Genomic DNA, 115,343 nt, shown 5'->3' with positions numbered 1-115,343 from the left:
AAATCTTCCCAACTAAATGCCAACGGAAAAGAACAAATTGTAAAATTCACTAAAAAAGGAGATTTAATTGGTTATCAATCTGCTATTACCAACGAACCTACTACGATAACGGTTACCGCACTAAGCGACGTTTCTACTTGCTATATTCCTCAAGAATTGATAAAAAAGCCCTTAGATGAAAATCCTAAGTTTTCATCGGCAATGTTTAAAACTGTTTGCAGCGATTTAAAGGAGGCTAATAATGCTATTACCAATATTTCTACCAACACAGTTCATCAGCGTATGGCCGATATAATTCTGTTTTTAAAAGAAACGTATGGAATGACAGCAGACGGTACCATAAAAGTTCAGTTAAGCAGAAAAGAAATTGCTAGTGCCGTGGGTACTGCAACAGAATCTGCCATTAGAACTCTCTCTACTTTAAAAAAGCAAAATTTGATAGGTTTAAACGGTAAATCTATCACTATTTTAAACGAAGCTGAGTTAAAACACATGGCAGACGGTATCTAAACTAAACCAGCAAACATTCCCTTTTTTTTATATCTTTTATTTTCAAAAATTACTAGAAAATGAAAGATACCCTTCTCTCTATAAAAGAGCTATCTAAAAAGCTTTTAAAAGAGGATATTTCTAAAGAAGAAATACAAAACACCATCCATCGTATTTACGATTATTTTAAATCTGTTACCGCTATTTCTGGGTACGATAAAGAATTAAAACACTTAGCTGCCATTCCTACTGCATCTGGAATGGCTTTGGGCTTAAATCATGCTGCGTTGTGTTTGTTAGATTACCACAGAACTTATTTATTTTTTAAAGGAGTTATGAAAGCCATTGAGGACAAACGAAAAGAACATCCTACCAAAATCATACAGTTTTTATATGCAGGTTGTGGCCCATATGCTCCTTTTGTGAATATGGTAGCACCATTATTTTCTGCTGACGAAGTGCAGTTCTCTTTACTAGATATTAATCAAAATGCTATTAATTTTGCCAAACAAATTATTGCTGACTTAAGTCTCGAAAACTATATAAATAACTACTTTGTTGCAGATGCTATTACCTTTAAAATTCCTAATAATGCTCATTACGATATTGTTTTTAGCGAAACTTTAGATGCGCTACTTTACAGAGAATCGTATGTACCTATATTGGGAAATTTGTTATCTCAGCTAAATAAGGATGTGAAAATAATTCCGCACAACGTGATCGTAAACTTTAAGGGTACATATCACGAAGTATCCAAGGGAGAAGAACTCATTGATACTATTTTTTATACTAGAGACAGTATTGAGCAATTCTCAAACATACTCCCCCCTGTATTTCCCGCAAAAGAAATTGAGTTTGATACTAAGAAAAATTACAAAAGTGTAATTATTGATACATTGGTAAATGTATATGATGATATTTGGATTAAAAGAGGAGAATCCTCCCTTACATTACCTTACGAAATGATTGTAGAACAGCCAATATCATTCAAAAAAATAATTTTTAATTATCAAATAGCACCTTCTGTAGAATTAAAACTAAAGTACCAATAATCGCCATGAATACAACAACTATTAGTACCGATAGAATAAAGCTCCCTTTTAATTTTGATATAGACAAATTGGTTTATGAATATCACGAGCTGAAACTTGCAGGTTTTGAATATTACAATGTAGTACAATTGAGAGCTCCTGCACATATGGTAGACTCTTCAGTTCCTTTTCCCCCTCCTGCGGATGATTATGCCGATGGATCTTGGACGGAATGGTTAGACACTAAAGCTTTGAAAAACGCTCCTTATCTAAATGAAATTATAGATTTTTTTAAGCAACACACCACGGTTACTTTAGTCAGACTACTGCGTTTGGCTCCAAAGTCTGTGGTACAAGAACATACGGACCCTACCTTGGGTTTAGAAATAGAAAAATCGGTAATTAGACTTACCATTCCCATGATTAATAGTGATGATGTTCAATTTTTATTGAATAACACACCCGTAAAAATGAAACCTGGAGAATGTTGGTATTTACGTTTAACAAATCCACACAGAGTAATTAATAATGGAAATGACGAGAGGGTGAATTTAACGATAGATATGATTCCTAACCAGTGGTTAAAATCAATCATAGAAAAAAGCGCACAAAACAAGTAGGAACGTGGACTAAATTTAGCTAACTACTCATCATTATTAATATCCTATAAAATAGATGACAGCTATCATTTGTAAGTTGAATTATCCATATTTAACTCTAAATACCACTAAGTGTACTCAATTAAATTTCAATTATTGACGAGTATCAATCTTAACCACTAACTGGCTCATAAAATAAAAGCCTTTTTGATGTTAATTTTGAGGTAGTAATCACTTAAAATAAAGAATAAAATGAATACACTAGAGAAAACAAAACCTTTTGCAAAACTAGGATATACACATTTAGAAACGGCAGAAATAGTTTCATCATTAAATAAACTATTAGCTTCCTACCACGTACATTATCAAAAATTAAGAAATTACCACTGGAGTGTGGTGGGACCAGATTTTTTTGATATCCATGAAAAATTTGAAGAACAATATGATGTTGTTAAAGTTAATATTGATGACGTAGCAGAACGAATAAGAGTTTTTGGAAAAAAACCTACAGGTACACTTAAAGAATATTTAGAAGAATCTGAAATACACGAGATTTTAGCTCCGCTAACAGCCACAGAAATGGTACGTGAAATTTTAAGTGATTTTGAAATTCTACTGAATTTAATGAACGAAGTCATTGATTGCGCACATAATATTAACGACCGAGGAACAGACGACATGATCAAAGGATTTATTGTACAAATGGAAAAAATGCACTGGATGTTAACCTCATTTAGTAGAGAAGAAAAAAGTGTTTTAAAATAAACACTTTTTTTTTGAATAAATTATAAACCCAAATTTCAAGAAAATGAGCATTATTGGATCTGTCATAAAAACAGCTATCAACACATTAGACACTTTTACCTCGTCTCCTGAAAATGTTTTTAAAGCACAAGAAGAACAGTTGAGAAAATTACTAACCTCTGCTAAAGACACTTCTTTTGGTAAATATTATAACTTTTTGCATATTTTAGATAGTGATGACATGGTCAAAGAATATCAAAATAGTGTTCCTATTTACACCTACGAGAACATCAACGAAAGATGGTGGTTGAATCAGCAAGTAAACCCTGACATTACTTGGCCTGGCAAACCCAATTTCTTTGCCAAAAGTAGTGGTACTACGGGTAAAAAAAGCAAGAGAATTCCTGTAACTAACGACTATATTTCCGCAGTAAGAAGTGTAGGAACTTCTATGATTAAAGACTTGTCTAACTTTGATTTTCCTACTGAGTTATTTGAAAAAGAAATATTCATGTTAAGTAGTTCTGCAGACCTAGACGAAAACGAAAATGGATTTTTGGAAGGGGAAATCAGTGGGATTAACGTGAGTAACTTTCCAGATTGGTATGATACTTTTTACAGGCCTGGAAAAGAAATTGCTACCATTGATGACTGGGACACAAGAAAAGCTGCTATTGCTAAAGAAGCTCCAAATTGGGATATTGGTGCTATTGCCGGGATTCCATCTTGGGTGTTAGAAGTTTTAAAGGAGATTATAAAAGTGAATGATTTAGACAATATACACCAAATTTGGCCCGACTTTAAAGTTTATGCCAGTGGTGGAGTTGCATTTGAAACTTATAGAAATTCTTTTGATAAACTGTGTGGAAAAAATATTACAGTCTTAGATACTTACCTAGCATCTGAAGGGTTTATAGCTTACACCGCAAGGCCAAATACAATGAGTATGAAACTTGCCATAGAACACGATTTATTTTTCGAATTCATTCCTTTTAATAGTTCAGGATTTGACGAATCGGGTAATTTACTTGAAAACCCTAAAGTCATCGCTATTGATCAAGTTGAAGAGAATGTGGATTATGCTTTGTTAGTTTCTACACCATCCGGAGCATGGAGATATATGATTGGAGATACTGTTACATTTACTAGCGTAGAAAACTACGAGATTAAAATTACTGGGAGAACCAAGTTCTTTTTAAATGTGGTAGGTTCTCAGTTATCAGAAGAAAAATTGGATGCGGCTATTTTAAAATTAGCGAGCAAATATAATGTAGATATTAATGAATATACCGTTGGAGCGGTTAAAAATGAGAAAGATGAATACTTCCACCAATGGGTATTAGTTACTGATGATCAGTTAGACAGCAAACTATGCGAATCGTTTTTAGATAAAAAGCTGCAAGAAGTTAATAAAAACTACAAAGTTGCAAGAAATAAAACTTTAAAGGGTATTGAGGTAACAGTAATTAGTAAAGAACAGTATCACGGATATTTAAAAGCAATGAAAAAAAATGGTGGGCAAATTAAGACACCTAAAGTGATGAAAGAAGAAAAACTAAAGAAATACCTGGAATACTTAAAAGGATAAAAATAAAAAAAGCTAGAATGTAAATTTCATTCTAGCTTTTCTTTTAGTGTAAGAGTTCTGTTGAATCTATGTCATCATCATTCTCCGCCATTTTTTCTAAAGTTTCAAGTGGCAGGTAATATGTATTGATATTTTTTAAATACTTTTCTGTAAACAATTCGCTGTACAGAATATACTTTTTTGTGGCTATTAACTCTTTTCTAAATCCTCTTTTAAAAGCAATATAATCGGCATTGTGCTCTACTTTTTTCTTGAATTTTTTGCTGCTGAAATATCTAATTCCATACCATAACATGCCAGAGTTGGAATGTTGCTCGTAGTCTTCTACATGCCCTAATTCATGTGCAAACCACCCTTGTAATACTTCTGAAGGTACTTCTGACAATTTAATATCAGTGTCTTTCAAATAAATACCCATTTCTATTTTGTAGGATTTAACTCCATTAAATAATGACGAAAAACTAATTTTAGGTTGTGCTTGCATAGTAGTACTCCCCATATTCTTTTGGACAAGCTCAATGTGGTATTGATGTAAATTTTTATATTTAGAAAAGACTTTATGAAAGCTGTTTTTTATCACAGAATCTTGTATGTTGGTAAATTGTATTTTCATCATTTTAATGCTATCGTTAGGGTTTGTTTTTCCACCTCCATTCATGGCCACAACAAATAGTGTTATTATGATTAGAAGCGCTACGTAACGATGTTTTTTTCTGCGAATCATATTTTATTTTCCAAGAACAATTTATCTTTAAGATTGTGAACCATAATCATTGCTATGGCTGTGATGGGTAATACCACAATCATTCCAATTACTCCCCACAATTGTTCTCCAACAATCAGCATTATTAATGCAAAAAGTGGATTTAAATTTATTTTATCTCCTATGATTTTAGGTGTCAAAAAGTTTCCTTCTATAAACTGAATCACACCAAACAAAATTGAAATTGAAATCAATTGTGATATCGATTGCTGTGTTACAAAAGAAACAAAAAGTACCATTAAACTCCCTATAACCACTCCTATATAAGGAATAATTGCCAATAAAGATGCGATAAACCCTAACGCAAAAGCATAAGGGACATCTATAATAAGTAGTCCTATTCCATTGGCCAATCCTAATAGTAAGAAAATAATGAGCATACCTTTTAAGTAATCTTCAACTAAAGTTGACGTTTTTGCAAAAACTGGGTTTGGATTGATTTGCAACGGCAACAAAATCTTTTTTATAAATAATTTAATCTTGTCTTTGTATAACATGATTAAAAATATATAAAGTGGAATTAAGGTAACATAGGTGATAAAAACACCCAAGTCCCCTATGAACGATAGTAAAATACTTGATCCAGATTTTATAATTTCTTCAGAATTCTCTTCTGTAGTTTCCACAAAATCTATGTTTCTGATACCTAAAGCGCTTTCTAGAGAGTTTTCGAATTGTCGTAATAATACTGACATTTTATTGCCTATATCAGGATGCGTATCACAAAAATCAATTAACTGATAACCGATTACGTAAAAAACACCAAACACTAGTGAAAAAAAAATTACGTTAACCAACGTAACTGCTAGTATATTAGACTTTACTATTTTTTTGACCTTGGCTAGTAAAGAACTTAAAGCTGAACTAACGAGTAAGGCTATCACTAGCGGAGCTAATATAAACTTACACTTTATTAAAATATACACTGCCGCTATTAAACTTATTAGTGCACTTGCAGCATATTGAACGTAATTTAATCTTATGAACTTCATTAACGTTTTTTAAGGTTGATAGCAAAAGCCTGTAAATGTCTAAATATAGAACTAACTGACTTTAATCTATCTAAATAAATACTCAATCTGCTAAAGCCTGTACTGAACTTAAGAATACTTCTTTTGGATAATCCGATTTTACTCAATAACCCAGATGCCATAACTATTTCTAGTATACTAGCAGGTTTTTGAAGCTGAACTTTAAGGATTTTTTCTTGTAGTTCTATCTCTTTAATTAGTATTTGTTTATGTATATAAAATTTTGCTTCTTTCATGCTGTCTAATTTTTATTGAGGAATATTTTTATCTAAAAATTTTCTTAACATCAGTGCAATAACTTTGCTTTTATACAATAACGTTGTTAACATAACAATCAAGAGAAATAGCGCAATTATTAAAAACCCTATATAAGTACTCTGAAATAACTCATTTAAATACATTGAAACCCCTAAACCTGTGAATATGAAAAAAATAAAAAATAAAAATGCTACAAATAATTTATAAGCTATTTTAGTTCTTACCTCTCCTACTTTCTCTACAATTTCAAAGTGTAAAAGTTTTTTTTGTAATTCAAAATATTTTAAAATATCGTCTTTCATAGTACTTTTAGTTTAGCTAGAGATGTTAATCTCTTTTAGTTGTTTTTCCAAAGAGGCTATTTTGTCTCTTAATACAGTTATTTTCTCAGAAGCATAATCTTCTCCTTTGGCTACCAAACTCAAAATTTCGTTTTTCAATTCGGTTATTTTATTCAAAATACTTTTTTGAGTTTCAACACCTTTTTGAGGTGCAAATAAAATTCCTGCTGTTGCTCCAATAGCTAATCCTGCTAATAAAGATGTGATAATTTTTCCTGTTGTAGAACTCATGGTTTAATTTTTTGGGTTAATAATTTACTAATCTTCTTTTTTATAGTCCATTGTATTTTTAATCATCTCAGAAACTTGATTTGGATTAAAATCCAATGTTCTGATAGGGAATGGAATTCCAATATCATTTTTATCAAAAGCTTTCTTCAATGAGATAATAGCATCATTTCGAGCCTTTAAAAATCCCGGCTGATCGTTTACTTTTATCCAGAAGTACAGCGTGAAATTAATTGAGCTGCCACCATATTCATTAAAAAATATGTTTACGTCTTTGTCTGTATTCACAAAGTCCAGTTCTTTTATTGCTGCCTCACCTGTTTCTTTTACAAAAGATAGATCAGAATCATAAGCAACTCCACAATTAATTTCTACCCTTCTGTCAGGTAATGAAGTATAATTAATGATTTTGTTTTGAAAGACATCCTTGTTGGGTATGATAATTTCTTGTCCATTAAAGGAGTGCATAACAATACTACGTAAACTGATTTGCTTGATGATTCCCATTTGATCGGAAGTTTCCACAACGTCATCAATTCTAAAGGGTTTTTTTACTGCCATAAAAACTCCAGAAATAAAGTTGGTGGCCGTATCCTGAAAAGCAAAACCTAAAGCCAATCCTATTACCCCTGCACCTGCTAATAATGACGTAACTGCTTTATCCAATTTTAACACACTCAAGGCAACAAAAAGTCCTATAGCATATATAATGAAGAAAGCTATAGTTCCCATTAATTTTGTTAAGGCTCTGTTGTCTGTAATTTTTCTACTACCTCTAATAACAAGCATTCTTATTAGTCTGGCTACAAAGTAAAATAGAACTAAAAGCAAAATACACAAAGCTAAATTGGGCAACATTTCTATGAAAGACTCTGCCCAAGTAACTATTTTGCCCTTTATCAATTTATAAGGTTCTGTAATGTCAAAGTTTTCCATGTTGTTTATTTATGTTTTAAGATTGCTTGAATAGATACTCCTTTTGTTGGCATTGATAACGGGTCTACCAAACAAACTTGCCCCCCATACTGATAAGTAGTAATGGCTGCTAAGTTGATGAGAGACATATTGTTATTGCTTTTCTTGCTATCAATCATTGTCGTTTTGTTAACATCGTCGTATACTCCATAAACACCATTTTTGGATGATACGTACAGCGTTGCTATTTTACCTTCAAATGCCAAAGGAATAACTTTTTCGAGTCTGTTGGTGGTTAACTCTTCATCCAACACTACTTGTTTAATTTTTAAGGAATCTTCTGTTAGTTGACTACTCGTAGCTTTTTCAAACAGTGGTAATAAGTAAAAGTTGCTAGTAATAAATACGCAATCGTCCACTTGGTTTGGTAAGTAATATATATTAACGTTTCCTTGGTTTAGGAAAACGACCAATGTTTTGTTTTCTTCTAAATCTATTTTTTCCCAAATGCTAGAATCGTTTAACATTTGATCCAACGGATTTAAAATATCTTGAGCTCTTTTAAAATCTAAACCCTTGGCTATTAATCTTTGCTCTATATTTTTTATTTGGTCTTTAAACTTCAATTTCAAAGCATCGCTATCAGTATCTACCGGACAATAAATTGACACACAATTAAAATCCGTGATGTTAGCTAGACTTTTAAAATCCTGCTGAGGAATATTTGTTTTGATTTTGAACATCCTGAATAATTTTAATTCGTTTCTATGTTCCAAAACTAATCATATAACTCTTTGTTCTTATTGATATCAACGCAAGAATTTGTTGACTTTAATCAACAAATTAAGTAGTTCAAAAAAAAGCTCTGCATTTGCAGAGCTTTTTTTTTGTTATTTAACATGTTTAAAAATAGTAAGGAAACTACCAAATTAAATCCATTTTCTGAAGCTTACTCCTGTCTACAAGTATAATTTTTTTTCCCTCAGTTTTAATAATATTGCTGTTTTTAAATTCTGTTAACGTTCTGGTCAAACTCTCTTTAGTAGTACCTGTGAGTTTTGCCAAATCAGTTCGCAGCAGCGTAATTTCATCAGTTCCAGCTAATAATTCTTGCAATTTTTTAGACACTCTTTTTCTTACAGAACTATAAGCCATCAACATTAAATCTTCTTCTTTAGCACTTAATGTTTTAGAAATCATACTCATAAACTGCTGAGCAACTTCTCTATTTTCATATATCAACGTTAAAAAATCGCTTTTAGATATTTTGGTTAACACCGTATTTTCCAAGGTTTCCGAAACCTCGTCGTAGGTTCTTTCTTCGAAAACCGGTTGAAATCCAAAAAATTGCCCTTCTTTATATACTGCCGTTATATATTCTTTTCCGTCGTCGTTATACTTATAAGTTTTTACACTCCCTTTTTCTATAAAGTATACAAAATGTACATGCTCCCCTTCTTTATAAATATTCTCTTTAGCCGCATAATTAAAAACATAAGATTTATCCTTAGTGTCTTCCAGACTTACCACCGTTTTGGCATCTTCCAAAAATTCGTGAACACCGTCACTATTAGAACCATATTGTTTTTTTAAAAACTCACTTTTTTTTAGTCTACTTTCTATGGCTCTAATAAGCTCCGTGCTTTCAAAAGGCTTGAAAAGGTAATCATCCGCCCCTAGTTCCATTCCCTTACGTAAATCTTCTTTTTCAGATTTGGCTGTTAAGAATATAAAAGGAATTGTTGCTGTTTCTGGTTTTTGACTCAAAATATACAAAACACCATAACCGTCTAGTTCTGGCATCATAACATCACAAATAATCAAATCTGGTTTAAAAGTATTTACTTTTTGCACTCCTACCATACCATTTTCCGCAACCTCAACGTCATATCCTGTTAAAGCTATCAATTCTGATATATTTTCTCTCATGATTAAATCATCTTCAATCAATAATATTTTTTTCATCTTGAGTAATTTTAAGTTTACACTAAATCTTTAATATCTATATTTTCTGATTCGCTATCTTTTTTAACGAAAGATAATTTAAAAGCCGTACCGATATTTTCTTTACTTACAAAGGTAATTTCTCCATTCATCAATTTTACGTACTTCATAACAATGTTAAGGCCCAAACCAGTTCCCTGCAAATTAGTTACATTTTTGGCTCTAAAAAATCTTCTAAACAAATTCTTTTGATCTTGATCTGGAATTCCCATTCCTTCGTCCCTTACTGTTATTTGTATTTGGTATTCGTCTACAAAAGCTACAACATAAATTTGTTTGTGCTGCGGAGTATACTTAACGGCATTAGATAACAAATTATCCATCACATGCCTAAAAATATTTTTGTCTAAATCAACTGTTTCCTCTTCTGATTTAAAAGTGAAATTTATCTTTTGACCTTCTTTTAACTGCGCTCTAAATTCGTCTATATAAGATTGTAAGGCCTGTTTTAAGTTGAATTTTTGTTTATGGTATTCTATTTTTCCCTCTTCGAGCTGTCCAAGAGATAAAAACTGATTAAGTGTAGCTGTTAAAGTATTGATAGATGCTTTAATCTTAGATACATGAGAGTCTACCTTAGCTCCATAGGCAAACTTTTTCCAAACATCCATATCCATTTTTAAATACCTTTCAGTTAGGTCTACGGAGGATAAAATTCCGGCAAGAGGAGTTCTAAATTCGTGAGAAGCTATGGATATAAATCTAGATTTCATATCGTTAAGTTCTTGCTCTCTCTCTAATTTTTCTAGAATGGCTTCTTTAGATTTTTTTTGAATTTCTAGTTCCTTTTCCAATTTTTTTCTCTGAGTAATGTCATTGATAATACATATTGTATACATTTTATCATCTTCTTCAGAAAGAAAATTCTGATTGCTGTCAATTTCTAAAATTCTTAAATCGTCGTTATCTAAAAAGAAGTTCACCTCAAACTTCCCATAATTTTTAGTTTGTAAATTCAAACAATTTTTAAAATAAGCTTCAAATTTGTTCTTGTAATTTTCTGGTATTAAATCACCTAAGAAAGCTCCCTCAACCGATTCTGCATTTTTTTGTAGTAAGGCTAAACTTGCTTTATTGAACTCTAAAATAGTTCCATTCTCTTCCATTAACAACACACCATGAAATAGATTATTAAGTATTGATGTAAATTTTTCACTATAAATGTGGTGGTTGTCCATGTATTGCTCTTATAAATTGCGCAATCAAAGGTAGTTTATATTTTTTTTTATCAAAACTAAAATGTCCATCCGTTGATTAAAATCAATTTTAAATTCTAAAGCAATCAATTTGAAAACGATTTTATACAGATAGTTTTGGAACTGTAAATAATCTATAACAAACGATGATTAAGAACTTGAAACATTTAGCTTTTTTAACCTTGATTCTTTTTTCGGCTAGAACAAGTGCTCAAAATTTTTCTAAAAATGCCATTGGAATTAGAGTTGGAGATAGTGATGGGTTTGGAACCGAAGTATCTTACCAAAGAAGGTTGTCTGATAAAACTCGTTTGGAATTAGATTTAGGATGGAGAGACAATAACGATTTTGATGCAATAAAAGTGAGTGGTATTTACCAATGGATATACCCTATACAAAACAGATTGAACTGGTTTGTAGGTGCAGGTGGTAGTATTGGTTATTTTGATGATAATCGTGCTAGCAATAATGACGAAGCATTTGTTGCCGTAAGTGGGGATATTGGTATTGAATACAGTTTTAAAGTTCCTTTGCAAATAGCTCTAGATATGAGACCCGAAATTAGTTTTAACGATACTTATTCTGATGGAATCAATACAGATTTAGCCTTAGCTATTAGATATCAATTTTAATGAACTATCAATCAAACGACACAATAATGAAAAAAATTACAACCCTCTTATTCGTTCTATTTATAGGTGTGGTGCATGCACAAACAAGCAACTTATACAGAAAATCGGGAGTAGGAATTAAAGGTGGATACAACTTAGCTTCTGCGGTGATTGATGGTGACGACGACGTAGATAATAGAGATGGTTTTAGCGTTGGTTTTTACAACGAACTTTATATGTCTCACAATACATCTATACAAACAGAATTATTGTATTCTCAACAAGGGTACACGATAAAAAATAACAGTGGAACCTTTGAGCAAAAAATAGACTACATTAACTTACCTGTATTGTTTAAAGGATACTTAACAGACTTTCTCTACATTGAAGTTGGGCCGCAAATAGGAATTGCCATTAATCATGAAGAAAAAGTAAGTGATAACTTTAACCTTTTTGAAGGTAATTCAGAACAAGAACCTAGGGATTTTGACTGGGGAGCAAATGTTGGAGCTGGATTTAAAACAAAATCAGGTATTAATTTAGGAGCTAGATATTACTTTGGGTTAAGTGAAGTATACCGAGAAGAAGAACAAAAAAACAGAGTTTTACATTTTTTTGTAGGGTTCGACTTTTAAAAATAAAATCAATTAAATTATTAACTATATAAATCAGAAATTATGAAAAAATTATTCGCTATTAGCACAATCGCATTATCAATTGCAATGTTATCCGTAAGTTGTAAAGAATCTCCAAAAGACAAAGTAAAAGATGGATTTGAAGAAGTTGGAGAGGGAATAGAAGATGCAGCAGAAGAAACAGGAGATGCAGTAGAAGATGGTTATGAAGAAACAAAAGAAGAAGTACACGATGCTACTCACTAAAAACGTCTACTTAGCGCTTTGTACTGTTTTTTTAACAATTCCGTTGCTAACGAGTTGTAAAGAATCGTCTTCACAGAAAATCAAAAATGGTTTTGAACAAGTAGGAGAAGGAATTAAAGAAAACTCTGAACATATCGGAACTAAATTAAAAGATGAGGCTCACGAAGCACATCAAGATATTAAGGAAGGTTATAACGAAGCTAAAGAAGAAGTTAAAAAAATAACTCACGATTAGATTTTTGTATCTACAAATACACAAAATAATTACGTGCTTTATATCTATTAAAAGAGCTACCCATAAAATTGGGTAGCTCTTTTATTTTTTTCAATAAAAGTAAATTGTCTTTTACACTACCAAAGTCTTATAACACTCATTATAATTGTTTTCATCTAAAAACTATAAATACGGTTTTTTATAAAAAAACAACTTTAAAATATTATACAATATAGCTTGTTTTTTTTGGAGATAACTTAGGTTTAATATCTTTTATCGAGCTAGAGTATCCCTTTTCCTATTCTACATTTCTAATCATTTATTTTGTGTATTTTCGCAGCATAATCGAAACTGATAAAAATGAGTATCCAAAATCATTTAGAAATAGCTGTAAAAAAAGCTTTTGTAGAAATTTTTAAAACAGAAATACCTACAGTAGAATTTCAGGCAACTCGTAAAGAGTTTGAGGGAGATATTACCATTGTAGTCTTTGCTTTTTTACGCTTTGTAAAAGGAAATCCTGTTCAGATTGGAACTCAAATAGGTGAATACCTAAAAAACAATGTAGAGATAGTTACTAACTTTAATGTGGTTAAAGGTTTTTTAAACGTTTCAATCGATTCGAGCTTTTTCTTAGACCGTTTTTACGATTTATATAAAACTGAAAATTTTGGGATTAAGACTTCAAACAATAACGAAAAGGCTGTAATGGTAGAGTACTCTTCTCCCAATACCAATAAGCCTTTACATTTAGGACACGTTAGAAACAACTTGTTGGGATTCTCTGTGGCAGAAATTATAGCTGCTGCGGGTAAAAAAGTTTATAAAACCCAAATTATCAACGACCGTGGTATACATATATGCAAAAGTATGTTGGCTTGGCAAAAGTTTGGAAATAGCGAAACACCAGAGTCTACTGGTTTAAAAGGAGATAAACTAGTAGGAAATTACTACGTTGCTTTTGATAAGGCATATAAAGAGGAAATTAACAGTTTACTAGCTGAAGGCAAAACTGAAGAGGTGGCAAAAAGACAAGCTCCAATCTTGTTAGAAGCTCAAGAAATGCTCAGAAAATGGGAAGCTGGAGATAAAGAAGTTGTAGCCCTTTGGAAAAAAATGAATCAATGGGTATATGATGGTTTTGCAGTATCCTATAAAAATTTAGGAGTTGCTTTTGATAAGAATTATTACGAAAGTGAAACCTATCTCTTAGGTAAGGATTGTGTGCAGGAAGGGTTGGAAAAAGGTGTTTTTTATCAGAAAGAGGATGGTTCTGTTTGGATAGATTTAACCGATGAAGGATTAGATGAAAAATTAGTGCTAAGAGGTGATGGAACTTCTGTGTATATTACTCAAGACATTGGTACCGCTATCCAACGTTTTAAAGAGTTTTCTATTGATGCTTTAACTTATACAGTAGGTAACGAGCAAGATTATCACTTTAAAGTACTGTTCCTAATCCTTAAAAAATTAGGATATGCTTGGGCAGATAATATGTATCATTTATCTTACGGAATGGTTGATTTGCCTACGGGTAAAATGAAATCTAGAGAAGGAACTGTAGTTGATGCCGATGATTTAATGTTAGAAATGGTAAATACAGCTCGTGAAATTTCTCAAGAATTAGGGAAACTAGAAGGATATTCCGACACTCAAAAAGAAGCCCTTTACAAGATTATAGGAATGGGAGCTTTAAAATATTACATTTTAAAAGTTGACCCAAAAAAACGAATCTTATTCGATCCTAAAGAATCTATAGACTTTAATGGAAATACTGGGCCTTTTATTCAATACACTTACGCCAGAATTCAATCTATTTTGAGAAAGGCCGATTTTGATTATACCCGCAAACAAACAGTCGAAATTTCTGATAAAGAATTAGCTGTAATTAAAATCTTACAACTGTATCCTGAAACCATACAACTGGCATCCAAAAATCACAGTCCTGCTTTGATCGCTAATTACACCTATGATTTGGTTAAAGAGTACAATTCATTTTACCAAAGTTCCTATATTTTGGGATGTGAAGATGAAGCTGTAAAGATATTTAGAACACAATTATCAGCCAAAGTGGGTACTGTTATAAAATCAGCATTTAATTTACTAGGAATTGATGTTCCCGAAAGAATGTAGTCGTGCTTAAAACGGAAATATTTTTGTGTTTATAGACTACCCTTATAAAGAGTTTAGCGTAATTTTTGGGATGTTTTTCACGATAAAAGAGGTAAAACGTACACTTTAATTTGAATAAAATGTATCAAATTAGTTTTTTAAAGGCGAACACCTTATCAATAATCTTAACAAAGAATTAGCTTTTGACCAATCTCTTCTTTCCTATTGGCATAATCAGTTTAATTATAAAGGTTCACAAGATTTATTATTAGAGATGAACAAATAGTATTATGTATCATTTATGATTAGTGTCATACAACAGACCGAAAATGATAATCTTTAAATCAGATTAAGCCTTTATTATATATTAAAAATGGTGATAGTGTTGCTAATTATCAAAAAAAAAATAGACTCGGAAGATCTTAAAAGCCTATCAAAAGAGGATCTGTAGGTCTAAAACCCAAACGCAGTAAAAGGAAGTTCAAATCTTTAACTAAAAGAAATTACATTTAAAAAATTAATCTTTGAAAGCAGAATTTTATTGCTAAAAAAAAGTCACATGCCCTAGCTAAAACCATAGGTGAAAAATATGAAGGTAGTATCCAAAAAACTGTGTAAACAGAAATTAGGCGGGGTTTTAAAACCCCGCCTAATTTTTTGATTAATTTTATAACACACAGTTTTATTATGGATGATTTAAAAAATCAATTTTTACAAAGTGGTCTATTAAAAGGCCTAAAAACAGAAGACGATTTAAGTAATTTATTGAATGAATTACACAGTGCCGCTTTAGAAGCTATGCTTCAAGGAGAGATGGATGCTCATTTAGGCTATCCCAAAAATGGTAAACGCAGCAACACTAATGCTCGCAATGGTAGCACTACAAAAAAAGTAAAGAACCGCCTCGGTCAAAGCGAGATTAAAGTTCCACGTGATCGCAATAGTGATTTTGAACCTGTTGTGGTTCCTAAACACAAAAGCACTTCACTGTCTATAGAAAATATCGTAATCTCGCTTTATGCAAAAGGTATGAGTGTTTCTGATATTGAAGATGAACTTTATCAAATTTATGGCTATAAGCTCTCCACATCATCTATATCTATCATCACAGACAGAATCAATCAAGAAGTATTAGAATGGCAAAACAAGCCTTTAGAGTCTGTTTATTGCGTAGTTTGGATGGATGGAATTGTATTTAAAGTTCGTCAAGGAGGAAAGGTTGTTAACAAAACTATTTACTTAGCCGTAGGGCTCAACAGAGAAGGCCACAAAGAACTTTTAGGAATGTGGTTAGGAATGAATGAATCTGCCGCTTTTTGGCAAGGAGTACTTACTGATTTAAAGGCTAGAGGGGTTGAAGATATTTTGGTAACTGTTACCGATAATCTCAACGGATTTACACAATCCATTAAAAATGTGTTTCCAACAGCAGATACTCAAATCTGTGTGGTTCATCAAATTCGTAATAGTGCACGTTATGTGGTTTGGAAAGACAAAAAAGCTTTTACAGGAGATATGAAGCATATTTACAATGCTCCTAATAAAGAAATGGCTAAAGCCGAATTAGACCAGTTTGCTGAAAAATGGAATGATAAATATCCTTATGCAGTACAATCTTGGCGTAACAATTGGGAGGAACTTACCGTGTTCTTTGATTTCCCTTTAGAAATCAGAAAAATAATTTACACTACCAATCTAATTGAAAATCTTAATGGCAAAATTAGAAAATACACTAAAAACAAAATGAGCTTCCCAACAGACGATGCCTTGAAAAAATCAGTTTATTTATCTTTGATGCAAATTACTAAGAAATGGACCCAGCCAATTCACAATTGGGGACTAATTCTTAACCAGTTCTTAACTATATTTGAAAAAAGGGTTCAGCTTTAAAAAAGTTAAACCCCGTAGAATTTTTGTTTACACAAAATATTGGATACTGTCAATATGAATCTAAAAACGCCCAAAAAACTCTTTGTACCTGTCATGCTTAACTTGATTTAGCATTACATCGCAACTATCTAACATCAGTTTGAGATTCCATGTCAAGCACGGAATGACGTTTATCCAATTATTAAAAATTAATCCCTTTTAGTATTGTGCCAAAATAGAAATCTAAAAAGACCGTTCAAAACTCATAACGTTCGTCATGCTGAAATCGATTCAGCATCACATTACAACTATTTAACAACTGCTTGAGATTCCATGTCGATCACGGAATGACGTTTATCCAATTATTGAAAATTAATCCCTTTCGGTATTGTAACAAAAACATAAATCCAAAAAGACTGTTAAAGACACATAACACTCGTCATGCTGAACTTGATTCAGCATCACATCACAACTATTTGATAGCAGCTTGTCATTCCGTGTCAAGCTCAGACTAACGCTTAATTAACTTTGAGGTTATTATTGTAAAGTAAACTTTGAAAAGTGTATTTTAAACTCTTTCTGTAAGGCCTGTAATTGTTCCAATTCTTTAGATAACACAATAGCTACGGATAAACCTTTGTTTCCTCCTCTTGCTGTTCTTCCACTTCTATGGACAAAATACTCCGTATTTTCTGGTAATTGATAATGGACTACAAAATTCACATTAGAAATATCTATTCCTCTAGCAGCCACATCCGTGCAAATTAATAATTGACTCGCTCCATTTTTAAAAGATCTCAAAGATTTTTCTCTATCTCTTTGTCCCATATCACCTTCTAAAGCAGCAACCGAAAAACCTTCTTCTGATAGTTCTTCTTTTAATTTTTGAGCTCCAAGTTTAGTTTTACAAAACACAATTCCCTTTTCCATTCCTCTGGTCTCTACAAAACCAACAAGCGCATCTAACTTATTAGCCAAAGTAGCTGTAATAAACTTATGAGAAATATTTTCGTTTACCAACTGATTCGCCTCTACCTCAACTCGAACAGGATTATTCATATAAGTCTTTACCAAACTATTTAGAGCATTTGGGAAAGTAGCAGAAAATAACCAAGTGTTTTTAGCAGCGGTAGAAAATTTTAAAATTCTATTCAAATCTGGTAAAAAACCCATACTCAACATTTCGTCTGCTTCATCTAGCACTAACATTTTAATATTGCTAATATCAATCGCAGATCTGTCTAGTAAATCACATAATCTACCTGGGGTAGCGACCACTACATGCGTAGTCCTTTCTAAATTTTTTATTTGTATATCTATTTTTTCACCCCCATAAACAGCCTCACAGAATATTTTGTTTTCTGAATATTTAGTTAATTTAAATAGTTGCTTCTTTATTTGCTGTGCCAGCTCTCTTGTAGGAGCTAAAACCAACGCTTGTATTTGGTTTTTCTTCGAATTTATTTTCTGTAATAACGGAACACCAAAAGCAATTGTTTTTCCAGTACCCGTTTGTGCTTTTCCTATATAGTCTATTTGTCCCTCCAACAATTTTGGAATAGATCTTTCTTGTATTTCTGTAGGATTTTTAACACCCATTTCTTTCATCGACTGGATGAAATCCGAGGTTACTCCTAAGTCTTTAAAATTTCTCAAAATTTTATCTTTTAATTTCTTCACAAAGGTAGTATTATAAAACACAAAAGTCCGAGAGTTTTCTCGGACTTTTACGTGTCATTGTTCCAACCTAATAGATTTAGACGAATATTTACAAACCAGCAATTTCTTTGATTTCATCAATGGCTCTTTGAGCCAACGCATCCGCTGATTGTTGTGTTCCACTTTCTGTGTATATTCTAATAATAGGTTCTGTGTTAGATTTACGTAAATGCAACCATTCCTTAGCAAAATCTACCTTAACCCCATCAATGGTGTTTACAGTCTCATCTTTATATTTTTCTGCCATTTGTTCTAAAATAGCATCAACGTCTAGAGTTGGAGTTAATTGAATTTTATTTTTACTCATATAATATTCAGGATAAGAATCTCTTAGCTCTTTACACGATTTACCTGATTTGGCTAAGTGAGATAAAAACAAAGCTACCCCAACTAAAGAGTCACGCCCGTAATGAGATTCTGGATAAATAATCCCTCCATTACCTTCTCCACCAATTACAGTATTGGTTTCTTTCATAGCAGTTACCACATTTACCTCTCCAACAGCACTTGCTGTGTAAGTTCCACCGTGTTTTACAGTGACATCTCTCAAAGCTCTAGATGATGACAAATTAGATACTGTGTTTCCACCTCCTAACTGACCCAGAACGTAATCTGCACAAGCTACCAAGGTATATTCTTCTCCAAACATAGAACCGTCTTCACTTATTAAAGCCAATCTATCTACGTCAGGGTCCACCACGATACCAAAATCGGCTTTTTCTTTAACTACCAAAGCAGAGATATCTCCCAAATGCTCCTTTAAAGGTTCTGGATTGTGAGGAAATTGACCGTTAGGTTCACAATACAACTCCACACAATCTACTCCTAATTCTTTCAACAAAGCAGGAATAAAAATTCCTCCCGTAGAGTTAACAGCATCCAGCACCACTTTAAATCCAGCTTTTTTGATGGCAGCTACATCTACTAATTTTAAATTTAAAACTTCTTGTATATGTTTTTCTATGTATGAATCATCTTCTGTATACGTACCTAAATCATCAACCTCAGCAAAAGTAAAAGCATCTTTTTCAGCAAACTCTAAAATTTCTAAACCATCTGCTCCATTTAAAAACTCTCCTTTCTCGTTTAACAACTTTAAGGCATTCCATTGTTTAGGATTGTGGGATGCTGTTAAAATAATTCCTCCATGTGCTTTTTCCAAAGGAACAGCTACTTCCACGGTAGGGGTTGTAGACAATCCTAGGTCAATAACGTTAATACCCAAACCAATAAGCGTATTCGTAACCAAACTACTTATCATGGCTCCAGAAATACGAGCATCTCTACCTACTACTACATTTATTGTTTTAACATCCTTATTTCTTTGCTTTAACCACGTTCCGTAGGCTGCTGCAAATTTAACTGCATCTAAAGGAGTTAGATTCTCTCCTACTTGTCCGCCGATGGTTCCTCTAATTCCTGATATTGATTTTATTAATGACATTCTTATTTTTTTATGGGTACCGTTTTACCCTTGTTTTTTTTCTTTGCGATACAAGTAAATAGCAATGATGGAAAAGATTATATTTGGTAACCAAGCCATAAACAAGGCATTAGAATTTGGAGCAGATCCAAGTACTTTGGCTACTTTCATAAAAAATACGTAAATAAACATTAAACCTATTCCTATGGCTAAATTAATCCCCACACCTCCTCTTTTTTTTCTTGATGCCAGAGCGACAGCAATCAACGTTAAAATATATGAAGATAAGGGTAAGCTTGTTCTTTGATGAAGTTCTACTTGATAAGCATTTAGATTTTTGATTCCCCTTCTTTTAGATTTGCTGATGTAAGTAATCAACTCATCAGACGTTAAATTCATAGATCTCGAATCTGAAGTTTTCAAATCTTCTGGACTAAAGTCTAAAGCCATTTCTTTGTCCTTACCACTAACCAAAGAATCTCTACTTCCTAAAACATATCTTTCTGTATATTGAGGGAGTTTGAATAACTTTTTTTCCTCATCCCAAATGATGTTGTTGGATACAAGTTTGTACTTAATTTTTGTGTCTTTAAACTCTGAATAAGAAAAGTTAAACCCCCTGTTTCCTGTGATGTTAAAACTTTTGATGTAAACCTTGGCACTATCGTTTAATTGAAGGCTGTAATTTTCTACATTTCCTCTACCCCCAACTTTTTTGTTGATGTACATTTTTTCGAAATGATGTCTGATTTTATTTCCTTTAGGTACTACAAAATGATTTGTTCCTAAGGCAATCAATGCTAGTATGGTTGCCCCAATAAAGTAAGGTCGTAAAAATCTAGTAAAAGAGATATTTGCACTACTAATAGCAATCACTTCCGTGTTATTTGCCAGTTTAGACGTCATCATAATACAAGCGATGAACGTTGCCAGAGGCAAAAATGTATTTGCGTAATATATAACGAAGTTTAGATAATAATCTCTCAGAATTTCCAGTACAGTAAGCTCGTCATGACGAAGAAACTTATCTACTTTTTCTGACACATCAATTACTACAGCAATGGGTATTAAAATAAACAGCGTAAAGAACACCGATTTTAAATAACGTAGTAAAATATATTTATCTAAGATTCTCAAATTACAATCTATTATCCATTTGTTTTACCATTTTATCTTTCCAAGCTCTGAAATCTCCCGAAATAATATGTTTTCTTGCTTCTCTTACCAACCAAAGATAAAACCCTAAGTTATGAATCGTAGCAATTTGCTTGCCTAAAAATTCATTTGAAATAAATAAATGACGTAAATATGCTTTTGAGTACTCTGTATCTACCCACGTAATGGCAGCAGGATCAATTGGGGAAAAATCCTTTTCCCATTTTTTATTTTTAATATTGATAGAGCCTTGGGAAGTAAATAACATTCCGTTACGTGCATTTCTGGTAGGCATTACACAATCAAACATATCTACACCTAAAGCAATATTTTCTAAAATATTAATTGGAGTTCCTACTCCCATTAAATATCTTGGTTTGTCTTCTGGTAAAATACTACACACAACATCTGTCATAGCATACATTTCCTCTGCCGGTTCTCCTACAGACAAACCTCCAATGGCATTTCCTTCTGCACCTGCATTAGCTATATATTCTGCGGATTGTTTTCTTAAGTCTGTATAAGTACTTCCTTGCACTATCGGAAAAAATGTTTGAGCGTAGTCATAGTGGTAGGGAGTTTTTTCCAAATGATTGATACATCTATTTAACCATCGGTGAGTCATATGCATCGATCTTTTGGCATAATTGTAATCACAAGGATAAGGTGTACACTCATCAAAAGCCATAATGATATCTGCTCCTATCTTACGCTGAATTTCCATTACGTTCTCTGGCGAGAAAAAATGATAAGACCCATCAATGTGACTCTTAAATTTTACTCCTTCTTCTTTAATTTTTCTTCTACCCGATAAAGAATACACTTGATAACCCCCTGAATCTGTTAAGATTGGTCTGTCCCAATTCATGAATTTGTGTAAACCTCCTGCTGCTTCTAAAACCTCTGTTTTAGGTCTTAAATATAAGTGGTATGTGTTTCCTAGAATAATATCTGGATTGATATCCTCTTTAAGCTCTCTTTGATGAACTCCTTTTACAGTTCCCATAGTACCCACAGGCATAAAAATAGGTGTCTCAATTACTCCATGATCTGTGGTCACCTTTGCTGCTCTTGCTTTACTTTGAGGGTCTTGTGCTTCTATCTTAAATTTCATAGCGACAAAAATAACACTTTGAAACAAACAACCGTAAACTTAAAGGCAAATTAAAAGGCTTTACAAGAATTATCTTGTAAAGCCTTTTAATTATTTATTTAAATAATATGCTATAAGTCTAAGAATACACCCAAATTATAAGCAGGGTCTGCAAATACATTTTTTCCTGAAACAGGATTAGAAAAAGATCCTGAAACTCCAATTTTAGATGTTAAGTAGTAGGCTACTTCTGTTGTAATATTAACTACTTCAGTATTGTTTGCAAAAATGCTCGAGGCACTTCCTTGACCTGTTTCAGCTCCATTTTCAAATGATTGAATTGTGTCTAATTTACCCACTAAAAACAATTTATTCTTTAGTAATCCCAATCCTAACTCTACCCCTCCTCTAAATTCATCCGAAAACCCTTCGGTTCTGTTGTTATAACCTGTGTAGATATTACCGTACAAACTTGCCGATTCTGAATTGTAAATGGAAATACCTAGATCTACTCTTGCTATTTGGTTGAATTCTCCATCTCCAGTAGCCAAAGGTAAGGTTTCATCAGACCCGTCATTACCCAAAGGTAATCCCAAAATAATACTCCCTGCTAAAGCAATTTTACTATTCTTATATAAGCCATATTTTAAACCAATTTCAGAATCTCCAAAACTGTTCAAATCTCCACCAGGTCTTTCAGGACTTCTGATACCATCTTGATCTATTTCACCATTTTGATACGATCTTGAAAAGAAAGGAATGTAAGCAATCGCTGTCAATTTATCCGTAATTCCGTATTCAGCATATATATTAACATTAAACAGCCCAGTATCAACTTCGGATTTGCTTTCATTTCCATTACCGTTGAAAAAGTTCTTTGATTCTATCCACCACCCAGAAACTTTTACATACGTGCTTCCTTTCTGTTTTGGCCATCCACCACCAGCAAAAGTTACTGCTGAAAAAAGAAACGCTAATACTCCGATTGTTCTATTATATTTTTTCATCTGTTTGTTTCTTTTTTATCTATTAATTACACCAAAACCTACTCTTTGACTAAATCTCCTACAATACAACAATACGTTGCTGTATCTGCCTACATCCACTCCATTAGGTACAACGAATGTTTGTCCACCACTTGCTCTAATTTCATCTGATATAATTTGAGCACCTGTATTACTATTAGTATTATTACTTAAATAAATAACCAAATCTGGTAAAAAATCTGTGGCAAAATCGTCGCTTAAAATGATTGATGTAATTCCGTCTTTTTCTACAATCCTAAATCTACCCTTTACATCGTAGAAGCTATTAGACATTAATTCTCCGCTACCTAAAATTGTTTCATTATCAATAGGCTCAGGTTGCTCTTCTATTACAGTATCATCAGCCACTGTAATTTCCAGAGTTTCTGCAACAACATTGTTTCCATCTATTACTGTTGACACGTTTATAACTGCATTTCCTCTTGTGATTGGAGTTAATTTACCCGCGTTGTCTATTTCTATGATATTTGAATTACTGGTTTCCCAAGTTAAAACAGGATTTTGTAAATCTCTATTTTTATTATCAAAGAAGGTCGCTGTCAGGACTATGTCTTTTGTCTCGATATCAATAGAAGTTATTCTATTATTAATCACACCTCTTGGTTCATAACCATTCGTAACTTTATCTATTATTTCTTGTTCTGTTAAGTTTAGAGTTTCGTTCTCGGATAACGTTACTTTTCCTACTTCAATTTCATCTGGACTATTAGGTACAATTACATTGCCACCACCATCTACTTGATTCTTCAGCGTAGCTGTAACTCTTACACTTGCAGTTTTTCCTAAAGAATTAACTTCTGGTGTTAAAACTCCATCCTCATCAATTGTAAACACAGACGTATCCGAACTTTCAAAAACCACATTATAGGCATCTGAATTATCAGAACCATCAACTCTCTTGATTATGTTAACTTTGATTTGTGGGGTTTCATCTTGAGCTACAGAACGTAACGCTCTATCAAAGCTTATGATATCTTCTTTATCTTTAAAAACGATTTCATCCTCGACACACGAAAAAAGACTCAAGGCTGAAACCATGATAATTATATTTTTTATTTTTTTCATAATTTTCAATTAGTTTAGAATATTTTGTTTTTTATAAATCCAAAAAGAACTTTTCAATATTTTTGTTTTTAAGTTTTGAGATATTTTTTTTGTCTATGATTAATTCTGTTCCTTACACAAAACTTTTCAAATTTATTTTAACATACCTCATCTTTTGACAATTTATAGCGTTGTTAGGAGATAATTGATATTTTTATCAAAAAAAATCCCATGCAAAAAATATTTTTGAGTTTTCTAGTAGCTCTAGCAGCAATATCGTGTACATCTATCACAACAGATTCGCCTGTCGTTGGTCATCTAAATTCAGAAATACCGCAAGATAAAGAGGTTGTAAAAGGGGTACTGCCCAATGGATTGACTTATTACATAAGAAAAAACACGAAGCCCGAAGAAAAATTAGAGCTTAGATTGGTGGTAAAAGCGGGGTCTATTTTAGAAAACAATCAACAGTTAGGTCTTGCACACTTTATGGAACATATGAACTTTAATGGTTCTAAAAACTTTAATAAAAATGAATTGGTAGACTACCTACAAAGTATTGGGGTTAAATTTGGAGCTCACTTAAATGCATATACAAGTTTTGATGAAACGGTATACATTTTACCTATCCCCTCAGATAACGAAGAAAAATTGGAACAGGGTTTCCAGATATTAGAAGATTGGGCTTTTAATGCCTCGCTTACTGATGAGGAAATTGAGAAAGAAAGAGGTGTGGTCTTAGAAGAATACCGTTTAGGTCTTGGGGCTGAAAAAAGAATGCGTAACAAATATTTACCAAAGCTTTTATACCAATCTAGATATGCAGAAAGATTGCCTATAGGTACTAAAGAAGTTTTAGAGAATTTTACGCACGATGAATTGAGAAATTTTTACAACGATTGGTATAGACCAGATTTAATGTCTGTAATTGCTGTAGGAGATATTGATCCCAAAATTTTGGAGAAAAAAATCAAAGAGCATTTTTGTAAATACAACAAAGAAAAATCTCCAAAAGAACGTAAAATTTATTCGAGCCCAAATCATCAAGAAACATTTGTATCTATTCATACAGATAAAGAAGCTACCAAATCTACTGTTCAACTTTATTATAAAGATGAACTTAAGACTACCGTTACTAATACTGTAGGTGATTACAAAGATGAAATTATTACAAAATTGTTTAACACAATGTTAAATAATAGATTAGACGAATTACGCAATGCAGAAAATCCTCCTTTTATATATGCAGGTTCTTGGTACAGTAGTTTATGGGATAAATCTAAAAAAGCTTTTCAGTGCTATGCGCTTACATCTGAAACGGGTCAGTTAAAAGCTTTTGAAAATATTGTTATTGAAAATGAAAGAGTCTTACGCTACGGATTTTTAGAAAGTGAGTTAAATAGAGCTAAAAAATCTATTTTAAATTCTATTGAAAAGGCTTATCAGGAAAGAAATAAAACATCTTCTAAAAATTATGCTTCAGAATATATTAGAAACTTTTTATCCAACGAACCTGTACCAAGTATCGAATGGGAATTCTTTGCCGTTAAAAAACTAATTGACGAGATTACCCTTGTTAACTGCAATTCTCAAATTGCTCAATATATTCATCAGAATAATAGGGTAGTTATATTCACAGGACCCGATAAAAGTGACCTTACAAAAATTAAAGAAGATGATGTTTTGGCCATTCTTGACAATGCAAAAAACCTAGACATAGAACCTTATCGAGAAGCACTGATGGATGAAGGATTAATGAAAGATATAACTCCTAACAAAGGAGTTATCGTAAAATCTGAAACTGACAGCCTACATAACATTACGCAGCTTACCTTGAGCTCCGGAGCAACTGTAACCTACAAAAAAACAAACTTCAAAAACAATCAAATATTATTTTCTGCATATAGTTACGGTGGTACTTCTTTATACTCCGATGAAGAGTACAAAAGAACAGCTATTGCAAATAATGCTCTAACAGAAGCTGGTATTAATGGTTATGATAAGAACGATTTGAAGAAAATATTATCTGGTAAAAGTGTAAAAGTTTCTCCTTACATCAGTGAATTGAGTGAAGGTTTAAAAGGTTATGCATCTCCTAAGGACTTAGAAACGTTATTTCAATTAACCTATTTGTATGTTAATCAACTTAACTACAAACCTAGTGCATACAAGTCTTATACTCAAAAAATGCAAGCATACTATAAAAATGCTATTTCCAACCCTAATACTTACTTTTCTATTGAACTTGGTAAATTTCTAAATCAAAACAATCCAAGATATGTAGGTTATCCTAGTGACACAGTTATAAAAAATACCGATTTTGAATTGGCCTACCGTAAATATCAAGAACGTTTTTCTAATAGTAACGATTTTCACTTTTACTTTATTGGTAATTTTGATGAAGAAACGTTAAAAAGTTATTGTGAAAAATATTTAGCAGGTCTTTCCAGTCAACCTTCTACTGAAACTTATAAAGATGTTTCTTTTCCTGATGTTGGAGGAATTAAAAACTTAGAAGTAAAAAAAGGAACTGAACCAAAAAGTTTGGTGAGAATTATTTTTAGTGGAGCTGCTGATAACTACTCTCAAGATGATTCTTACTTTTTACGAAGCTTAGGAGAAGTTTTAACCATTAAACTAGTTGAACAATTAAGGGAAGAAGAAAGTGGTGTTTACGGAGTAAGTGCTAGAGGTAATATTTCTAAACTCCCAAAAAAAGAATATCGTTTTTCTATCTCTTTCCCTTGCGGGCCAGAAAATGTTGAGAAATTGACTTCTAAAGCGTTAGCGGAACTAGATAAAATAAAGAAATACGGAATCTCTGAAAAGGACTTGAATAAAATTAAAGAAACTCAACTTTTAGAATTTAAAGAGTCACAAAAGAAAAACAACTATTGGTTAAACGTGATGAAAAACAGTGATTTCTATGGAAATCCTATTCACGATTATTTAACTAAAAATCAGAAAATTAAAAAATTAACTTCTGATGATATTAAAAAAATAGCTAATAAATACCTTGAAAAAAACAGAGTAATAGCTACCTTAAAACCTGAATAAAATAGTTGTGTTTAAAGACAGAAAAAGCTTTGAGAAATTTTCTTAAAGCTTTTTTTGTGTGAAAGAAAATCGAAATACTTGACAATAAAAAAACCATCAAGTAAACTTGATGGTTTTGCGGAGAAAGAGGGATTCGAACCCCCGGTCCTGTTACAGACAACGGTTTTCAAGACCGCCGCATTCGACCACTCTGCCATTTCTCCTGAGCGTTCTACGATTTCTCGTTTGCGAGTGCAAATATAACAAGTTTGTTGTATTTCACAACTATCTCTTTTATTTTTTTAGTAGATATGCTCATCTCACAGATGACAACTATTGTGTCTGTTTTTTAATAGCATCGATAGTATGTTACAAAACAATTAAAGCTCCATAGCCATCAATTGAAAAACTAAGGGTATGCTCACAACCGTCATAAGCTTCATTTTGGTAAATAGTTAATCCTGTAGCTACCGTTTCAAAATCCTCATTATCATACCCTTCCCATGTACTGTTAAAAACAGTTTTTAAATCGTCTGGTTTAAAACTTCCTACTTTATAATCATGATACGTTACTGATGAGAAATTTAAAATAACCAATACAGGTTTATCTAAATGATCTTGGTGAGTTCTTGTATAAGCTAATACTTTGGTTTCGTTATTAAAATGAACAACGTCTATTAAATGACCTGTTAATCCGTAAGAACCTAGCTCCTCTGGAGTGCTTCTTAGTTTGATTAAATCTCTATATAACTTTGTAATTCCCTTAAATTCTGAAAAACGAGACCAATCTAACTCTTCTGTATCAACAAAGTATTCATCTTCTAAAAACTCTTGTCCCTGAAAAATCATTGGAATCCCAGGTGCTGTTAAAGTTAACACTCCTCCTAAAATAGATCGTTTTTTAGCGAACTCACTGTCCGCCTCTCCAGGTTGTATTTCTTCAGGAATTCTAGACTTTCCATTGGCTACCTCATCATGGGACTCTGTAAATACAGTTCGCTGAAAAGCATCATCATTGTAATTATTGAATAATGCCTTACAGATGTCATCTAGATTTCTACCGTTATCATCAACAGCTGTTAAAACTCTTTTTATAGGATGAACAAAATCTCCATCCCATTGAGTGTCAAAATGCAGAGCTTTGTCTCCGTACTTTGAAGTAACATTATGATCTCCTTTTAAATCTTCAGCTATTAGTATTCGCCCCGGATATTTATCGTGAATTTCAGTATTGATATTTTGCATTAACAAAGTTCCCTCATAAATTTCCTCTTTGGTGTATCCTATTCCTCCGTCTTTATCCCTTATATAAGAAGTAGCATCCCAACGCAAACCATCACACTTATAGTCTTCTAACCACATAATGGCATTATCTCTAATATATTGTCTAACTTCTGGTCTCCCGTAATCTGGTCTTGTGTCTCCCCATGGAGTATCGGACCTATGGTCATTATAAAAATAAATACCTCCTTTGTCGTTTTCGCCCCATCCATCAAATCGCCATAAATCTAAATCTGAAGGTCCAAAATGATTGTAAACCACATCATTTATTACTGCAATTCCTAACAAGTGTGCCTCATCTACAAACTTTGCAAAACCTTTAGCTCCTCCATAATCAGTTTCAACCGCAAAAGGAGAAGAGGGATTGTAACCCCAAGAAATGTCTCCTGCAAATTCAGCAATAGGTAATATTTCTATACAGTTAATTCCTAAAGCTTTTAAATAAGGTAATCGTTTAATGGCATCGTAAAAGGTTCCCACAGAATCTTTATCCTCACCTCTGTAGAACGTACCTATATGCAATTCGTAAACTACTAATTCGTTCCAATCTGGCATTTTAAAATCTGTACATTTCCAGTCAAAATCTAAACTACAAATAATAGAATTTCCATTACTGTTCGTTACCTCTTTTGCGTAAGGATCATTTCTAAAAAATGTTTCTTCGTTATGGGTGATCGCGAATTTATACTCTTGACGTTCTTTTGCTTCTGCTACAAAACAAGCCCAATAACCATTTTCTTCGTGAGCTAAAACATCCTTGCTTTCGTCCCAATCGTTAAAATCTCCAACCACCGATATCTTAGCTGCGTGGGGAGCCCATACTCTAAAGGTTACTCCCGATTTATCTGATTTTATGATGGATCCCATACCGATATCCAAACTCTGCACTATTGTTTCTGATTCTTCCATTTTTTTTGATATATGTTATTTATGCCACCAATATAAGTTGATGAATTATCTCTCCGATTCTAAAGTTTGCCAAATAAAAATTAGGCCTGTTTATGCTAAATCTTCTAAGGTTTTAATTTTGTTAAGACCAAACTCAATTTTGCTTTTCTGTGATTCTAATAATTTTAGAGTATTGGCAGGCAAATGTGTATCATTCAATATCTCTTTATAATCTTCTAAACTTGCTTTTTCACCTCTAATAGCTTCCTCTAGTATAGATTCTTCTGTATCCATGGATAATAAAGACTTGATGTCTATCCAGGTTCTGTGAAGTGTACCTGTTACGCTTCCGCCTTTATCAATATTTTGATTGTATGAGGATAATTCAGATTTTAAATCATGTCCAAAGTTGTATCTCTCCTCTGCTTTTCTTGTAAAATAATCCTTTAACAAAGCACTTTCGGTATTCTCTGCAGCCTGCTCAAACCCTTTTTCTGCATCATAAGTTTTTTCTAACAGTTGATTTAGTTTGTCACCAATTTTGTCTGTGTAAGTATTTGCCATAATAGTAATATTTGATATTTTTTTGATTTGGATTTTGTGTGATATCTGAGATGTAACTTAAATCTTCCTGTTAAACCATTAATTGAAAGACAAGAATTGTTTACAATTTTAGTAAACCAGATTTCTACTCTGTAAAATTATATGAAACTTTGTTTAAACGCTCTATAGTTAAATTGTTTAATATCAACACTTAAATTGAATTTATTTTACCTGATATTAGTTGAAATTGTATAAACAAGGAGGGAATAAAAGTGATAAGAAAAATCTGAAAGCAAGTAGCGTTGATCCAAAAAAGAAAACACCCAATTCAATTATCGAATTGGGTGTTTTGGAATTTCTTTGCTGGCAATTATGCCATTTATGTGCGGAGAAAGAGGGATTCGAACCCCCGGTCCTGTTACAGACAACGGTTTTCAAGACCGCCGCATTCGACCACTCTGCCATTTCTCCTGAGCGTCTAACGATTACTCGTTTGCGTGTGCAAATATAGGAAGTATATTTAATCTCACAACAAGCTTTTCTAACTTTTTTTACTCTAAAAGCTAAATCATTATTTTGCAAAAGATTAACCACCTCATTTTTATTTTTAAAGTGCTCAATCCATTAACTTTGTTCCTAAAGTTATATCACATGAGTCTAGATTTGGTTCTTTTAGCTGTTGTAGGTTTTTTTGCAGGAATTATTAATACACTTGCGGGTGGAGGTTCGTTAATTACGCTACCTCTACTCATATTTTTAGGACTACCTGAGGCTGTTGCTAATGGAACCAATAGGGTTGCTATTTTTTTTCAAACCGCATCATCAGTAGCTGGCTTTAGGAGCAAAGGAATTACTACTTTTCCTTTTAGCATTTATGTGGGAATATCTGCCTCTATAGGTTCTTTCATAGGTGCACAATATGCTATTCATATAGAAGGGGCTTTGTTCAAAAAAATTCTTTCTGTGGTGATGATTGTAGTTGTGCTACTCATTGTATTTAAAAAGAAAAACTCATCATTAGATAATATTACAGAAAGGACTACAGGAAAACATTTATATACCTCCATTATTGCTTTTTTCTTTGTGGGTTTGTATGGTGGATTTCTAAACGCAGGAATAGGCTTTGTTATGCTTTTGATTCTACCCATAATTAATAAATTCTCGTTAGTTAAATCCAATGCTACCAAAGTAACCGTGGCATTTATTTACACCACAATTGCGCTGAGTGTTTTTATTGTAAACCATAAAGTAGATTGGAGGTTCGGTCTTTCTTTGGCATTGGGAACCTCTTTAGGTGCCTGGTTTGCGAGCAGATATTCCGTAAAAAAAGGAGACCATTTTATTAGAGTAGCCTTGTTAGTTATCGTGCTAGGTATGGCTGTAAAACTTTGGTTCTTTTAAAATTTGATGCTCACTTAAATACTTAAACAAAATATAAATAAAAGCCTTTTTATTTATATTTGGAGTTTCAAAGTACAATCCTGTATTTTTACGTAAATTCGCACAAAAATTATTTTTATATGGCAAATAAATTCGGAAAGCTATTTACCATCACCACTTTTGGTGAATCTCATGGACCTGCAATTGGAGGTGTTATTGATGGTTGCCCAGCTGGAATTGAATTAGACTTTGAAGCAATTCAACAAGAACTAGATAGAAGAAAACCAGGACAATCAAAAATTGTTACACAACGTAAAGAACCTGACACTGTTGAATTTATGGCAGGTATTTTTGAAGGAAAAACTACAGGAGCTTCTATTGGATTTAGAATTGTCAATACCAATCAAAAATCTAAAGATTACTCACATATAAAGGATCAGTACAGACCTTCTCATGCAGATTATACTTACAGCCAAAAGTATGGTCATAGAGATTACAAAGGAGGAGGAAGAACCTCCGCTAGAGAAACAGCCAACTGGGTTGTGGGAGGAGCCGTAGCCAAACAGGCCATTCCTGAAATTAAAATCAACGCTTTTACATCCGCAGTAGGAAGTATAAGTATGGAAACTCCATATCAAGAATTAGATTTTTCTAAAATTGAAAGCAACATTGTGCGTTGTCCTGATGAGAAAAAGGCACATGAAATGATTGATTACATTGGAGAAATAAAAAAGCAGGGAGATACCGTTGGTGGTGTAATTACTTGTGTAATTCAAAACGTACCTGTAGGTTTAGGAGAACCTATTTTTGATAAGTTACACGCTCAATTGGGTAAAGCCATGTTATCTATCAATGCTGTAAAAGGTTTTGAGTTTGGTAGTGGTTTTGATGGGGCTGCAATGACTGGAAGTGAACATAACGATATTTTTAATAGTGATGGTTCTACCAAAACAAATTACTCAGGTGGAATACAAGGAGGAATTAGCAACGGAATGGATATTTACTTTAAAGTTGCTTTTAAACCTGTTGCTACTGTAATACAAGAACAAGAAACCATAGACAAAGATGGTAACGTTGTTACGATGATGGGAAAAGGTCGTCATGACCCTTGTGTGGTGCCTAGAGCCATTCCTATTGTAGAGGCTTTGGCTGCTATGGTTATAGTAGACAATATAATGTTAGATAAAGCTAGAAAAATTTATTAATTTCTTACCTAAAGAATAAAATTCACAAAAAAACACCAACTCAAAGTTGGTGTTTTTTTATATCACTAATTATTTTCGAGTACACTTTGAGTGACTAAAAAAATGTTTTGCTTGGTTCTATCCTTTAGCTTACACCAAAACTCAACCTAATCTATCCTTTCAATCTTTGCTCCAATAGCCTGCAATCTTTCCACAATATTTTGATAACCTCTATCTATTTGTTCTACATTGTGTATGGTGCTAGTTCCCTTGGCAGATAGCGCTGCAATTAGTAACGATATTCCTGCTCTAATATCAGGAGAAACCATCGTAGTCGCTTTTAAGGTAGATTTATGATTCATCCCTACAACAGTAGCTCTGTGGGGATCACATAAAATTACTTTAGCTCCCATATCTATCAATTTGTCTACAAAAAACAACCTACTCTCAAACATTTTTTGATGTACCAAAACAGTTCCTTTCGCTTGTGTTGCTACTACCAGAACAATACTTAATAAATCAGGAGTAAATCCTGGCCAAGGAGCATCGGAAACAGTTAGCATAGAACCATCAATGTAATTTTCTATTTCATAAGAATCTTGCTGAGGAATGTAAATATCATCTCCTTTTTTCTCTAGTTTAATTCCTAATTTTTTGAATACTCTCGGAATTTGTCCTAAATCTTTCCACGAAACATTTTTTATGGTCAGCTCAGATTTAGTCATCGCAGCCATCCCAATCCAAGATCCTATTTCAATCATATCAGGTAAAACTCTGTGAGTTGTTCCTCCTAATTCATCAACCCCTTCAATAGTTAGCAGATTAGAACCTACTCCTGTAATTTTTGCTCCCATTCTATTGAGCATATTACATAATTGCTGTAAGTAAGGTTCGCAAGCTGCATTGTATATAGTAGTAGTACCTTTTGCCAACACAGCAGCCATTACAATATTGGCAGTCCCTGTTACAGAAGCCTCATCCAATAACATATCTGCTCCTTGTAACCTAGGAGACTCTACACCGTAAAAATGCTCTTCTTTATTATATCTAAACTCAGCTCCAAGGTTAATCAAACCTTCAAAATGAGTATCTAACCTTCTTCTTCCTATTTTGTCTCCTCCTGGTTTAGGGATGTACCCTTTTCCGAAGCGAGCCAACATAGGCCCCACCAACATAATAGAACCTCTTAGTTTTTTTCCATCTTCTTTAAAAGCATCAGAACTTAGGTAATTTACGTCAACCTCATCTGCCTGAAACTCGTAAGTATGTTCATTTAGCTGATTTACCTTTACTCCTAAATCTCCCAATATATCTATCAGTTTATTAACATCAATAATATTAGGAATGTTCTCTATTGTTACTTTTTCTGGAGTTAGCAACACAGCACACAAAATTTGTAGTACTTCGTTTTTTGCCCCTTGTGGAGTAATTTCACCTTTTAACTGGTGTCCTCCTTCTACTTTAAATGTAGCCATATGGTAAAACTATTTACGGTGTTTATGGTTGTTACTATGTTTTCTGCCGTTATTACGGTTATTGTTATTACTCTTATGCTGTTGGTTGTTCATTCTACCAGAATTACTTTTACGTAATAAAGTAGAAGTTTGAGCCAATTCTATTTCAGAACCTCTTAAATCTATCTCTTTTTTTGATAGTTCTGCCAAATGATTAAATATTACTCCATCTTCAACCGTGTCTTTATTCCAATTTAAATAACACTTTTTCATGTGATTGGCAATATTCAAAATCAAAGCCTCCTTTAACTCTCCGTCCTCCCAACTCAGGGCAACATCAATCATTGTTTGAATATTGTTCCCATAGAATTTGTATTTTGAGGCAGATTTTGGGTAGTTTAATCGCTCTGGTTTGGCATTAACCTCTTCTCTTGTAATAATCTCGTAAGGAGATTCTACCTTTAACTGAAACTTAGACATGATAAATAGTTGATCCCAAAGCTTGTGCTTAAAATCTGGCACATCTCTTAAATGAGGTTGTAAATTCCCCATCACATCAATAATAGCATGAGCCATTTTTTCTCGTTCGTTATCGTCTTCTAGTAAAACGCAGTGGTTTACTAACTTTTGTACGTGTCTTCCGTATTCAGGAATAATTAAAGTGCTTCTTTCAGAATTGTATTCTAAATCAAAACCCATATAGTGTTTTATTTAATAAGTATTAAGTTATTTAATCTATACATAAAGTGTCATGCAGTTAAATAACGTATGGTGCCACAATAAACAATTATTTAATTAAAAAGTAAAGTATTATTGTTTTTATTTATCAATAACGCAAACATTTTTTTGCGTTTACATTTTAAAAGTTCTTTTCCAGCGATATTTCCAAAACAGCAGATGTTATCTCTATTTTGGAACATCAAAATTAAGAGTGATTCACTTTCAGTATCACACTATTCTATAATGTTTAGCTTGGCGAATTGAAGTAGTATTTTTTTAACCCCTACCCCTTCAAATTTAACTTCTGCCTTAATATTTACACCAGTTCCTTCTACACTTAAAACCTCCCCATTCCCAAATTTAGCGTGGTTTACTTTATTTCCTGTAGCTAGCTGTTGTGTAGATTTGTTAGACGATAAAGTTTGAGCCAGTTTAGGTGTAACCCTCTTTAAATGTTGCGGAGCTTTGAAAGGTGTTTTCTTTTCTGTAGGTTTTTCTTGGTTACGAACAGAACGCGATACGGGTTTTCTAAATCTAATTTTATCTCTAGGAATATCATCTTCAAACAAACCTTTATCCACAAATCTATTTGCCACCACTTTATTTCTTTGAGGTGCCAAATGCTCTATAAACTGTACATCAATTTCTTCTAAAAATCTACTAGGCTCACAATCAATTAATTTCCCCCATCGATAACGAGTATGCGCAAAACTCAAATAACACTGTTTTTCTGCCCTTGTTAGAGCCACATAAAACAAACGTCTTTCTTCCTCCAATTCACTACGGGTATTGATGCTCATTGCAGAAGGAAACAACGTTTCTTCCATTCCAGGAATGTATACATACGGATATTCCAAACCTTTGGATAAGTGAATGGTCATTAAAGACACCATAGGTTCATCATCCTCTTTGGCATCCTGAGTAGTGGCCAAAGCAACATCCTCTAAAAAAGCAGTCAAACTCATGTCTTGATCTGCCTCTTTTCGCTCCTCTATAAAATCTTTAACCCCGTTTAGCAATTCCTGTACATTTTCTACCTTGCTGATCCCTTCTGGAGTTCCATCGGCTTGTAAATCTTTTATCAACCCAATTCTTTTCACCACCTCATCCGCTACTTCAAAAGCATTATTAGCCTGAGAAGATATTTGTAAACTCTCTATAAGCGTAACAAAATTATTTAGCTTGGTTTTGGTTCCTGCCTGAATTTTAATATCCAAATTCTCTAAATCCTGAATTACATCAAATATAGATTTGTTGTAATGATTTGCAGCTACCGTTAACTTATCAATCGTCGTTGCTCCAATACCTCTTGCTGGGTAATTAATAATTCTTTTTAAGGCCTCTTCATCGTTAGAGTTTATGAGCAAACGCAAATAAGCTAACAAATCTTTTATTTCTTTTCGTTGGTAAAAAGAAAGACCTCCGTAAATTTTATACTTAATTCCTTTTTTACGCAGCGCATCCTCCATTGCTCTAGACTGCGCGTTGGTTCTATACAAAATCGCAAAGTTATCGTAAGTAAGCTGCTGATTCATGGCATTCTCAAAAATAGAATTTGCTACCCATCGTCCTTCTTCCCCATCAGAAAGTGTTCTCATGATTTTTATTTTTCCACCAGCCTCATTTGCGGTAAAAATCGTTTTATCTAGACGTGTTTTATTTTTCTCAATCAAGCTATTAGCCGCTTCTACAATATTACTTGTAGATCTGTAATTTTGTTCTAGTTTAAAAGTTTTTACTTCTGGATAATCTTTCTGAAAGTTCAAAATATTATTGATGTTGGCTCCACGGAACGCGTAAATAGACTGAGAATCATCTCCCACTACACAAATATTCTGAAACCTATCCGCCAAAGCCCTTACAATTAAGTACTGCGAATGGTTGGTATCCTGATACTCATCTACCATTACATACCTAAATCTATCTTGATATTTTGACAACACCTCTGGAAAACGCACAAGCAATTCGTTGGTTCTTAGCAACAAATCATCAAAATCCATTGCCCCTGCCTTAAAACATCTATCTACATATTGTTTGTAAATAGCTCCCATTTGTGGTCGCATGGCAATGGTATCTGCCTCAATTAATTCAGGATTATTTTGATATGCTTTTACCGTAATCAAGCTATTCTTAAACTGAGAAATTCTTCCCAAAATAGATTTTGCCTTGTACTGCTCCTTGTTTAATCCCATTTCTTTAATAATGGAATTCATCAAACGCACCGTGTCCTGAGAATCATAAATGGTAAAACTAGACGGATATCCTAATTTATCTGCTTCTGATCTTAGAATTCTAGCAAAAACAGAATGAAACGTACCCATCCACAAGTTTTTAGCTTCGCTTTGCCCTACTACAGTAGCAATTCGCTCCTTCATTTCTCTGGCCGCTTTGTTGGTAAACGTTAGCGATAATATTTGAAAAGAATCCACTCCATTTCTTAACAAATGGGCTATTCTATACGTTAAAACTCTTGTTTTTCCAGATCCTGCACCGGCAATAATAATCATAGGCCCTTCCATTTGCTCAACGGCTGCACGTTGTGGCGGGTTTAATCCTTCTAAATAATCTGACACTTGGCTTTGCTTTTTAAGTAGGTTAAAAATAAGAAAAAGTATTGAGTCCTATTTCTTTCTAAAAAATAATTAAACTCAAATTATAAACAATGTAATTGGGGTGTTTCCCTAACGGGTCGTGCTTTCGTTACTCGCTTTTTTTTAGTATTGAAACGGTGTCGAGAATACCAAAAAAAGAGCTCAGACACACCACTCAATCACTAACACAAAAAAACATATAAAGTGATGCTCTTAACTATTTTAACACGCCACTATGCAAAGTAATTGGGTAGGTTACATCATCTAAAAACCTCCTTTGCATCAAAGCATAGTTTTTAATGCTACACTCAACGCTATTATTAAGTTATTCAAGATGGTTCGTTTTTTAGTAAATCTATAATTTTTACTACCTCAACGGCTTGTTTAACATCGTGAACCCTTAAAATTTGAGTTCCTTTTTGCAACGCAATTGTATTTGCAACAGTCGTTGCATTTAAGGCTTCATCGGGAGTAATGTTTAAAGGCTTATACAACATAGATTTTCTAGAAACTCCCGTTAAAACTGGCAATTCCATTTGCTGAAAATAATCTAAATTTTTAAGCAGCTCATAATTATGTGCTACCGTTTTTCCGAAGCCAAAACCTACATCTAAAATCACATCATGCACATGTAACTCTTGTAAACGGTCAACTTTTTTTGAGAGCTCGTAAAACACCTCCGTAACCACATTTTTGTAGGCAGGAGCATTCTGCATGTCTTGCGGTGTGCCTTGCATATGCATCATAATATAGGGTACTTGGAGCTGAGCCACCGTCTCAAACATATTTGCATCTAAATCGCCACCAGAAATGTCGTTAATCATACTTGCTCCCGCATCAATACAAGCTTTGGCAACATTACTCCTAAAAGTATCTACCGAAATCATCATTTCGGAAAAATTAGATATCAACAAATCAATAACAGGCAAAATTCTACTCAGCTCTTCTTCTTCTGTAACGTGCAATGCTCCTGGCCTAGAAGAATAAGCTCCAACATCTATAAATGTAGCACCATCAGCCAACATTTTACTCACTTGAGCTAATATGGATGGCTCATCTTTATACATTCCTCCATCAAAAAAAGAATCGGGAGTAATGTTTAAAACGCCCATCACTTTAGGTGTAGACAAGTCAATTAATTTTCCTTTACAATTGATAGATGTTTGCATTCAACTACTTTTATTTTATGGATAGACAAAAAATGATATTTCTTTATTAAATTCGTTACCGATATCGAAATTACAGAAAAAACACCCAATTTATGCCTAATACAGCAGAACAATACGATAAAATTATTAACGAGTGTCAGAGTTTATTTTCTAAGAAGATGAGCGATTACGGGAGTGCTTGGAGAATTTTGAGACTGCCTAGCTTAACTGACCAAATTTTTATCAAAGCGCAACGTATTAGACAACTGCAAGAAAACGAAGTGCGTAAAGTGGATGAAGGAGAAGTGTCAGAGTTTATCGGAATTATAAACTACTGCATTATGGCATTGATACAAATAGAAAAAGGAGTTGCAGACCAGCCAGATTTAAATACACAACAAGCGGTTGAACTTTACAAAAAACACATACACACCACCAAAGAATTAATGCTAAATAAAAACCATGACTACGGAGAAGCATGGAGAGATATGAGGGTAAGTTCTTTAACCGATTTGATTTTGCAAAAACTATTAAGAGTAAAGCAAATAGAAGATAACAAAGGGAAAACCTTGGTATCCGAAGGAATCGATGCCAACTATCAGGATATGATTAACTATTCCGTTTTTGCAATGATTCACTTAACACTTTAAGCAATGACGTTTCCAAAATTTATTACTTTTATTTGCCGAATTTTTACAGGAGTTTTGTTCATCTTTTCTGGATTCGTAAAATTAGTAGACCCCTTAGGGTCTGCTTATAAGTTTGAAGAGTATTTTGGTTCGGATGTTCTCAATATAGAATTCTTGATTCCTTTTTCTCTTCCGTTTGCTATTTTATTGATTATCGTAGAACTGTTATTAGGAATAACCCTGCTTATTGGCTACAAAAAAAAGCTAACCCTTTGGAGTCTACTCACTATCACTTCTCTATTTTTATTTTTAACAGGTTACTCCGCTATTTTTGATAAAGTAACCGATTGCGGATGTTTTGGTGATGCCGTTAAACTGACCCCTTGGGAAACATTTTATAAAAACATTATTTTTATTTTTCTTATCGTCTGGATGATAAAGAACCAAAGATACATCAGACCTGTTTTTAGAAAAAGTTTGAGCCAATGGATCTTATTCATTTCTCTTTTTTCCTCCCTCTATGTTACCTATCATGCATTAACTTACCTACCGTTAATTGATTTTAGACCTTACGCAATCGGAAAAAATATTAGAGAAGGAATGCAATATAAAGAAGATGGTAAAATTCCTCCCGTACATGATTTCTATTTGGAATCTGATACAGAAGATTTAACAGAAAGTATACTTAACGCTCCAAAGGTTGTGCTCATTGTAATGAATCAATTAGAGCATACTGAACCTAACTCTTGGCAAACAATCATAAATTTCGCAAGAACAGCTCAAGAAAGTAATTATGTGGTGTACGCTTTATCTAGTGCCGGATCACAGGAGGTTGAACAAACAACAAAGAAATACCAATTACCTTTTGATATTTTGTTTTGTGATGGTACTACTCTAAAAACAATGATGAGAGCAAATCCTGGAATACTTATTCTTAACAATGCTACAGTAATTGATAAATTTCATTGGAAAAAATCTAATAATTTTAATTTTTAATTAAACTTTTACCAAAAAAACAGGTCATAGTTCTGAAAATTAAAATAATTATGACTATCCTACATAAGCAATGTTTCATCCTACTAATATTTTTTAGTTGCTTTATAAGTGAGGCTCAAGAAATTGAGGTAGATGGAATTATTTTAGATGAAGTTACTAAAACTCCTGTAGAATTTGCTACTGTACAAATTGAGTCTACCACCAATAACAGATTATTGGGTTACGGATTTTCTGATGAAAAAGGAAAATTTACTTTAGAAGCCAATACGAATAATGAGACCAATATATCTCTCGTAGTTACTTATATTGGCTTTACGACTTACAAAAAAACGCTGACTTTAAACAATCACCAAAGTGTAGGTCAAATACTACTACATCCCTCTACTGAAAGTCTAGAAGAGATAGTAATTACAGCTACTCCACCTGTACTCATTAAAAAAGACACTACACAGTTTAATGCATCTTCTTTTAAAACTAAAGAAGATGCAGTCGCAGAAGATTTGCTAAAAAAACTGCCTGGAGTTTCCATTGACAACGAAAATGGAAGCATACAAGTGAATGGTGTGGACGTTACTAAAATTTTAGTAAATGGAGAACCTTTTTTTACGGACAATCCCAAGGTAGCCATGAAAATTTTATCAAAAGATGTGATTGATAAAATACAAATTACAGATACTCGAACTGACGAAGAAAACTTTACTGGTAGTTTAAATAGTGAGGATGCCAAGACTATCAACATCACACTTAAGAAAAAAGAATTTGGAAATATTTTTGGAAATGCTACAGCAGGCTATGGAACTAATAACCGATATGAGACTAACGGAGTTATTAACAGAGTTTATAAAAAATCGCTACTAACCGTGTTGGCTTTTAGCAATAATGTAAACAAAAACAATTTTAGTTACGACGACGAAGAGGGCAGCAATACTTTGGACAGGTTAAAAGCCATTAAAACTGAAAGTAATTTAGGTGCCAATTATTCTGATAAGTTCAAAAATGGAAGCAAAATAAATTTTGACTACCTATATTCTGACATCGAAGAAAATAAAGGTTTCAATGTAAACAGCATCAATTTACAACCAGGTAGAAACAACCTAAGTCAAGAAGTTTCTCAACAAAGCAACGAGCAAAGTATACACAGAGGTAACGTAAAAGCAATCAATTCCATCACGGAAAATTTTAGAGTTATTGCCAATGCCAGATTCTTTAAAAAAGATAGAGAATTTAACAGGAATAATAACCGAGAAACTAGCGACACCTCTAATAACTTAATTAATACCAACACATCTCAATTAAATCAACAACAAAATTATCAAGCATTAAATGCCACGCTGAGTGGTCTTTATAACCTAAAGCCATTAAATTCTTATATAAATCTTAGATTGTTTGCCAACAATAACACCTCTAAAAATCAATCTAGAAACAGAGGAGAAACCAATTTTACCTCGGGTAAAGCTACTGTGTTTAGAAATCAACTAACCCATCAAGAAGGAGACAACGCACAAATAAGCGGTAGCATAAAGTATGGACAACGTTTTAAAGAAAATCAGGTGATTGAATACGAATTTATAAAACGTAGCGAAAACAAAGAGGATAACAGAGATGCCGTAGACATTGATGATGATTTGAACACAACCGAAGTTAATAATCAACTTAGCTTCAGACAAAAAATTGAGATCGACAAGCAAGAGCATAAATTATCCTACGTTTATAAAAAAGGAGAATTGTTTTTCACCGCCAAATTCAGCCACTTAACAACGCAATTAAGCAACCAAGAATTAGATAGAGATTTGAGTTTAACTAGAGAATTTAAAGACCTACTTATTTTCTCAAAACTTAGGTATAAAACCAAAAAAGGATTCATTTTAAATGGTAATTACAAAACCAAAAGCATCATTCCTAGAAATAACGAATTGCTAAACATTACAGACAATTCTAACCCCACAAGAATTACTACCGGTAACGAAAACCTAAAGAGAGAACTCGAACATTTACTGAGTTTAAACCTAAGATATTACGGTAAGAAAAGTAAAATTCATTTTTTTAACAGATTTAGTTACAGTACCGTACAAGATAAAATTATAGACAAAAGTACCATTGATGACGATTTGGTGATCACAAGAACTTATATTAATAATAGTAATAATCACAGATATATTATCAATGGAAACGTATCCAAAGATTATAAAAGAACCCCTTTCTTTTACAACCTAAGACTTAAATGGTTTGCCTCCATTGGTGAGGATGCTCACTTTATTAATAACGAAAGTTTTAAAAGTACCTATCAAAGATTTTCTCCGTCTCTATACAGCGAGTTTAATTATAACGATTTGTTTGAAATCAACCCCTATTATAGATTATTTTCGGACAACACCCAATACAGCACCAATTCTATACAAGATCAGTCCAACATTCAGCATATTTTAGGTTTGAATGTTACTACTTTTGCTCCAAAAAAAATTACCCTCTACAACCAATTACAATACATCTTAAATCCTAAGTTTGATAAGGGTTCTGGACGACAAGCGTTGGTTTGGAACATAACTGCCAACTACAGTATCATTCCCAATAAAGCCAAAATAAAATTAACTGTTTTTAACATCCTCAATCAATACAATAACGTAACAAGAACGCTAACAGAAAGTAGAAACTCAACCTTTACCTATGACGTACTTCAACAATACGCAATGCTGAGTTTTAAATATATTTTTAAAAATTAAAGTTACGCGGGCATTCCTCCCAAACTACTTTGGGAGTCGGGCTATTCGCTATATCTTTTACTTGTTTTCGATACAGATTTATTACGTTTCACTCCAAAAATCCACTCAAACCATCAGTAAAAGGATGCCGCTACTATCCCTAATGCAAATACGCTCTAAAATTTTGGCTAACTTATTCATAGTCAATACAAATTCAATGTAAAAAAGCGCTATTATAATTTTAAAGAGAATGCAAAATTCCCTATCACTAAAAATGAACTTCTCAATACAACTATCCTAAGCAGCTATTTTAAAAAAACTGAATAACATGACGCAGAACTCACGTTATTATTAAGCTATTAAGAATTCTGAAATGAGAAAAGCCATTGCTTTAAAAACAAAAAAACCACTTATATAAATAAGTGGTTTTACTAGTAGCGGGAACTGGACTCGAACCAGTGACCTTCGGGTTATGAGCCCGACGAGCTACCTACTGCTCTATCCCGCGATATGGATTGCAAATATACTACATATACGTAGTTCTCACAACAAAAATTTCAAAAATTATTTTTAATAAATAAATATCTTAACAACGAAGCCAACTCGTAAACTATAACATCAAAAGCCAGTAGATAATTCACAACATACATACGTTAGCGTTTTATTCACAGAAAAGCAATAGACCACTAGATGTGTCCCACAAATCCATTCATCCTAGTCGTTAGCAAAAAAATTGTTAACCCTTTATTAAAACTCTTTAGTTATCTTCAGTTGAAAATCACACTGCTTTACACTTGATACCGATAAGTTATTACTGAAACATAGGTGTTAATACTTTCGAATGAATTGACTAATACTATTTTAAGACATTAATTGACACTAACTCTGTGAAACTAGACTCTTCTATGTAGTTTTACTCACAAAAAAAAGTCTTTCAGATTACTGAAAGACTTTTATATTTAGTAGCGGGAACTGGACTCGAACCAGTGACCTTCGGGTTATGAGCCCGACGAGCTACCTACTGCTCTATCCCGCGATATGGGTGCAAATTTAGAATTAAATAAGAGTTCTCACAAGCTTAAATCATATATTTTTTCGATATCAAAAATCTCTTTTATTAATAAACTAAGAAACAACCTATTACAAAAACACCTGAATTAATATATCTTTAGTAAAAGACCAAAATATTAAAACATTAAACAAAAAAAACACATAATTTAAAGTAATTAATAATGATTACAACAATACATTAAACTTTAAATAAAAAAGAAAGTCTTATCTATAACTTATACTATTACTCATGAAAAGCAATCATATTATTCATTTATATAATAGAGTAGGATTTGGTATTTTACCTAGAGAAGTTAAGCATTTAGAAAAAAATGCTTTAGATACCAACGTGAATTTGTTTTTTAAAAAAGCTGCAGGCTACACTCCCCTTTCTGTAAACATTAAGAGTTTGATTTTATTAAAGAAACAAGAAAAATCACCTGAACTAAAAAGAGCTTTGCTAAAAGAAAACAGAAAGCTGATTTTGAAACTCAATCAAAATTGGTATAAAAATCTATACCACTCTGAAGCTACTCTGCACGAGAAAATGAAGTTGTTTTGGACCAATCATTTTGTGTGTGCTAGTAACTCCATTGAACAAACTCTAGACTATATTAAAGTTATTGAGAAAAATGCTTTAGGAAATTTTAAAACTTTTGTTTTAGAAATCTCCAAAAACCCAATGATGATAAGATACCTAAACAATCAGCAAAATAAAAAAAAGCACCCTAATGAAAATTATGCCAGAGAGTTGATGGAGTTATTTACTTTGGGAGTAGGTAATTATACTGAAATTGATATTAAAGAATCTGCAAGAGCTTTTACTGGATGGGGAGCTAACGATGCAGGGTTTGTTTTTAGAAAAAAACACCATGATTTTGGTAGTAAAACTTTTATGGGCAAAACGGGTAATTTTAATGGAGAAGATATTATTGATATCCTATTAGAAAAGCCTGAATGTGCAATGTTTATTTCTCAAAAAATTTACAAAGAATTCGTAAATCTCAACGTTAATAAGGAACACGTATTAAAAATGGCTAAAGTGTTCAGAAAAAACTACTCTATACAAGAGTTGATGGAGTACACTTTAAAGGCAGATTGGTTTTATGATGAAAAAAATATAGGTGTAAAAATTAAATCTCCAGCAGAGTTACTGGCTAGTATACACAAGGTGATTCCTTTTGAATTTAAAAAAATTAATTTCTTTAGCTATTTGCAATCCAATTTGGGTCAGAAACTTTTGCATCCACCAAATGTTGCGGGTTGGCCAGGAAACAAACAGTGGATTGACGCTAACACCATCATGATAAGACTCAAACTAGCCTCAAGTATAGCTCAACAAAAGGAAATAGAATACGAGCGAGAAAGTACTTTTGAAGATGATTTTGAGACCATCAATAAAAGAAAAAATAACAGATCTCAGGTTGTATTTACAAATGTGGATTGGAGTTCTTTTGATAAAAATATAGAAGGAGAAAAACATACCGATTTGCAACACTGTTTGATTGGCTACAAAATAGACTCGCATACCCAATCAATAATCAATTCGCTTAATAACAATTCTACAAAAGATTTTTGTATCGCCTTAATGTCGTTACCAGAATTTCAAATGTGCTAAAACCTGAATATCATGAAAAGAAGAGATTTTTTAATTAATAGTTCGTTAGCAAGTGGAATGTTTTTTGTGCCAAGTTTTGTAAAAGCTTTCGAAAGAATCCCCAAAAACTTATTGGGTCATAAAAAACTAGTTGTTATTCAACTATCTGGAGGAAATGATGGATTAAATACAGTTATTCCCTACCACAATGACTTGTATTACAGCAAGAGACCCAATATCTCTATTCCTAAAAAGGATATTTTAAAATTAGACAATGAGTTAGGACTTCCTGAGTATATGTCTCCCCTTAAAAACTTGTATGACAAAGGGTATTTGAGCATCGTTAACAACGTAGGATATCCAAACCCTGTAAGATCGCACTTTAGGTCGGCAGATATTTGGCAAACAGCATCTGATGCAGATGAATACAAGTCTACGGGATGGCTTGGAAACTATATTGATGAGTACAACTTAAAATCCCATATGGCTATTGATGTTGACAATAAACTTTCTTTGGCATTAAAGGGAGCTAATAAAAGTGGTATATCTGCAAGTAATCCCAAATCATTACACAGAAACACAAAAGATCCCTTTTTTAATAAGGTGCTTCATAAACATCACTTAGAAGAACATTTGAGCGAAGAAAATCTTGGATATTTGTATAAACAAATGATTCAAGCTCAGTCTTCTGCCTCTTATATCTTTGAAAAATCTAAAACCTATAAAACCAAAGGTAATTACGGTAAAAATGCTTTTGGTAAACAACTAGAAACCACAGCTACTTATATCAACTCCCATTTGGAAACTAGCGTATATTATGTATCTATGGGCGGATATGACACACACGTAAATCAAAAAAACAGACACAAAAAACTGATGTCTGTCTTTTCTGGAGAAATAGAAACTTTTATCAATGATTTAAAAACCCATAATACTTTTAAAGACACGTTGATTATGGTGTTTTCGGAATTTGGTAGAAGAGTAGAAGAAAACGCAGGTAATGGTACGGACCATGGAGCGGCCAATAATCTATTTTTACTTACGGAAAATTTAAACAAACCGGGGATGTATAACAACACACCCAACCTTAGCAATCTTGATAAAAACGGAGATATTAAATACGAAATAGATTTTAGACAAGTGTATGCTACCATTTTAAAAAACTGGCTAGATGCGGATCCTAAAAAAGTGATAGGAAAATCATTTGATACTTTAAATTTTGTCTAAAAATTTTGTTTTAACTTTAAAAAAGTAATCCGACTCTCTCAAAATTACATTGACGTTTACCACTTGTGAAGTCTTTAAAAAATAACGACTTTTACAGTGTTGAATTTGCATCTAGCATATAGATATACTAACGGCTAACATCATGTCATCTAAAAAGATATTAATAAAAATAGGATCTAATGTACTTACGCTTTCAGATGGTGCTCCAAATAAAAAAAGAATTGAGCATATTGTTGCGCAAATAGCCTCGTTAAAAAAAGAAGGTCATCGAGTAATTCTTGTTTCCTCTGGTGCAGTTGCAGCGGGTAGATCTCAAGCAAAGTTGCCTACTAATTTAGATGCTGTTAGCAAAAGACAAGTCTTAGCCTCTATCGGACAAATAGCTCTAATGAACTTGTACAACAGCTTTTTTGCAAATTATAGCTTGGTCTGTTCTCAAGTACTAATCACCAAAGAATCTTTTAGTACAAGAGAACATTATCTAAATATGACCAACTGCATTGAGGCTTTGTTAAAATGCAATATCACTCCTATTATTAATGAAAATGATGTAGTGTCCGTCACAGAACTTATGTTTACCGATAATGACGAACTATCTGGACTGGTTGCTAGTATGATACAAGCCGATGAATTGCTTATTTTAAGTAATGTAGACGGTATATACACCGACCATCCTAGTAACCCTGATGCTAAATTAATTAGAGATTTTGATAATGAGGAGATTGATTTAGAAACCGCCATTAGTGAAGAAAAATCGGAGTTTGGAAGAGGTGGTATGTTAACTAAAGTAAATACTGCTGTAAAAATAGCTGCATTAGGTGTAAATGTTTCTATAGGAAACGGTACTACGAAAAATATTATTTCTAAATTGTTGCACCGAGAAACAGGTACCTTATTTAGGGCTCATTTTGATAAAAACAAATCAGCCATCAAAAAATGGATTACCAATTCCGGTACTTTTTCCAAAGGAACCGTAACTATAAACAAAGGAGCATATGATGCGCTATTAAATAACCAAGCAAACAGTTTGCTTCCCATTGGGGTAGAAAAAATAGAAGGAGATTTTAAAAAAGGAGATATCATTACCATTTCTACCTTAGAGGGTAAAGAGATTGGATACGGAAAGGCCTCTTACAGTGCAGAGAAAGCCAAAAATTATATTAAACAGCAGCAGCAACCTGCTTTAGTGCACTATAATTACTTAACAATAAAGTAAAAATGAACTTTAAATTAGAACAAACATTTCAGAATTCCAGAAATGCTAGTAGAACTTTGATAGAATTATCTAACGAGTTAATTGATAAAATATTAATTGAAATTGCAGAAAAAGCTATAGCTTGTACAACTGCTATTTTAGAAGCCAACCAGAAAGATTTAGATCGTATGGATATAAACGATCCTAAATACGACAGGCTTCTTTTGAATGCTGAAAGAATAGAGGCTATTGCCAACGACATCAAAAATGTTTCTAAATTAGAAAGTCCTGTTGGGAAAATTATCGATCAAAAAATTCTTGATAATGAGTTAAATATTTCAAAAATAAGAGTTCCAATAGGAGTCATTGGTGTAATCTACGAAGCGAGACCTAATGTATCTTTCGATGTATTTTCTCTATGCTTCAAAACAAAAAATGCCTGTATCTTAAAGGGAGGTTCCGATGCAGAATTTTCTAACATCGCAATCGTAAACATTATTAAAGAAGTACTAAATAGCAATAATGTGAATACTGATGTTGTAACTCTATTACCTGCAGATAGAAGTGCAACCACAGAAATGTTAAATGCTGTAGACTATGTAGACATTATTATACCTCGAGGTAGTCAAGGATTGATTAACTATGTAAGAGAAAATGCAAAAGTTCCTGTAATAGAAACTGGTGCAGGTATTGTACATACTTATTTTGACAAAGACGGAGACGTTAAAAAAGGAACTGCAATTATTGCCAATGCCAAAACAAGACGCGTTAGTGTTTGTAATGCTTTGGACTGCTTGCTCATTCACGATTCTCAACTCAGCAATCTAAATCTTCTAACTAGCGGATTGGCTGGCAAAGGAACTATCATTTATGCTGATGAGGATTCTTATGCACAACTATCTGATTATCCACAAGAACTTTTAAACAAGGCAGATGATTCTCACTTTGGAACAGAGTTTTTAGCCAATAAAATGGCTATTAAAACTGTAAAAAATTTAAATAGCGCTTTGGATCATATTGCAAAGTATAGCTCTAAACATAGTGAGGCTATCATTTCTGAAAATCCTCAGACTATCGAAAAATACTTAAACAATGTAGATGCAGCTGCAGTCTATGCCAACGCATCTACAGCTTATACAGATGGGGCTCAATTTGGACTAGGAGCAGAAATAGGAATCAGCACACAGAAGTTACACGCCAGAGGACCTATGGCCCTAGATGAGATTACATCTTACAAATGGGTAATCAGGGGAAATGGACAGACTAGAAGTTAACATTTGTTTATTATTGTAAATAAAGTCTCATAAAAATTATTATCTTTGCCTCTTATCCCTAACTATCTAGTAATTAAAGGTTTGTTTATATAACATAAAAACAACAATACAATGCCTCAAAGAATTATAGAGTTTTTATCTAAAACACAAAACATTCCCTTTAAAGAAACTGAAATATTAGGCAGGCTAGTTAAACCAATTACCCTAAAAAAAGGTGAGTTTTTATATCAAGAAGGTAAAATTCCTAAGCACGGAGCATACGTATTATCTGGTCTGTTAAGAGAATACTACACAGATGCAAAAAGCACAGACTATATTAGACGATTTACCCATAGAGATTGGTGGATGGTTGATTTGTACGAGTTGCTTCATGAAAAACCAGCGCTGTGCAGTGCCCAAGCTATAGAAGAATCTCAATTATTGGTTTTTACCAAATCCGACTGCGACATTCTTATGGAAGAGTGTCCAGTTACCACAAAAATATTGCATGAAATATCTGCTGCTGAAAAATATTCAATAGCAAAAAAAGAAAAACAGAAAAGAAGTTTAAGCGCACAAGAAAATTACGAATTACTTTTGCGCAATCATCCGTATGTTGATAAAAGAATACCATTATTCCACATAGCAGCGTACTTAAACATTAAACCCGAATCTTTAAGTAGAATTAGAAAACAGATGACCCTGAAAAACTAAATCTTACTGATATTTAAACCAAGCAATAACCCACCAAAGCCCCCTAATTATAATGCTTAGTAACATTGTCAAATACTATCAAACCAGAGGTGTTGAACTACCCAAAAATGAAATCGACATCATCACTAGTTTAGCAGAAGTCAAAAAATATAAAAAAAAAGAATTTCTCTTTAACGAAGGAGACAATGACCTTTGCGTTCATTACATTCAAAAAGGATGTGTTAGAGTTTTTATCAAAGACGCTAAGCAAAAAGAATACAATCGTTTTTTTGCTTTTGAAGATTGGTGGATTGGAGAGTATCATCAAATACTAAACAACCTTTCATCAAGAACAAGTGCACAAGCATTAGAGAAGACAGAAACTATAAGCTTAAGTAAAGAAGCTTATCATACTATTTTTGAAAAATGTCCCGTATACACAAAAGCCACTCTGAACTTATACTTAAATAGCTATGCCAAGTTGTTAGAAAAGGAAGAGATTAAAAAAACAATGACTATTGAAGACTTGTACACGGAGTTCGTTCTAAAGAAATCCAAAATACTAGATAGAGTTCCTCTTTACCACATTGCCAGTTATCTTGGTGTTAAACCAGAATCTTTAAGTAGAGTAAAGAAAAATTTAAAAGAGAAATAGAAGATAATCTTCCTACACATTTTGCGTATCTTTGCACAAATTTTATAAAGATTATGAATAGCATCATAGCAATTGTAGGAAGACCTAACGTAGGAAAATCTACTTTATTTAACAGATTAATTCAACGTAGAGAAGCTATTGTTGATGATGTAAGCGGGGTTACTAGAGATAGACATTATGGTAAAGGAGATTGGAATGGTAAAGAATTTTCCCTTATAGATACTGGTGGATATGTTGAAGGTTCTGATGATATTTTTGAAGATGAAATAAGAAAACAAGTTGTATTGGCATTAGAAGAATGCGATATTATTGTTTTTGTTGTAGATGTTACCACTGGTATTTCTCCGTTAGACGAGGCAGTTTCTAAACTCTTAAGAAAAAGTAAAAAACCTGTTTTTCTAGCTGTCAACAAAGTTGACAATGCAATGCGAGAGAATGATGCTTTTGAATTTTACAACCTAGGCTTAGGAGAATATTATTCCATTTCATCTATCAACGGAAGTGGTACAGGAGAATTATTAGATGCTTTAGTAAAGGAGATGCCTGACATTTCTGAAGAAGAAGACCATACTAATTTACAAGATGAGCTGCCTAAGTTTGCTGTTGTAGGAAGACCCAACGCAGGAAAATCATCTTTTATCAATGCCTTGGTTGGTAAAGATAGAAATATTGTTACCGATATAGCGGGTACCACAAGAGACACCATTGACACCACTTATAACAAGTTCGGATTTGATTTTAAATTGGTTGATACTGCTGGTATTAGAAAGAAATCCAAAGTTAAAGAAGATATAGAATTTTACTCTGTAATGAGGGCCGTAAGAGCTATTGAGCATTGTGATGTAGCTATATTGATGATTGATGCTACCAGAGGTTTTGAAGGACAAGATCAAAATATTTTTTGGTTGGCACAAAAAAACAGAAAAGGAATTGTTATTCTAGTTAACAAATGGGACTTGTTAGATAAAGAAACCAATACCATGAAAAAATGTGAAGAAATGGTACGTAAAGAAATTGAACCCTTTACAGACGTACCTATTGTATTCACATCAACTATCACCAAACAACGATTGTTAAAAGCTTTAGAAACAGCTGTAAACGTACATAAAAGCAGAAGTAACAAAATTGCTACCAGTAAGTTGAATGAAACCATGTTAGCGGTTATAGAAAGCTATCCTCCTCCAGCAGTAAAAGGTAAATACATTAAGATTAAATACTGTATGCAATTGCCTACACCTACTCCGCAGTTCGCTTTTTTCGCTAATTTACCTCAATATATTAGAGATCCGTATAAACGTTTTCTAGAGAATAAAATGCGTGAAATATACGATTTTAATGGAGTTCCTATCACTATTTATTTTAGACAAAAATAATTAATTGATTAAAATACCATTGTTAAAGCAATTTATTGTTTATATCTTGCCTTATAATTGCTAATTTATTGACTATGTACATATTAAAAAGTCCTATCAGTAATAAAGAATTACCTATTCAAATACATGTTAGCTTTGAAAAGATATACACGTACTTAGAAGAACAGTCTTTAAATAGAGACAGTATTTTTTTTGATTCAGCAAATAAAATACTGAAAGAGATGAATCAGCATCCTGTTCTAAGAGAGGGATTTACTGATTTTTCTTTGTTGCATACATACGACAAACAAATAAATAAGTTATTATCTATTTTGTTTCCAGACCTGTTGCAGAGCAACGAAATAAAAGCAGCTTCTATCCCTTTTGATATGACCTCTTTTATGTTGTCCAAAAGATTCAAAGCAATTATTGATAACGCCGGTGAGGACTACGTTTTTGATATTAGAAATTTTGAAAATTCTAATATGTACATCATGACATGTCTGTACATTTTATCTTTTCTTTATGATTATCATATCGATTTCAAGAGACCTTTTTTTTACGACATTCCCGATCTTAAATCTGGTAATATCAAAAGTTACAGAGCATTGTATAATACAGATTTTGGAACTATTATAAAAACAGATAAAGCTCCAGATATTACCGATGAAGATATCAAAATACTGCTTAGTAATTTTGACAACATCGATATTTGGAAGGAGAAATTTCCTCCAAACTCATATATTTTTAAAGGTTTTGGAATGATTAATCTCATTGATGTAACCCAAGACGAAACCATTTCTAAGATAAAAAACACCTTTATCAAAAGAAATATTGATAGTTTGGAACAACTTGAATCTCAAATAAGAAAACTTTTTAACCTTAAGGATTTAAAGCTGGGAATTTCTATTTATAACAAAAATAAAGGAGCACACAGTAACTTTATTAGACATAACGAAGAACACAGCTTAATTGCCAAAGATATTTGTAACAATCCCGAAACTCATTTTTGTAGTAGTATTGTGAATAGAGTTTTCAACTCTTCTCTAATTACTGCAATTCCTGATTTGGAACAGTATAAACAGCAATCTGGTGACAACAAATTTTATAAAACCGTTGCTCAAAACAATTTGCAAAGTATCATTCTTGTTCCTATTGACTTGAATAATGATTTCTCTGCAATATTGGAACTTGGTTCACCACGTAAATACGAGTTAAATTCAATCAACGCAAACAAGTTAAAGGATATTATTTCTGTATTATCTATAACTGTTTCAAGGGCTATTGATGAAAGACACAATTTGCTAGAAACTGTTATACAGGAGAATTACACTACAATTCACCCTAGTGTAAAATGGAAGTTTTACAACGCTGCTGACGAGTATATTTCTAGTCATAATTATAACGCTAAACTAAAGAGTATTTCTTTTAAAAACGTTTATCCTCTTTACGGACAATGCGACGTTCAAGGATCTTCAGTGGCAAGAAATACAGCAATTCAGCAAGATTTAGAGTATCAATTGTCTAAAACTATTGATCTTTTTAAAGACATATATCATCAGGAACCTTTACCTGTCTATAAGGAAATTATCTATAGATTACACAATCGTTTAGAATCCATACAAGAGGGGATTAAAACTACTGACGAGCTTCAAATCACAGATTTATTTAAACGTGATATTTATCCAGTTCTCGAGCACATTAAAGAAAATACTCCTTCTTTAAGAAGCGTTATTATTGACTATAACTCGGAAATAGATCCGAATTTGAATATTGTCTACAAAAAACGTAAGGCTTACGAAGACTTTATAACTCATTTAAATTCTAGTTTAGCAAAGCATTTAGACAAAGCTCAAAAGCAAGCACAAGCTTTCTATCCTCATTATTACGAGAGATTTAAAACAGATGGGGTAGATTACAATATGTATATTGGAGAGAGTATCACTAATGTCAAAAGTCTTCATCCGCTGTATATCAAAAATCTTAAACTATGGCAGTTACAACAGCAATGTGAGTTGGAATATATTGCCAAAAAAGTTGATTTTAGTTTTACAGAAATCAGTTTAAAGGTAACTTCTCTAATTTTGATACATTCTCTGCCACTAGATATTAAGTTTAGAATGGATGAGAAAAAATTTGATGTAGATGGTGCCTACAACATTAGATATGAAATTATAAAGAAAAGAATTGACAAAGCTTATATAAAAGGTACTGAGGAGCGTCTAACACAGCCAGGTAAAATAGCCATTGTTTACACTCACGAGCATGATTTGGAAGAATACATTAAATACATTAACTACTTAACCGACCAAGACTATTTTACTTCTGAAATAGAATATGTAGATATTGAGGATTTGCAAGGGGTTTCTGGACTAAAAGCCATCAGAGTAAGCATCAACTACAATAGAAATAAAGAAATGGTCTCTTTTGATCATCTTGCTGAGGTAACAAAAAACATAGGGGTTTAATTAAACCCCTGGTACAGTTAGCTCTAAGTTGTAAAACGCAACTCCAAAAGCAACTACAGAAATAATAATTCCTGCCATAAATATGGTGTAAGTTAGCCTAAGCAACTTATACTTTCTAGCTAAAACTACCCCCAAAAAGTATAAATCTTTATTTAAAGATTTGTACAAATATTCCTTATCATCTATTAAAGTAAAAATTCCTTCGTCAAAATCTTCTAGAGGCATTTTATAAAAGTTTCCAAAAAACAATAAATTGACTTTCTTATCTTCAACATCTTTTTTGGTAAAAGTTCCAGAAGTTACTTTAGGTCTAGTAGATAAAATAGCAAAGATGATTGATATCACTGCAGTTAATAAAAATATAATGGTTGGAGCTATTAGGTAATGGTTATCTATTTTATCTAATTTTGGAAATAGATTAGACAGCGCTAATGATAATATAATAGCATTCACACTCAACAAAATATTGGCTTTTGCATCTGCAATATCGCTTAATTTTATATGGTTACGAAGCGTAACCCTATACATAGTTTCAATAGTTTTATCTGCTTTAAGTGCATTTTTTTTTGCAATTTGTTTTTTAAGTTTCTTGTCTTCCTTACTAATTTTCTCCTTTAAAAGCTTTTCATTGGCTAGCAAGTTTACAGATTTCATTTCACTCCAATGTTTGTAAGCAAAATCTGTATAAAACTTATGAGTTCTTAAAAAATCAGAATTGCACTGATACCATTCCAAATCAGTCATTGTCCTTCCCTCTAAAAGCTCCCATTCCGCTCTTAATAGTTTGCTGTCTTTCTCAAAAGAAGTAGTAGCTACGTGATACAAATCGGCATCACAAATAATCTTTTCAATAAGATTTTGGGGAGTTTGAGGCATTTGAGTTGCTCTAATGCAACCCACAATTTTGTCAACTTGTTCCTTAGATACTTCGTGATTCTCTAAAAAAGAGATTACGTGCTTGGCACTGATCTCCTCGTGGTTTTCACTCCCTTCAGTATAACCAATATCGTGAAACCACGCTGCCACTAAAACAGACTCTGCATCTTGATCAGAAACCCCCTCTTCTTTTATTAAAGTTTTAACCGCATCAACTACGTGTTGTGCATGAGAAATACTATGGTAAATGGTGCCTGCTGGTAAATTTTTCTTTAGATAATTTACAACGTATAACTCAGCAGATTCTACAATGGGAGACTTCATATATATTTGAAAGGTTTTTATCAAATTTATTAAAAATAACTTTACTTTTAGATTATCATTATATCAAATAAAAATGAAATTACTTTATTTTAAATATACGCTTAATCTAAGCATTCTATTAACCCTAATTGGCTGTGCTACATACGAAAAGCAAATATCAGAACAATTTAAAAATTGGAGTTCTGTTAAAGATGAGGGTACTGAAATTAGTAATATTTATTTAATTGGTGATGCCGGTGGTAGTCCCAATAGTAATCAAACCTTTCAAAGTCTAAAACAAAAACTGGCAAGTGAGGGTGAAAACAGCAGTGTTATTTTCTTGGGTGATAATGTTTACCCCGCTGGATTGTCTCCTAAAAAGGGAAGAAGGCAAACTGATGGTTTGAATAAACTGACGGCTCAAACAGATATTTTGAAAAATTATAAGGGGCAAAAGTTTTTTATTCCTGGTAATCACGATTGGATGAAAGGTTTAAAAGGGCTTAAAGAACAGGAAAAATTTATAGAAAAAACCATTGGTAAAAACACTTTTTTGCCAGAAAATGGTTGCCCATTAAAAGTAGTGCACTTAAACTCCAAAGTAGATGTTATTTTTATCGACTCACAATGGTACATCACCGACTGGGACAAGCACCCAGAAATTAACGACAAATGTGATGAGATAAAAACTCGTGAGAAGTTTTTTATAGAGTTGGAAGGACTCATCAATAAAAGTCAGAGCAAAATTACTTTGATAGCCATGCACCACCCCACCGTAAGTAGAGGAACGCACGGAGGAGCTATATCTCTAAAAAGCCATCTTTACCCTATAGGCAACAAAGTGCCTCTTCCTGGTTTAGGGACTGTTATTCAAACCATACGAAAAACTAGCGGATTAAATACTCAAGATATACAGGGTTACAATTACAATGAGTTGGTAAAGAGAGTTACTACCTTAGCCAAAGAACACGAAAGGATTATGTTTGTTTCTGGTCACGACCATAACCTACAATATTTGTTCAATCAAGGAATTCCTCAAATCGTAAGTGGTTCGGGATCTAAACAATCTCCTACATTTTTAAATGATGCTAAAGGTTTTAGCTACGGACAGAATGGTTATGTTAAACTTAGTATTTACGATGACGAGCAGGTGGTAGCTACATTTATTAGTAATGATGAAACAGTATTTAAAACTGTTGTGTTCCGCAAAGAAGTAGAAAAAAAGGATAAAAATTACGATATTTCAAACATCGGTTCTACCAAGAAAGCTACTATTTATTCTAAAGATAGAACAGATAAAAGCAAAGCCTACAAAGCATTATGGGGAGAACATTACAGGAATGCCTACAGTACACCTATAGAAGCTAAAACTGTTTCTTTAGACACGCTATATGGAGGCCTAAAATTGGTGAAAAAAGGAGGTGGACATCAATCAAAGTCTTTACGGTTTGTGAACCCCGAAGGGAAGCAATATGTGATGAGAGCATTAAAAAAGAGTGCCGTAAGGTTTTTACAGACTGTTGCTTTTAAGAAAGATTACATTGCAGATAAAATGAAAAACACTTTAACTGAAGATCTCCTGTATGATTTTTACACAAGTGCCCACCCTTATACTCCCTTTATAGTAGGAGATTTATCGGACCCTTTGGGTATCTATCACACCAATCCCAAGCTTTTTTATGTTCCCAAGCAAAATGCAATCTCACCGCACAATGATGAATTTGGAGATGCTTTGTATATGATAGAAGAAAGACCTGAGGACGGACACGTTGATTTGAACTCTTTTGGAAGTCCAGACGATATTATTAGCACCGATGACTTGTTAAAAGAATTAAGAGAAAACAAGCAAAACAAGTTAGACGAGGAGAGTTATGTAACTGCTAGATTGTTTGACATGATTATTGGAGACTGGGATAGACATGTTGATCAATGGAGATGGGCTGTATTTAAAAACGGAAAGCAGAAAACGTTTAGACCTATTCCTAGAGATAGAGATCAAGCTTTTTCTAGTTATGATGGAGCTGTTTTGACTACGCTTACCTCACTAGTGGATCCTATAAAATTGATGCAGACTTATGATAAAAAAATGAGAAATATCTTTAAGTTTAATGATGAACCCTACCCTATCGACATTTCTCTTTTGCAAGAAAGCGAATATAGCTTATGGGATAAACAAGCATTGTTCATCAAAGAAAATTTAACTGATGAAATTATAGACAATGCGTTTGATAAACTTCCTAAAAGTGTTCAAAACAACAAAACAGAAAAAATAAAGCAGAGCCTTAAATATCGTAGAGACCATGCACCGGATATTGCTAGTCAGTATAGAGAAATTATGGAAAAATTTGCTATTGTAAAAGGGACCGATAAGGACAATTTATTCGAAATTTCCTCGGATGAGAAAATCACCACTGTTAACGTATACAATCTTAAAGACGGCAAAAAGGATAAATTACATTTCACTAAAAAATTTAACAATAAAAACACCAAAGAAATATGGGTATATGGTTTAGATGATGACGACATCTACAAAGTTGAGAATGTTTCTAAAAAAAGTCCCAAAATTAGATTAATTGGAGGACAAGATGAGGATGAATATAATGTTAAAGACTCAAAAAATATTAGTGTTCACGATTTTAAAAGCAAAAAAAATAAATTCGATGGAAAATTTAGAAAACATTTAACCAACCAATACAGCAAAAACGTTTATCATTTTAGAAAGATTAAGGATCATTCAAAAACCATGTTACCACTAGTTTCCTACAATCCTGACGATGAAATTAGCATTGGAGCTAGTATTAGTATTAGCAATTACGGTTATAACCAACAGCCATTCACTAACAAACACAGCATCAATATTAAATACTTTAGCGTAACTAATGGTTTTGATATTAAACATGCTAGTGAGTTTGCCACTTATATCAATAAATGGAATTTCTTTATCAATACACGCTTTACCAGTTCTAATTTTAGCAATAACTTTTTTGGTTTTGGTAACAATACAAAGAACACAGACGACTCTAGGGGATTTGATTACAATAGAGTTAAAACAGAAATTAAAAAAATTGAACCTGGATTTGTATGGTCTAATGCAAGAGGAGCTATTTTTAATGTAAGCATACCTTATAAAATTTATGAAATTGAAGAAACTGAGGGTAGATTCCTAAACGATCAATTCAACGATTTTTTTGGATCACAGCAGTTTATTGGATTGAACACCAACTTAAATTATGAAAACTATGACAGCAATACGCTGCCTAGTCTTGGATTTCAGTTTTATCTAAATTCTGGCTGGGATTACAATATTACTAGCGAGTCTTCTCTATTTTTTATCAAGGCTAGTACAGGATTTATTCAACCTATCAGTAGTAGTAAGAGGTGGGTTGTTGCTAGTAAATTTAGAAGCCAATTTAACTTTGCAGATGAGTTTCAATTGTATCAATCTGCCTTTGTAGGTGGAGATAATGGATTGAGAGGTTTTAGAAACGAACGTTTTGCTGGTAAAACTGCTTACAGCCAAAATACCGACTTAAGATACACTATAAAAAAAACAAGAACACCTATACTACCTGTAACATATGGAGTTTCTGCTGGGTTTGACTATGGTAGAGTTTGGTCTCCTAATGAAACCTCCAATAAATGGCATACCGCTTACGGTGGAAGTTTTTGGTTGAGTATACCAGGAGTTACCAAAGCTAATTTAAACTTGTTTAATAGTGAAGAAGGGTTGAGGTTTACTTTTGGTGTGGGTGTTAACTGGTAATTTTTAAATCTTTTAACATCAATTGTAAAGAACTATAACCATTCCAGTTATTTTCTTCTAATGTAAAAGCAGCTTCAAATGACTCGTTATTTTGAAGTTCTTTTAGCTGGTTTCCCATATTAAAACCTATTGCATTGTACGTTTTTTTATCGGCACCGTAAACAATATTCAATCGTAAATGTTTAGGCAAATCGTTTTCGATTTCTACTTTACCAATACGCTTACCATATCCGTTATCTCTTAAGTCTGTAGCTTTAAATACAGGCTTCATATTCGCAGGTCCAAAGGGAGCAAATTGCGATAAAATTCTATAAAACTTTGGTGTTAAGTCTGCTAATTCGACTTCAGCATCAATCGTAATTTCAGGAGAAGTTAACGCTATCGGCAAGGTTTGTTTAACTGCTTTTTCAAACGCAGCTTTAAAATCTTTATATTTTTCGGGCAACAAAGTCAATCCTGCTGCATATTTATGCCCCCCAAACTGTTCAATGTGTTCTGAACACGCTTCTAAAGCATTATAAACATCAAATCCTTTGACAGATCTTGCTGAGGCAGCGAGTTTATCGCCACTTTTTGTAAAAACTAAGGTAGGTTTGTAATACGTTTCTATTAATCTTGAAGCCACAATACCAATAACACCTTTATGCCAAGTTTCACTATAAACAACTGTCGTGCTATTTTGCTCTTCATTATTTTCTCTAATTTGTTGTAAAGCTTCATCGGTTATTTTTTTATCTAACTCTTTTCTATCATTGTTATATTGATTGATTTCTGATGCAAATTGCTTAGCCACATTTACATCTTTTTCCGTCATTAGCTCAACTGCATGTATTCCTTGTTTCATTCTTCCAGCAGCATTAATTCTTGGGGCAATGATAAAAACCACATCGGTAATCGTCAATCTATCTTTGTTTACTTGATCGATGATTGCTTTTATTCCTGGACGTGGATTGCTATTTATAACTTGTAAACCATGATAAGCTAAAATTCTGTTTTCGCCATTCATAGGAACAATATCAGCAGCAATACTAACGGCTAGCAAATCTAAATAAGGTATCAAATCCTCAAAAGGGTTCTCTAAAGTGTGAGTAATTGCTTGTGCTAGTTTGAACCCTACTCCACAACCAGATAACTCATCAAAAGGATAAAAACAATCTTTCTGTTTAGGATCTAATACAGCAACGGCTTGGGGGACTTGTTTTCCAGGCCTGTGGTGATCGCAAATAATAAAATCTATATTTTTTTGATTAGCATAACCAATCTTATCAATTGCTTTGATACCACAATCCAATGCTATGATTAACGAAATGTTATTGTCTTCTGCGAAATCTATTCCTGCATACGAGATGCCGTACCCTTCTTTATATCTGTCAGGAATATATGTAACTACATTAGGATAAAGTGTTAGTAAATAAGAGGACATTAGTGCGACGGCTGTAGTTCCATCTACGTCGTAATCTCCATAAACCATTATAGTTTCCTCGTCATCAATAGCTTGTATAATTCTATCGACTGCTAGCTGCATGTCTTTCATTAAGAAGGGATCGTGCAGTTGATCTAAACTAGGTCTAAAAAAATCTTTGGCTTTGTCAAAAGTATCGATACCTCTCTGAACTAATAAAGTAGCCAAAACCTTATCTATTCCTAGTTCTTTAGATAAGTTTTTAACTACTTGCTTATTAGGGGCATCTCTATTGATCCAACGCATATTGATAATTACATATAAACTCTGTGTATTGCGAATTTATAACATAGTTGTGCAATCTATCAACATTTATGGTGACTATTATTTTACTCTAGAAATGGTTAACCCATCTCTGATAGGTAGCAATACCGTTTCAACCCTAGAGTCTTCGTTTATTTTTTTATTATAAATAATAAGTTCTCTAGTATCTCTGTCGTTATCATCTACCCCTTCCACAATCTTACCACTCCAAAGAACATTATCTGATAAGATAACTCCACCAGAATTCATTTTATTGATAATTAAATCAAAATAATTCGAATAATTGGCTTTGTCTGCATCAATAAAAACCAAATCAAACTTTTTATCTATGGTAGGTAAAATATCTGTGGCATTTCCTATGTGTTGGTGTATTTGAGAACCGAATTCAGATAGGTTAAAGTATTTTCTCTGTAAATCGTACAACTCTTCATTTCTATCAATCGTATGCAAACTACCGTTAGATCGCATCCCTTCACACATGCAAAGTGCAGAGTATCCTGTATAAGTACCTATTTCCAAAATATTTTTAGGATTGACCAATTTGGCAATCATTGATAAAACTCTGCCTTGGTAAGTACCGCTTAACATTCTAGGGTTTAGTACAGTTTGCCAAGTTTCTGTATTCAGCGCTTCTAAAAGTTTTGGTTCTTTTTGCGAATGGCTAACGGCATACTCATCTATAGCTTCAGGTAAAAAATGCATAAAATGCTATTGTTCAAATTCTTTAATTTGCTCTTTTAATCTCAATTTGTCTGCTTCGGACATGCTAAAACCTTCATTTTTAGGTTTTATCGAAGCACACATCCCTGTTAATTGTGCATTTTGCTTTGTAAATAATCTACACACTTTACAGTACATAAAGTGCATATTTAACTTTATTTTCTCTACCAAAGTTGCTTCTCCGTATTGTGTTTTAGTACAAATAGTTGTAGCCTCTTCACATGTAATTTTCATATTTCCCATGGCCTTGTTACTTTTTAAACCAGTTATCTTCCATACATCTTCTTAATTGAGTTCTTGCTCTGTGTATAATCACCCATAAGTTAGACGATGTAATATCCAACTCATTACAAATATCTTCTGTTTCAAACCCTTGAACTGTTTTCATTTCAAAAACCATTCTATATTTTTCTGGTAACTTATCTATACACAACTGCAAAGTTTCTCCTAACTCTTCAGACTCTATGTTAGCATCTGCTCCCGTATTCCATTTCTGGGGCACACGTTCTTCAATCCAATCTCCTTCATTTTCGCCATCAGTGTAAAAATTCATTCTAATCTCTGCTTTCCCCTTCTTAGAATTAATTTTTCTGTAGTGGTCAATAATTTTTCTTTTAAGAATAGAAATCAACCAAGTCCTTTCACTTGCTTTTCCTTCAAAATTTTTCATAGACTTTAAGCCAGCAAAAAAAGTTTCTTGAACCAAATCTTTAGCCTTTTCACCGTCACTTACCCTAGATATTGTATAGTTAAAAAGATAATCTGCATAAGCATCTATCCATTTATCTGGATTTAAGGTGTGTTTAATTGTTTCTTCAGACATTTGTTTATTAGGGTTTTTACGATGATAAAGATATAATTTTTGAACTACAATTGAATGATGCAACCAATTATGTAAATCTCTGAACTTAATTAAAGTTTTTTGTTTAATTTTTTTAGTTGATTGCTGTTTTCAATCCAGCAAAATTAACAAAAGTTTATAAATATCTTAGGTTTTTGAAGACTCCGTCCAATTTTATTTTGTCTTCGTATTCAACTCGCTTATTTTAATCCTAAATACTATTAACCCGCTCTATGTAATAAATAAATCTTAATTTTACACACCACATTTTTGAGATTATAAAAATCATGTCTACTATAAATAAAAAATACAGAAGGGTTACCACCAATTCATTGATTCAAATGAAAGGCAACCAAGAGAAAATCTCTATGCTTACTGCCTACGACTTTACAATGGCTAAAATTATAGACAACGCAGGTGTAGACGTTATATTGGTAGGAGATTCTGCTTCTAACGTGATGGCTGGTCACGAAACTACATTGCCTATTACGCTAGATCAAATGATATACCATGCAAGTGGTGTAGTTAGAGCCTCAAAAAGGAGTTTGGTTGTAGTTGATATTCCCTTTGGAAGCTACCAATCAGACTCAAAGGAAGCTTTAAGATCTGCCATCAAAATAATGAAAGAATCTGGTGCACATGCTGTTAAAGTAGAAGGTGGTGCTGAAATAGACAATGCTTTATCAAGAATTATACAAGCAGGAATTCCTGTCATGGGCCACTTGGGTTTAACTCCTCAGTCAATCTATCAGTTTGGAACCTATACCGTTAGAGCTAAAGAAGAAGCGGAAGCTCAAAAATTAATGGAAGATGCCAAATTCTTACAATCAAAAGGGTGTTTTGCATTGGTTTTAGAAAAAATTCCAGCAAAACTAGCCAAAAAGGTAGCAGAAAGCTTATCAATTCCCGTAATTGGTATTGGAGCTGGAGCAGATGTTGATGGACAGGTTTTAGTAAGTCACGATATGCTAGGAATGACACACGAATTTCATCCTCGTTTTTTACGTAGATATTTAAATCTATACGATGATATGTCCGAAGCTGTAAAGCAATACACTAAAGATGTAAAATCTCTTGACTTTCCAAACGAATCGGAGCAATATTAATCGCTCTCAATTTTGATAAGAGTACTATTCTGATAAAAAACTCATCAAAAGCAAACGAGTAATTTAACCGTTTAACCAACACCTATATCGTATGAAAATACTTCATATAGACTCCAACCACCCTGCTTTAATAGAAGATTTGAATCTATTAGGATGTGAAAACTATGAAGATTATACATCCTCTAAAAAAGAAATTGAAAATACAATCCATTTGTATGATGGTATTGTTATCCGTAGTAGATTTAAAATCGATCAAAAATTTTTAAATGCGGCCACCAACTTAAAGTTTATTGCTAGAGTCGGTGCAGGATTAGAGAGTATTGATGTTGAATTTGCAATACAAAAAAACATACAACTAATTGCAGCTCCCGAAGGGAATATGAGCGCTGTTGGAGAGCATGCTTTGGGAATGATTCTTTGTTTGTTCAATAATATTAAAAAAGCCGATTTAGAAATAAGAAACGGAAATTGGCTTAGAGAAGAAAATCGCGGTTTAGAATTAGAGGGCAAAACCATTGGACTAATTGGTTATGGCCACATGGGAAAAGCGTTTGCTAAAAAATTAAAAGGTTTTGATTGTAACGTTATTTGCTACGATTTAAAAGATAACGTAGGAGACGATAACTGTAGACAAGTTTTGCTTGATGAACTAAAAAGACATACGGATGTTTTAAGTATTCATACTCCGCACAACGAGCAATCGTATCAAATGATTAATTTAGAATTTATCAACGGGTTTACCAAGCCATTCTACTTAATCAACACAGCAAGGGGTACAGCAGTAGTTACTAATGATTTGGTAGATGCCTTAAAAAACAACAAAATTTTAGGAGCCTGCTTAGATGTGTTGGAATACGAAAAACTCTCCTTCGAAAACTTATTTGATAATAATCAACTTCCACAAGCTTTTCAATACTTAATTCATAGCGAAAAGGTATTGCTATCCCCCCATATTGCTGGCTGGACAGTAGAATCCAAGTTTAAACTGGCTAAAACAATCACTAAAAAGATAAGACAACATTTTTTTAATTAAAGAATTCTAATGTTTACTTTTATGCCATGAAATTTACCGCATGAAAGAAATTATTAAAGAGTTACAAAACATAAAACAAAACACTGACCTAAATTATAGCGTAAAAACAAGTGTTGAAGATTTTACTCAAAAAATTTTCAGCATATTGTTTGACGATAGTATCGATTTAGCAAGTGGTTTTAAAGAATTAGAATTACTTTTTAAAAAAGCAGCCAAAATTTCATGCTTATCTACTCAAGAAATTTGCGACAAATCTTGGATTAGTTTTGCGAAAAAACTTCCAAGTATTCTAACCAACTTAAATCAAGATGCTGCTTATTTTATGGAATCCGATCCTGCAGCCAGACGAGTAGAAGAAATATACTTTGCCTATCCTGGATTCTATGCCATTGCCATACACCGTTTGAGTCACGAAATATATAAGTTAAAATTGTATTTATTTTCTCGTTTGATGAGTGAATATGCTCACAGATTAACAGGTACAGATATCCACCCAGGGGCAACTATTCAATCTCCTGTGTTTATAGACCATGCCACAGGTATTGTTATTGGGGAAACCTGTATAATTGAACCCTTTGTAAAAATTTATCAAGGAGTTACTTTAGGGGCTTTAAGCGTTAGCAAAGACAAGCAAGACAAAAAAAGACATCCAACAGTAAAAAGCAATGTATGTATCTATGCCAATGCTACTATTTTGGGTGGAGAAACTGTTGTTGGAACTAACTCTATTATTGGAGGTAACGTATGGGTTACTAAATCTGTTCCAGACAATTCCGTTGTTTACAATACCATAGAAACCAATATTAAATCTAGATAAAATGTTTAGAAAATTACTTTTGATACTTGCTTTTGTTACAAGTCTTTCTGGATATTCCCAGCGAATACAGTCAAATGATTACAATAATTCTGATTCGAGAAGCATCGGTGAAACACTAAATACAGATTTTGGACATACGTGGAAAGGTATTGCACGATTTTACACCTCTCCCTTGCGTTGGAAAAAGAAAGACTATCAAACATTAGGAATTGTTTTAGGTAGCTACGCTGCATTATCTTTAGCTGATAGGTCTTTAAGAAAGGAATTTTTAAAGGTAGAAGACAAAGCTCCTCAACCTATTAAAGAATTTGGATTTCGATTTGGAGGTCCTATCAATGCCGTCATATTTTCTAGCGGACTTTACACTTACGGATTGTTGGCTAAAAAAAGTAAAATCAAAAAAACAGGTATCCTAATGATGTCTTCTATTGCTGCTGCTGGTTTTTTACAAACTTCTATCAAAACAGTTGTAGGTAGGGCTAGACCTCGTGCAGGAGGACCGTATACGTTCAAGCCCTTTAGCGCTAGCCCTGGATTTCATTCTTTCCCATCTGGGCACTCCGTAGTATCTATGGTGTTTATTCACTCCATTGCAAGACAGGTTGAAAATCCTTGGGCTAAGGTAGGACTCTATACTGTGGGAGCTATTTCTCCAATTTCAAGATTATGGACAGAGTCTCATTGGTTTTCAGACGTAGCATTGGGTTCTTTCTTAGGAATATTAACGGTTGATTATATTGATAACTACCTTACACAAATATATGAAGGTAAAAAAGCAACGAAACTGACCAATACTTGGAAGTTTCAACCTGGACTTAATAACATGAAACTTAGCTATACTTTTAATTAAACTTAAACATGAAAAAGTTACTTTTTTTTTTAGCACTCTCAATAACAACAGCATTCAATAGTAGTGCACAAGAACAAAGTAGTATTTTTAATACTGTAAAAACAGATGTAAAACATACCCTTAAGGGAGTAGGTCGTTTTTACACCTCTCCTTTTAGGTGGGAAAAGAAAGATTATATTGGTGCAGCTAGTATTTTAGGAGGTTTTGCAGCGTTAACTTTAATAGATAGCTATGTAGAGGAGACCGCTACAAGGCACGAACCTCACATTCCTACAGTTATTAAAAAATTTGGAGATGGGTTTGGAGGACACGTAAATGCATTTGCTTTTTCTGGTGGAATATATGCCACTGGATTGTTAACTAAGAATAAAAGAATTAGAAAAACAGGAGCTCTAATGTTTACATCCGTTATTGCAGCCGGATCTTTACAAACTTTGGTAAAAGTAATCGTAGGTAGATCAAGACCCAGAATAGGCGATTATAACGACCTAAAACCTTTTTCTTTAGATAAGCAGAGACATGCTTTCCCGTCGGGACATTCAGTTGTTTCTATGGTTTTTGCGCATAGTATTGCCAAACAAATTGATAATCTTTTTGTAAAATCGATACTTTATACTGCCGCTACTATTGTTCCAGTTTCAAGAGTATGGGCAGAATCTCACTGGATTTCCGATGTAGCTCTTGGGAGTGCGCTAGGGATTATTACAGTCAATTACTTAGATAATTATCTTACAGAATTGTATGAAGGTAAAAAAGAAAAAAAACTGACCAATACTTGGAAAATTGTTCCAGGATTTAACAACATAAGCTTTAGCTACACTTTTAATTAATGCCATATGTATCACAAACTTTTAGACTATATAGGAAACACACCATTAGTAGAAACTACTCAATTGGTTAAAAATCCAAATGTGAAATTACTTTTAAAACTTGAAGGTAACAACCCAGGAGGTAGTGTAAAAGACAGGGCTGCTTACAGTATGATTAAGGGAGCATTTGACAGAGGAGAAATTAATGACGGTGATAAACTAATTGAAGCTACAAGTGGTAATACAGGAATAGCCTTGGCTATGATTGCTCAACTATTAAACATAGACATCGAACTTGTATTACCAGAAAACTCAACAGCAGAACGTGTACAAACCATGAGAGCCTACGGAGCAAAGGTAACTTTAACTCCTGCAGAAACGGGTATTATTGGTTCTAGAGATTACGCAGATCAAAAAGTTGCACAAGGAGGATACCTTATGCTTAACCAATTTGCCAATGAAGACAATTGGAAAGCACATTATAACACAACAGGACCAGAAATATGGAGAGATACAAACGGACAAGTAACTCATTTTGTATCTGCCATGGGAACCACAGGAACTATTGTTGGGACTTCTACCTATTTAAAAGAGCAAAATTCTAACGTTCAAATTGTGGGAGCTCACCCCTCTGACGGATCTCAAATTCCTGGAATTAGAAAATGGCCAGAAGAGTATTTACCTAAAATTTTTGATAAATCCAAAGTAGATACTATTATGGAAGTTTCTGAGTTAGAGGCAAGAGCGATGACCAAAAGATTAGCCAATGAAGAAGCTATATTTGCAGGAATGAGTTCTGGAGGTTCCGTAGCTACAGCAGTTAAATTAGCCAATAAACTAGAACGTGGAATTATTGTTGCCATTATATGTGACAGAGGAGATAGGTATCTATCCTCAGATTTATTTGAGTAAATTGTTCCTATGGACATTTTAAAATATCTTTTAAACTCAACACATATAAATAACCAAAAAGTATATACTTCCAATATTGTTTTTTATGGTAAAGAATTTAAAGATGACAATATATTTTTTACTGCGCTAATAGCATACACACTAAAAAGTATTAAAGAAACATTTAGTGATGAAGATCAGAATATAATTGAAAAAATTATACAAAATTGTCAATATGCTTTTGCTTTCTATAAAAATAAACACGGTGATATTACTTACAATTTTTACCCAACACAACCATTAAATCAATATTCAGGAATAAAATTTCTCAATAAATTTACTGCATTACATATACCTGATGATTTAGATACCACCTCATTAGTTTATCTATCTCAAAATAGGGATAGCAAGCAAATTGTACATCAACTTAAAAAAAAATATGATAGTCTTTCCAATGACGGAAAACCATTAAAATCAATACCCAAATCTTATCAAAAAACAAAAGCGTACAGAACTTGGTTCGCAACTAAAATGAATCACGACATGGATATCTGCGTAGTGTGTAACGTACTCTGTTTGATGTTCCAAAACCAAATACCTTTTACTGAGACCGATATAGACTCTATTAATTTAATATCCGAGCTAATTGCAACCAACAAATTCATAAGACAAGCATATTTATTCGCTCCTCACTATAAAACCAAATCAATTATAATCTATCACATAGTTAGATTGCTACATGTAACTCAAATACCACAAATCGTAAAACACAAACAGCAACTCATAAATCAATGTAAAAGTTTGCTAAAAACTAAAATCAACCCGCTAGAAAAAGTCATTCTTATTACCTCTCTATACAAACTAGGAAGTAAACTAGAATTCACAATTAAAATTAATTCCTCAGATTTTAAGAACTTTTATTGGTTCAAGGCAAACCCATTCAGTATATCAGCTCCATGGATTAAGACACTTTTATCACAAAAGAAATTTCTACATTTAGAGTATAGCTGTGCAGTCTACTATTATACATTAATACTAGAACTCAAGCAAATAAGTAATGCTACAATAAGTCACCGTCGTCATACAATTTGTATAAAAAACAATGCAAATACTGTTAGTTCGTACAGTAATTACGACTAAACCAATTAAATTATATATCAAAACTATGAAAACTTTAAGTCTATTAATGGCAACAGCAGTTGCCTTTACGAGTATCAGTTGTAAAAACGCAAATGATAAAAAAGAGAGCCAAACAATCGTAAAACAAAACGAAAAAACAGCAGAAACTCCTATTACTAAAATTGAAACTGCACATCACAAAAATTCGTTTCTTTCTAAAAATGCTGTCGAATTTGACATTAACGTAAAATTTGGAGGCAAAGAACACATTAGTGGAAAAATAACTGCATTAACAAACTCTACCAAAGCCCTAATTACCTTAAAAACAGGTGATAAAATATATATTAATAACGATAAAGTACAACACACACCCAATATAAAAAATGAACCAATGGTAAGATTCGATGCTTACACTTGGACTTACTTTTTTATGTTTCCATATAAGCTATCTGATGCTGGTACCCAATGGTCAGAATTTGGAGAAACTACCCTAAACGGAGAAACAAAAAACATTCAACATTTAACATTTGAATCTGGAACAGGAGATGCTCCAGACGACTGGTACTACGTGTATTCCAATCCTAAAACAAACTTAATTGACGTTGCTGCGTATATCGTATCTTTCGGAAAAACTAAAGAGCAGGCAGAAAAAGAACCACACGCAATCAAATATGAAAATTACCAAACAGTAGACGGTATTCCTTTCGCTACAAATTGGACTTTTTGGGGATGGACTAAAAAGCAAGGACTTACACAGCAGATTGGTGAAGCATCTATTGAGAATATAAAATTCCTAGAAGCTGACGATCAATATTTCAAGGCTCCTAAAGATTATATTAGTAAATAATCTGAAGAAATATTTTAACCTATGAAAAACCTTAAGAACATTTCTTAAGGTTTTTTTGTTATTAAGATATCTTTGTGAGCGTTCCCCTATGGGTCGGGCTATCCGCTATATCTTTTACTAGTTTTCGATACAAATTTATTCCGTTTCACTTCATAAATTCACTCAAACTGACCGTAAAAGGATGCCGCTACTATCCCTAACGCGTACAATGGAAGCCAATTTTTAATAGTGTAATTTTCTCTCAAATAATTCTCGACTCCGCTCGAACACCTAGAGAACTCATCAATCGAAATTGAGAAGATGTTCATTTGCAATACTAATGTTCACACTGACCTCATACAAATTACATACAATGCCATCAACAAATGGTCTTCAATCGAAGCCGAGAAATATATTACTATATACGAAAACTGATATGTATTTTACAACAAGTAATTATAATTATACTCCTTCATATTTCGAATCATCTAAATATGTTAATTAACAAAATTCGAGTAGACTAAAAGCATCGTCAGGCAGTTATTAATATTGGTATCAATATAAGCACTAATAAAATATAATACAGTCAACGGTCTTAGAGCGGAGATGAGATGAAAGAATACAGAGATTACTCAATCGAACTTTGGTGTCTATAAATTCTAGTATCCAAGTTATCCAGCTAAGCCAAAATAACAAAACGCATTAGAGGAAAACTATAACACAAATAGTTCTCGGATTTAGCTCTAACACCTATAATGGTCTTCGAGCGGAGTCGAGAAGCGACTACCAGCTTAACTCTTATAATTCTTAACTCATATAACTCCTTCACTTCTGACTACTTAATTTCCACTTCTCTATTCACCCAACATCCACTCACTCATAAAAATAAGAAAACCTCATTCAATTGAATTGAATGAGGTCTAAAGTACTGAAGTAATTTCAGTATCTAAAAAAAGGCGATGACATACTCTCCCAGCAAGTGCTAGTACCATCTGCGCGAATAGGCTTAACTTCTCTGTTCGGAATGGGAAGAGGTGAGCCCTATTGCAATAATCACCTTAAGGTCTTGGTTGGTGGTTGTTCATTGTTTGTTAGTAGTATCATACTAACAACGAAAAACCCACAACTAATTATGTGTTAACATATTGATATTATAAATCATGTTTCCAATCCATTGAATAGCTAAAATCATTAAAGTCCGCAAGTACACAAGCCTATGGGTTATTAGTAATACTCGGCTATGACATTACTGCCTTTACACCTATATCCTATCAAGGTCGTAGTCTACAACCACCCTTTAAAGAAATCTCATCTTGTGGTGGGTTTCGCGCTTATATGCTTTCAGCGCTTATCCCTTCCCAACGTAGCTACTCAGCAATGCTCCTGGCGGAACAACTGATACACCAGAGGTTAGTTCAACTCGGTCCTCTCGTACTAGAGTCAAATCCACGCAAATTTCTAACGCCCGCTACAGATAGAGACCGAACTGTCTCACGACGTTCTGAACCCAGCTCGCGTGCCACTTTAATGGGCGAACAGCCCAACCCTTGGGACCTTCTCCAGCCCCAGGATGTGACGAGCCGACATCGAGGTGCCAAACCCCCCCGTCGATGTGAGCTCTTGGGGGAGATCAGCCTGTTATCCCCGGAGTACCTTTTATCCTTTGAGCGATGGCCCTTCCATGCGGAACCACCGGATCACTATGCTCTTGTTTCCAACCTGATCGACTTGTAGGTCTCCCAGTCAAGCACCCTTATGCCATTGCACTCTACGTACGGTTACCAAGCGTACTGAGGGTACCTTTAGAAGCCTCCGTTACTCTTTTGGAGGCGACCACCCCAGTCAAACTACCCACCAAGCACTGTCCCCATCACTGGGTTAGACTCTAGATAAGCAAAGGGTCGTATTTCAACAACGACTCACACACGCCTAGCGACGCATGATCAATGTCTCCGACCTATCCTACACATTACTTATCCAAAGCCAATACTAAGCTATAGTAAAGGTTCACGGGGTCTTTTCGTCCCGTAGCGGGTAATCGGCATCTTCACCGATACTACAATTTCACCGAGCTCATGGCTGAGACAGTGTCCAGATCGTTGCACCATTCGTGCAGGTCGGAACTTACCCGACAAGGAATTTCGCTACCTTAGGACCGTTATAGTTACGGCCGCCGTTTACTGGGGCTTCATTTCAGATCTTCGATTTGCATCTAAACCCTCCACTTAACCTTCCAGCACCGGGCAGGTGTCAGGCCCTATACATCAACTTTCGTTTTAGCAGAGCCCTGTGTTTTTGATAAACAGTCGCCTGGACCTTTTCACTGCGGCCCTTAAATTTAATTAAGGGCGACCCTTCTCCCGAAGTTACGGGTCGATTTTGCCTAGTTCCTTAGCCATGAATCACTCGAGCTCCTTAGAATACTCATCCCAACTACCTGTGTCGGTTTACGGTACAGGACGCAGCCCTCGCTTTTCTTGGAACCGCTTACTTCTTTTCGCTTCGCCCGAAGGCTAGGCTCAACGTACTATTCCGTCAGTACGTAAAGATCTAGGCAATCCGTCACTTTTAACGGGTGCGTGTACAGGAATATTAACCTGTTGTCCATCGACTTCCCCATTCGGGTACGCCTTAGGTCCTGACTAACCCTCAGCTGATTAGCATCGCTGAGGAAACCTTAGTCTTTCGGAGGGCGGGTTTCTCACCCGCCTTATCGTTACTTATGCCTACATTTTCTTTTCTAGCCGTTCCAGCATTCCTTACGGAACACCTTCTGCACAACTAGAATGCTCCCCTACCACTTATAACTTACGTTACAAATCCATAGCTTCGGTAATATGTTTATGCCCGATTATTATCCATGCTCGACCGCTCGACTAGTGAGCTGTTACGCACTCTTTAAATGAATGGCTGCTTCCAAGCCAACATCCTAGCTGTCTAGGCAGTCAAACCTCGTTTATTCAACTTAACATATATTTGGGGACCTTAGCTGATGGTCTGGGTTCTTTCCCTCTCGGACATGGACCTTAGCACCCATGCCCTCACTGCTGTAAACCATTATATAGCATTCGGAGTTTGTCAGGAATTGGTAGGCGATGAAGCCCCCGCATCCAATCAGTAGCTCTACCTCTATATAACTATAATACAACGCTGCACCTAAATGCATTTCGGGGAGTACGAGCTATTTCCTGGTTTGATTGGCCTTTCACCCCTACCCACAGGTCATCCCAAGACTTTTCAACGTCAACGGGTTCGGTCCTCCACTGTGTGTTACCACAGCTTCAACCTGCCCATGGGTAGATCACCAGGTTTCGCGTCTACTCAACCTAACTAAAACGCCCTATTAAGACTCGCTTTCGCTACGGCTCCATTCCTTAAGAATTTAACCTTGCTAGATAAAGTAACTCGTAGGCTCATTATGCAAAAGGCACGCCGTCACCATGTAAAATGGCTCCGACCGCTTGTAGGTGTACGGTTTCAGGATCTGTTTCACTCCCTTACTTAGGGTTCTTTTCACCTTTCCCTCACGGTACTAGTTCACTATCGGTCTCTCAGGAGTATTTAGCCTTACCGGATGGTCCCGGCAGATTCAGACAGGGTTCCTCGTGCCCCGCCCTACTCAGGAATCTGATATGATCGCTTCTCTTACCTATACGGGACTATCACCCTCTGTGGTTAACCTTTCCAGGTTATTCTAATTCGATTGCTTCTCAATAACTCAGTCCTACAACCCCCAGCCTGCCGTAACAGAATGGGTTTGGGCTCTTTCGCGTTCGCTCGCCACTACTAACGAAATCATTATTATTTTCTCTTCCTCCGGTTACTTAGATGTTTCAGTTCACCGGGTTTGCTCCTCTCGGTACTATGCCTTCAACATAGTGGGTTGCCCCATTCGGAAATCTACGGATATAATTCTTATGTGCAAATCCCCGTAGCTTATCGCAGCTTATCACGTCCTTCTTCGCCTCTGAGAGCCTAGGCATCCGCCATACACCCTTAATTAGCTTATTGTACTCTTTTGCGTCTTTAATCTTTAATTACAGTCATCGACTGTAATATTTTATTTTTATTGATAGTTAATACTTTGTACTTCGTACTCAATATTAACTATGAATGTCTACTCAAGTAAATATGGTTTCCCATATTTATAATATCAATATGTCAATGAACGGTGGCGAGTCGCCACTGAATTTAAATCAGGGTGACTGCTATATACCTGTAAGATAAATAAATATCTAAAGGCATAGCCTTGTGGAGAATATCGGAGTCGAACCGATGACCTCTTGCGTGCAAGGCAAGCGCTCTAGCCAGCTGAGCTAATCCCCCTTATTTGCAATGAACAATCACCAATCTACAATTTTCAATAATTGTTAATTGCTTATTGTCAATTGCTAATTGAATTGCGTTGCTTCTAGAATTTCCTTTTTAAAATACAATCTAAATCTTACTTTCCTAAGTAATCTTTTAGTAACTAATGCCTGCCTAAACAAACTTTGTTTGTAGTCTCGGGCAGACTCGAACTGCCGACCTCTACATTATCAGTGTAGCGCTCTAACCAGCTGAGCTACGAGACTCAATATGTGATTGTATTCTATATCTTTTTAAATTAACAGCTTAGAGGTAAATAATCTCTTTGTAACATACATCTCGTTTCTCTAGAAAGGAGGTGTTCCAGCCGCACCTTCCGGTACGGCTACCTTGTTACGACTTAGCCCTAGTTACCAGTTTTACCCTAGGCGGCTCCTTAACGGTGACCGACTTCAGGCACTCCCAGCTTCCATGGCTTGACGGGCGGTGTGTACAAGGCCCGGGAACGTATTCACCGCATCATGGCTGATATGCGATTACTAGCGATTCCAGCTTCATGGAGTCGAGTTGCAGACTCCAATCCGAACTGTGATAATGTTTGAAGATTCGCATCCTGTCACCAGGTAGCTGCCCTCTGTCATTACCATTGTAGCACGTGTGTAGCCCAGGACGTAAGGGCCGTGATGATTTGACGTCATCCCCACCTTCCTCGCGGTTTGCACCGGCAGTCTCTCTAGAGTCCTCAGCTTAACCTGTTAGCAACTAAAAATAGGGGTTGCGCTCGTTATAGGACTTAACCTGACACCTCACGGCACGAGCTGACGACAACCATGCAGCACCTTGTAAGAAGTCCGAAGAAATGTCTATCTCTAAACAATGCATCCTACATTTAAGCCCTGGTAAGGTTCCTCGCGTATCATCGAATTAAACCACATGCTCCACCGCTTGTGCGGGCCCCCGTCAATTCCTTTGAGTTTCAATCTTGCGACCGTACTCCCCAGGTGGGACACTTATCACTTTCGCTTAGTCACTGAACTTGTGCCCAACAACTAGTGTCCATCGTTTACGGCGTGGACTACCGGGGTATCTAATCCCGTTCGCTCCCCACGCTTTCGTTCATCAGCGTCAGTATATACGTAGTAGACTGCCTTCGCAATCGGTATTCTATGTAATATCTATGCATTTCACCGCTACACTACATATTCTATCTACTTCCATATAACTCAAGACTAACAGTATCAAAGGCAGTTCAACAGTTAAGCTGCTGGATTTCACCTCTGACTGATTAGCCCGCCTACGAACCCTTTAAACCCAATGATTCCGGATAACGCTTGGACCCTCCGTATTACCGCGGCTGCTGGCACGGAGTTAGCCGGTCCTTATTCGTAGAGTACCGTCAAATGATTACTCGTAACCACGTTTCTTCCTCTATAAAAGAAGTTTACAACCCATAGGGCAGTCATCCTTCACGCGGCATGGCTGGTTCAGAGTTGCCTCCATTGACCAATATTCCTCACTGCTGCCTCCCGTAGGAGTCTGGTCCGTGTCTCAGTACCAGTGTGGGGGATCTCCCTCTCAGGACCCCTACTTATCGTTGCCATGGTAAGCCGTTACCTTACCATCTAGCTAATAAGACGCATAGCCATCATAAACCAATAAATCTTTAAATATAATCTGATGCCAAATCATATCGCCATGGAGTATTAGTCTTCGTTTCCAAAGGGTATCCTCCTGTTCATGGTAGGTTCTATACGCGTTACGCACCCGTGCGCCGGTCGTCAGCAAATAGCAAGCTATCCCTGTTACCCCTCGACTTGCATGTGTTAAGCCTGCCGCTAGCGTTCATCCTGAGCCAGGATCAAACTCTTCATCGTTATTTTTTTTTACAGCTCTCACTGCATATTTAGACGATGCTCAAAAAAATCTCATGATCTAGTCATGTAATTTACGCTCTAATTTACGCTGTCAATTTCAAATTTCTCAATGAACTTAGTCACATAGTGACTTTATCTCTTAGCTGCTTCGCTAAGCGGATGCAAATATACTAACTTTATTTAATCCCAAACAAATAATTGTTGATTTATTTCTAAATCTTTTTTTTACTTGTTTGTAAAGGAGATGCTCCTTTATTAAATGCTATATCATTTATCTGATCTTATCCCTTTATAACTCGAATAGTTCTCGCTACTAAGGGGATGCAAATATACACATATTTTAATGTTTTTACGTAGTTTTTTCGTGAAGTTCTTGTGTCTTTTTTTAATGGGTTATTAGTCAGGGGGTTAATATGGATGGTTGGTGGTTGGTGGTTGGTAGTCAGTAGTCAGTAGTCAGTAGTCAGTAGTCAGTAGTCAGTAGTCAGTAGTCAGTAGTCAGTAGTCAGTAGTCAGTAGTCAGTAGTCAGTAGTCAGTAGTCAAGTTGGAAATTTTTGAGTTCTTGAGCTGTATTAGAATGTTATGATTTGATGATTTTTTTTCTGTCTTATACCTTTAGTAAACTTTACTCTTTGCGTTAGGGATAGTAGCGGCATCCTTTTACGGTCAGTTTGAGTGAATTTATGGAGTGGAACGGAATAAATTTGTATCGAAAACTAGTAAAAGATATAGCGAATAGCCCGACCCATAGGGGAACGCCCTAAACGATATATGTGAACTTGTTGGTTAGTAGATTTTGAGCATAATGCTTATTTATCTCTATTTTTTACACGGCTTGGTTCTAGACTTAACTCAATCACTAAATAGCCTTTGATAGTTTTTAATACAGGGCTTTTACTTTATCGAAAATTTCATGAATGTTTTTTATGGGTATGTCTCTTTTAGGGTCAATTAGCATTCTTTTTGTGAAAGTTCTTTTCTCTATTAGTAGTGCTGGGTGGTCGATTTTTACTCCTTTACCAATGGCTATGTAAGGGAATCCTGTCTTTTTATCTACCCATAAGTAACAGAATATTTGATTTTGATACATAAAACATGGCAACCTATAATACCACTTACTTTCTATGTCACTATCATAATTTAATATGATTTGTTTTAGTGCCAATAGACAACTTTTGACAGGCTCTTGTTGGTCTAGATAAAAGTAGTCTAACGAATTTATCATTTCGCTCAAAGTTTTTTGTTTATTAACTTATATTGGCCCAAATACTGGTACGCTTATGTATTTGTTGATAGGTTTTGTTTAATGGAAGATTTTTTTTCATGGATAAATTAGGGTCTTCTGTAAGCACCTCTACTGCTTTATTTCTTGCCAAGTGCAACTCTTTAGAATCTTTAACGATATCGGCTATTTTTAAATTTAAGACCCCACTTTGTTGTGTTCCCATCAAATTTCCTGGACCTCGAAGCTTTAAATCTACCTCAGCAATTTCAAAACCGTCGCTGGTTCTTACCATTGTCTCTAGTCTTGTTTTAGAATCGCTAGACAATTTTACTCCCGACATGAGTATGCAATAACTTTGATCCGCCCCACGTCCTACTCGACCGCGTAACTGGTGTAGTTGAGAAAGTCCAAAACGTTCTGCACTCTCGATGATCATGACTGAAGCGTTAGGAACGTTGACTCCTACTTCTATAACCGTAGTAGCTACCATAATTTGAGTTTGACCTTTTACAAAACGCTGCATTTCAAATTCTTTATCTGCTGGTTTCATTTTACCGTGTACAATACTAATTTTATAGTCTGGTAATGGGAATTCTCGCTGGATACTTTCATAACCATCTTGCAAATCTTTATAATCCATGGCTTCTGATTCCTCTATAAGTGGGTAAACTACATAAACTTGCCTTCCTTTAGCAATCTCGTCTCGCATGAATTTGAATACACGTAACCGAGCGCTATCAAACCTATGGACCGTTTGAATGGCTTTTCTTCCTGGGGGTAATTCATCAATTACAGAAACATCTAGGTCTCCGTAAGCACTCATGGCTAAAGTTCTTGGAATGGGGGTTGCCGTCATGATTAAAACATGTGGGGGTAATTCGTTTTTCATCCACATTTTGGAACGCTGAGCTACTCCAAATCTGTGCTGCTCATCGATAACGGCTAATCCCAAATTTTTAAATTTTACTTTGTCTTCTAAAATAGCATGTGTTCCTATGAGTATCTGCAAAGATCCGTCTTCTAAAGCGGTGTGAATTTCTCTACGAGCTTTTACTCTTGTAGAACCTGTTAGTAGTTTGACGGTGATATTGAAAGGCCCTACCAGCTCCGACACAGCTTGAAAGTGTTGCGTAGCTAGTATTTCTGTTGGAGCCAGCATGGCAGTCTGAAAATTATTGTCTAGTGCTATTAATATGGTGAGTAACGCTACAATTGTTTTTCCTGCCCCAACATCTCCTTGCAACAACCGATTCATATGTGCTCCCGTGGCCATATCCGTTCTAATTTCTTTTAGCACTCTTTTTTGAGCGTTGGTCAAACTGAACTTTAAACCCGTTTTGTAAAAATCGTTAAAATACTCCCCTATATGCTCAAAGACATAGCCTTTAATTTTATCTTTTCTTACCAGTTTATTTCTGATGAGTTGCATTTGTATATAAAAAAACTCCTCGAATTTTAAACGTTTTTGAGCACGAGCCAAAAACTCGTGATTTTTAGGAAAGTGTATATTGAACAACGCTTCTTTTTTGCTCATTAGTCCCAAATCTAACATCATTTCGTCAGACAAAGTTTCTTGTATATACGGAAAACACTCTTTTAGCAAATTCTGAATTGCTTTTGAAAAAACTTTATCCGTAAAACCTTTAGCACTCATTTTTTCTGTAGATGGATACACTGGCTGCAAACCTGCTGCAAAGTTTTTTTTGTGATGTATTTCCAACTCCATCTCTGGATGAGGCATACTGAATTGTCCATTAAAGTGATTGGTTTTACCAAAAATAATGTAGGGCTCGTTTATTTTGATTCCTGCTTTTAACCATTTGGTAACTCTAAACCAAACCAACTCTATCGTTCCTGTTTGGTCTTTAAACGTGGCTACCAATCTGGTACCTCTTTTTTGCTTGACCTCTTTTACATCGGTTACAATTCCCTTTAGCTGCACCTCTGCATTGTTTGGTAACAACTCTCTAACCGTAAATATTTTGGATTTGTCTACGTAGCGATTTGGAAAAAAATTTAAAAACTGATTGGCAGTGAAAATGCCAAATTCTTTTTGCATTACCGCTGCTTTGGCAGGACCAATTCCTGATAGGTATGTTATACTCGTATCAAAATCGAACATGAAATACTATCTTATTTACTTGCAATTAGCAAATTGTTTGTTCTTAAAACTTTATCGTACTGCTCTACTTTACAACCCAAATTTTTAAAATAAAGCTTTAATTGAGCTTCTAAAAAATTATTGTTTTGAAGCATCCCTACATTAAACACTAGAATTCCTTGATAAGAAAGGGCGTTATAAAGATAATCACAAAATTCTTTGGAATAAAATTGTGTTGGTACTTTTTGATCTACAAATAGGTCTGCAATTACCAAATCGAACTGCTCTTTGTTATGTCTTATGAAGTTAAAAGCATCGTCGTGAATTATGGTTAGTTGATTATTTTCTAGAACAGCAAAATCATGTTTAGCAATTTCGATCACCTTCTGATCAAACTCAACAGCTTTTATTGGGTGATGATATTGATATTTGTCTCTTAATGATTTTATAACACTACCTGCTCCCAGACCTAACAATAACACCGAGTTTACTTTTGACAAGTCGATTTTATCGAGTCCAAATTCCATTATTTCTTGAAGAGATCCATATGAGTAATTTGCGTTTTTACTGTCCAGCATTTTTTTTCCACGATAATAAGTTACTTCTAACATCCCGTTAAAGTCAGTTAGAGTTTTGGTGGTCACTGGCCAGATGTAGCTTATGAGTCTTTTAAAAAGCATTTTTTAACGATGATTAACAAAGTCAAAGATAGAAAAGTGACAGGTTTTAGTCCAACAATACTATTCTTTAAATTAAGTAAGTATTGCCTCTTGACAATTAAAAAACACGTAACTTTGCAGCCAAATAGTTCTGAAATATATGAGACTTCATAGAAATTTGGTTTTTACCGTTATAGATTCGTTAGAAGATGTATTCAATGAAAAAGAATACGCTGATAAAGTTGTACAGAAAGCCTTAAAAAAAGATGCTCGTTGGGGAGCAAGAGATAGAAAATTTGTTGCCGAGACCATTTATGAAATTGTACGATGGAAAAGATTGTACAACGAAATTGCTGGTACTAAAGATCATTATTCCAGAGAAAATTTGTGGAAAATATTTGCTGTTTGGGCAGTACTAAGAGGTATTGATTTACCTGATTGGAAATATTTTGTGGGTACTCCTGTTAGAAGAATTAAAGGTAAGTTTGACGAACTGCAAACCAATAGAGCTATTTCACAATCTATTCCGGATTGGATGGATGAATTGTGTGCAAAGGAACTAGGAGAAAAAAAGTGGACTGCTGAATTAAAGGCACAAAACATTCCTGCTTCTGCTATTTTGAGAACCAACACCTTGAGAGGATCTAAAAAGCAGTTACAAGACTTACTTGCTAAAGACGATATACTAACGAAACCTATTAAAGGATATCCGCTTGCGTTAGAACTTAACGAGCGTAAAAATGTATTTAAAACTGCCGCTTTTAAAAGTGGATTATTTGAAATGCAAGATGCTTCCTCTCAACTGGTTGCTGAGTTTTTAGATGTACAACCAGGTATGAGAGTCGTGGATACTTGTGCTGGTGCAGGAGGTAAAACTTTGCATATTGCTGCTATTATGGAAAATAAAGGTTCTATTATAGCTACTGATATTTATGGAGGTAAATTGGTAGAGTTGAAAAAACGTGCTAAAAGAGCAGGTGCTTTTAACATAACTACTAAAAAAATAGAATCTTCTAAAACGATAAAAAAACTTTATAACACCGCGGACAGAGTTTTAATTGATGCTCCGTGTTCTGGAATAGGTGTTTTAAAACGTAACCCAGATAGTAAATGGAAATTACAGCCAGAATTCATCAATAACATTAAAGATACACAAAGAGATATTTTATCTCGTTATGCTAAAATTGCAAAAGTTGGTGGTAAAGTAGTTTATGCTACCTGTTCTATTTTACCCTCTGAAAACCAAGAGCAAGTAGCAAGGTTTTTAGGCTTAAATCCTAATTTTAAATTGATAAAAGACAAAAAAGTATTGGCTTCAGAATCTGGTTACGATGGATTCTACATGGCTTTGCTAGAAAGGATGGAATAGCATAAAACACTATTTTCTTGTCTATAGAAAAACATAAAATCACCGCTTTAAATATTTTAAAGCGGTGATTTTGTTTATACTCTTATTAGAATTCAACTTTATGTGATTGTAATACTTACTGCAAATCATCAAAAAAAGTTTGAGACAATTATAAGAGTAGTAATATACTTACAGTTTATTTTTTTGCGACACTAAATCCGTTTACATCTTGGTAATGCTTTACCACAAAATTAAAAGCAGTTTCTAAAACTTCTCCCATGCTATTACATTCTTTAAACTTAGTGTCTTTTGTATAGTCAAATAAGTCTTTTTTTAATTGTGCTATTTTTTCGTCAGGCGAAATTCTATCTTTTAACATACAGTTTAACAGCTGCCTTATTCGCTTTTTTCCTAAAAGAATTCTTTTAGCTATGGTAGATCTTTCCTCTTGTTTGTACTGTTGAATGGATTCTGGTCTTAGATTGTTATGTACCATCTCCACATATTGATTGTTTTCTTTTAAAAACTGAGGCATGTATACTTTTAATCGACCTTCGTAACACTGCTGATCAAAATCAATAGCTCTAATTCTGTAACGTACCTGATCAAAATCGTGTGTGGGCACAATTACGTAATTATAAGACCTCATATCTCCCAATAAACGAACAATACAACGCTCGTTGAATTTTACATATTCTTTAGCTATTTCTTTCTGCGTTCTTATGGAATATGCTTCTAAGCCTTCTTCTATAAATGTATCTCCTGGAATTCCAGAAATATGATCTTCTATTAAAGTATCCTTATAAACCAAGAAGTTAATTCTGTTGGGAGATAATAAATGTTCTAGTTCCAAACCATACACCCTAGAGGCATCTGCCTTTTTAATGTACATATAAGTGTAATTATCGTTTAAAACATTACGCACTTTAATTCTAAAAGGTTTGGAATTCCCAAACGTACAGTAATCTACAGCATCTATATTTAAAAAAGGAACTGAAGTATCTGAACCATCTCCGTGTAAAATTGAATATACTTTTTTTAAATCTTTATCTATATGCGTGCGTTCGTGTTCTGGATAATAAACCCGAATCCATAAGGTGTCATCTCCGTTTTCATCATACACTTCAATTCCTCCTGAGAACCGTAAAAGATCATCATAAAAAACAGGAATTAATGCATTTCTATTGTACTTGGTTAAATACTCATCAAAAAAGGGCTGAATAGGATATGTAGGTTTTTTCTTTGATATTTTTTGATATTCAGAATCCTGCATATTATACTTTTCTTTTTTTGTCGTAAGGAATACTAGACAACAAATATTTGATAGCATAAATTCTAGCAAATGTTTTTTTATTTGCTTTTATAATTTTCCAGGGAGCATAATCCGCATTGGTTTTTTCGAACATCACATCTTTGTAGGCTGTGTACTTATCCCAAAGTTCCTGAGCTTTTTCATCTACAGGAGTAATTTTCCATTGCTTTAGTGGATTGCTCTTAATCTCTTGAAAACGTTTGGCTTGTTCTTCTTTAGAGATAGACATATAAATTTTAACCAGTTTTATCCCCGATGAAACAATCATTTTTTCAAAATCGTTTACACTGTTCATAAAACTCTGATATTCTTCTTCAGTACAAAAACCGTTTACTGGCTCTACTACTGCTCGGTTGTACCAACTTCTATCAAAAAAAACAATTTCTCCTGCTTTTGGAAATTTGTTAATGTAACGCTGGAAATACCACTGTGTTTTTTCTTCTTGAGTGGGTTTTGGTAAGGCTACAATTCTAAAGTGACGTGGATTAATTCTTTCCGTAATCCTTCTAATAGCTCCTCCTTTTCCTGCTGAATCCCTTCCTTCAAAAATAACAATAACTCTGTCGTTTTTTTCAATAATTTCTTCGTGCATCTTAATCAACTCCTTTTGCAGTTTTTTAAGATTCTTTATATAATTAACGCTTCTTAGAGATTTTGATACATTTACATTTTCATCTCTTAACAAGAATTGCAAACCTTTTTTACTATTCAGGTATTTAAGATTTTTGGCTGTTAACTTTTCCATATTCATTAATCAATTTGATAAGATGATCTGAAATAATGCATCACTACATTAGGATCAGGAAATAAATTTGTTTGAGCTTCTGATTTTCCGTCATAATCAAATTTAGACAGGACGTAACGAATACTTTCTAAGCGAGCTTCTTGCTTGTCATTTGTTTTAACGATTACCCATGGACTGTAAGTTGTGTGCGTTTTACTAAACATATGCGCTTTGTAGGTAGTATATCTGCTCCACAATTCTTGTCCTTTTTTATCTACAGGACTAAATTTCCATCGTTTTAAAGGATTTTCTTGTCTAGAATCAAAGCGAGCAGCTTGCTCCTTTTTAGAAATGGACAACCAAAATTTAATAATAATTAAATCATCTTCATACAGCATATGTTCAAATTCCGGTACTTGAGCCATAAAAGTATTGTACTGCTCATCTGTACAAAAACCCATTACAGGTTCTACTACTGCTCTGTTGTACCAACTTCTATCAAAAAAAACGATTTCTCCGGGATTAGGTAATTCTTTAATATAACGCATAAAATACCACTGCCCTCTCTCAATATCTGTCGGTTTGTTTAGTGCTACTAATCTGGTAGAACGAGGATTCAGATGCTCCATAAACCTACGAATAGAACCTCCTTTTCCTGCTGCATCTCTACCTTCAAAAATTACAGCAACCCGTTTATTGTTCTTTTTAACCCACTGCTGAAGCTTTACCAACTCTATCTGTAATAGCTTTAGTTCGGTTTCGTATTTATTTTTATTGATGATTTGAGAAACATCAATATTTTTTGCTTTTAATTTCTCAATTAATTCAGTTCTAGTAACTACTGATTCTAAATCCTCGGCAGTTAACTTTTCTTTTTCACTCATCTATCTAAAGGATTATGATCTGTTTATCGTCAAGTAAATATAAGAATTCTTAGTTTTTTAACATAGTTTAAGAAGCATAATAATTGTATTTTTGCAGCTCATTTTTTTAATTTATGAACAAATCAATAACCCGTTTTCTCGTTCCCTTTTTATTTGTTTTAAACATCAACGCTCAAAAACTAATTAACGAGGAGTTTGGTTTTATTACTGAGAACGATTTGTATGTATCATTGGTGTCCGATAAATATTATACCAATGGCTTGGAGCTATTTTACAAGAAAGCCAAGTCTAGCCAATTTTATCATTTTGATAAAAAAGTAACTTCTGTAAGAATTGGTCAAAAAATATACAATCCATTAAGTCCTTCTTTAACCTCTTTTTCTTTGCATGATAGACCTTTTGCTGGTTATACCTATGGACAATATAATATACTCTATGCCAACAACAAACACCTATTTTCATTAGGTTTAGAAGTAGGGTACACAGGTAAAAAAACAGGAGCAGAAGAAGCTCAAAATTTTGTTCACACGCTCTATAACATTGGTGAAGCTACAGGTTGGAATCATCAAATAAGACAAAGAATAGGTGCTGGATTAAAAATTTCTTACATAAAAAGTTTATCAGATGCTGATGAGAGTTTATTTCAAGTTTCGCTACTGAATAACATCAATATTGGAACTATTTTTACTGACGTAGAAACTGGATTTGCATTAAAAATTAGAAGTTCTAAAACGCAACAAACTACCGTTCACAATTCTATGTTTTACAATACGGAATTAGAGACAAAAACAAACGCTTGGATTAAAGAAAAATTTTGGGGCTTTAAATCTTATGTTCGTTACCAGTTGAAGGACGAAACCGTTACGGGTGATTTACACGATAATTTTCTAAATAAAAGTTTTAATATCACCCCTTGGGTCTGGTATAATGAAATTGGGTATTACTGGAATTTAAAGCGATGGAATTTTAGTTATCATCAGGTTTTTTACACTAAAAACACCAAAGAAATTGTATCTAGCTGGATACGATATGGAAGCATTAAAGTATCTTATAAATTTTAGTGCTTATTTTTCTCTTCTATCCATTTAGACATGTACATGGTACTTTTTAAAGTGTGATGTTGTAGCATACTACCCACAAAATTCTTGCTTCTATTTTTCTGATAATTGTTCATTAAACTTGCTAAGTTTTGCGTAAAAACAGCTCTATAAGAGGCTTTATCAAATCTATTTTTTAAAACTTGCCTACCCTTAGCTGCCATGCGATTCCATAAAACCTCATCCGTGTACAGGGCTATTGATTTTTTAATAAAATCATCTGTAGAATTGGCTACAGATTGTATCATATCTATATTACCAAACATACCTTCCGCTCCTATCTCACTAGTAACAAACGGAGTATTATTTTGCATAGCATCTAATAACTTTCCCTTTAAACCGGCCCCAAACCTTAGAGGAGCTAGACATACCTTGGCTTTTTGCATAATTTTTGACACCTCTTCTGCCCTGCCCACTACATGAAATCCTTCTTTTGCATTGTTTAATTGAAATACTTTTTGTGATGGATATCCTCCGTAAATATTGAGATTAGCATTGGGCAATTGTTTTTTTAGTAGTGGCCAAATATTTTTTTTGAGCTCTAGCACGGCATCCCAGTTAGGAGCGTGAACAAAATTACCGATAAACATAAAGTTATTTCTTTCCGAAAACTTAGGAAACTCCTCCTCCTTTACATTTACAATAAACGGAAAGTACCAAAGTAAATATGATGGAATTTTATATTCGTTTAACAGGTATTTCATCTCAAATTCAGAAATAGTTAAAGTAGCATCGCATCTGTAGATACTGGCTATCTCTCTTTTCGCATCTTCTGAAGCAATCATCTCAACAGGTAATGCTAAATTATTTTTCACAGCTTGTTGTCTCGCTTTTCTTAAAAAATGTAAGTCTTCTGAATCCAACATCTTTATTGCGTTTGGACAAATTTTTGCTACTCTCCAACCAAACTGTTCTTCCATCATAAACCGATCAAATAGAACGATGGACGGTGATAGTTCTTCTAAAAATTCATCAAAAGAAGAATTATTTAGCGCTATGGAAACAGTTTGAATTCCTAAAATCTCCAAATCAAAAGACGTTTCTACCCTCTGAGCTGGAGAGGCAAACACTACCTTGTAATGAGACAAACTAAATTGCTCTATAATTTGTAACATTCTACTTCCAGCAGCTGTTGCAGTGGGTTCTGGCCATACATAACCAATAATTAAAAGTGTTTGCATTTTACAAAAATATAGAATTGATTTTACAGCACTTTCATTTGCTTTGTTTAAATTTATTAACCGTATGGAACCATTAAAAAACGTATATAATTCAGCTTTTTTTGACACTTTTTTAACCTATTTAGATAAAGTGGTTACTGATTTAGATAAAAGTCAGTTTAAAAAAGATATTTTTTTTGAGGAATGGAAATACTATGAACTCAAGGATAGGATGCATCACATTGCAAAAACGCTACACACTTATTTAGATACTAACTTTAAAGAAGCCGTTAAACAAATAAAAAATCTCGTTAAAATTCTTTTGCAAAACAAAATTAAAGGAGGTTTTGAATATCTATTTTTACCAGATTACGTAGAGATTTATGGCATCGATTATCTTGAAGATAGTGTTACGAGCTTTGAAACTATTACTACTTTTGTGAGTTGCGAATTTGCCATTAGACCTTTTATAAAACTGAACGAGCAATATGTGATGGCTAAAATGAATGCATGGAGCTTTGATGCTAATTTACATTTACGTCGTTTGGCGAGTGAGGGGTGTAGACCAAGATTACCATGGGCCATGGCTTTGCCCGTATTTAAAGATAATCCTAGTCCTATACTACCCATTTTAAAGAATCTCTTAAACGACCCCGAACTATACGTTAGAAAAAGTGTTGCCAATAACTTAAATGATATTTCCAAAGATCATCCTAATATTTTAATAGCGCTCACAGAAAAACATTATGGGGAAACGGAGCATACCAATTGGATTTTAAAGCATGCAAATCGTAATTTACTGAAGCAAGCAGAGCCAAGAATTATGGAGATATTTGGTTTTGGAAATAACAAGCAATTAGATGTCCAAAATTTTAAAATCTCTACACGTCATATTCAATTGGGAGATGAGTTATTTTTCTCTTTTAATTTGATTAATAACAGCGATACTGAGTCTTTAGTTAGACTAGAATATGCTATCTATTACTTAAAACAAAATGGCTCACTTTCAAAAAAAATATTTCAAATTAGTCAAAAAGAATATACCCGTCATAGCGTTACTCCAGTTACCAAAAAGCAACATTTTAAACCTATTAGTACTAGAAAGTATCATTTTGGCATGCACCAAATTGCAATTATAGCCAATGGAAAAGAATTTGAGGCTTTAGATTTTTCTTTAACCTCTTAGCTGATAAGAGTAAACCAATTAAAAGTAGTTAGGAACTAATGGATTTAACCAATATACTTAGCAGTAGATTAGATAAGGATTTTTTAGTCCAGTTATTTAACGAACAGAATGAAGTACACCAAAGTGCTATTCAGATATCCTTAAAAAATCATCAACCTCAATCTTGGAGAGCTACTTGGATTTTATCTAACTGTACCAAAGCAAATGACAACCGAATAAAACCTTATGTAAATGATTACATAAAAGCGATTGTTGATAAAAAAGATGGTCATCAAAGAGAAATTTTGAAAATTCTCTTAAAAATGAAACTGAACGATGAGCAAGAGGGTCGACTTTTTGACATTTGCATGAATCTATGGGAAAATATTGGTAAAGCTTCTGGGTTGAGATACTTATCTTTTAAATTTATTGTAAAAACCTGCGAAAAATATCCTGAATTAAACGGAGAACTGGTATATGTGTGTCAGGAGCAATACTTAGAAAATCTCACCCCGGGAATAAAAAAAATAATCGCTCGAATTGTTAAAACAGGTAAATAACTTATTTATTTCCATACTTTTAGTATATTGATTCTTGCAAAAATGTCAAAATCCATCTAATGATTAGAACTTCTTCGATAGCAACCATTTGTTTTTTTTTCGTATTTACGCTACAAAGTTTGTATGCTCAAGACAAACTCAACAATTATCAGTATTTATTAATTCCCGAGCAACTTTCTTTTCAAGATACCCCTAATGAATATAATGTCAATCAATTATTAAAATCTGAACTGTCAAAGCGAAATTTTAGAGTCTATATTTCTGGTGATACGATTCCTAAAAAAATTAAGCCTTGCGAAATTTTGAGACTTAATGCAACAAAATCTGGATTTCTATCTACTAAAATGAGTTTGAGCTTTAGTGATTGCTATGGTATAAATATTTATACCTCTACTGAGGGTAAAAGTAAGATTAAACAGTTTAAACCAGCAATTTATGAGGCTTTAAAAAAAGCTACCAACGATATAAATATTGTAGAACATCAGTACAATGCTGCTGCGGGAACTACAGAAATTCCGAAGAAATCTACAGAAGTATTGAAGGATATTTTTAAAAATGCCACGGTTCTAGAATTTCAAGGAAACCAATATTATTTTGTTAAAAGAAATGATTCTTATGACGTATATCTTGATAAAGATAAAATTGGTAGGATCACTAAAATAAATGGACCTCACAATTACAAAATTGACACCAAAAAAATAAGCGGTTATGGTGATTTTGACGAGTTTGGTAACTTTTATCTTTACAGAAAAAATCCATTAAACCAAAAAACCATAAAAGACACCATGTTAAGAATTGATTGAAAACAATAAACATTTGTTAATAAATATTTTTGTTTGGTCTTTAAATAATTGTAACTTGATTTGATATTACAAACTTATATCTTATCGGTTATGAACAATCCTAGAAAAGTAAAATACCCCATAAAAAAATTAATTATTAATTTAACTGCCTTACTACTGATAGCTGTTTTTTCATTTCAGTACTTTGTAAAAACAATACTCCATGAAAGTTTGTTTCAGATTAAGTTTCTTTTAATTTATCTTTTTTTTGTGGAAGGCTTCACGATTCTTTATAAAATGATTGCCTACCATTTTAATGACAAAAAATTTTCTTACTATTATACTTATAGACGCAAAAGAAGAAGAAGATCTACAAACACGCTAAGAAGAATATTTTTAACCCTAAAGCAGTTTTCTTATTAGAAAAATAAATATTGGTCTTTAACTAGAACTATTAACTTAAGCTGTAAAAGATTGTGTATGCACAAACCTTTCAACTATTAAAAGGTTTTAAATAATCACAGCTTTTGCTGTACTCAGAACATCCCAAAGCCGTTTTTCCTTTTTTAATGATTCCCTTCTTACATTTAGGGCAAGTATCTCCTTCTTTAACTACAAGTTCTTTTTTGGTCTTTAATTTTAGGTGATAACTATCATCAAACACAATGGCTCCATCTTGTTTTCCTTGCTCGGTTTTGAATCCTTTTAAGTTAACGGTGCTTCCTTTTTCTAGCAATCTCATCAATTGATTTTCTGATATCTTTTTCCCACTAAACTCAAAAGGCATCAAAAAATTACAATTCTCGTTATACTTACTACACCCATAGGCTTTTGAACCTTTTAACAAATGACCTTGCTTGCACTTTGGACATTCCTTGCCTACTATACCTTTGCTTTCTTTTTTTGTAGAAGTTACCACCTTTTTTGTAACAACATCAACTTGAATGGGTTTATGATTCGATAGCCTCACTTCTACCACCAAATCGTCTACCATTTTTTTCATGTTCTTGATAAAAGTTCCTGCATGATAATCCCCTTTTTCTATATCTTTCAATTGTTTTTCCCACTCCCCTGTTAATCTTGCAGACTTCAACAACCTATTTTGAATGGTGGTGATTAACTGAATACCTGTTGAGGTAGGTAGTATTTGTTTTTTATTTCGTTCGATATAATTTCTTTTAAAGAGCGTTTCTATAATACTAGCTCTGGTAGAAGGTCTTCCAATACCGTTTTCTTTCATCAAATCTCTTAACTCATCATCTTTAACCTGCCTACCTGCCGTTTCCATAGCTCTTAACAAACTAGCCTCTGTATATTGTTTGGGAGGTTTGGTCTCTTTTTCTAAAAACGAAGGTTCGTGTTCTCCAGATTCTCCTTTTACAAAAGTGGGCATTATTTTTTCTTCGTTTGCCTTTTTTGCTTTGCTTTCATTTTTGTCATTCGTTTTAAAAACAACTCTCCATCCTTCTGAAATAATTTCTTTACCCGTAGTTTTAAAACCAATCTTTTCTACTTCTGCTAGGACTGTTGTATTAGACACGTCACTATCTGGATAGAACACAGCAATAAAACGTTTTGTAATAATATCATAAACCTTTTGCGCATTGGCATGTAAAGGAATTTCTATTCCGGTTGGAATAATAGCATGGTGGTCAGTTACTTTTTTATCATTAAACACCTTAGCCGACTTTTTAATTTTAGCTTCTGCTAACACAGGAGCTGTTAAGCTAGCGTATTTTGTCAATTTAGATAAAATTCCTCTTACTTTGGGATACACATCGTTGGGTAAGAAAGTGGTATCAACTCTAGGATATGTGACTACTTTTTTCTCATACAATCCTTGCGTTATTTTTAAAGTTTCATCGGCAGTATAACCGAATTTGTTATTGCAATACACCTGTAACCCCGTTAAATCAAATAATTTAGGAGCATATTCTTTTCCTTTCTTTTTTTCTACTGATACTATTGCTAAAGGCTTTCCTTTGATGAGTTGCATGGTTTGCTCTCCATCTTCTTTTTTAAGATAACGGCCTGTATCATTATTAAAAACTGTATCTCTATAAAGTGTTTGTATTTCCCAGTATGGTTGAGATTTAAAATTCTGAATTTCTAAAAATCTTTTTACAACCATGGCCAAAGTGGGGGTTTGTACCCTTCCTACTGACAATACTTGTCTATCTCTACCATATTTTAACGTATATAATCTTGTAGCATTCATCCCCAAAAGCCAATCTCCAATAGCTCTAGAACTTCCTGCATAATATAGATTATCGTATTTTTCAGCTGGAATTAAGTTATTAAAACCTTCTTTGATAGCTTCGGTAGTTAAAGAGGAAATCCACAATCTCTCAACTCTACCTTTGTAACCCGCCTGATTGATAACCCACCTTTGAATTAATTCTCCTTCTTGACCAGCATCCCCGCAGTTGATAACAACATCTGCTTTATCAAACAAAAACTTAATGGTTCTAAACTGTTTTTGAACCCCTTTATCTTCCATTACCTTTACCTCAAAACGGTTAGGAAGCATGGGCAACGTATCTAAATTCCAACTCTTCCAATGAGGCTTGTATTCGTGCGGGGCGTATAAACCACATAAATGACCAAAAGTCCACGTTACCTGGTATCCATTTCCCTCAAAATAACCATCGCAGCGTAAATTAGCTCCTAAAACAGAGGCTATTTCCTTAGCTACGCTTGGCTTCTCGGCAATACAAACTTTCATCTATAAAGATTTTAGATAGGTTAATTAATTATATTTGAAAACAAAATGAGTAAAACAAATATAACGTAAACTTAGACTATTATAATAGAAAGATATTCACAGATTAACGACCTAAATACTACACCCTAAACTAAAAACATGAACAAAACATTAATTTTAACACTTATTGTATTAAGTCAGTTTTTTGGAACCTCTCTTTGGTTTAGTAGTAATGCTGTTTTAAGTGATATAGCCATAGCTCATCATTTAGAGAATAACAATTTGCTCACGTCCCTAACGATTGCTACGCAACTAGGGTTTATATTGGGGAGTTTGTGTTACGCCCTACTCAACTTAGCAGATAGATATAGAGCCAACATTGTTTTTAGCATCAGTATTTTATTGGGTGCCTTGTTAAACGCTATGATATTAATACCTGAACTAAGTTTTACTCAAATTTTTGCAATTAGGTTATTCACCGGTATATTTCTTGCTGGTGTATATCCTGTGGGTATGAAAATAGCAGCCTATTATTTTCCCAAAACCTTAAACAAAGCTTTGGGTGTTTTGGTGGGTGCCTTGGTATTAGGAACTGCTTTTCCTCATTTTATTGCTAGCTTTAAATTCAACTTTAATTGGAGTCTTGTCATACTCATCAGTTCTTTCTTGGCTGTTTTGGGGGCTCTTATGATGTTCTTTTTAAATACTCCTTCAAAAAAAGAAATTCAAAAAATAGATTTTACTATTATTCCAAATCTCTTTAAAAAACAAGATTTTAAAAGAGCTGCCATAGGTTATTTTGGTCATATGTGGGAACTTTATACCTTTTGGGCTTTCACTCCCATCATTATCAATTATTACAATAGCGTACAAAACACTAACTATAGTGTTGCTCTATGGTCTTTTATTATAATTAGTGTGGGAAGTATAGGTTGCGTTATCGCTGGAAAACTAGCAGAAAGTAAAGGAAGTTTAAAGGTTGCTAAGTGGGCTTTATTAATTTCGGGTTTGTGTTGTTTGTTAAGTCCAATTCTTAGCTATTTACCTGCTCCTATTCTTTTTGCTTATTTAATTTTGTGGGGACTAACCGTGGTAGCAGACTCTCCATTGCTTTCTACGTTAATTAGTAGAGCTAGCATTGCCAACTACAATGGAACCGCCCTAACTATTTCCACCAGTATAGGCTTTACTGTTACTATTATCAGTATTTATGCTTTAAAAATATTATTAAATTACACAGACATTAACATTGCTTTGTTAGTCCTAGCAATAGGGCCCATTACAGCTCTGTACAATTTAAAAAATAAGTAGAAAAAAGCTTTGAAACTTAGCTTTCCACTTTAAAATATCATTTTTCGATAATAGATTGTCGTTGATAACTAAACCTTTTATAGAAACTGATTTCGTTGTAAACGTGTTCGAAATGCTCGTTATTTTACAATGATCGATATGTAACAAAATTAAATTTGGTAAGGTTTGTAATGTTAATGGTAACTCCTTAAAATTATTGAAAGATAGATGCAATACTCTTAACGATTTTAAGCCTGACAATTCTACGGGTAACTCGGTTAACAGGTTATTTTCCATATACAGATTAACCAATTGAGACAACCCATTCAAGTTTTTACTTACCCTTTTTAGGTGATTATTTCTCATCCAAAGCGATCTTAGCTTGGGCAATTCAGATAAATAAGTAAAGTCGTTAATAAATTCTAGACGATTGTTAGATAAATTTAATTCTTTGAGAGATTTTATAAATACAATCTCTTTAGGTATTTTTCTTAATTGATTGTATTGACAATCTAAAAATTCCAATTTGGGTAGACGACCAATTAGTTTAAAAGCAGAACTGAAATTTAATGCTGGGTTTCCATTTAATGATAGTTGAGATAGTTTTTTGAATCGTACAATCTCCTTAGGTATTTGATTTAAATTATTATTATTTAAAATTATAACCTCTATATTCTCAGGATTTTCAACACTAAGTAAAGTTTGCTTGATAGTTTCTACATCGTAAATATTGGAAAGATTTACTACTCTCAACTGCCTAAAAGATGATAAATCGACAGCTTGTTTCAAATGACTTAAATTTAATCGATAAACGTTTCTTGATGAACTTGAAACATCGTAAGTGCGACTATAAAAAGTTTTAGACACGTTACAAGAACATAAAATTAGAGCAATCGACAAGTGGAAAAGAAATCTCATTTACAAAGTATTTTTAAAAGCAGATACCTCTCCCTGCAAATAGAGACTATTTTTTCTGCTCACGTGCCATGGAAATCTAGGATTCAACCCAAAACTATCGTGCAATTTATTCTGAATATATGCCCCTAACTTATTGCTTTCTAGCCCTGAGTTTATTTGATATACTAAATTATTTTTTTGATACTTATAAGCGAAATATGCATTGGCATAGAACAAACTAGAATGAATTCCTGTAGTATACCAAACGTTCTTTCTACCATCATCAGAATTAACCGTATTATCCGCTATTTTAGTGTAATCTTGTTTTGGTGTGAACAGTTCTATGACTACACCCATCTGTTGAATTTGATTTGTATGAGTAGCATGTAAGTAACTAAGATATAAACTCCCCGTGTTTCCAAAATCAGTAGCATCTCCGTAGAACAACGCTCCCCCCTTGAAGTCGTTTTTAAAGGCTAAATTAAAAGAGTTGTTGTTTTTAGAAAACCTCATTAAAAACCTACCAATTCTCTGATTAAACTCTGATAAACTATAAGGCAAATACTCTTTTTCAAAACCAAATCCTACTCCGTAAAAAGAAGAGTTTTCTTGAGGTTGATAGCTTACTGAGTTGTTATATTGACTAAGCGATGAACCTAGTAGATTCTCATTACGTCCGTGTCCTAATAAGTAAAACACATCATAACCTTTAATGAATCCTTTGGTAGTGACTGTATGTCTCTTAGATATATATCCTGTATACACACTAACTCCTAATTCTGTAGATATGGTATTTGAACTGGCTACACCAAATAAAGACAAGCCTGTTTTAATCAGCGAATTTTGACTTCCCAACACAATGCTGACATCTAAAGTTGCTGCTCCATTGAGCCTTACAACCTGTGCAACGGTTTTGTTAGTACTGAAGAGGATTAAAACAGTTAAATAATTTAAAAAAAACTTCATTCGTAATTTTAACGCTCCTAAGTTAACAAGTCTATTTTACCTCGTTTATTTTTAAAGCATTATTTTTTTATATCTGGACGATAAAAGTCTAATTTTATATAAATTTTAAAGAATTCTATGTTGTTCAAAAAGCATTTACTGCAAAAAGCAATTATTGTTTTGTTTTTGGGAAGTTTGAACCTTCACCTTTACAGTCAATCTATAGAGATGGACAGCAGTAGTGTGTTTGATGTTGAAGCTCTTGACTTGAAATACCATAAGGCAAAAAAAGCCAGAGAATTAAACGAGTTGGAGGCTATTAAGCGTTCCATCACCTCTTCCACAGTTATTAGAGGTTATCGCTATGATTTAAATATCGATCAACTCGAAAATATCTTATTTGTACAACGTGTTAATCAGTTTTTAAAAAAGCAGCAAACGTCTATTTTCAACACTAGTGTTTTAAACATTCCAAACGTAGATTTAAATTTAAAAGGAAATGTGAATATTAATGGTATTACACAAATTGTAACTATTAAAGGAGATTTAAATGGTTACTACGGTAAGTACAACCTGCAACTCACTTACCACAAAGGAACTAACAATGTAAAATACATTTCTAGGTTATTAAACGAAAGGTATCAAGAAGGTTTAGCTTTGAGACTCAAAATAAACCTAGGTAAAGAGCATAAAAAAAAGCAACCTAAATTTAAATAGGTTGCCTTTTTTTATATGATTGTGTGCTACTTATTTTTTTAAATACATTTTTCTTCTTGAGTATAACTCATAAAAAGTATCGTCTTTTAGGTTCTCTATAAATAAGATAGATTCTCCGGTAGATTTCATTTCAGGCCCCAAAGTTTTGTCTACATTTGGAAACTTGTTAAAAGAAAACACAGGTTGTTTTATTGCAAATCCTTCCAATTTCGGGTCAAAATTAAAGTCCGTTACTTTATTGATTCCTAACATCACTTTAGTAGCATAATTTACATAAGGTTCTCCGTATGCTTTAGCTATAAAAGGCACTGTACGAGAAGCTCTTGGATTGGCTTCAATGATGTATACCGTATCGTTTTTAACAGCAAACTGAATATTGATTAGTCCAACAGTTTTCAAAGCTACCGCAATCTTTTTTGTATGCTCTTTTATTTGATTCATTACAAACTCACCCAAGTTAAACGGTGGCAACGTTGCGTTTGAATCTCCAGAGTGTACACCACAAGGCTCAATGTGTTCCATAATACCAATGATGTAAACGTTTCCGTCAGCATCACAAATAGCATCAGCCTCTGCTTCAATAGCCCCTTCTAAGTAATGATCTAATAATAATTTATTTCCAGGAATAGAACGTAGTAACTCCACAACGTGAGCCTCTAATTCTTCCTTATTGATGACAATTTTCATCCCTTGCCCTCCTAATACATAAGACGGACGAACCAAAATTGGGAAATCTAAGTTATCTGCAATTTCTAAAGCTTCATCGGCATTGGTTGCTGTTCCGAATCTTGGGAAAGGAATATCCAAAGAAGTTAACATATCAGAAAAACGTCCTCTGTCTTCTGCTAAATCTAAAGCTTCAAAACTAGTTCCCATGATTTTAATACCATAAGCTTCTAACTTTTCTGCCAATTTTAAAGCCGTTTGACCTCCTAACTGAACAATTACTCCTTCTGGCTTTTCATGACGGATAATGTCGTATATATGCTCCCAAAATATTGGTTCAAAATACAATTTATCAGCAGTATCAAAGTCTGTAGAAACAGTCTCCGGGTTACAGTTAATCATAATGGTTTCGTAACCTGCTTCTTTAGCAGCCAAAACCCCATGTACACAACAGTAATCAAACTCAATACCTTGTCCAATTCTATTAGGACCAGACCCTAGTACCACTACTTTTTTCTTTTCTGTAACAATAGATTCGTTGGCAGATGCAGCTACTCCGTCTTTGGAGATTTGAACATTTTCAAAAGTAGAATAGTAATAAGGTGTATTAGCCTCAAACTCAGCCGCACAAGTATCTACTAATTTGTATACACGCTTAATGTTTAATTCTTCTCTCTTTTTGTATACTTCAGATTCTAAACATCCCAACATATGAGCAATTTGTCTATCCCCATACCCTTTTTGTTTAGCCTCCAACAACAACTCCTTAGATAAAGTATCTAATTTGTATTTAGAAATTTCTTTTTCTAAAGCAAACAACTCTTCGTATTGCTTTAAATACCACATATCAATTTTAGTGATATCATAAATTTTACGTAGAGAAATTCCTGCTTTAATGGCATCGTAAATAGTAAATACTCTATCCCAAGATGCATAGGTTAATTTGGAAATAATGGTATCGTAGTGAGTTTCCTCTTTGCCATCTGCTCCCAAACCGTTGCGCTTAATTTCTAAAGATTGTGTCGCTTTATGCAATGCTTCTTGAAAAGAACGTCCAATTCCCATAACCTCTCCTACAGCTTTCATTTGTAAACCTAAAGTTCTATCAGAACCTTCAAATTTATCAAAGTTAAAACGAGGAATTTTTACAATTACATAATCTAAAGTCGGCTCAAATAATGCTGACGTGTTTCCTGTAATCTGATTGTTTAATTCATCCAAATGATATCCTAAAGCCAACTTAGTCGCTAGTTTTGCAATTGGATAACCTGTGGCTTTTGAAGCCAATGCAGAGGAACGAGATACACGTGGATTGATTTCAATAGCAATAATATCTTCTTTCTCATCTGGTGACACTGCAAACTGTACGTTACATCCTCCCTCAAAATCTCCGATAGAACGCATCATTTTGATGGCCATATCACGCATTTTTTGGAAAGTAGAATCACTCAACGTCATTGCTGGTGCAACGGTAATAGAATCTCCTGTATGAATTCCCATTGGATCCATATTCTCGATAGAACACACAATTACTACGTTGTCATTTGCATCACGTAACAATTCTAGTTCATATTCTTTCCACCCCATCATTGCTTTATCAATCATTACTTCGTGAATAGGAGAAATCTCCAATCCATTACGTAATAATTCATCAAAGTCTTTTTCATCATATACAATGGCTGCTCCTGCTCCTCCCAAAGTAAACGAAGAACGAATACATAAAGGGAAACCAAATTCTTGTGCTATTTTTTTACCTTCTAAAAATGATGTTGCTGTTGCTTGGGGTGCCATTGCTACTCCAATTTTGCCCATCAATTCTCGGAACTGCTCTCTATCCTCCGTGATATTGATTGCATCAATATCAACACCAATCATTTCTATTTTGTAGTCTTCCCAAATTCCTTTTTCATCAGCTTCAATACACAAGTTTAACGCAGTTTGACCTCCCATAGTTGGTAATACGGCATCAATACTTGGGTGTGCTTCTAAAATTTCTTTAATAGATTTTGTTGTTAAAGGTTTTAGATACACATTGTCTGCTAATGACGGATCCGTCATAATAGTTGCAGGGTTAGAATTGATCAAAGTTACTTCAATTCCTTCTTCTTTTAACGAACGGATAGATTGTGATCCAGAATAGTCAAACTCACATGCTTGACCAATTACTATAGGACCAGAACCTATAATTAAAACCGATTTGATGTTAGGATTTTTAGGCATACTCTTTATTTTGTTGCAAAGATAATAATCTGATTATCTTTGGTTGAACTACATTCTAAAAAAAAATTCAAAAAAAAGGTGTTACTAAAAAAAAGTAACACCTAATATATTATAATGAAAGCCTCATTATTTCTTATGTCTTGGTGACGAAGAAACAGTTAAGCTTTTTCTACCTTTAGCTCTTCTACTAGCTAAAACTCTACGTCCGTTAGCAGATGCTATTCTTTCTCTGAAACCGTGCTTGTTTCTTCTTTTTCTATTCGATGGTTGAAACGTTCTTTTCATTTTAATTATATCTTACGTCGTTTATTTAATGCTTTAGCTATTTTTTGAAAACCATGGAGTTTTCTTTAGCGACTGCAAATATATGCGATTATTTAAAAACAACAAATGTTTTTATTCAAAATTATTTTTTTTTCGTTTGCCCTCATCAATTGCCTTTGTTCTCCCACTTTCTATTATCTCTCAATATTTATTACTAAATAAAGTCTAGAAAATACAGTATCAAATAGTTAAATACCCCACTTAAAATGTACTCAGAAAACTTACTTGTTTTTCTATAGAAGTTTGTACTTTTGCACAAACAATTTATAATGGCAAACACAAAATATGTTTTTGTAACCGGTGGTGTTACTTCATCACTTGGTAAAGGAATTATTGCTGCTTCTTTAGCAAAGCTTTTACAAGAAAGAGGATACAGAGTTACCATTCAAAAATTTGACCCTTATATTAATATAGACCCTGGAACATTAAACCCATACGAGCATGGGGAATGTTTTGTGACGGATGATGGTGCTGAAACTGATTTGGATTTGGGTCATTACGAACGTTTTTTAGATGTAAGGACTTCGCAAGCAAACAATGTAACAACAGGTAGAGTTTATCAATCCGTAATAAACAAAGAACGTAAAGGTGAGTTTTTAGGTAAAACAGTTCAAGTTGTTCCTCATATTACCAACGAAATCAAAGATCGTATACAAATCTTAGGAAAATCAGGAGATTATGATGTGGTTATTACAGAACTTGGAGGTACTGTTGGAGATATTGAATCTTTACCATATATAGAATCTGTACGTCAATTAACTTGGGAATTGGGAGAACATAATGCAGTTGTCATTCACCTTACCCTAATCCCCTACTTGGCTGCTGCTGGAGAATTAAAAACCAAGCCAACGCAACATTCTGTTAAAATGATGATGCAGAATGGTTTGAATCCAGATATATTAGTTTGCCGTTCAGAACATTTCATTCCAGATGAAATTAAACGCAAATTAGCTTTGTTTTGCAACGTGCAAAAAGAAGATGTTATCTCTTCTTTAGATGCAGAAACTATATATGACGTTCCCAACATGATGTTGCACGAAGGTTTAGACAAAGTTGTTCTTAAGAAATTAGCGATGACTAGTACTAAAGAACCTAAACTAATTGAGTGGAACAAATTTGTAGAAAAACATAAAAACCCTTTACACAAAGTAAAAGTTGGAGTTATTGGTAAGTATGTTGAGTTACAAGATGCTTACAAATCTATTGCAGAGGCTTTTATTCACGCAGGTTCTTCTCAAAGAATTAAAGTAAAGGTTGAATGGATTCATTCCGAAGAAATTACCGAAGAAAATATTGCCAAAAAATTACACGGATTGAGTGGAATTATGGTAGCTCCTGGTTTTGGGAATAGAGGTACCGAGGGTAAAATTGAAACTATTAAGTATGCAAGAGAAAACAACATTCCTTTTATGGGGATTTGTTTGGGAATGCAAATGGCTGTGATAGAGTTTGCCAGAAACGTTGTTGGATTAGCAGGTGCCAATTCTACAGAAATGTATGATAACCTAAAGTATCCCGTAATTAATTTGATGCAAGACCAAAAGGAAGTGACAGACATGGGAGGAACCATGCGTTTGGGTGCTTGGAGTTGCCAGTTAGATGATGAGTCTAAGGCATATAAAGCATACAATCAAAGTATTATATCTGAAAGACACAGACACAGATACGAGTTTAACAGTAAATTTAAAGAACAAATAGAAGAAGCTGGTATGAAAGCCACGGGAATTAATCCTAAAACAGGATTGGTTGAAGTGGTAGAAATTCCTTCTCACCCATGGTTTGTTGCTGTACAATACCATCCCGAATATAAAAGTACTGTATTAAATCCTCACCCTCTTTTTGTAGATTTTATCAACGCAAGTTTGGAGTATTTACAATCTAAATAAAATTATTAAACTATATATCAAGTCTGTCATCAAATTAAAATGACAGACTTCTATTTTTATCACAATGGAAGAAAAAAAGAAATTAGATATTAGCCAATTAATTGGTTTCGCTTTAATTGGAGCCATACTTGTATGGTACACAATGACTAAAAAAGATGAGGTTCCTGTTCAAGAAGAAACTAAAACAGAAGAGATTGCTCCAAATGAAAACTTTGCCAATACTGATGACAACTCTATTGTTACAGACTCTGTTTTAAGTCTTGAGGCTTCTAAAAAATATGGAGAATTTGCATACTCTATAGTTAACGGTGCAAAAGAAACCGGAACAACCACTTTAGAAAATGAAGTTTTAAAGTTAGTAATTGCCAACAAAGGAGGGCAAATTGTTAAGGCTCAACTAAAGGAATATACGACTTATAATAAAGCTCCATTATTTTTAATTAAAGATAATAATGCCAGCTTTAATATTAATTTTGGTACGTCAGAAAACAAAATTATCAATACAAAAAATTTAGTTTTCTCTCCTTCTACTTCTAAAAACGGAAAAAATCAAGTTGCATCATTTAAGCTAAAAGTATCTAATGATCAATACTTAGAATATCGTTATGAATTAAAACCAAATGATTACATGTTAGATTTTTCTATCAGATCTGTTGGGTTAGAAAATGTAATTAGTAGTAGTAACAAAATTAACCTAGAATGGGATTTGGTTGCATTGCGTAATGAAAAAAGTATTAAGTACGAAAATCAGATGACAGCTTTACATTACGAAAAAGAAGATGGAAAGTTTGATGACTTATCTGTGGGTGCTAAAGATGATGAAATTGAAGAAAACGTAGATTGGATTGGGTACAAACAACATTTCTTCTCAACCATTTTATCTACAAATACTCCTTTCGAAAAAGCAGAATTAACCTCTGTATCATTGGTAAATGACGTTTTAGTGGATACCTTGGCTACCAAAAAATTTAGTACTGTTGCTCCTTTAAAATTGTCTAATGGAGCTTTGGCTTATAACATGAACTTGTATATGGGCCCAAACATTCACAATACATTAGCTTCCTACGACAAGGGAATAGAAAACGTAATGAACTTAGGTTGGGGAATTTTTGGATGGATTAACAAAAATGTGTTTATTCCTATTTTTCACTTTTTAAGTAGCTTTATAAGTAACTATGGATTGGTAATTATTTTAATGACTCTAATTGTTAGACTACTAATGTCACCATTAGTTTACAAATCTTACGTATCTAGTGCCAAAATGAAAGTTCTAAAACCAGAAATAGATGCGATTAACGCTAAATTTCCTGGAAAAGAAAACCAAATGAAACGTCAATCAGAAACAATGGCTCTTCAGCGAAAATCTGGTGTGAATATGATGGCTGGATGTATTCCGGCATTATTACAAATGCCAGTATTCTTTGCATTATTCCGTTTCTTCCCTTCTGAGATATTGTTGAGACAAGAGCCTTTCTTATGGGCAGACGATTTGGCTTCTTATGATAGTGTTTTCGAGTGGTCTACAAACATTCCAATCATTTCTAGTTTTTATGGAAATCACTTTAGTTTGTTTCCTGTTCTAGCTTCAGTTGCTATCTTCTTTTATATGAGAATGAATCAAGGTCAGCAAATGTCTATGCAACAACCTGCTCAAGAAGGAATGCCTGATATGCAAAAGATGATGAAAATGATGATGTATTTTTCACCATTAATGATGTTATTCTTCTTTAACAATTACGCTTCTGGTTTAAGTTTGTATTACTTTATCTCTAACTTACTTACCTTGACTATTATGTTTGTGATTAAAAACTACGTAATTGACGAAGAAAAGATTTTAGCTAAAATTCACGAAAACAGAAAAAAGCCCAAAAAACAAAGTAAGTTTAAGCAGCGTTTAGACGAGGCTATGAAACAGGCACAAGCACAACAAGTGGCTCAGAAAAAAGCCAAAAAGAAATAGATATTGACCGCACATAATGTGTTTACAAAAAGCCCAAAGAATATAACTTCTTTGGGCTTTTTAATTCAATATATAGATCAGCTTCTAAGCCTTTTATCAAATAAAACAAATCCTATATCTATAAACTATGTAAACATTTACAACAGCGTTTTATACAATTATACTTCATTCATCTAACAACAAACAAAAAAAGACCTACCGAAAACGGTAGGTCTTTTTTTGTTATAAAATTTAAGTATTGTAGAACTAAAATTTAGTTTCAAGCTTTATATAATCTCTAAACTCTTTTTGTTTCTCTGTACTTTTAAAAGCACCTCCAAATTCCGCAGTAACAGTAGAACTCTCAATATCCTTAACTCCTCTAGAATTTACACACAGGTGTTTGGCATCGATAATACAAGCCACATCTTCTGTTCCTAAAGCTTCTTGTAATGCTTTTACAATCTGTCTTGTCAAGCGCTCCTGTACCTGTGGTCTTTTAGCAAAATGATCTACAATTCTGTTCATTTTAGATAAACCTACAACAGTGCCTTTGGAAATATAAGCAACATGAGCTCTACCAACAATAGGTAGTAAGTGGTGCTCGCAAGTAGAATAAACAACAATGTTTTTTTCTACCAACATTTCGTTGTACTTGTAATTATTACTAAACGTAGATAATTTTGGTCTGTTCTCTGGGTTTAAACCACCAAACAATTCTTTAACATACGCTTTTGCAACACGCTTTGGCGTTCCTTTTAAGCTATCATCGGTTAAATCTAAACCTAACGTTTCCATAATATCTTTAACGCTTTGTTCAATTTTATCAATCTTTTCAGCATCAGATAGTTTAAAAGCATCCTCTCTCATTGGAGTACGTGTAACATCACCTATGTGATTGTCTCCTATATCATCAATTTCTTCGTAGTTCATTATGTCAATTTCTTGGGACATATTTATAAAATTATAAGCTGCAAATTTACGAATTAATTATCACTTGTGACAACTCCTCCAAACTATACATCTTTTGTTCTCCTGATTCCATATTCTTTAAGGTAAAACTACCCTGCTCCATTTCTTTTTCTCCTACCAAAACAACATAAGGTATACTTTTTTTATTAGCATAATTCATCTGTTTTTTCATTTTGGCTGCACTTGGATATAATTCTGACTTGATATCCAATTGTCTTAATTTTGCTATTGCTTTGGTCGAATACAACGCTTCTTCATTACCAAAATTGATGAATAATACATCGGGTCTTGGTAAAATTACTTCATCAAATAATTCTAATTCTTCTAAGACCAAGTAAATTCTGTCCAATCCAAAAGAAATTCCAACTCCGCTCATGTCTTTCAAACCAAAAATACCAGTCAGATCGTCGTATCTTCCACCTCCTCCAATAGAGCCCATTTTAACATTATCTGGAGCTGCAACCTCAAAAATGGCTCCTGTGTAGTAATTTAAGCCTCTAGCCAAAGTTACATCTAAGGACAAGCTTGCAGATTGCAAACCTATCGATTCTATATTATCAATAATAAATCTTAACTCTTCTACTCCTTTGGTTCCTTCTTTAGAACTTACCAGCATTGTTTGCAGCTGGTCTAATTTTTCTTGACTACTCCCTGTAAAATTAAACAATGGAGATATTTTAGAAATGGCTTCTTCTGTAATTCCTTTAGATATCATTTCCTTTACCACTCCTTCTTCTCCTATCTTATCTAACTTGTCCAGTGCTACGGTAAAATCAATTAATTTATCGCTTGCTCCTATGATTTCAGCAATACCCGATAATATTTTTCGATTATTCATTTTAATAGTAACCCCTTTTAAATTTAGTTTTGAAAAAACGGTATCGTATAACTGAATAAAATCTATTTCTTGCCACAAGGAATCGCTTCCTACCACATCAGCATCACATTGATAAAATTCTCTAAAACGTCCTTTTTGAGGTCTATCAGCTCTCCATACTGGCTGAATTTGATATCTTTTAAACGGAAATTCTATTTCATTCTGATGTTGCACTACGTATCTTGCAAAAGGCACCGTTAAGTCGTAACGCAAAGCTTTTTCTGAAATAGAGCTTGTTAATTTTTGACTATCCTTAGTTTCTAAATGCTCTGAATTGGCTTTTTTTAAATAATCTCCAGAATTTAGAATCTTAAAAATCAATCGATCTCCTTCTTCTCCGTACTTCCCCATCAAGGTATTCAAGTTTTCAAACGACGGAGTTTCAATGGATTGGAACCCAAACGTTTTAAATACTGATTTTATCGTAGAAAAAATATAATCTCGCTTAGCTACTTCTACAGGAGAAAAATCTCTTGTCCCTTTTGGAATACTAGGTTTTTGTGCCATAAATGATTCAAAAAAATTAAAACACAAATATAGTATAAACAATGTTCTTGTTATCTATCATTTTATACTTGTTATTTTATAGAGAGTGTATTTGTTTTTAGTGTTAACATATTTTTATCCGAAATATGCTTTTGTAAATTTTTGTTTTTCCCTATTGATATCAACATCTTGAATACGATAATGATGAATTTAGCAAAATTTGATTTTCAAAAATTCGATAAAACTATATGGATTCGAATTGCAAATTAGGCTTATTTATATTGAATATGTCGGTAAAATGACGTTAGTAATATTTACTAAAATCTAACCTATTTTTTTGGCAAATCTTTTTAACAAAATTGTCAATAAAGTTGTCGATAACTAAAAAAAAAGCTTCAAAAATGGATTTAATAATTGCATAATTTTATATCAAACAAAAACACCGCTGATATGATTTCGAAAGTTATTAAGAGGGATTATACCTCTACCGATTTTAAATTACATAAAATTAGTAATGCTATTTATGCAGCTATGAAATCTGTAGGACAAGGAACCTTAGACGAGGCTAATAACGTAGCTTTAAGTGTTTTAGCAAAAATAAACCATAAGTCTGAAACTACAAAATATTACGTTCCTACGGTAGAAGAGATTCAAGATGTTGTTGAGGCCGAGTTGATGCACAGTGAATTTTTAGAGGTTGCAAAAGCTTATATTTTATATAGAAATGAGCAAAAAAGGAAAAGGAAGAAAAACGTATTTGAAAAACGTATCAACCTAAAACCTTATGAGTATCCAGAGCTTATAGAATATGTAGATGCCATTAGACATTCTTATTGGATTCATACAGAATTTAATTTTACTAGTGATGTGCAAGACTTTAAATCGAGATTAAATCCCGTAGAAAGAAATGCGATTAAAAACACTATGTTGGCCATTTCTCAAATAGAGGTTGCTGTTAAAAGTTTTTGGGGAGAAATTCATAACAAACTTCCAAAACCAGAAATTGGATCTGTAGGTTCAACTTTTGCAGAAAGTGAAGTAAGACATCACGATGCTTATTCTCACCTTTTAGAAATTTTAGGTTTAAATGACGAATTTAGCAACCTAAAAAAGAATCCTAAAATAATGAAGAGAATTCATTATTTAGAAAAATCTTTAAAAAACGCTAAAAGTAACGATAATAAAGAGTATTCAGAAGCTATTCTTTTATTCTCTTTGTTTATAGAACACGTATCGTTGTTCTCTCAATTTTTAATCATTATGGCCTTTAACAAACATAAAAATATGTTAAAGGGTATTTCTAATGTAGTAGAAGCTACATCCAAAGAAGAACAAATACACGGAGATTTTGGAATTGATTTGATCAAAATTATCAAAGATGAAAATCCAGATTGGTTTAATGAAGATTTTACGCAAATTATACAGTTAACTTGTGCAGAAGCTTACCAAACCGAAAGTGGAATTATTAATTGGATTTTTGAAAAAGGAGAATTAGACTTTTTGCCTGTTGATGTTATTAACGAATTTATTAAAGACCGTTTTAACAAATCATTAGAAAGTATTGGTATCCAAAAAATATTTAAGATTGATGAAAGCTTGTTAGAGCAAACAGAGTGGTTTAATGATGAAATTATTGGTACCAAACACGGAGACTTTTTTGTAAAAAGATCTATCAATTACAGTAAAAGAACAAGAAGTATTACCAAAGACGATTTATTTTAAGCCACCACATAACACCTACACAGAAAATGACAGCAAACGACACACAAACAAACGTAAAACAAACACAAGACTTTGAATGGCTTACCGAGCACAGTCAAAACTTTTTAAATTCTGGTTATCTTTTAGATGGAGTAACTCCTAAAGGAAGAATTAGAGAAATTGCTGAACACGCAGAAAAGATTTTGAAAATTGACGGATTCGCTGACAAATTTTACGGATACATGTCTCAAGGTTTTTACTCCTTAGCTTCACCCGTATGGTCTAACTTTGGTAAAAAAAGAGGACTACCTATTAGCTGTTTTGGTTCTCATGTGGCAGATGATATAGGAGATATTTTATATACGCAGTCCGAAGCAGGGATGATGTCTAAGTTAGGTGGAGGTACTTCTGGTTATTTTGGTAAATTAAGACCTCGTGGATCATCCATTAAAAACAACGGAAAATCTTCTGGAGCAGTACACATGATGCAACTGTTCGAAACTATGGTAGATGTGGTAAGTCAAGGATCTGTTCGTAGAGGTAGGTTTGCTCCTTATTTGGATATTGACCACGCTGATATTGAAGAGTTTTTAGAAATTGGTACAGAAGGAAATCCTATCCAAGAGTTAACGCATGGTGTTTGTGTGGGAAGCGAATGGATGAAAGAAATGATTGAAGGTGATGATGAAAAAAGATCACTATGGGCAAAAGTTTTACAAAGAAGATGTGAAATAGGTTACCCTTATATTTTCTTTAAAGACAACGCAAACGAAAATACTGTAGACGTTTATAAGGACAACAATCACAGGATATATGGAAGTAACCTTTGTTCTGAAATTATGTTACCTACCAACGAAGACTGGTCTTTTGTATGTGTATTATCTTCTGTTAACATTTTACACTACGACAAATGGAAAGACACAGATGCTGTAGAGACTATGGTATACTTTTTAGATGCCGTTTTAGAAGAGTTTATTTCTAAATTAGAAGATTATAGGGATTCTCCAGATAAGGACGATCGTTTGGTATTCCATTTTATGGAAAAAGCTTATAATTTTTCTAAGGAAAACAGAGCATTAGGTTTGGGAGTATTAGGATGGCATTCTTTCTTACAATCTAAAAATTTAGCTTTTGATTCTGCTGAGGCTTATGATTACAATTCTAAAATTTTTAAATTAATCAAAGAGAAATCTTATGCTGCTTCTGAGGAGTTGGCAAAATTGTACGGAGAACCAAAAGTATTAAAGGGATATGGTCGTAGAAACACTACCTTAAATGCAATTGCCCCTACTACCTCTTCTGCTTTTATTTTAGGGCAAGTTTCTCAAGGAATAGAACCTATTTGGTCTAATTGTTACGTAAAAGATATCGCAAAGGTCAAGACAACTATCAAGAACAAATACTTAGAAGAATTGCTAGAAAGCAAAGGACAAAACACGAAAGATATTTGGAAAAGTATTAGAGATAGAGATGGTTCTGTACAACACTTAGAATGTTTATCAGATCACGAGAAAGAGGTTTTTAAAACGTATGCTGAACTAGATCAGTTAGCTATTATTTATCAAGCTGCAAATAGACAAAACCACATAGACCAAGGACAGTCTTTAAATATTATGGTACATCCAGAAATGCCTGTTAAGGATTTAAACAAAATACATACTACTGCATGGCAACTAGGAGTAAAATCTCTTTATTACCAACACAGTATGAATGCTGCTCAACAGTTTAAGCAGAAAAAAGAATGTACTAGTTGTGAAGGTTAATCTCAATAGGACTTCAATCAAATAAAAACACAAAGGCTCAAAATTAATTTTTGAGCCTTTGTGTTATTAAATAGTCAATTTTATTTTTGTTTTTTCCATTCTTCGGCTACTTTTTCTAATTCCATATACCAGTTTTCACCAAACCTAAGAATTAGGGCATTCTTCAAAAATTTGTAAACAGGAACTTTCAGTTCGTTACCTAAAGTGCATGCATCATCACAAATATCCCAATGATGATAATTTACTGCTGCAAACTCGGAGTAATCTTGTACACGGACTGGGTACAAATGGCATGATATCGGTTTTTTCCAATCGATAATTCCTTTATTATATGCTTGCTCAATCCCACAAGATGTAATTCCGTTTTTATCAAAAGTCACAAAAGCACATTCTTTATCATTTACTAATGTGGTTTCATGTTCTCCAAACTCGTTGGTGGAGTAAGTGCCGTGCTTTTCAATTTCTTCTACACCTCGGGCTCGTAAAGTGTGCTTTATTTTTGGGTAAACCTCATTTAGTTTATCTATTTCTTCTTCTAAAACTGGAGCACCTGCATCACCTGCTACACAACATTCACCTTTGCATGCTGATATATTACAAACAAAATCTTTTTGTAACACATCTTCAGAAACAATTGTTTTACCTATTTGAAACATAATAAATAGCGATAAAAAAAGAGTCTATAAATTTTATAGACTCTTTTGTATTATTTTAAAAACAAAAATAATATTTTATTTTTTATTAACCTCTTTAATATACTTCTCTATCGCCATGGTCATAGAAGGAGTTTCTGGAGACGGAGCAGAAATATCTACTTTTAAACCAGCCTCAGTAGCAGCGTTTACTGTAGAATTACCATATACTGCTATTCTCGTATTGTTTTGCTTAAATTCTGGGAAATTCTTGAATAAAGAATGAATTCCTGAAGGACTAAAGAAAACCAACACATCGTAAAAAACGTTCTCTAGATCGGAAAGATCACTTGTTACGGTTCTATACAAATCTGCTCTTTTCCACTCCAATCCCATATCGTTTAAAGCCTCTGGAATAGAAGGTTTTAGTTTATCCGAAGATGGCAATAAAAACTTTTCTGACTTATGCTTTTTTATTACCTCACACAACTCTGGAAAAGATCTCTTACCTACGTAAATTTTACGCTTTCTGTATACTACGTATTTTTGTAAATAGTAAGCTACAGCTTCCGATTGACAAAAATATTTTAGTTCATTTGGCACTTTGTATCTCATTTCCTCAGCAATTCTAAAAAAATGATCTACAGCATTTCTACTGGTCAATATAATCGCTGAATACTTACTTAAGTCAATTTTTTGATTTCTAACATCACGTACAGTCAAACCTTCAACATGTATAAAAGATCTAAAATCTACTTTTACTTTTTGTTTTTCCGATAAAATTGAAAATGGAGATTGTTGGTCTGATTTTGGCTCTGGTTGCGAAACTAGTATAGTCTTTACTTTCATCTTTTTCTTACTCTGTATAACGTTTAAAAAAATATATAAACGGAAATATTTCTAGAGTGCAAAGATACAAAATTATATATAAAACCTGACCAGAAAGGAGGTTTTTATTATTCCAAATAAGCTTTCCTAACCTAAAGCAATATAAAAATAAAACGCTCAACACCATAATATTACATGTAAAATTATGATGGTTCAATTGTAAAATTGCATATCCAAATAAAGGAAAAACTAACATTAACAAGGAAGCTAAGTAACTAGTTTCCAGCGATAACATTTGTTTATGTAGATTTGAAAATCTAAAAAAATATGAATACAGTTTTCCTCCCAAAAACTTTAGAATTGAGTAGGCTAAAACCATCAGAAATATTTTGACGTACAAATTTAAAGTTAGTGTATAAACTTCTATATCCGAATACAAAATCAACATTAGAAATAGACTAAACGTAGTAGATATAAACCCAAACACAAACAAATTATAGAGCGAAACAAAGGAAGACAAATCTACTGGATAGGCATAAAAGTACTTGTTTGAAAAAAAGGTATTAAAAAAAAGTTTGGACCTTCTCAAATCTAACAAACACATAAAAAAGATAAACAAAATAGGTAAAAACAATAGTGCCGTTGCCACGTTGTTATAATAGGGTTCCCTTATCTCAATATTCATCATTTATTTTTGTCTACAGCTGCATTAATATTGATGCAAAATTAGGAATAAAAAAATGTAAATTTGAGGTTTTAAATATCTTGTATGAGCAAAGCATTAATTATTATCCCTACACTTAATGAAGTCGAAAATATCGACTTTATTATCCACAAAGTGTTTGGTATTAATAAAGACTATCATATTCTTATTGTTGATGATAGCTCTACGGATGGTACTATTGATAAAATACAAATTCTAAAAAAGCAATATTTAAACTTACATTTAGAAATTAGAGTTAAAAATAAAGGACTTGGTAAAGCTTATATTCACGGTTTTAAATGGGCTTTGTCACAAGATTTTGAGTTTATTATTGAAATGGATGCTGATTTTTCTCACAATCCAAAGGATTTACCAAGATTATTAGAGGCTTGCAAAAGTGGCAACGATTTGGTTGTAGGTTCTAGATACATCAATAATAAAATTAATGTTATCAACTGGGATTTTAAAAGACTAATGCTGTCTTACCTCGCATCAAAATATGTTAAGCTTATTACTGGAATGCCTATTTTTGATACTACTGCAGGTTTTATTTGTTATCGTAAAAGTGTGCTAGACACCATTGATTTAAGTCAGATTAGATTTACAGGTTATGCTTTTCAAATAGAAATGAAATTTAAGGCTTGGTTGCATCAATTCAAAATCAAAGAAATACCAATTATATTCACAGATAGAACTAAAGGAACTTCCAAGTTAGATGGTTCCATTATCAGCGAAGCTGTGTTTGGAGTAATTAAAATGAAATTTAAAGGACTAACAAAAAAATAAATTATGGGATGTACTGTTATTAAAGGTGCTACAATTATAAATGAAGGAAAATCTTTTAAAAGAGATGTTTTAATTGAAAACGAAATGATTAAAACCATTGCAAAAAACATTAAAATTCCTAAAAGTGCTACCATTATAGAAGCTAAAGGAAAAATCTTAATTCCTGGAGCCATAGATGATCAAGTGCATTTTAGAGAACCTGGACTTACCCATAAAGCGAACATCGCTACAGAAAGTAAAGCTGCTGCTGCTGGTGGAATTACAACGTTTATAGAAATGCCAAACACGGTTCCCCAAGCAACCACGCAGGAATTGTTAGAGGATAAGTTTAAAATTGCTTCTAAAGACTCGTACGTAAACTATTCTTTTATGTTTGGAGGTACCAATGACAATTTAGACGAATTGTTAAAAACAGATCCTAAAAAAGTTGCTGGTATCAAATTATTTCTAGGATCTTCTACAGGAAATATGCTGGTAGATAATCCTGAGGTTTTGGAAAAAATATTTTCCTCTACCAACATGGTGATTTCTACTCATTGCGAAGATGAGCAAACTATTAAAGATAACATGAAAGTTGCTTTGGAAGAATTTGGTGAAGATATTCCTATCAATCAACATCCTATTATTAGAAGCGCAGAAGCTTGTTATATTTCATCTTCTAAAGCCATTGAATTGGCAAAAAAAACAGGTGCCAGGCTTCATGTTTTTCACTTGTCTACAGCTAAAGAAATGGAGTTGTTTACAAACGATATTCCATTAAAAGACAAAAAAATTACAGCCGAAGTTTGTATTCACCACTTAACTTTTACTAGTGATCAATATGATGAAAAGGGAACTTTTATCAAATGGAATCCTGCTGTAAAAACCAAAAATGACAGAGATGCTTTATGGAGCGCTTTGCTAGATGATAGAATTGACGTTATCGCCACAGACCATGCTCCGCATACTTTAGAAGAAAAACAAAACACTTATACAAAAGCACCAAGTGGTGGACCTTTGGTACAACACGCTATTCCTGCTATGATGAGTTTTGTTGATGAAGGAAAAATTACAATTGAAAAGGTGGTAGAAAAAATGTGTCATAATCCAGCTATTTTATTTGATATTGAAAAAAGAGGATATGTTAAAGAAGGGTATTATGCCGACTTAGTATTAATTGATCCAGGCAAGAGATGGACAGTTACCAAAGAAAATATTCTTTATAAGTGTGGTTGGAGTCCTTTTGAGGGTACTCGATTTAATAATACCATTACGCACACATTTGTCAACGGAAATTTAATTTATGATAATGGGAACTTTGATGACCAAACAAAAGGTAAGCGTATTACTTTTAACAGATAATTTATGAATAAACTCTTTTACAAATTTTCTATCGTTATTATACTTGCAGTTGTAGGCTGTAATAGCAATACTATCATAAAAAAACCAGAGAATCTGATTCCTAAAGAGATGATGATTGATGTTTTGACAGACACCTATCTATCCACCTCTGCTAAAAACTCAGTAAACGTAAATGGTGAGAAACGCGTTAATTACCATGCGTTAATTTACAAGAAGTACAATATAGACTCTCTGAGCTTTAACGAAAGTTTAAAATATTACAGTTCAGATATTGGTTTGAATGAGGAAATTTTAAAACAAGTGAAAATAAAGGTTGAAGAGCAACTCAATGCAAAATCTAAAGAGCTTAAAGCAAAACAGACACCCTAATAAAAGAGCGATACCTTAAAAAGTATCGTTCTTTTGCTTTAATAAACTTATTGCCAATAACAACCATGCTGCTAATAACAATAAACCTCCAACGGGAGTTACAAACCAAACATAAGCAGATGGCACCAAACCTAAGGTTAACAAATAAATAGAACCCGAAAAAAGTACGATCCCAATTGATAGTAATAAACTAATTGTTTTTTTATTAGAGATACTCAAAACTGGTAACGAAACAATAATTAATATCAGCAAACTATGTATAACTTGATATCTTATTCCCGTTAAAAAGCTATTTAACATAGCTGATGTTAAAACCTCTTTTAAGCCATGGGCACCAAAAGCCCCTAGTGCAACTGATGTTGCTCCACTAAAAGCAGCAAATACTGTATATTTTTTCATTACATTTTTATATAAAAATCCTTTGTTAAAGAAATATATTCTTTTGTATATAGATGTCTATCTATCTCTATCACCAATTCATCACAACAACAGTCTCTTCTCTCTCTAGTCAGCAATAATAATGTCCTCTTTATTTCCAAGTCTTTTCTTCCCCTTACTCTAGTAATTTTAGAAGGATACAATCCTACTTTATAAGCCTTTTCTAAAAACTGCTGTTCCTCTTTATTGGGTAAAATAAAAGAGCAAATACCATTTGCTTTCAAAAGTCGTTCAGTACACTTTAAAAGTACATCAAAAGTCAAGTTGCCTACGTGTCTAGCCAAAGTTCTCTTAGAGGCTTCACTTTTAAAAGTATCTGTATAATAAGGTGGATTAGATACAATTAAGTCGTACTTATTCTCTGTTTGATAGGACGCTAAGGGCTTTTGAAACAACGACAATCTTTCTGACCAGTCTGAATTTCTAAAATTAAGATTGGCTTCTTTACATGCATCTTGATCTATTTCTAGAGCGTCAATATTTGCCGATTGATTTCTTTGAGCTAACATTAAAGATATTAAACCAGTCCCAGTGCCAATATCCAAAATAGTATCCATATTTTTTACAGGAGTCCAAGCACCCAATAACACACCGTCAGTACCTACTTTCATAGCCGACTTGTCTTGTACAATTGAAAATTTTTTGAATTTAAACATCTGATTTTGTGACTAGGTAAAAATACAAATGTTATTTTAAGAAGTTAAGATAAATACATATCTATTAAACCTGGAGGAGTTTCTAAAACCACTCTTTTTCCCTTTCGATCAATTTCTTTGATAAATTCATCAATCATGGGAACCAACACAGGATTTCCGTTGTTGTCTATTTCGAATAAAGCTTGCGCAGTACTATCATTTATTCCAGTAACCGTACCAAATTCACCATAGTTTAAATCTACAGCTGTAAAACCTATAACTTCATGAAAATAAAACTTATTTCCAGTGAGTTTAGGTAAAAACTCAAGCGGTAAGTATATGCCTGAATTCATAATGGCATCCGCATCCTGTTCTGTGTCTACAGTTTCAAAACGAACACGTAATTGATTTCCTTTTTGCAGTAAACTTTCTTCAATAAAAAAAGGAATCAAATCTTTGCCGTGTTCGACAAAGACTGATTCCATATTTTGGTAAAGTGAAGGTTCATCAGTATCTAGCTTGATGACTACCTCTCCCTTAAAACTGTGCTTTCTAACGATTTTACCTAAATAAAAACAATCTTTTTTATGCATAAAATCGATGTTAGAAATTACTCAGCAGCTTCTTCCTTAGTTTCTTCTTCAGCAGTTTCCTCTGATGCAACTTCTTCAGCAGCTTTTGCTTCAGCTAATAAAGCTTCTTCAGCTTCTTTTGCAGCGTTGATACGAGCTTCATTTACTGCTTTTTCAGCTTCTAATGTTTTAGCCTTTTCAGCCGCTTGCTCAGCAGTTAAACCGTCTTTTTTAGCTTGAATAGCAGCTTCTTTAGACGCTACCCATTCTTGGAATTTAGCCTCTGCTTGCTCTTCTGTTAAAGCTCCTTTAGTTACCCCTCCTTGTAAGTGCTTCTTTAACAAAACACCTTTTGTAGATAAAATAGTTTTAGCAGTAT

95 protein-coding genes, 6 tRNA genes and 3 rRNA genes (2 of these 104 cut by a window edge) are annotated in these 115,343 nt (G+C 33.5%); 48 read left to right on the top strand and 56 right to left on the bottom strand.

The genetic code is table 11. The annotated features are described in order from the left end of the window. From ACXGQW_RS11205 to ACXGQW_RS11185, 5 genes are all read left to right on the top strand, one after another. A protein-coding gene (locus ACXGQW_RS11205) for a Crp/Fnr family transcriptional regulator (RefSeq protein WP_457822906.1) crosses the window boundary here: on the top strand, positions 1–510 show its 3' portion. The gene continues 177 nt to the left of window position 1, outside the view; 510 of the gene's 687 nt are visible here — the last part of the coding sequence; its start codon lies off the left edge, out of view; the stop codon is at positions 508–510. 59 nt (positions 511–569) lie between these two features. Then, positions 570–1,541, top strand: coding sequence for a phytanoyl-CoA dioxygenase (locus tag ACXGQW_RS11200; protein WP_457822905.1), 972 nt, complete (start codon positions 570–572; stop codon positions 1,539–1,541). Between the two features lie 5 nt (positions 1,542–1,546). After that, on the top strand, positions 1,547–2,140 hold the full coding sequence (locus tag ACXGQW_RS11195) for an aspartyl/asparaginyl beta-hydroxylase domain-containing protein (RefSeq protein ID WP_457822904.1): 594 nt from the start codon (positions 1,547–1,549) through the stop codon (positions 2,138–2,140). Between the two features lie 231 nt (positions 2,141–2,371). Continuing rightward, positions 2,372–2,884 (top strand): Dps family protein, encoded by a 513-nt coding sequence (locus ACXGQW_RS11190; RefSeq protein WP_457822903.1) that lies wholly within the window; start codon positions 2,372–2,374, stop codon positions 2,882–2,884. A 43-nt stretch (positions 2,885–2,927) separates the two neighbouring features. Continuing rightward, positions 2,928–4,451: a GH3 family domain-containing protein gene (locus ACXGQW_RS11185; protein ID WP_457822902.1), complete on the top strand. Its 1,524-nt coding sequence runs from the start codon at positions 2,928–2,930 to the stop codon at positions 4,449–4,451. Positions 4,452–4,494: 43 nt separating this feature from the next. On the opposite strand, the gene ACXGQW_RS11180 is transcribed toward ACXGQW_RS11185, so the two are convergent. The 9 genes from ACXGQW_RS11180 to ACXGQW_RS11140 form a co-directional block, all read right to left on the bottom strand. After that, positions 4,495–5,175 (bottom strand): hypothetical protein, encoded by a 681-nt coding sequence (locus ACXGQW_RS11180; protein ID WP_457822901.1) that lies wholly within the window; start codon positions 5,173–5,175, stop codon positions 4,495–4,497. After that, positions 5,172–6,206 carry an AI-2E family transporter gene (locus ACXGQW_RS11175; protein ID WP_457822900.1) on the bottom strand — a complete coding sequence of 345 codons (1,035 nt, stop codon included), beginning with the start codon at positions 6,204–6,206 and terminating at the stop codon, positions 5,172–5,174. Before ACXGQW_RS11175 ends, ACXGQW_RS11180 begins: the two co-directional genes overlap by 4 nt. Then, positions 6,206–6,481 carry a hypothetical protein gene (locus tag ACXGQW_RS11170; RefSeq protein ID WP_457822899.1) on the bottom strand — a complete coding sequence of 92 codons (276 nt, stop codon included), beginning with the start codon at positions 6,479–6,481 and terminating at the stop codon, positions 6,206–6,208. The genes ACXGQW_RS11175 and ACXGQW_RS11170 overlap by 1 nt, the downstream gene beginning before the upstream one ends. A gap of 12 nt (positions 6,482–6,493) precedes the next feature. Next, entirely contained in the window at positions 6,494–6,805 is a 312-nt protein-coding gene (locus ACXGQW_RS11165; RefSeq protein WP_457822898.1) for a hypothetical protein, read from the bottom strand. A 12-nt stretch (positions 6,806–6,817) separates the two neighbouring features. Further along, positions 6,818–7,075, bottom strand: coding sequence for a YtxH domain-containing protein (locus ACXGQW_RS11160; RefSeq protein WP_457822897.1), 258 nt, complete (start codon positions 7,073–7,075; stop codon positions 6,818–6,820). A gap of 27 nt (positions 7,076–7,102) precedes the next feature. Continuing rightward, positions 7,103–8,008 carry a mechanosensitive ion channel family protein gene (locus ACXGQW_RS11155; protein WP_457822896.1) on the bottom strand — a complete coding sequence of 302 codons (906 nt, stop codon included), beginning with the start codon at positions 8,006–8,008 and terminating at the stop codon, positions 7,103–7,105. A 5-nt stretch (positions 8,009–8,013) separates the two neighbouring features. After that, a complete protein-coding gene (locus ACXGQW_RS11150) occupies positions 8,014–8,730 on the bottom strand; it encodes a hypothetical protein (RefSeq protein ID WP_457822895.1) in 717 nt (238 codons plus the stop codon). Between the two features lie 178 nt (positions 8,731–8,908). Continuing rightward, positions 8,909–9,952 carry a response regulator gene (locus ACXGQW_RS11145; protein ID WP_457822894.1) on the bottom strand — a complete coding sequence of 348 codons (1,044 nt, stop codon included), beginning with the start codon at positions 9,950–9,952 and terminating at the stop codon, positions 8,909–8,911. A 17-nt stretch (positions 9,953–9,969) separates the two neighbouring features. Then, positions 9,970–11,169 (bottom strand): ATP-binding protein, encoded by a 1,200-nt coding sequence (locus ACXGQW_RS11140; RefSeq protein WP_457822892.1) that lies wholly within the window; start codon positions 11,167–11,169, stop codon positions 9,970–9,972. A 164-nt stretch (positions 11,170–11,333) separates the two neighbouring features. Between ACXGQW_RS11140 and ACXGQW_RS11135 the strand changes: the two genes are divergently transcribed. The 6 genes from ACXGQW_RS11135 to ACXGQW_RS11110 all read left to right on the top strand — a co-directional run bounded on the left by ACXGQW_RS11135 (position 11,334) and on the right by ACXGQW_RS11110 (position 16,895). Next, positions 11,334–11,819, top strand: coding sequence for a hypothetical protein (locus ACXGQW_RS11135; RefSeq protein ID WP_457822890.1), 486 nt, complete (start codon positions 11,334–11,336; stop codon positions 11,817–11,819). Positions 11,820–11,845: 26 nt separating this feature from the next. Continuing rightward, positions 11,846–12,433 carry a porin family protein gene (locus ACXGQW_RS11130; RefSeq protein WP_457822888.1) on the top strand — a complete coding sequence of 196 codons (588 nt, stop codon included), beginning with the start codon at positions 11,846–11,848 and terminating at the stop codon, positions 12,431–12,433. A gap of 42 nt (positions 12,434–12,475) precedes the next feature. After that, positions 12,476–12,679 (top strand): hypothetical protein, encoded by a 204-nt coding sequence (locus ACXGQW_RS11125; protein WP_457822886.1) that lies wholly within the window; start codon positions 12,476–12,478, stop codon positions 12,677–12,679. Beyond that, the gene (locus ACXGQW_RS11120) at positions 12,639–12,914 is read left to right on the top strand and encodes a hypothetical protein (RefSeq protein ID WP_457822884.1); all 276 of its coding nucleotides are present in this window, start codon (positions 12,639–12,641) and stop codon (positions 12,912–12,914) included. The genes ACXGQW_RS11125 and ACXGQW_RS11120 overlap by 41 nt, the downstream gene beginning before the upstream one ends. A 339-nt stretch (positions 12,915–13,253) precedes the next feature. Continuing rightward, positions 13,254–15,026: an arginine--tRNA ligase gene (argS, locus tag ACXGQW_RS11115; protein WP_457822882.1), complete on the top strand. Its 1,773-nt coding sequence runs from the start codon at positions 13,254–13,256 to the stop codon at positions 15,024–15,026. A gap of 666 nt (positions 15,027–15,692) precedes the next feature. Further along, positions 15,693–16,895 (top strand): IS256 family transposase, encoded by a 1,203-nt coding sequence (locus tag ACXGQW_RS11110; RefSeq protein ID WP_457821478.1) that lies wholly within the window; start codon positions 15,693–15,695, stop codon positions 16,893–16,895. Positions 16,896–17,411: 516 nt separating this feature from the next. Here the strand turns inward: ACXGQW_RS11110 and ACXGQW_RS11105 are convergent. The 6 genes from ACXGQW_RS11105 to ACXGQW_RS11080 form a co-directional block, all read right to left on the bottom strand. Further along, positions 17,412–18,530 carry a DEAD/DEAH box helicase gene (locus tag ACXGQW_RS11105; protein WP_457824199.1) on the bottom strand — a complete coding sequence of 373 codons (1,119 nt, stop codon included), beginning with the start codon at positions 18,528–18,530 and terminating at the stop codon, positions 17,412–17,414. 112 nt (positions 18,531–18,642) lie between these two features. After that, on the bottom strand, positions 18,643–20,037 hold the full coding sequence (glmM, locus tag ACXGQW_RS11100; RefSeq protein ID WP_457822880.1) for a phosphoglucosamine mutase: 1,395 nt from the start codon (positions 20,035–20,037) through the stop codon (positions 18,643–18,645). Positions 20,038–20,061: 24 nt separating this feature from the next. Continuing rightward, the gene (locus ACXGQW_RS11095) at positions 20,062–21,153 is read right to left on the bottom strand and encodes an LptF/LptG family permease (protein ID WP_457822878.1); all 1,092 of its coding nucleotides are present in this window, start codon (positions 21,151–21,153) and stop codon (positions 20,062–20,064) included. Position 21,154: 1 nt separating this feature from the next. Continuing rightward, complete coding sequence (gene tgt, locus ACXGQW_RS11090; protein ID WP_457822876.1) at positions 21,155–22,285, bottom strand: tRNA guanosine(34) transglycosylase Tgt; 1,131 nt, start codon at positions 22,283–22,285, stop codon at positions 21,155–21,157. A 110-nt stretch (positions 22,286–22,395) separates the two neighbouring features. Further along, positions 22,396–23,271 carry a hypothetical protein gene (locus tag ACXGQW_RS11085; protein WP_457822874.1) on the bottom strand — a complete coding sequence of 292 codons (876 nt, stop codon included), beginning with the start codon at positions 23,269–23,271 and terminating at the stop codon, positions 22,396–22,398. Between the two features lie 15 nt (positions 23,272–23,286). Beyond that, positions 23,287–24,375, bottom strand: a complete 1,089-nt coding sequence (locus ACXGQW_RS11080) for a DM13 domain-containing protein (protein WP_457822872.1) — start codon at positions 24,373–24,375, stop codon at positions 23,287–23,289. Positions 24,376–24,585: 210 nt separating this feature from the next. Here ACXGQW_RS11080 and ACXGQW_RS11075 point away from each other — a divergent pair, with 210 nt between their 5' ends. After that, positions 24,586–27,411 carry a M16 family metallopeptidase gene (locus ACXGQW_RS11075; protein ID WP_457822870.1) on the top strand — a complete coding sequence of 942 codons (2,826 nt, stop codon included), beginning with the start codon at positions 24,586–24,588 and terminating at the stop codon, positions 27,409–27,411. A gap of 118 nt (positions 27,412–27,529) precedes the next feature. Here ACXGQW_RS11075 and ACXGQW_RS11070 read toward each other — a convergent pair. From ACXGQW_RS11070 to ACXGQW_RS11055, 4 genes are all read right to left on the bottom strand, one after another. Beyond that, a tRNA-Ser gene (locus ACXGQW_RS11070) sits at positions 27,530–27,614 on the bottom strand. Positions 27,615–27,759: 145 nt separating this feature from the next. Beyond that, positions 27,760–29,580, bottom strand: a complete 1,821-nt coding sequence (locus ACXGQW_RS11065; protein ID WP_457822868.1) for an alpha-amylase family glycosyl hydrolase — start codon at positions 29,578–29,580, stop codon at positions 27,760–27,762. A gap of 90 nt (positions 29,581–29,670) precedes the next feature. Next, entirely contained in the window at positions 29,671–30,123 is a 453-nt protein-coding gene (locus tag ACXGQW_RS11060; RefSeq protein ID WP_457822866.1) for a ferritin-like domain-containing protein, read from the bottom strand. Between the two features lie 365 nt (positions 30,124–30,488). Then, positions 30,489–30,573 (bottom strand) — tRNA-Ser (locus ACXGQW_RS11055). A 180-nt stretch (positions 30,574–30,753) separates the two neighbouring features. Between ACXGQW_RS11055 and ACXGQW_RS11050 the strand changes: the two genes are divergently transcribed. Together ACXGQW_RS11050 and aroC are read left to right on the top strand one after the other, a co-directional pair. After that, on the top strand, positions 30,754–31,503 hold the full coding sequence (locus ACXGQW_RS11050) for a sulfite exporter TauE/SafE family protein (RefSeq protein ID WP_457822864.1): 750 nt from the start codon (positions 30,754–30,756) through the stop codon (positions 31,501–31,503). Positions 31,504–31,622: 119 nt separating this feature from the next. Continuing rightward, on the top strand, positions 31,623–32,687 hold the full coding sequence (gene aroC, locus ACXGQW_RS11045; RefSeq protein WP_457822862.1) for a chorismate synthase: 1,065 nt from the start codon (positions 31,623–31,625) through the stop codon (positions 32,685–32,687). A 146-nt stretch (positions 32,688–32,833) separates the two neighbouring features. Here the strand turns inward: aroC and murA are convergent, their stop codons facing one another. The 4 genes from murA to folP form a co-directional block, all read right to left on the bottom strand. Beyond that, on the bottom strand, positions 32,834–34,141 hold the full coding sequence (gene murA, locus ACXGQW_RS11040; protein WP_457822860.1) for a UDP-N-acetylglucosamine 1-carboxyvinyltransferase: 1,308 nt from the start codon (positions 34,139–34,141) through the stop codon (positions 32,834–32,836). 9 nt (positions 34,142–34,150) lie between these two features. Then, positions 34,151–34,819, bottom strand: a complete 669-nt coding sequence (locus ACXGQW_RS11035) for a DUF4290 domain-containing protein (RefSeq protein WP_457822858.1) — start codon at positions 34,817–34,819, stop codon at positions 34,151–34,153. A 254-nt stretch (positions 34,820–35,073) separates the two neighbouring features. Then, positions 35,074–37,413 (bottom strand): ATP-dependent helicase, encoded by a 2,340-nt coding sequence (locus ACXGQW_RS11030; protein ID WP_457822856.1) that lies wholly within the window; start codon positions 37,411–37,413, stop codon positions 35,074–35,076. 347 nt (positions 37,414–37,760) lie between these two features. Then, a complete protein-coding gene (gene folP, locus ACXGQW_RS11025) occupies positions 37,761–38,600 on the bottom strand; it encodes a dihydropteroate synthase (protein ID WP_457822854.1) in 840 nt (279 codons plus the stop codon). Positions 38,601–38,692: 92 nt separating this feature from the next. On the opposite strand from folP, the gene ACXGQW_RS11020 reads away from it, so the two are divergent. From ACXGQW_RS11020 to ACXGQW_RS11010, 3 genes are read left to right on the top strand one after another with little or no spacing between them, the layout of a single operon-like run. Continuing rightward, positions 38,693–39,229 (top strand): DUF1599 domain-containing protein, encoded by a 537-nt coding sequence (locus ACXGQW_RS11020; protein ID WP_457822852.1) that lies wholly within the window; start codon positions 38,693–38,695, stop codon positions 39,227–39,229. A 3-nt stretch (positions 39,230–39,232) separates the two neighbouring features. Next, the gene (locus ACXGQW_RS11015) at positions 39,233–40,204 is read left to right on the top strand and encodes a BT_3928 family protein (protein WP_457822850.1); all 972 of its coding nucleotides are present in this window, start codon (positions 39,233–39,235) and stop codon (positions 40,202–40,204) included. 50 nt (positions 40,205–40,254) lie between these two features. Next, the gene (locus tag ACXGQW_RS11010) at positions 40,255–42,924 is read left to right on the top strand and encodes a carboxypeptidase-like regulatory domain-containing protein (protein ID WP_457822848.1); all 2,670 of its coding nucleotides are present in this window, start codon (positions 40,255–40,257) and stop codon (positions 42,922–42,924) included. A gap of 414 nt (positions 42,925–43,338) precedes the next feature. Here ACXGQW_RS11010 and ACXGQW_RS11005 read toward each other — a convergent pair. Together ACXGQW_RS11005 and ACXGQW_RS11000 are read right to left on the bottom strand one after the other, a co-directional pair. Continuing rightward, a tRNA-Met gene (locus tag ACXGQW_RS11005) sits at positions 43,339–43,411 on the bottom strand. A 455-nt stretch (positions 43,412–43,866) separates the two neighbouring features. Then, positions 43,867–43,939, bottom strand: a tRNA-Met gene (locus ACXGQW_RS11000). Positions 43,940–44,203: 264 nt separating this feature from the next. Here ACXGQW_RS11000 and ACXGQW_RS10995 point away from each other — a divergent pair. From ACXGQW_RS10995 to ACXGQW_RS10960, 8 genes are all read left to right on the top strand, one after another. Then, positions 44,204–45,571 (top strand): DUF1800 domain-containing protein, encoded by a 1,368-nt coding sequence (locus ACXGQW_RS10995; RefSeq protein WP_457822846.1) that lies wholly within the window; start codon positions 44,204–44,206, stop codon positions 45,569–45,571. Between the two features lie 12 nt (positions 45,572–45,583). Continuing rightward, positions 45,584–46,777 carry a DUF1501 domain-containing protein gene (locus ACXGQW_RS10990; RefSeq protein WP_457822844.1) on the top strand — a complete coding sequence of 398 codons (1,194 nt, stop codon included), beginning with the start codon at positions 45,584–45,586 and terminating at the stop codon, positions 46,775–46,777. Positions 46,778–46,919: 142 nt separating this feature from the next. Further along, entirely contained in the window at positions 46,920–47,993 is a 1,074-nt protein-coding gene (proB, locus tag ACXGQW_RS10985) for a glutamate 5-kinase (protein WP_457822842.1), read from the top strand. Positions 47,994–47,995: 2 nt separating this feature from the next. Then, positions 47,996–49,246, top strand: coding sequence for a glutamate-5-semialdehyde dehydrogenase (locus tag ACXGQW_RS10980; RefSeq protein WP_457822840.1), 1,251 nt, complete (start codon positions 47,996–47,998; stop codon positions 49,244–49,246). A 111-nt stretch (positions 49,247–49,357) separates the two neighbouring features. Continuing rightward, on the top strand, positions 49,358–49,939 hold the full coding sequence (locus tag ACXGQW_RS10975; protein WP_457822838.1) for a Crp/Fnr family transcriptional regulator: 582 nt from the start codon (positions 49,358–49,360) through the stop codon (positions 49,937–49,939). 52 nt (positions 49,940–49,991) lie between these two features. Next, the gene (locus ACXGQW_RS10970; RefSeq protein WP_457822836.1) at positions 49,992–50,573 is read left to right on the top strand and encodes a Crp/Fnr family transcriptional regulator; all 582 of its coding nucleotides are present in this window, start codon (positions 49,992–49,994) and stop codon (positions 50,571–50,573) included. Positions 50,574–50,626: 53 nt separating this feature from the next. Further along, on the top strand, positions 50,627–51,946 hold the full coding sequence (der, locus tag ACXGQW_RS10965) for a ribosome biogenesis GTPase Der (RefSeq protein ID WP_457822834.1): 1,320 nt from the start codon (positions 50,627–50,629) through the stop codon (positions 51,944–51,946). Positions 51,947–52,020: 74 nt separating this feature from the next. Beyond that, the gene (locus tag ACXGQW_RS10960; RefSeq protein WP_457822832.1) at positions 52,021–54,393 is read left to right on the top strand and encodes a GAF domain-containing protein; all 2,373 of its coding nucleotides are present in this window, start codon (positions 52,021–52,023) and stop codon (positions 54,391–54,393) included. Here ACXGQW_RS10960 and ACXGQW_RS10955 read toward each other — a convergent pair whose 3' ends face one another. Then, a complete protein-coding gene (locus tag ACXGQW_RS10955; protein ID WP_457822830.1) occupies positions 54,394–55,593 on the bottom strand; it encodes a Pycsar system effector family protein in 1,200 nt (399 codons plus the stop codon). A 73-nt stretch (positions 55,594–55,666) separates the two neighbouring features. Here ACXGQW_RS10955 and ACXGQW_RS10950 point away from each other — a divergent pair, with 73 nt between their 5' ends. Then, the gene (locus ACXGQW_RS10950; RefSeq protein ID WP_457822828.1) at positions 55,667–59,335 is read left to right on the top strand and encodes a metallophosphoesterase; all 3,669 of its coding nucleotides are present in this window, start codon (positions 55,667–55,669) and stop codon (positions 59,333–59,335) included. Here ACXGQW_RS10950 and recJ read toward each other — a convergent pair. The 4 genes from recJ to ACXGQW_RS10930 form a co-directional block, all read right to left on the bottom strand. Then, on the bottom strand, positions 59,325–61,043 hold the full coding sequence (gene recJ, locus ACXGQW_RS10945) for a single-stranded-DNA-specific exonuclease RecJ (RefSeq protein WP_457822826.1): 1,719 nt from the start codon (positions 61,041–61,043) through the stop codon (positions 59,325–59,327). The genes ACXGQW_RS10950 and recJ overlap by 11 nt on opposite strands. 78 nt (positions 61,044–61,121) lie before the next feature. Further along, positions 61,122–61,763 (bottom strand): O-methyltransferase, encoded by a 642-nt coding sequence (locus ACXGQW_RS10940; RefSeq protein ID WP_457822824.1) that lies wholly within the window; start codon positions 61,761–61,763, stop codon positions 61,122–61,124. Positions 61,764–61,769: 6 nt separating this feature from the next. Further along, entirely contained in the window at positions 61,770–62,015 is a 246-nt protein-coding gene (locus ACXGQW_RS10935) for a hypothetical protein (RefSeq protein WP_457822822.1), read from the bottom strand. A gap of 16 nt (positions 62,016–62,031) precedes the next feature. Continuing rightward, a complete protein-coding gene (locus ACXGQW_RS10930; RefSeq protein WP_457822820.1) occupies positions 62,032–62,604 on the bottom strand; it encodes a sigma-70 family RNA polymerase sigma factor in 573 nt (190 codons plus the stop codon). A 305-nt stretch (positions 62,605–62,909) separates the two neighbouring features. Between ACXGQW_RS10930 and panB the strand changes: the two genes are divergently transcribed. From panB to ACXGQW_RS10890, 8 genes are all read left to right on the top strand, one after another. Beyond that, positions 62,910–63,728: a 3-methyl-2-oxobutanoate hydroxymethyltransferase gene (gene panB / locus ACXGQW_RS10925; protein ID WP_457822818.1), complete on the top strand. Its 819-nt coding sequence runs from the start codon at positions 62,910–62,912 to the stop codon at positions 63,726–63,728. A gap of 91 nt (positions 63,729–63,819) precedes the next feature. Further along, positions 63,820–64,761 carry a 2-hydroxyacid dehydrogenase gene (locus tag ACXGQW_RS10920; RefSeq protein WP_457822816.1) on the top strand — a complete coding sequence of 314 codons (942 nt, stop codon included), beginning with the start codon at positions 63,820–63,822 and terminating at the stop codon, positions 64,759–64,761. Positions 64,762–64,801: 40 nt separating this feature from the next. Then, the gene (gene epsC, locus ACXGQW_RS10915) at positions 64,802–65,578 is read left to right on the top strand and encodes a serine O-acetyltransferase EpsC (protein WP_457822814.1); all 777 of its coding nucleotides are present in this window, start codon (positions 64,802–64,804) and stop codon (positions 65,576–65,578) included. Position 65,579: 1 nt separating this feature from the next. Further along, a complete protein-coding gene (locus tag ACXGQW_RS10910; RefSeq protein ID WP_457822812.1) occupies positions 65,580–66,428 on the top strand; it encodes a phosphatase PAP2 family protein in 849 nt (282 codons plus the stop codon). Between the two features lie 8 nt (positions 66,429–66,436). Continuing rightward, positions 66,437–67,258 carry a phosphatase PAP2 family protein gene (locus tag ACXGQW_RS10905; protein WP_457822810.1) on the top strand — a complete coding sequence of 274 codons (822 nt, stop codon included), beginning with the start codon at positions 66,437–66,439 and terminating at the stop codon, positions 67,256–67,258. Positions 67,259–67,264: 6 nt separating this feature from the next. Further along, the gene (gene cysM, locus ACXGQW_RS10900) at positions 67,265–68,149 is read left to right on the top strand and encodes a cysteine synthase CysM (RefSeq protein ID WP_457822808.1); all 885 of its coding nucleotides are present in this window, start codon (positions 67,265–67,267) and stop codon (positions 68,147–68,149) included. Between the two features lie 9 nt (positions 68,150–68,158). Continuing rightward, entirely contained in the window at positions 68,159–69,268 is a 1,110-nt protein-coding gene (locus ACXGQW_RS10895) for a hypothetical protein (RefSeq protein ID WP_457822806.1), read from the top strand. 25 nt (positions 69,269–69,293) lie between these two features. Continuing rightward, entirely contained in the window at positions 69,294–70,094 is an 801-nt protein-coding gene (locus ACXGQW_RS10890) for a DUF6503 family protein (protein WP_457822804.1), read from the top strand. Between the two features lie 930 nt (positions 70,095–71,024). Here the strand turns inward: ACXGQW_RS10890 and rrf are convergent. From rrf to ACXGQW_RS10850, 8 genes are all read right to left on the bottom strand, one after another. Then, positions 71,025–71,134 (bottom strand): 5S ribosomal RNA (gene rrf, locus ACXGQW_RS10885). Positions 71,135–71,277: 143 nt separating this feature from the next. Then, positions 71,278–74,084 (bottom strand): 23S ribosomal RNA (locus ACXGQW_RS10880). A gap of 241 nt (positions 74,085–74,325) precedes the next feature. Then, positions 74,326–74,399, bottom strand: a tRNA-Ala gene (locus ACXGQW_RS10875). A gap of 174 nt (positions 74,400–74,573) precedes the next feature. After that, positions 74,574–74,647: transfer RNA gene (locus ACXGQW_RS10870), tRNA-Ile, on the bottom strand. Between the two features lie 85 nt (positions 74,648–74,732). Further along, positions 74,733–76,255, bottom strand: a 16S ribosomal RNA gene (locus ACXGQW_RS10865). The 16S, 23S and 5S rRNA genes sit together here with 2 tRNA genes alongside, the layout of an rRNA operon. An 881-nt stretch (positions 76,256–77,136) precedes the next feature. Further along, entirely contained in the window at positions 77,137–77,481 is a 345-nt protein-coding gene (locus tag ACXGQW_RS10860) for a DUF1801 domain-containing protein (RefSeq protein WP_457822802.1), read from the bottom strand. A 22-nt stretch (positions 77,482–77,503) separates the two neighbouring features. Continuing rightward, positions 77,504–79,603, bottom strand: a complete 2,100-nt coding sequence (gene recG / locus ACXGQW_RS10855) for an ATP-dependent DNA helicase RecG (protein ID WP_457822800.1) — start codon at positions 79,601–79,603, stop codon at positions 77,504–77,506. An 11-nt stretch (positions 79,604–79,614) separates the two neighbouring features. After that, positions 79,615–80,262 carry a spermidine synthase gene (locus tag ACXGQW_RS10850; RefSeq protein WP_457822798.1) on the bottom strand — a complete coding sequence of 216 codons (648 nt, stop codon included), beginning with the start codon at positions 80,260–80,262 and terminating at the stop codon, positions 79,615–79,617. A gap of 139 nt (positions 80,263–80,401) precedes the next feature. On the opposite strand from ACXGQW_RS10850, the gene ACXGQW_RS10845 reads away from it, so the two are divergent. Next, positions 80,402–81,610 (top strand): RsmB/NOP family class I SAM-dependent RNA methyltransferase, encoded by a 1,209-nt coding sequence (locus tag ACXGQW_RS10845; protein ID WP_457822796.1) that lies wholly within the window; start codon positions 80,402–80,404, stop codon positions 81,608–81,610. A 175-nt stretch (positions 81,611–81,785) separates the two neighbouring features. Here the strand turns inward: ACXGQW_RS10845 and ACXGQW_RS10840 are convergent, their stop codons facing one another. The 3 genes from ACXGQW_RS10840 to ppk2 (ACXGQW_RS10830) are packed head-to-tail and all read right to left on the bottom strand — an operon-like array spanning position 81,786 to position 84,509. Beyond that, positions 81,786–82,862: a hypothetical protein gene (locus tag ACXGQW_RS10840; RefSeq protein WP_457822794.1), complete on the bottom strand. Its 1,077-nt coding sequence runs from the start codon at positions 82,860–82,862 to the stop codon at positions 81,786–81,788. A gap of 1 nt (position 82,863) precedes the next feature. Further along, positions 82,864–83,646, bottom strand: a complete 783-nt coding sequence (gene ppk2, locus ACXGQW_RS10835; RefSeq protein WP_457822792.1) for a polyphosphate kinase 2 — start codon at positions 83,644–83,646, stop codon at positions 82,864–82,866. Between the two features lie 5 nt (positions 83,647–83,651). After that, positions 83,652–84,509 (bottom strand): polyphosphate kinase 2, encoded by an 858-nt coding sequence (gene ppk2, locus ACXGQW_RS10830; RefSeq protein WP_457822790.1) that lies wholly within the window; start codon positions 84,507–84,509, stop codon positions 83,652–83,654. A 113-nt stretch (positions 84,510–84,622) separates the two neighbouring features. On the opposite strand from ppk2 (ACXGQW_RS10830), the gene ACXGQW_RS10825 reads away from it, so the two are divergent. Further along, positions 84,623–85,570 (top strand): lipid A-modifier LpxR family protein, encoded by a 948-nt coding sequence (locus ACXGQW_RS10825; protein WP_457822788.1) that lies wholly within the window; start codon positions 84,623–84,625, stop codon positions 85,568–85,570. Here the strand turns inward: ACXGQW_RS10825 and ACXGQW_RS10820 are convergent. Continuing rightward, on the bottom strand, positions 85,567–86,787 hold the full coding sequence (locus ACXGQW_RS10820; protein ID WP_457822786.1) for a glycosyltransferase family 4 protein: 1,221 nt from the start codon (positions 86,785–86,787) through the stop codon (positions 85,567–85,569). The two genes, ACXGQW_RS10825 and ACXGQW_RS10820, sit on opposite strands and share 4 nt — an antisense overlap. A gap of 64 nt (positions 86,788–86,851) precedes the next feature. On the opposite strand from ACXGQW_RS10820, the gene ACXGQW_RS10815 reads away from it, so the two are divergent. Genes ACXGQW_RS10815 through ACXGQW_RS10805 form a run of 3 tightly spaced genes read left to right on the top strand, consistent with a single transcriptional unit; the run spans position 86,852 to position 89,294 of the window. After that, a complete protein-coding gene (locus ACXGQW_RS10815; RefSeq protein WP_457822784.1) occupies positions 86,852–87,952 on the top strand; it encodes a DNA alkylation repair protein in 1,101 nt (366 codons plus the stop codon). Positions 87,953–87,990: 38 nt separating this feature from the next. Beyond that, the gene (locus ACXGQW_RS10810; protein WP_457822782.1) at positions 87,991–88,491 is read left to right on the top strand and encodes a hypothetical protein; all 501 of its coding nucleotides are present in this window, start codon (positions 87,991–87,993) and stop codon (positions 88,489–88,491) included. A gap of 59 nt (positions 88,492–88,550) precedes the next feature. Next, complete coding sequence (locus ACXGQW_RS10805) at positions 88,551–89,294, top strand: hypothetical protein (protein WP_457822780.1); 744 nt, start codon at positions 88,551–88,553, stop codon at positions 89,292–89,294. Between the two features lie 472 nt (positions 89,295–89,766). Here the strand turns inward: ACXGQW_RS10805 and ACXGQW_RS10800 are convergent, their stop codons facing one another. Continuing rightward, positions 89,767–91,998, bottom strand: a complete 2,232-nt coding sequence (locus ACXGQW_RS10800; RefSeq protein ID WP_457822778.1) for a DNA topoisomerase 3 — start codon at positions 91,996–91,998, stop codon at positions 89,767–89,769. A 138-nt stretch (positions 91,999–92,136) separates the two neighbouring features. Between ACXGQW_RS10800 and ACXGQW_RS10795 the strand changes: the two genes are divergently transcribed. Then, entirely contained in the window at positions 92,137–93,288 is a 1,152-nt protein-coding gene (locus ACXGQW_RS10795; RefSeq protein WP_457822776.1) for an MFS transporter, read from the top strand. Here ACXGQW_RS10795 and ACXGQW_RS10790 read toward each other — a convergent pair. Beyond that, complete coding sequence (locus ACXGQW_RS10790) at positions 93,274–94,056, bottom strand: leucine-rich repeat domain-containing protein (RefSeq protein WP_457822774.1); 783 nt, start codon at positions 94,054–94,056, stop codon at positions 93,274–93,276. The two genes, ACXGQW_RS10795 and ACXGQW_RS10790, sit on opposite strands and share 15 nt — an antisense overlap. Positions 94,057–94,185: 129 nt before the next feature. Further along, positions 94,186–95,130, bottom strand: a complete 945-nt coding sequence (locus ACXGQW_RS10785) for a hypothetical protein (RefSeq protein WP_457822772.1) — start codon at positions 95,128–95,130, stop codon at positions 94,186–94,188. Positions 95,131–95,247: 117 nt separating this feature from the next. Between ACXGQW_RS10785 and ACXGQW_RS10780 the strand changes: the two genes are divergently transcribed. Continuing rightward, complete coding sequence (locus ACXGQW_RS10780) at positions 95,248–95,826, top strand: hypothetical protein (RefSeq protein ID WP_457822770.1); 579 nt, start codon at positions 95,248–95,250, stop codon at positions 95,824–95,826. A gap of 30 nt (positions 95,827–95,856) precedes the next feature. Here the strand turns inward: ACXGQW_RS10780 and carB are convergent, their stop codons facing one another. Next, positions 95,857–98,712 carry a carbamoyl-phosphate synthase large subunit gene (carB, locus tag ACXGQW_RS10775; protein WP_457822768.1) on the bottom strand — a complete coding sequence of 952 codons (2,856 nt, stop codon included), beginning with the start codon at positions 98,710–98,712 and terminating at the stop codon, positions 95,857–95,859. Positions 98,713–98,838: 126 nt separating this feature from the next. Next, positions 98,839–98,997, bottom strand: coding sequence for a 50S ribosomal protein L34 (gene rpmH, locus ACXGQW_RS10770; protein ID WP_457822766.1), 159 nt, complete (start codon positions 98,995–98,997; stop codon positions 98,839–98,841). Positions 98,998–99,305: 308 nt separating this feature from the next. Here rpmH and ACXGQW_RS10765 point away from each other — a divergent pair, with 308 nt between their 5' ends. Both ACXGQW_RS10765 and yidC read left to right on the top strand, forming a co-directional pair. Beyond that, on the top strand, positions 99,306–100,922 hold the full coding sequence (locus tag ACXGQW_RS10765; protein WP_457822764.1) for a CTP synthase: 1,617 nt from the start codon (positions 99,306–99,308) through the stop codon (positions 100,920–100,922). A 64-nt stretch (positions 100,923–100,986) separates the two neighbouring features. Next, positions 100,987–102,882 carry a membrane protein insertase YidC gene (gene yidC / locus ACXGQW_RS10760; protein WP_457822762.1) on the top strand — a complete coding sequence of 632 codons (1,896 nt, stop codon included), beginning with the start codon at positions 100,987–100,989 and terminating at the stop codon, positions 102,880–102,882. Between the two features lie 246 nt (positions 102,883–103,128). Here yidC and folE read toward each other — a convergent pair whose 3' ends face one another. Together folE and hisS are read right to left on the bottom strand one after the other, a co-directional pair. Then, positions 103,129–103,794 carry a GTP cyclohydrolase I FolE gene (gene folE, locus ACXGQW_RS10755; RefSeq protein ID WP_457822760.1) on the bottom strand — a complete coding sequence of 222 codons (666 nt, stop codon included), beginning with the start codon at positions 103,792–103,794 and terminating at the stop codon, positions 103,129–103,131. A 46-nt stretch (positions 103,795–103,840) separates the two neighbouring features. After that, entirely contained in the window at positions 103,841–105,217 is a 1,377-nt protein-coding gene (gene hisS / locus ACXGQW_RS10750) for a histidine--tRNA ligase (RefSeq protein ID WP_457822758.1), read from the bottom strand. A 429-nt stretch (positions 105,218–105,646) separates the two neighbouring features. On the opposite strand from hisS, the gene ACXGQW_RS10745 reads away from it, so the two are divergent. After that, on the top strand, positions 105,647–106,918 hold the full coding sequence (locus ACXGQW_RS10745; protein WP_457822756.1) for a ribonucleotide-diphosphate reductase subunit beta: 1,272 nt from the start codon (positions 105,647–105,649) through the stop codon (positions 106,916–106,918). Between the two features lie 26 nt (positions 106,919–106,944). Beyond that, positions 106,945–108,660, top strand: a complete 1,716-nt coding sequence (locus tag ACXGQW_RS10740) for a ribonucleoside-diphosphate reductase subunit alpha (RefSeq protein WP_457822754.1) — start codon at positions 106,945–106,947, stop codon at positions 108,658–108,660. Between the two features lie 80 nt (positions 108,661–108,740). Here the strand turns inward: ACXGQW_RS10740 and ACXGQW_RS10735 are convergent, their stop codons facing one another. The 3 genes from ACXGQW_RS10735 to ACXGQW_RS10725 form a co-directional block, all read right to left on the bottom strand. Beyond that, complete coding sequence (locus ACXGQW_RS10735) at positions 108,741–109,316, bottom strand: DUF3109 family protein (protein ID WP_457822752.1); 576 nt, start codon at positions 109,314–109,316, stop codon at positions 108,741–108,743. A 75-nt stretch (positions 109,317–109,391) separates the two neighbouring features. Next, positions 109,392–110,141, bottom strand: coding sequence for a uroporphyrinogen-III synthase (locus tag ACXGQW_RS10730; RefSeq protein ID WP_457822750.1), 750 nt, complete (start codon positions 110,139–110,141; stop codon positions 109,392–109,394). Between the two features lie 7 nt (positions 110,142–110,148). Continuing rightward, complete coding sequence (locus ACXGQW_RS10725) at positions 110,149–110,805, bottom strand: DUF4271 domain-containing protein (RefSeq protein ID WP_457822748.1); 657 nt, start codon at positions 110,803–110,805, stop codon at positions 110,149–110,151. Between the two features lie 84 nt (positions 110,806–110,889). Between ACXGQW_RS10725 and ACXGQW_RS10720 the strand changes: the two genes are divergently transcribed. The 3 genes from ACXGQW_RS10720 to ACXGQW_RS10710 are packed head-to-tail and all read left to right on the top strand — an operon-like array spanning position 110,890 to position 113,319. Then, on the top strand, positions 110,890–111,609 hold the full coding sequence (locus ACXGQW_RS10720; protein WP_457822746.1) for a polyprenol monophosphomannose synthase: 720 nt from the start codon (positions 110,890–110,892) through the stop codon (positions 111,607–111,609). 3 nt (positions 111,610–111,612) lie between these two features. Beyond that, positions 111,613–112,950 carry a dihydroorotase gene (locus tag ACXGQW_RS10715; RefSeq protein ID WP_457822744.1) on the top strand — a complete coding sequence of 446 codons (1,338 nt, stop codon included), beginning with the start codon at positions 111,613–111,615 and terminating at the stop codon, positions 112,948–112,950. Positions 112,951–112,953: 3 nt separating this feature from the next. Continuing rightward, entirely contained in the window at positions 112,954–113,319 is a 366-nt protein-coding gene (locus ACXGQW_RS10710; RefSeq protein ID WP_457822742.1) for a DUF4296 domain-containing protein, read from the top strand. 15 nt (positions 113,320–113,334) lie between these two features. On the opposite strand, the gene ACXGQW_RS10705 is transcribed toward ACXGQW_RS10710, so the two are convergent. From ACXGQW_RS10705 to ACXGQW_RS10690, 4 genes are all read right to left on the bottom strand, one after another. Next, positions 113,335–113,718 carry a DUF423 domain-containing protein gene (locus tag ACXGQW_RS10705; protein ID WP_457822740.1) on the bottom strand — a complete coding sequence of 128 codons (384 nt, stop codon included), beginning with the start codon at positions 113,716–113,718 and terminating at the stop codon, positions 113,335–113,337. Next, positions 113,718–114,368 (bottom strand): tRNA1(Val) (adenine(37)-N6)-methyltransferase, encoded by a 651-nt coding sequence (locus tag ACXGQW_RS10700; RefSeq protein WP_457822738.1) that lies wholly within the window; start codon positions 114,366–114,368, stop codon positions 113,718–113,720. The genes ACXGQW_RS10705 and ACXGQW_RS10700 overlap by 1 nt, the downstream gene beginning before the upstream one ends. A gap of 89 nt (positions 114,369–114,457) precedes the next feature. Continuing rightward, positions 114,458–114,985 carry a ribosome maturation factor RimM gene (gene rimM / locus ACXGQW_RS10695; protein WP_457822736.1) on the bottom strand — a complete coding sequence of 176 codons (528 nt, stop codon included), beginning with the start codon at positions 114,983–114,985 and terminating at the stop codon, positions 114,458–114,460. Positions 114,986–115,002: 17 nt separating this feature from the next. Then, positions 115,003–115,343, bottom strand: the 3' portion of a protein-coding gene (locus ACXGQW_RS10690; protein ID WP_457822734.1) for a 30S ribosomal protein S16. The gene runs 202 nt beyond the window's last position; the window shows 341 of its 543 coding nt (coding positions 203–543); its start codon lies off the right edge, out of view; the stop codon is at positions 115,003–115,005.

The organism is Wenyingzhuangia sp. IMCC45533 (genome assembly GCF_054111225.1).
This window is presented reverse-complemented; position numbering and strand designations above follow the sequence as displayed.

Bases quoted from the DNA above. Each gene is read 5' to 3' on its own strand.
- ACXGQW_RS11200 (WP_457822905.1), top strand. From the start codon at position 570: ATGAAAGATACCCTTCTCTCTATAAAAGAGCTATCTAAAAAGCTTTTA.
- ACXGQW_RS11195 (WP_457822904.1), top strand. From the start codon at position 1,547: ATGAATACAACAACTATTAGTACCGATAGAATAAAGCTCCCTTTTAAT.
- ACXGQW_RS11190 (WP_457822903.1), top strand. From the start codon at position 2,372: ATGAATACACTAGAGAAAACAAAACCTTTTGCAAAACTAGGATATACA.
- ACXGQW_RS11185 (WP_457822902.1), top strand. From the start codon at position 2,928: ATGAGCATTATTGGATCTGTCATAAAAACAGCTATCAACACATTAGAC.
- ACXGQW_RS11180 (WP_457822901.1), bottom strand. From the start codon at position 5,175: ATGATTCGCAGAAAAAAACATCGTTACGTAGCGCTTCTAATCATAATA.
- ACXGQW_RS11175 (WP_457822900.1), bottom strand. From the start codon at position 6,206: ATGAAGTTCATAAGATTAAATTACGTTCAATATGCTGCAAGTGCACTA.
- ACXGQW_RS11170 (WP_457822899.1), bottom strand. From the start codon at position 6,481: ATGAAAGAAGCAAAATTTTATATACATAAACAAATACTAATTAAAGAG.
- ACXGQW_RS11165 (WP_457822898.1), bottom strand. From the start codon at position 6,805: ATGAAAGACGATATTTTAAAATATTTTGAATTACAAAAAAAACTTTTA.
- ACXGQW_RS11160 (WP_457822897.1), bottom strand. From the start codon at position 7,075: ATGAGTTCTACAACAGGAAAAATTATCACATCTTTATTAGCAGGATTA.
- ACXGQW_RS11155 (WP_457822896.1), bottom strand. From the start codon at position 8,008: ATGGAAAACTTTGACATTACAGAACCTTATAAATTGATAAAGGGCAAA.
- ACXGQW_RS11150 (WP_457822895.1), bottom strand. From the start codon at position 8,730: ATGTTCAAAATCAAAACAAATATTCCTCAGCAGGATTTTAAAAGTCTA.
- ACXGQW_RS11145 (WP_457822894.1), bottom strand. From the start codon at position 9,952: ATGAAAAAAATATTATTGATTGAAGATGATTTAATCATGAGAGAAAAT.
- ACXGQW_RS11140 (WP_457822892.1), bottom strand. From the start codon at position 11,169: ATGGACAACCACCACATTTATAGTGAAAAATTTACATCAATACTTAAT.
- ACXGQW_RS11135 (WP_457822890.1), top strand. From the start codon at position 11,334: ATGATTAAGAACTTGAAACATTTAGCTTTTTTAACCTTGATTCTTTTT.
- ACXGQW_RS11130 (WP_457822888.1), top strand. From the start codon at position 11,846: ATGAAAAAAATTACAACCCTCTTATTCGTTCTATTTATAGGTGTGGTG.
- ACXGQW_RS11125 (WP_457822886.1), top strand. From the start codon at position 12,476: ATGAAAAAATTATTCGCTATTAGCACAATCGCATTATCAATTGCAATG.
- ACXGQW_RS11120 (WP_457822884.1), top strand. From the start codon at position 12,639: ATGAAGAAACAAAAGAAGAAGTACACGATGCTACTCACTAAAAACGTC.
- argS (WP_457822882.1), top strand. From the start codon at position 13,254: ATGAGTATCCAAAATCATTTAGAAATAGCTGTAAAAAAAGCTTTTGTA.
- ACXGQW_RS11110 (WP_457821478.1), top strand. From the start codon at position 15,693: ATGGATGATTTAAAAAATCAATTTTTACAAAGTGGTCTATTAAAAGGC.
- glmM (WP_457822880.1), bottom strand. From the start codon at position 20,037: ATGTCATTAATAAAATCAATATCAGGAATTAGAGGAACCATCGGCGGA.
- tgt (WP_457822876.1), bottom strand. From the start codon at position 22,285: ATGAAATTTAAGATAGAAGCACAAGACCCTCAAAGTAAAGCAAGAGCA.
- ACXGQW_RS11085 (WP_457822874.1), bottom strand. From the start codon at position 23,271: ATGAAAAAATATAATAGAACAATCGGAGTATTAGCGTTTCTTTTTTCA.
- ACXGQW_RS11080 (WP_457822872.1), bottom strand. From the start codon at position 24,375: ATGAAAAAAATAAAAAATATAATTATCATGGTTTCAGCCTTGAGTCTT.
- ACXGQW_RS11075 (WP_457822870.1), top strand. From the start codon at position 24,586: ATGCAAAAAATATTTTTGAGTTTTCTAGTAGCTCTAGCAGCAATATCG.
- ACXGQW_RS11065 (WP_457822868.1), bottom strand. From the start codon at position 29,580: ATGGAAGAATCAGAAACAATAGTGCAGAGTTTGGATATCGGTATGGGA.
- ACXGQW_RS11060 (WP_457822866.1), bottom strand. From the start codon at position 30,123: ATGGCAAATACTTACACAGACAAAATTGGTGACAAACTAAATCAACTG.
- ACXGQW_RS11050 (WP_457822864.1), top strand. From the start codon at position 30,754: ATGAGTCTAGATTTGGTTCTTTTAGCTGTTGTAGGTTTTTTTGCAGGA.
- aroC (WP_457822862.1), top strand. From the start codon at position 31,623: ATGGCAAATAAATTCGGAAAGCTATTTACCATCACCACTTTTGGTGAA.
- murA (WP_457822860.1), bottom strand. From the start codon at position 34,141: ATGGCTACATTTAAAGTAGAAGGAGGACACCAGTTAAAAGGTGAAATT.
- ACXGQW_RS11035 (WP_457822858.1), bottom strand. From the start codon at position 34,819: ATGGGTTTTGATTTAGAATACAATTCTGAAAGAAGCACTTTAATTATT.
- folP (WP_457822854.1), bottom strand. From the start codon at position 38,600: ATGCAAACATCTATCAATTGTAAAGGAAAATTAATTGACTTGTCTACA.
- ACXGQW_RS11020 (WP_457822852.1), top strand. From the start codon at position 38,693: ATGCCTAATACAGCAGAACAATACGATAAAATTATTAACGAGTGTCAG.
- ACXGQW_RS11015 (WP_457822850.1), top strand. From the start codon at position 39,233: ATGACGTTTCCAAAATTTATTACTTTTATTTGCCGAATTTTTACAGGA.
- ACXGQW_RS11010 (WP_457822848.1), top strand. From the start codon at position 40,255: ATGACTATCCTACATAAGCAATGTTTCATCCTACTAATATTTTTTAGT.
- ACXGQW_RS10995 (WP_457822846.1), top strand. From the start codon at position 44,204: ATGAAAAGCAATCATATTATTCATTTATATAATAGAGTAGGATTTGGT.
- ACXGQW_RS10990 (WP_457822844.1), top strand. From the start codon at position 45,584: ATGAAAAGAAGAGATTTTTTAATTAATAGTTCGTTAGCAAGTGGAATG.
- proB (WP_457822842.1), top strand. From the start codon at position 46,920: ATGTCATCTAAAAAGATATTAATAAAAATAGGATCTAATGTACTTACG.
- ACXGQW_RS10980 (WP_457822840.1), top strand. From the start codon at position 47,996: ATGAACTTTAAATTAGAACAAACATTTCAGAATTCCAGAAATGCTAGT.
- ACXGQW_RS10975 (WP_457822838.1), top strand. From the start codon at position 49,358: ATGCCTCAAAGAATTATAGAGTTTTTATCTAAAACACAAAACATTCCC.
- ACXGQW_RS10970 (WP_457822836.1), top strand. From the start codon at position 49,992: ATGCTTAGTAACATTGTCAAATACTATCAAACCAGAGGTGTTGAACTA.
- der (WP_457822834.1), top strand. From the start codon at position 50,627: ATGAATAGCATCATAGCAATTGTAGGAAGACCTAACGTAGGAAAATCT.
- ACXGQW_RS10960 (WP_457822832.1), top strand. From the start codon at position 52,021: ATGTACATATTAAAAAGTCCTATCAGTAATAAAGAATTACCTATTCAA.
- ACXGQW_RS10955 (WP_457822830.1), bottom strand. From the start codon at position 55,593: ATGAAGTCTCCCATTGTAGAATCTGCTGAGTTATACGTTGTAAATTAT.
- ACXGQW_RS10950 (WP_457822828.1), top strand. From the start codon at position 55,667: ATGAAATTACTTTATTTTAAATATACGCTTAATCTAAGCATTCTATTA.
- recJ (WP_457822826.1), bottom strand. From the start codon at position 61,043: ATGCGTTGGATCAATAGAGATGCCCCTAATAAGCAAGTAGTTAAAAAC.
- ACXGQW_RS10940 (WP_457822824.1), bottom strand. From the start codon at position 61,763: ATGCATTTTTTACCTGAAGCTATAGATGAGTATGCCGTTAGCCATTCG.
- ACXGQW_RS10935 (WP_457822822.1), bottom strand. From the start codon at position 62,015: ATGAAAATTACATGTGAAGAGGCTACAACTATTTGTACTAAAACACAA.
- ACXGQW_RS10930 (WP_457822820.1), bottom strand. From the start codon at position 62,604: ATGTCTGAAGAAACAATTAAACACACCTTAAATCCAGATAAATGGATA.
- panB (WP_457822818.1), top strand. From the start codon at position 62,910: ATGTCTACTATAAATAAAAAATACAGAAGGGTTACCACCAATTCATTG.
- ACXGQW_RS10920 (WP_457822816.1), top strand. From the start codon at position 63,820: ATGAAAATACTTCATATAGACTCCAACCACCCTGCTTTAATAGAAGAT.
- epsC (WP_457822814.1), top strand. From the start codon at position 64,802: ATGAAAGAAATTATTAAAGAGTTACAAAACATAAAACAAAACACTGAC.
- ACXGQW_RS10910 (WP_457822812.1), top strand. From the start codon at position 65,580: ATGTTTAGAAAATTACTTTTGATACTTGCTTTTGTTACAAGTCTTTCT.
- ACXGQW_RS10905 (WP_457822810.1), top strand. From the start codon at position 66,437: ATGAAAAAGTTACTTTTTTTTTTAGCACTCTCAATAACAACAGCATTC.
- cysM (WP_457822808.1), top strand. From the start codon at position 67,265: ATGTATCACAAACTTTTAGACTATATAGGAAACACACCATTAGTAGAA.
- ACXGQW_RS10895 (WP_457822806.1), top strand. From the start codon at position 68,159: ATGGACATTTTAAAATATCTTTTAAACTCAACACATATAAATAACCAA.
- ACXGQW_RS10890 (WP_457822804.1), top strand. From the start codon at position 69,294: ATGAAAACTTTAAGTCTATTAATGGCAACAGCAGTTGCCTTTACGAGT.
- ACXGQW_RS10860 (WP_457822802.1), bottom strand. From the start codon at position 77,481: ATGATAAATTCGTTAGACTACTTTTATCTAGACCAACAAGAGCCTGTC.
- recG (WP_457822800.1), bottom strand. From the start codon at position 79,603: ATGTTCGATTTTGATACGAGTATAACATACCTATCAGGAATTGGTCCT.
- ACXGQW_RS10850 (WP_457822798.1), bottom strand. From the start codon at position 80,262: ATGCTTTTTAAAAGACTCATAAGCTACATCTGGCCAGTGACCACCAAA.
- ACXGQW_RS10845 (WP_457822796.1), top strand. From the start codon at position 80,402: ATGAGACTTCATAGAAATTTGGTTTTTACCGTTATAGATTCGTTAGAA.
- ACXGQW_RS10840 (WP_457822794.1), bottom strand. From the start codon at position 82,862: ATGCAGGATTCTGAATATCAAAAAATATCAAAGAAAAAACCTACATAT.
- ppk2 (WP_457822792.1), bottom strand. From the start codon at position 83,646: ATGGAAAAGTTAACAGCCAAAAATCTTAAATACCTGAATAGTAAAAAA.
- ppk2 (WP_457822790.1), bottom strand. From the start codon at position 84,509: ATGAGTGAAAAAGAAAAGTTAACTGCCGAGGATTTAGAATCAGTAGTT.
- ACXGQW_RS10825 (WP_457822788.1), top strand. From the start codon at position 84,623: ATGAACAAATCAATAACCCGTTTTCTCGTTCCCTTTTTATTTGTTTTA.
- ACXGQW_RS10820 (WP_457822786.1), bottom strand. From the start codon at position 86,787: ATGCAAACACTTTTAATTATTGGTTATGTATGGCCAGAACCCACTGCA.
- ACXGQW_RS10815 (WP_457822784.1), top strand. From the start codon at position 86,852: ATGGAACCATTAAAAAACGTATATAATTCAGCTTTTTTTGACACTTTT.
- ACXGQW_RS10810 (WP_457822782.1), top strand. From the start codon at position 87,991: ATGGATTTAACCAATATACTTAGCAGTAGATTAGATAAGGATTTTTTA.
- ACXGQW_RS10805 (WP_457822780.1), top strand. From the start codon at position 88,551: ATGATTAGAACTTCTTCGATAGCAACCATTTGTTTTTTTTTCGTATTT.
- ACXGQW_RS10800 (WP_457822778.1), bottom strand. From the start codon at position 91,998: ATGAAAGTTTGTATTGCCGAGAAGCCAAGCGTAGCTAAGGAAATAGCC.
- ACXGQW_RS10795 (WP_457822776.1), top strand. From the start codon at position 92,137: ATGAACAAAACATTAATTTTAACACTTATTGTATTAAGTCAGTTTTTT.
- ACXGQW_RS10785 (WP_457822772.1), bottom strand. From the start codon at position 95,130: ATGAAGTTTTTTTTAAATTATTTAACTGTTTTAATCCTCTTCAGTACT.
- ACXGQW_RS10780 (WP_457822770.1), top strand. From the start codon at position 95,248: ATGTTGTTCAAAAAGCATTTACTGCAAAAAGCAATTATTGTTTTGTTT.
- carB (WP_457822768.1), bottom strand. From the start codon at position 98,712: ATGCCTAAAAATCCTAACATCAAATCGGTTTTAATTATAGGTTCTGGT.
- rpmH (WP_457822766.1), bottom strand. From the start codon at position 98,997: ATGAAAAGAACGTTTCAACCATCGAATAGAAAAAGAAGAAACAAGCAC.
- ACXGQW_RS10765 (WP_457822764.1), top strand. From the start codon at position 99,306: ATGGCAAACACAAAATATGTTTTTGTAACCGGTGGTGTTACTTCATCA.
- yidC (WP_457822762.1), top strand. From the start codon at position 100,987: ATGGAAGAAAAAAAGAAATTAGATATTAGCCAATTAATTGGTTTCGCT.
- folE (WP_457822760.1), bottom strand. From the start codon at position 103,794: ATGAACTACGAAGAAATTGATGATATAGGAGACAATCACATAGGTGAT.
- hisS (WP_457822758.1), bottom strand. From the start codon at position 105,217: ATGGCACAAAAACCTAGTATTCCAAAAGGGACAAGAGATTTTTCTCCT.
- ACXGQW_RS10745 (WP_457822756.1), top strand. From the start codon at position 105,647: ATGATTTCGAAAGTTATTAAGAGGGATTATACCTCTACCGATTTTAAA.
- ACXGQW_RS10740 (WP_457822754.1), top strand. From the start codon at position 106,945: ATGACAGCAAACGACACACAAACAAACGTAAAACAAACACAAGACTTT.
- ACXGQW_RS10735 (WP_457822752.1), bottom strand. From the start codon at position 109,316: ATGTTTCAAATAGGTAAAACAATTGTTTCTGAAGATGTGTTACAAAAA.
- ACXGQW_RS10730 (WP_457822750.1), bottom strand. From the start codon at position 110,141: ATGAAAGTAAAGACTATACTAGTTTCGCAACCAGAGCCAAAATCAGAC.
- ACXGQW_RS10725 (WP_457822748.1), bottom strand. From the start codon at position 110,805: ATGAATATTGAGATAAGGGAACCCTATTATAACAACGTGGCAACGGCA.
- ACXGQW_RS10720 (WP_457822746.1), top strand. From the start codon at position 110,890: ATGAGCAAAGCATTAATTATTATCCCTACACTTAATGAAGTCGAAAAT.
- ACXGQW_RS10715 (WP_457822744.1), top strand. From the start codon at position 111,613: ATGGGATGTACTGTTATTAAAGGTGCTACAATTATAAATGAAGGAAAA.
- ACXGQW_RS10710 (WP_457822742.1), top strand. From the start codon at position 112,954: ATGAATAAACTCTTTTACAAATTTTCTATCGTTATTATACTTGCAGTT.
- ACXGQW_RS10705 (WP_457822740.1), bottom strand. From the start codon at position 113,718: ATGAAAAAATATACAGTATTTGCTGCTTTTAGTGGAGCAACATCAGTT.
- ACXGQW_RS10700 (WP_457822738.1), bottom strand. From the start codon at position 114,368: ATGAAAGTAGGTACTGACGGTGTGTTATTGGGTGCTTGGACTCCTGTA.
- rimM (WP_457822736.1), bottom strand. From the start codon at position 114,985: ATGCATAAAAAAGATTGTTTTTATTTAGGTAAAATCGTTAGAAAGCAC.